The 115343-nt window shown below is 58.6% G+C and carries 99 protein-coding genes, 1 other RNA gene and 3 pseudogenes (2 of these 103 cut by a window edge); 54 read left to right on the plus strand and 49 right to left on the minus strand.

The genetic code is table 11. The features are described from left to right. Together D3870_RS03600 and D3870_RS03605 are read left to right on the plus strand one after the other, a co-directional pair. Nucleotides 1-868, plus strand: partial view of an L-threonylcarbamoyladenylate synthase gene (locus D3870_RS03600; protein ID WP_119736740.1) — the 3' portion only. 161 nt of this gene lie to the left of the window's left edge; 868 of the gene's 1029 nt are visible here — the last part of the coding sequence; its start codon lies off the left edge, out of view; the stop codon is at nucleotides 866-868. A 290-nt stretch (nucleotides 869-1158) separates the two neighbouring features. Next, entirely contained in the window at nucleotides 1159-2676 is a 1518-nt protein-coding gene (locus D3870_RS03605; RefSeq protein ID WP_119736742.1) for an alpha/beta hydrolase family protein, read from the plus strand. Between the two features lie 286 nt (nucleotides 2677-2962). Here the strand turns inward: D3870_RS03605 and D3870_RS03610 are convergent, their stop codons facing one another. Both D3870_RS03610 and D3870_RS03615 read right to left on the minus strand, forming a co-directional pair. Further along, nucleotides 2963-3478: a flavin reductase family protein gene (locus tag D3870_RS03610; protein ID WP_119736744.1), complete on the minus strand. Its 516-nt coding sequence runs from the start codon at nucleotides 3476-3478 to the stop codon at nucleotides 2963-2965. 99 nt (nucleotides 3479-3577) lie between these two features. Next, the gene (locus D3870_RS03615) at nucleotides 3578-4345 is read right to left on the minus strand and encodes a helix-turn-helix domain-containing protein (protein ID WP_119736746.1); all 768 of its coding nucleotides are present in this window, start codon (nucleotides 4343-4345) and stop codon (nucleotides 3578-3580) included. 152 nt (nucleotides 4346-4497) lie between these two features. Between D3870_RS03615 and D3870_RS03620 the strand changes: the two genes are divergently transcribed. The 4 genes from D3870_RS03620 (at nucleotide 4498) to D3870_RS03635 (ending at nucleotide 6782) form a co-directional block, all read left to right on the plus strand. Next, on the plus strand, nucleotides 4498-4908 hold the full coding sequence (locus tag D3870_RS03620) for a hypothetical protein (protein ID WP_119736748.1): 411 nt from the start codon (nucleotides 4498-4500) through the stop codon (nucleotides 4906-4908). Between the two features lie 119 nt (nucleotides 4909-5027). Then, a complete protein-coding gene (locus tag D3870_RS03625) occupies nucleotides 5028-5717 on the plus strand; it encodes a DUF2145 domain-containing protein (protein WP_119736749.1) in 690 nt (229 codons plus the stop codon). Nucleotides 5718-5811: 94 nt separating this feature from the next. Then, nucleotides 5812-6348 carry a peptide-methionine (S)-S-oxide reductase MsrA gene (gene msrA, locus D3870_RS03630; protein ID WP_119736751.1) on the plus strand — a complete coding sequence of 179 codons (537 nt, stop codon included), beginning with the start codon at nucleotides 5812-5814 and terminating at the stop codon, nucleotides 6346-6348. A 29-nt stretch (nucleotides 6349-6377) separates the two neighbouring features. Further along, nucleotides 6378-6782, plus strand: a complete 405-nt coding sequence (locus D3870_RS03635) for an HIT family protein (RefSeq protein WP_242489848.1) — start codon at nucleotides 6378-6380, stop codon at nucleotides 6780-6782. 74 nt (nucleotides 6783-6856) lie between these two features. Here D3870_RS03635 and D3870_RS03640 read toward each other — a convergent pair whose 3' ends face one another. From D3870_RS03640 to D3870_RS22670, 3 genes are all read right to left on the minus strand, one after another. Further along, nucleotides 6857-8062, minus strand: a complete 1206-nt coding sequence (locus D3870_RS03640) for an SAM-dependent methyltransferase (protein ID WP_119736753.1) — start codon at nucleotides 8060-8062, stop codon at nucleotides 6857-6859. A gap of 83 nt (nucleotides 8063-8145) precedes the next feature. Continuing rightward, nucleotides 8146-8781, minus strand: coding sequence for a pyridoxamine 5'-phosphate oxidase (gene pdxH / locus D3870_RS22665; protein WP_242489849.1), 636 nt, complete (start codon nucleotides 8779-8781; stop codon nucleotides 8146-8148). A gap of 12 nt (nucleotides 8782-8793) precedes the next feature. Then, entirely contained in the window at nucleotides 8794-9327 is a 534-nt protein-coding gene (locus D3870_RS22670) for a hemerythrin domain-containing protein (RefSeq protein ID WP_242489850.1), read from the minus strand. Between the two features lie 177 nt (nucleotides 9328-9504). Between D3870_RS22670 and tcdA the strand changes: the two genes are divergently transcribed. Then, a complete protein-coding gene (gene tcdA / locus D3870_RS03650; protein ID WP_199710495.1) occupies nucleotides 9505-10380 on the plus strand; it encodes a tRNA cyclic N6-threonylcarbamoyladenosine(37) synthase TcdA in 876 nt (291 codons plus the stop codon). Between the two features lie 40 nt (nucleotides 10381-10420). Here tcdA and thpR read toward each other — a convergent pair whose 3' ends face one another. From thpR to D3870_RS03670, 4 genes are all read right to left on the minus strand, one after another. Beyond that, a complete protein-coding gene (gene thpR, locus D3870_RS03655) occupies nucleotides 10421-11002 on the minus strand; it encodes an RNA 2',3'-cyclic phosphodiesterase (protein WP_119736754.1) in 582 nt (193 codons plus the stop codon). A 139-nt stretch (nucleotides 11003-11141) separates the two neighbouring features. Continuing rightward, the gene (locus D3870_RS03660) at nucleotides 11142-12092 is read right to left on the minus strand and encodes a metallophosphoesterase family protein (protein WP_119736756.1); all 951 of its coding nucleotides are present in this window, start codon (nucleotides 12090-12092) and stop codon (nucleotides 11142-11144) included. 156 nt (nucleotides 12093-12248) lie between these two features. Then, nucleotides 12249-12581: a hypothetical protein gene (locus tag D3870_RS03665; protein WP_242489851.1), complete on the minus strand. Its 333-nt coding sequence runs from the start codon at nucleotides 12579-12581 to the stop codon at nucleotides 12249-12251. 220 nt (nucleotides 12582-12801) lie between these two features. After that, entirely contained in the window at nucleotides 12802-14286 is a 1485-nt protein-coding gene (locus tag D3870_RS03670) for a hypothetical protein (RefSeq protein ID WP_147375692.1), read from the minus strand. Nucleotides 14287-14804: 518 nt separating this feature from the next. Between D3870_RS03670 and D3870_RS03675 the strand changes: the two genes are divergently transcribed. Then, complete coding sequence (locus D3870_RS03675) at nucleotides 14805-15080, plus strand: hypothetical protein (protein WP_119736760.1); 276 nt, start codon at nucleotides 14805-14807, stop codon at nucleotides 15078-15080. Nucleotides 15081-15146: 66 nt separating this feature from the next. Here the strand turns inward: D3870_RS03675 and ssrA are convergent. From ssrA to D3870_RS03700, 5 genes are all read right to left on the minus strand, one after another. Continuing rightward, nucleotides 15147-15523: a transfer-messenger RNA gene (ssrA, locus tag D3870_RS03680) on the minus strand. A gap of 24 nt (nucleotides 15524-15547) precedes the next feature. Further along, nucleotides 15548-16282: an HAD family hydrolase gene (locus D3870_RS03685; protein WP_422879635.1), complete on the minus strand. Its 735-nt coding sequence runs from the start codon at nucleotides 16280-16282 to the stop codon at nucleotides 15548-15550. 48 nt (nucleotides 16283-16330) lie between these two features. Next, on the minus strand, nucleotides 16331-17026 hold the full coding sequence (gene ubiG, locus D3870_RS03690) for a bifunctional 2-polyprenyl-6-hydroxyphenol methylase/3-demethylubiquinol 3-O-methyltransferase UbiG (RefSeq protein ID WP_119736762.1): 696 nt from the start codon (nucleotides 17024-17026) through the stop codon (nucleotides 16331-16333). 114 nt (nucleotides 17027-17140) lie between these two features. Beyond that, on the minus strand, nucleotides 17141-17788 hold the full coding sequence (gene ompA / locus D3870_RS03695; RefSeq protein ID WP_119736763.1) for an outer membrane protein OmpA: 648 nt from the start codon (nucleotides 17786-17788) through the stop codon (nucleotides 17141-17143). Between the two features lie 301 nt (nucleotides 17789-18089). Beyond that, nucleotides 18090-18773, minus strand: coding sequence for an OmpA family protein (locus D3870_RS03700; RefSeq protein ID WP_119736765.1), 684 nt, complete (start codon nucleotides 18771-18773; stop codon nucleotides 18090-18092). Nucleotides 18774-18983: 210 nt separating this feature from the next. Here D3870_RS03700 and gyrA point away from each other — a divergent pair, with 210 nt between their 5' ends. The 14 genes from gyrA to cysM all read left to right on the plus strand — a co-directional run bounded on the left by gyrA (nucleotide 18984) and on the right by cysM (nucleotide 34582). After that, the gene (gene gyrA / locus D3870_RS03705; protein WP_119736767.1) at nucleotides 18984-21608 is read left to right on the plus strand and encodes a DNA gyrase subunit A; all 2625 of its coding nucleotides are present in this window, start codon (nucleotides 18984-18986) and stop codon (nucleotides 21606-21608) included. After that, nucleotides 21608-22711: a 3-phosphoserine/phosphohydroxythreonine transaminase gene (serC, locus tag D3870_RS03710; protein WP_119736769.1), complete on the plus strand. Its 1104-nt coding sequence runs from the start codon at nucleotides 21608-21610 to the stop codon at nucleotides 22709-22711. Before gyrA ends, serC begins: the two co-directional genes overlap by 1 nt. A 219-nt stretch (nucleotides 22712-22930) precedes the next feature. Beyond that, nucleotides 22931-24004 carry a prephenate dehydratase gene (gene pheA, locus D3870_RS03715; RefSeq protein WP_119741635.1) on the plus strand — a complete coding sequence of 358 codons (1074 nt, stop codon included), beginning with the start codon at nucleotides 22931-22933 and terminating at the stop codon, nucleotides 24002-24004. A gap of 100 nt (nucleotides 24005-24104) precedes the next feature. Next, the gene (gene hisC / locus D3870_RS03720; protein ID WP_119736771.1) at nucleotides 24105-25211 is read left to right on the plus strand and encodes a histidinol-phosphate transaminase; all 1107 of its coding nucleotides are present in this window, start codon (nucleotides 24105-24107) and stop codon (nucleotides 25209-25211) included. 22 nt (nucleotides 25212-25233) lie between these two features. After that, nucleotides 25234-26133 (plus strand): prephenate dehydrogenase, encoded by a 900-nt coding sequence (locus tag D3870_RS03725; protein ID WP_242489852.1) that lies wholly within the window; start codon nucleotides 25234-25236, stop codon nucleotides 26131-26133. Next, nucleotides 26133-27458 (plus strand): 3-phosphoshikimate 1-carboxyvinyltransferase, encoded by a 1326-nt coding sequence (aroA, locus tag D3870_RS03730; RefSeq protein ID WP_119736773.1) that lies wholly within the window; start codon nucleotides 26133-26135, stop codon nucleotides 27456-27458. Before D3870_RS03725 ends, aroA begins: the two co-directional genes overlap by 1 nt. 14 nt (nucleotides 27459-27472) lie before the next feature. Further along, the gene (gene cmk / locus D3870_RS03735) at nucleotides 27473-28147 is read left to right on the plus strand and encodes a (d)CMP kinase (RefSeq protein WP_119736774.1); all 675 of its coding nucleotides are present in this window, start codon (nucleotides 27473-27475) and stop codon (nucleotides 28145-28147) included. Nucleotides 28148-28274: 127 nt separating this feature from the next. After that, nucleotides 28275-29987, plus strand: coding sequence for a 30S ribosomal protein S1 (rpsA, locus tag D3870_RS03740; protein WP_119736776.1), 1713 nt, complete (start codon nucleotides 28275-28277; stop codon nucleotides 29985-29987). 17 nt (nucleotides 29988-30004) lie between these two features. Next, the gene (locus D3870_RS03745; RefSeq protein ID WP_019141733.1) at nucleotides 30005-30310 is read left to right on the plus strand and encodes an integration host factor subunit beta; all 306 of its coding nucleotides are present in this window, start codon (nucleotides 30005-30007) and stop codon (nucleotides 30308-30310) included. 134 nt (nucleotides 30311-30444) lie between these two features. Next, on the plus strand, nucleotides 30445-30759 hold the full coding sequence (locus D3870_RS03750; protein WP_119736778.1) for a LapA family protein: 315 nt from the start codon (nucleotides 30445-30447) through the stop codon (nucleotides 30757-30759). A 27-nt stretch (nucleotides 30760-30786) separates the two neighbouring features. Further along, nucleotides 30787-31962, plus strand: a complete 1176-nt coding sequence (lapB, locus tag D3870_RS03755) for a lipopolysaccharide assembly protein LapB (protein ID WP_119736780.1) — start codon at nucleotides 30787-30789, stop codon at nucleotides 31960-31962. A 75-nt stretch (nucleotides 31963-32037) separates the two neighbouring features. Next, nucleotides 32038-32961 carry a D-glycero-beta-D-manno-heptose-7-phosphate kinase gene (gene rfaE1, locus D3870_RS03760; RefSeq protein ID WP_119736781.1) on the plus strand — a complete coding sequence of 308 codons (924 nt, stop codon included), beginning with the start codon at nucleotides 32038-32040 and terminating at the stop codon, nucleotides 32959-32961. 63 nt (nucleotides 32962-33024) lie between these two features. After that, complete coding sequence (locus D3870_RS03765; protein ID WP_340638433.1) at nucleotides 33025-33543, plus strand: ComEA family DNA-binding protein; 519 nt, start codon at nucleotides 33025-33027, stop codon at nucleotides 33541-33543. 136 nt (nucleotides 33544-33679) lie between these two features. Further along, the gene (gene cysM / locus D3870_RS03770; RefSeq protein WP_119736785.1) at nucleotides 33680-34582 is read left to right on the plus strand and encodes a cysteine synthase CysM; all 903 of its coding nucleotides are present in this window, start codon (nucleotides 33680-33682) and stop codon (nucleotides 34580-34582) included. Between the two features lie 29 nt (nucleotides 34583-34611). Here the strand turns inward: cysM and D3870_RS03775 are convergent, their stop codons facing one another. Together D3870_RS03775 and D3870_RS03780 are read right to left on the minus strand one after the other, a co-directional pair. Then, complete coding sequence (locus tag D3870_RS03775; protein WP_199710724.1) at nucleotides 34612-34944, minus strand: hypothetical protein; 333 nt, start codon at nucleotides 34942-34944, stop codon at nucleotides 34612-34614. A 444-nt stretch (nucleotides 34945-35388) separates the two neighbouring features. Continuing rightward, nucleotides 35389-35985, minus strand: coding sequence for a DUF1415 domain-containing protein (locus D3870_RS03780; RefSeq protein ID WP_119736788.1), 597 nt, complete (start codon nucleotides 35983-35985; stop codon nucleotides 35389-35391). A gap of 152 nt (nucleotides 35986-36137) precedes the next feature. On the opposite strand from D3870_RS03780, the gene D3870_RS03785 reads away from it, so the two are divergent. Next, entirely contained in the window at nucleotides 36138-36695 is a 558-nt protein-coding gene (locus D3870_RS03785) for a YaeQ family protein (protein ID WP_119741639.1), read from the plus strand. A 64-nt stretch (nucleotides 36696-36759) separates the two neighbouring features. On the opposite strand, the gene D3870_RS03790 is transcribed toward D3870_RS03785, so the two are convergent. Then, complete coding sequence (locus D3870_RS03790) at nucleotides 36760-38745, minus strand: helix-turn-helix domain-containing protein (RefSeq protein ID WP_158590368.1); 1986 nt, start codon at nucleotides 38743-38745, stop codon at nucleotides 36760-36762. A 326-nt stretch (nucleotides 38746-39071) separates the two neighbouring features. Here D3870_RS03790 and D3870_RS03795 point away from each other — a divergent pair, with 326 nt between their 5' ends. Together D3870_RS03795 and D3870_RS03800 are read left to right on the plus strand one after the other, a co-directional pair. Continuing rightward, nucleotides 39072-40358: a hydroxymethylglutaryl-CoA reductase, degradative gene (locus D3870_RS03795; protein ID WP_277986326.1), complete on the plus strand. Its 1287-nt coding sequence runs from the start codon at nucleotides 39072-39074 to the stop codon at nucleotides 40356-40358. 112 nt (nucleotides 40359-40470) lie between these two features. Continuing rightward, complete coding sequence (locus D3870_RS03800; RefSeq protein ID WP_119736793.1) at nucleotides 40471-41694, plus strand: ABC transporter substrate-binding protein; 1224 nt, start codon at nucleotides 40471-40473, stop codon at nucleotides 41692-41694. A 63-nt stretch (nucleotides 41695-41757) separates the two neighbouring features. On the opposite strand, the gene D3870_RS03805 is transcribed toward D3870_RS03800, so the two are convergent. The 5 genes from D3870_RS03805 to D3870_RS03825 form a co-directional block, all read right to left on the minus strand. Next, nucleotides 41758-42402 carry a DUF2026 family protein gene (locus D3870_RS03805; protein ID WP_158590369.1) on the minus strand — a complete coding sequence of 215 codons (645 nt, stop codon included), beginning with the start codon at nucleotides 42400-42402 and terminating at the stop codon, nucleotides 41758-41760. 192 nt (nucleotides 42403-42594) lie between these two features. After that, on the minus strand, nucleotides 42595-43719 hold the full coding sequence (mltB, locus tag D3870_RS03810) for a lytic murein transglycosylase B (RefSeq protein WP_119736797.1): 1125 nt from the start codon (nucleotides 43717-43719) through the stop codon (nucleotides 42595-42597). Then, nucleotides 43710-45755 (minus strand): transglutaminase TgpA family protein, encoded by a 2046-nt coding sequence (locus D3870_RS03815; protein ID WP_242489853.1) that lies wholly within the window; start codon nucleotides 45753-45755, stop codon nucleotides 43710-43712. The genes mltB and D3870_RS03815 overlap by 10 nt, the downstream gene beginning before the upstream one ends. Further along, nucleotides 45755-46747: a DUF58 domain-containing protein gene (locus D3870_RS03820; protein ID WP_119736799.1), complete on the minus strand. Its 993-nt coding sequence runs from the start codon at nucleotides 46745-46747 to the stop codon at nucleotides 45755-45757. Before D3870_RS03820 ends, D3870_RS03815 begins: the two co-directional genes overlap by 1 nt. A gap of 8 nt (nucleotides 46748-46755) precedes the next feature. Next, nucleotides 46756-47676 (minus strand): AAA family ATPase, encoded by a 921-nt coding sequence (locus D3870_RS03825; protein WP_119736801.1) that lies wholly within the window; start codon nucleotides 47674-47676, stop codon nucleotides 46756-46758. A gap of 182 nt (nucleotides 47677-47858) precedes the next feature. Here D3870_RS03825 and D3870_RS03830 point away from each other — a divergent pair, with 182 nt between their 5' ends. Together D3870_RS03830 and ylqF are read left to right on the plus strand one after the other, a co-directional pair. After that, on the plus strand, nucleotides 47859-48800 hold the full coding sequence (locus D3870_RS03830) for a histone deacetylase family protein (protein ID WP_119736802.1): 942 nt from the start codon (nucleotides 47859-47861) through the stop codon (nucleotides 48798-48800). 71 nt (nucleotides 48801-48871) lie between these two features. Beyond that, on the plus strand, nucleotides 48872-49789 hold the full coding sequence (ylqF, locus tag D3870_RS03835) for a ribosome biogenesis GTPase YlqF (protein ID WP_119736804.1): 918 nt from the start codon (nucleotides 48872-48874) through the stop codon (nucleotides 49787-49789). Nucleotides 49790-50091: 302 nt separating this feature from the next. On the opposite strand, the gene groL is transcribed toward ylqF, so the two are convergent. From groL to D3870_RS03855, 4 genes are all read right to left on the minus strand, one after another. Then, nucleotides 50092-51741 (minus strand): chaperonin GroEL, encoded by a 1650-nt coding sequence (gene groL / locus D3870_RS03840; RefSeq protein ID WP_119736806.1) that lies wholly within the window; start codon nucleotides 51739-51741, stop codon nucleotides 50092-50094. Nucleotides 51742-51777: 36 nt separating this feature from the next. Next, a complete protein-coding gene (gene groES, locus D3870_RS03845) occupies nucleotides 51778-52068 on the minus strand; it encodes a co-chaperone GroES (protein ID WP_119736808.1) in 291 nt (96 codons plus the stop codon). A 353-nt stretch (nucleotides 52069-52421) separates the two neighbouring features. After that, nucleotides 52422-53951 (minus strand): TniQ family protein, encoded by a 1530-nt coding sequence (locus D3870_RS03850; protein ID WP_119736810.1) that lies wholly within the window; start codon nucleotides 53949-53951, stop codon nucleotides 52422-52424. Between the two features lie 5 nt (nucleotides 53952-53956). Beyond that, nucleotides 53957-54424 carry a helix-turn-helix domain-containing protein gene (locus D3870_RS03855; protein ID WP_119736812.1) on the minus strand — a complete coding sequence of 156 codons (468 nt, stop codon included), beginning with the start codon at nucleotides 54422-54424 and terminating at the stop codon, nucleotides 53957-53959. A gap of 81 nt (nucleotides 54425-54505) precedes the next feature. On the opposite strand from D3870_RS03855, the gene D3870_RS03860 reads away from it, so the two are divergent. The 8 genes from D3870_RS03860 (at nucleotide 54506) to D3870_RS03890 (ending at nucleotide 63254) form a co-directional block, all read left to right on the plus strand. Next, the gene (locus D3870_RS03860) at nucleotides 54506-54766 is read left to right on the plus strand and encodes a DNA-binding protein (protein WP_119736814.1); all 261 of its coding nucleotides are present in this window, start codon (nucleotides 54506-54508) and stop codon (nucleotides 54764-54766) included. A gap of 265 nt (nucleotides 54767-55031) precedes the next feature. Then, nucleotides 55032-56015 (plus strand): PDDEXK family nuclease, encoded by a 984-nt coding sequence (locus D3870_RS03865; protein WP_119736816.1) that lies wholly within the window; start codon nucleotides 55032-55034, stop codon nucleotides 56013-56015. A 41-nt stretch (nucleotides 56016-56056) separates the two neighbouring features. Then, nucleotides 56057-58039 carry a hypothetical protein gene (locus D3870_RS03870; protein ID WP_199710497.1) on the plus strand — a complete coding sequence of 661 codons (1983 nt, stop codon included), beginning with the start codon at nucleotides 56057-56059 and terminating at the stop codon, nucleotides 58037-58039. After that, nucleotides 58036-59274 (plus strand): TniB family NTP-binding protein, encoded by a 1239-nt coding sequence (locus tag D3870_RS21925; protein ID WP_147375693.1) that lies wholly within the window; start codon nucleotides 58036-58038, stop codon nucleotides 59272-59274. The genes D3870_RS03870 and D3870_RS21925 overlap by 4 nt, the downstream gene beginning before the upstream one ends. Before the next feature lie 314 nt (nucleotides 59275-59588). Next, a protein-coding gene (locus tag D3870_RS03875) for an IS3 family transposase (protein ID WP_119736820.1) occupies nucleotides 59589-60676 on the plus strand; the annotation gives its coding sequence in 2 pieces (ribosomal slippage) (nucleotides 59589-59841 and nucleotides 59841-60676; 1089 coding nt in all). Nucleotides 60677-60701: 25 nt separating this feature from the next. After that, the gene (locus D3870_RS03880) at nucleotides 60702-61019 is read left to right on the plus strand and encodes a lysozyme (RefSeq protein ID WP_119736822.1); all 318 of its coding nucleotides are present in this window, start codon (nucleotides 60702-60704) and stop codon (nucleotides 61017-61019) included. Between the two features lie 43 nt (nucleotides 61020-61062). After that, nucleotides 61063-62883, plus strand: coding sequence for a hypothetical protein (locus D3870_RS03885; protein WP_119736824.1), 1821 nt, complete (start codon nucleotides 61063-61065; stop codon nucleotides 62881-62883). Continuing rightward, a complete protein-coding gene (locus tag D3870_RS03890; protein ID WP_119736826.1) occupies nucleotides 62880-63254 on the plus strand; it encodes a DCC1-like thiol-disulfide oxidoreductase family protein in 375 nt (124 codons plus the stop codon). Before D3870_RS03885 ends, D3870_RS03890 begins: the two co-directional genes overlap by 4 nt. Nucleotides 63255-63656: 402 nt before the next feature. On the opposite strand, the gene D3870_RS03895 is transcribed toward D3870_RS03890, so the two are convergent. The 14 genes and pseudogenes from D3870_RS03895 to gspG all read right to left on the minus strand — a co-directional run bounded on the left by D3870_RS03895 (nucleotide 63657) and on the right by gspG (nucleotide 75867). Continuing rightward, complete coding sequence (locus D3870_RS03895) at nucleotides 63657-64298, minus strand: hypothetical protein (protein ID WP_119736828.1); 642 nt, start codon at nucleotides 64296-64298, stop codon at nucleotides 63657-63659. A 24-nt stretch (nucleotides 64299-64322) separates the two neighbouring features. Beyond that, on the minus strand, nucleotides 64323-64640 hold the full coding sequence (locus D3870_RS03900) for a hypothetical protein (protein WP_147375694.1): 318 nt from the start codon (nucleotides 64638-64640) through the stop codon (nucleotides 64323-64325). 54 nt (nucleotides 64641-64694) lie between these two features. Further along, a pseudogene (gene tnpC, locus D3870_RS22675) lies at nucleotides 64695-65819 on the minus strand (IS66 family transposase); the annotation flags it as partial. A 131-nt stretch (nucleotides 65820-65950) separates the two neighbouring features. After that, nucleotides 65951-66496 carry a type II secretion system protein gene (locus D3870_RS03920; protein WP_242489854.1) on the minus strand — a complete coding sequence of 182 codons (546 nt, stop codon included), beginning with the start codon at nucleotides 66494-66496 and terminating at the stop codon, nucleotides 65951-65953. A gap of 8 nt (nucleotides 66497-66504) precedes the next feature. Continuing rightward, nucleotides 66505-66894, minus strand: a complete 390-nt coding sequence (locus D3870_RS03925) for a type II secretion system protein (RefSeq protein ID WP_119741643.1) — start codon at nucleotides 66892-66894, stop codon at nucleotides 66505-66507. 44 nt (nucleotides 66895-66938) lie between these two features. Next, complete coding sequence (locus tag D3870_RS03930; protein ID WP_199710501.1) at nucleotides 66939-67406, minus strand: type II secretion system protein; 468 nt, start codon at nucleotides 67404-67406, stop codon at nucleotides 66939-66941. A gap of 95 nt (nucleotides 67407-67501) precedes the next feature. Further along, nucleotides 67502-69934 (minus strand): secretin N-terminal domain-containing protein, encoded by a 2433-nt coding sequence (locus D3870_RS03935; protein ID WP_119736838.1) that lies wholly within the window; start codon nucleotides 69932-69934, stop codon nucleotides 67502-67504. After that, on the minus strand, nucleotides 69934-70458 hold the full coding sequence (locus tag D3870_RS03940; protein WP_242489855.1) for a hypothetical protein: 525 nt from the start codon (nucleotides 70456-70458) through the stop codon (nucleotides 69934-69936). Before D3870_RS03940 ends, D3870_RS03935 begins: the two co-directional genes overlap by 1 nt. Before the next feature lie 17 nt (nucleotides 70459-70475). Next, complete coding sequence (locus tag D3870_RS03945) at nucleotides 70476-71090, minus strand: hypothetical protein (RefSeq protein ID WP_119736842.1); 615 nt, start codon at nucleotides 71088-71090, stop codon at nucleotides 70476-70478. After that, nucleotides 71087-71638: a PilN domain-containing protein gene (locus D3870_RS03950; protein ID WP_119736844.1), complete on the minus strand. Its 552-nt coding sequence runs from the start codon at nucleotides 71636-71638 to the stop codon at nucleotides 71087-71089. Before D3870_RS03950 ends, D3870_RS03945 begins: the two co-directional genes overlap by 4 nt. Next, the gene (locus tag D3870_RS03955) at nucleotides 71635-72465 is read right to left on the minus strand and encodes a hypothetical protein (RefSeq protein ID WP_119736846.1); all 831 of its coding nucleotides are present in this window, start codon (nucleotides 72463-72465) and stop codon (nucleotides 71635-71637) included. The genes D3870_RS03950 and D3870_RS03955 overlap by 4 nt, the downstream gene beginning before the upstream one ends. Further along, complete coding sequence (locus D3870_RS03960; RefSeq protein WP_242489856.1) at nucleotides 72458-74149, minus strand: GspE/PulE family protein; 1692 nt, start codon at nucleotides 74147-74149, stop codon at nucleotides 72458-72460. Before D3870_RS03960 ends, D3870_RS03955 begins: the two co-directional genes overlap by 8 nt. Next, nucleotides 74146-75345, minus strand: a complete 1200-nt coding sequence (locus D3870_RS03965; protein WP_119736848.1) for a type II secretion system F family protein — start codon at nucleotides 75343-75345, stop codon at nucleotides 74146-74148. The genes D3870_RS03960 and D3870_RS03965 overlap by 4 nt, the downstream gene beginning before the upstream one ends. Before the next feature lie 30 nt (nucleotides 75346-75375). Further along, on the minus strand, nucleotides 75376-75867 hold the full coding sequence (gene gspG / locus D3870_RS03970) for a type II secretion system major pseudopilin GspG (RefSeq protein WP_242489857.1): 492 nt from the start codon (nucleotides 75865-75867) through the stop codon (nucleotides 75376-75378). Between the two features lie 371 nt (nucleotides 75868-76238). Between gspG and D3870_RS03975 the strand changes: the two genes are divergently transcribed. The 8 genes and pseudogenes from D3870_RS03975 to D3870_RS23200 all read left to right on the plus strand — a co-directional run bounded on the left by D3870_RS03975 (nucleotide 76239) and on the right by D3870_RS23200 (nucleotide 84829). Further along, complete coding sequence (locus tag D3870_RS03975) at nucleotides 76239-78629, plus strand: DUF6531 domain-containing protein (RefSeq protein ID WP_119736850.1); 2391 nt, start codon at nucleotides 76239-76241, stop codon at nucleotides 78627-78629. Continuing rightward, nucleotides 78626-80053, plus strand: coding sequence for an RHS repeat domain-containing protein (locus tag D3870_RS03980; protein WP_119736852.1), 1428 nt, complete (start codon nucleotides 78626-78628; stop codon nucleotides 80051-80053). The genes D3870_RS03975 and D3870_RS03980 overlap by 4 nt, the downstream gene beginning before the upstream one ends. A 99-nt stretch (nucleotides 80054-80152) precedes the next feature. Beyond that, nucleotides 80153-80503, plus strand: coding sequence for a hypothetical protein (locus D3870_RS03985; RefSeq protein ID WP_147375695.1), 351 nt, complete (start codon nucleotides 80153-80155; stop codon nucleotides 80501-80503). Nucleotides 80504-80567: 64 nt separating this feature from the next. Next, the gene (locus D3870_RS03990) at nucleotides 80568-83162 is read left to right on the plus strand and encodes an Ig-like domain-containing protein (RefSeq protein WP_119736856.1); all 2595 of its coding nucleotides are present in this window, start codon (nucleotides 80568-80570) and stop codon (nucleotides 83160-83162) included. Further along, on the plus strand, nucleotides 83163-83648 hold the full coding sequence (locus D3870_RS03995; protein ID WP_119736858.1) for a hypothetical protein: 486 nt from the start codon (nucleotides 83163-83165) through the stop codon (nucleotides 83646-83648). It abuts the gene before it with no gap. A 181-nt stretch (nucleotides 83649-83829) separates the two neighbouring features. Continuing rightward, nucleotides 83830-84234 carry a hypothetical protein gene (locus D3870_RS04000; protein WP_119736860.1) on the plus strand — a complete coding sequence of 135 codons (405 nt, stop codon included), beginning with the start codon at nucleotides 83830-83832 and terminating at the stop codon, nucleotides 84232-84234. Next, a pseudogene (locus tag D3870_RS22680) lies at nucleotides 84209-84349 on the plus strand (IS3 family transposase); the annotation flags it as partial. The gene D3870_RS04000 and the pseudogene D3870_RS22680, both read left to right, overlap by 26 nt. 57 nt (nucleotides 84350-84406) lie before the next feature. After that, on the plus strand, nucleotides 84407-84829 hold the full coding sequence (locus tag D3870_RS23200; protein WP_422879636.1) for a hypothetical protein: 423 nt from the start codon (nucleotides 84407-84409) through the stop codon (nucleotides 84827-84829). A 15-nt stretch (nucleotides 84830-84844) separates the two neighbouring features. On the opposite strand, the gene D3870_RS04010 is transcribed toward D3870_RS23200, so the two are convergent. Beyond that, the gene (locus D3870_RS04010) at nucleotides 84845-86452 is read right to left on the minus strand and encodes a sensor histidine kinase (protein WP_242489859.1); all 1608 of its coding nucleotides are present in this window, start codon (nucleotides 86450-86452) and stop codon (nucleotides 84845-84847) included. A gap of 233 nt (nucleotides 86453-86685) precedes the next feature. Further along, nucleotides 86686-87318 (minus strand): LuxR C-terminal-related transcriptional regulator, encoded by a 633-nt coding sequence (locus D3870_RS04015; RefSeq protein ID WP_242490035.1) that lies wholly within the window; start codon nucleotides 87316-87318, stop codon nucleotides 86686-86688. 302 nt (nucleotides 87319-87620) lie between these two features. Between D3870_RS04015 and D3870_RS04020 the strand changes: the two genes are divergently transcribed. Together D3870_RS04020 and D3870_RS04025 are read left to right on the plus strand one after the other, a co-directional pair. Next, nucleotides 87621-89354, plus strand: a complete 1734-nt coding sequence (locus tag D3870_RS04020; RefSeq protein ID WP_158590371.1) for a ShlB/FhaC/HecB family hemolysin secretion/activation protein — start codon at nucleotides 87621-87623, stop codon at nucleotides 89352-89354. A gap of 265 nt (nucleotides 89355-89619) precedes the next feature. Then, nucleotides 89620-95364, plus strand: a complete 5745-nt coding sequence (locus D3870_RS04025; RefSeq protein ID WP_119736869.1) for a YDG domain-containing protein — start codon at nucleotides 89620-89622, stop codon at nucleotides 95362-95364. A gap of 149 nt (nucleotides 95365-95513) precedes the next feature. On the opposite strand, the gene D3870_RS04030 is transcribed toward D3870_RS04025, so the two are convergent. Next, a complete protein-coding gene (locus D3870_RS04030) occupies nucleotides 95514-96197 on the minus strand; it encodes a response regulator transcription factor (protein ID WP_119736871.1) in 684 nt (227 codons plus the stop codon). 114 nt (nucleotides 96198-96311) lie between these two features. On the opposite strand from D3870_RS04030, the gene D3870_RS04035 reads away from it, so the two are divergent. From D3870_RS04035 to D3870_RS04045, 3 genes are all read left to right on the plus strand, one after another. Continuing rightward, nucleotides 96312-98438, plus strand: coding sequence for a sensor histidine kinase (locus D3870_RS04035; RefSeq protein ID WP_119736872.1), 2127 nt, complete (start codon nucleotides 96312-96314; stop codon nucleotides 98436-98438). Nucleotides 98439-98648: 210 nt separating this feature from the next. Next, nucleotides 98649-102134: an autotransporter domain-containing protein gene (locus D3870_RS04040; RefSeq protein WP_158590372.1), complete on the plus strand. Its 3486-nt coding sequence runs from the start codon at nucleotides 98649-98651 to the stop codon at nucleotides 102132-102134. A 199-nt stretch (nucleotides 102135-102333) separates the two neighbouring features. Then, on the plus strand, nucleotides 102334-106071 hold the full coding sequence (locus D3870_RS04045) for an autotransporter domain-containing protein (protein ID WP_119736874.1): 3738 nt from the start codon (nucleotides 102334-102336) through the stop codon (nucleotides 106069-106071). A 66-nt stretch (nucleotides 106072-106137) separates the two neighbouring features. Here the strand turns inward: D3870_RS04045 and D3870_RS04050 are convergent, their stop codons facing one another. Beyond that, complete coding sequence (locus tag D3870_RS04050) at nucleotides 106138-106557, minus strand: organic hydroperoxide resistance protein (protein WP_119741653.1); 420 nt, start codon at nucleotides 106555-106557, stop codon at nucleotides 106138-106140. Between the two features lie 139 nt (nucleotides 106558-106696). Beyond that, complete coding sequence (locus D3870_RS04055) at nucleotides 106697-107167, minus strand: MarR family winged helix-turn-helix transcriptional regulator (protein ID WP_119736875.1); 471 nt, start codon at nucleotides 107165-107167, stop codon at nucleotides 106697-106699. A 54-nt stretch (nucleotides 107168-107221) separates the two neighbouring features. Between D3870_RS04055 and dacB the strand changes: the two genes are divergently transcribed. The 5 genes and pseudogenes from dacB to D3870_RS04080 all read left to right on the plus strand — a co-directional run. Then, a complete protein-coding gene (gene dacB, locus D3870_RS04060; RefSeq protein ID WP_119736877.1) occupies nucleotides 107222-108634 on the plus strand; it encodes a D-alanyl-D-alanine carboxypeptidase/D-alanyl-D-alanine endopeptidase in 1413 nt (470 codons plus the stop codon). Between the two features lie 153 nt (nucleotides 108635-108787). Beyond that, nucleotides 108788-110029, plus strand: coding sequence for a YjgN family protein (locus D3870_RS04065; protein ID WP_119736879.1), 1242 nt, complete (start codon nucleotides 108788-108790; stop codon nucleotides 110027-110029). Then, on the plus strand, nucleotides 110026-111084 hold the full coding sequence (locus tag D3870_RS04070; protein ID WP_119736881.1) for a M48 family metallopeptidase: 1059 nt from the start codon (nucleotides 110026-110028) through the stop codon (nucleotides 111082-111084). The genes D3870_RS04065 and D3870_RS04070 overlap by 4 nt, the downstream gene beginning before the upstream one ends. A gap of 208 nt (nucleotides 111085-111292) precedes the next feature. After that, the gene (locus D3870_RS04075) at nucleotides 111293-111679 is read left to right on the plus strand and encodes a winged helix-turn-helix domain-containing protein (protein WP_119736216.1); all 387 of its coding nucleotides are present in this window, start codon (nucleotides 111293-111295) and stop codon (nucleotides 111677-111679) included. A 38-nt stretch (nucleotides 111680-111717) separates the two neighbouring features. Continuing rightward, nucleotides 111718-112245 (plus strand): annotated as a pseudogene (locus D3870_RS04080) (IS630 family transposase); the annotation flags it as partial. A 7-nt stretch (nucleotides 112246-112252) separates the two neighbouring features. Here the strand turns inward: D3870_RS04080 and D3870_RS04085 are convergent. The 4 genes from D3870_RS04085 to D3870_RS04100 are packed head-to-tail and all read right to left on the minus strand — an operon-like array spanning nucleotide 112253 to nucleotide 115094. Then, nucleotides 112253-112753 (minus strand): TPM domain-containing protein, encoded by a 501-nt coding sequence (locus tag D3870_RS04085; protein WP_119736884.1) that lies wholly within the window; start codon nucleotides 112751-112753, stop codon nucleotides 112253-112255. Then, the gene (locus tag D3870_RS04090) at nucleotides 112753-113538 is read right to left on the minus strand and encodes a TPM domain-containing protein (RefSeq protein ID WP_119736886.1); all 786 of its coding nucleotides are present in this window, start codon (nucleotides 113536-113538) and stop codon (nucleotides 112753-112755) included. The genes D3870_RS04085 and D3870_RS04090 overlap by 1 nt, the downstream gene beginning before the upstream one ends. 13 nt (nucleotides 113539-113551) lie before the next feature. Beyond that, entirely contained in the window at nucleotides 113552-114145 is a 594-nt protein-coding gene (locus tag D3870_RS04095; protein ID WP_119741655.1) for a LemA family protein, read from the minus strand. A gap of 55 nt (nucleotides 114146-114200) precedes the next feature. Then, nucleotides 114201-115094 carry a DMT family transporter gene (locus tag D3870_RS04100; RefSeq protein ID WP_119736888.1) on the minus strand — a complete coding sequence of 298 codons (894 nt, stop codon included), beginning with the start codon at nucleotides 115092-115094 and terminating at the stop codon, nucleotides 114201-114203. A gap of 58 nt (nucleotides 115095-115152) precedes the next feature. On the opposite strand from D3870_RS04100, the gene pyrF reads away from it, so the two are divergent. Further along, a protein-coding gene (pyrF, locus tag D3870_RS04105) for an orotidine-5'-phosphate decarboxylase (RefSeq protein WP_119741657.1) crosses the window boundary here: on the plus strand, nucleotides 115153-115343 show its start. Its footprint extends 640 nt past the window's final position; 191 of the gene's 831 nt are visible here — the first part of the coding sequence; it begins with the start codon at nucleotides 115153-115155; the stop codon falls past the right edge of the window.

A 115343-nucleotide genomic window follows, 5' to 3' on the forward strand; every position in this document is an offset into this window, starting at 1 on the left:
CTCCAATCATCCCGTGATCGTGCATGTGGCCCGCGATGCGGATGTCGGCTACTGGGCCGACGCGATTCCGCCGGAAGCCGGCAAGCTGATCGACGCATTCTGGCCCGGTCCGTTGACCCTCATATTGAAGCGCGCCCCGCACATCCCCGACGCCGTTTCCGGCGGGCAGGATTCGGTGGGATTGCGCTGCCCCTCCCATCCGGTCGCACAAGCACTGCTGCAAGCGTTCAAGGAAGGCAAGGGTGGTGTGGCTGCACCATCGGCCAACAAGTTCGGGCACGTCAGTCCGACCACTGCGCAGCACGTGCGCGATGAATTCGGGAGCGGCCCGGACAGCCTCGTGAACTGCATTCTCGATGGCGGACAAAGCGATGTCGGTATCGAATCGACGATTCTCGATTTGTCGCGCATGGCAACACACGGCCCGGTCTTGCTGCGGCCGGGGCACATCAGTGCACAGCGCATCGCCGACATCATCGGCGTCATGCCGCGCATGCCCGACGTCGCCGCACCGCGGGCGTCAGGCACGCTCGACGCGCACTATGCACCCCGCACGCCGGTGGCGCTGGTCGCTTCGGATGAATTGGCCGCTACCATCGTCAAGCTTGCCGGTGCAGGTCGTCAGCTTGCGTTGATCCGATATTCCGCCGTCCCCGCTTCCCGTGCATTCGCGCAGGCGGACCTGCCAAGGCATGCGGCGGCCTACGCGCATGAGTTGTATGCTGCATTGCGCGCCATGGATGCTGCGCGCGCGGACCTTATCGTGATCGAAGCGCCACCGGCGGACAACGAATGGCAAGGTGTCAATGACCGGCTGCGCCGTGCCGCGCACGATTCGGCCGGCATTCTCTCGCGGCTTCTCCAGTAACCGCACAAGCGCGGTATCGGTGTCATTCGATGTGCCGCGTTCCCTCCCTCTCCGTAATGTGAATATTGCGTTCGCACGTTCCCATGCCTGCGAGATGTCATGCGGGCGTCTGCCTGCCGCTCCGCCTGAATCATGCTGCGCCGCATCAGGAAAAATCTAGAGGAAGCTCTCTAGTTTCTCGCTCTTGTTACTAGAGGTTTCCCAAAGAAAGTTACAAATTCGGTGCCATACTTTGAGGCAAAGAACTGTACGAGCGTTCTTTTATTTCCCATAAAAATCAAGGAGACGTCATGCGGAGCTTCAAACTTGGAATGACACTGATTGCGGCCGCAATCGTTGTCGGTTGTGGTGGTGACGGCAGCGATTCGGGAGTTAATAACACGCTGGCACGCGGAGCACTGGTCGCGAATCCACCCAGCCGCGTGCCCGCTCCGCAGGCCGATGGCACGACCGGTCCGACGCTGCAGCCCTCCGCATTTGCGCAAATGCTCGACACTGCCAGGCCCGGGACCACGCTGGTGACTGGCGTGCCCAAGTGCGGCATCAGCACCTATCACATGAAATATGGAACGCTTGGCGGTGCCGGCGAGGCGACTGATGCAACCGGCGCGATCATGGTGCCATCCGGTACCGATCCCGCATGCTCGGGCCCGCGTCCGGTTCTACTTTACGCACATGGCACGACGACCGACAAGGCATTCAACATGGCCAATCTGCGCGACAACGCTGAAGCGTCGATGGTGGCGGCAACGTATGCGGCGCAGGGTTTCATCGTCATTGCGCCCAATTATGCTGGTTACGACGGCTCGTCGCTCTCTTATCACCCTTACCTGAACGCGGAGCAGCAGGCGAACGACATGGTCGATGGACTGCGCGCCGCGCGCAAGGCTTTCCCGAACATTGCTGCAAGCGATTCCGGCAAGCTGCTGATCGCCGGCTATTCGCAGGGCGGCTATGTGGCGATGGCGACGCAGCGCGCGATGCAGACCACATACGCGTCGGAATTCAAGGTCACCGCGCTGGCCGGCTTGTCCGGCCCGTATGCGCTTGCCCTGCTGGGCGACGCGGTCTTTGGCGGCAGACCGAACGCGGGCGGCACGATCTTCCTGCCGATGATCACGACCAGCTGGCAAAAGTCGTACGGCGGCGTGTATGGCGCGCCGTCCGATGTCTATGAAAGCAACTATGCAAGCGGCATCGAGAGCCTGCTTCCGAGCACGTCCAGCATCAACAGCTTGTTCGCGGCCGGCAAGCTGCCGCAGCTGGCCTTGTTTGCGCAAGATTCGCTGCCGCAGGCGCCCGGGTTCGCGGCGTTCTTCGGCGCGGGCAATCTGGTCAAGACCAGCTACCGCAACCAGTATCTGGCGGATGCGGCGGCAAATCCATGCAGCGTCGATCCGGCCACGCCTCTCGCCTGCGCTCCGGCCAATCCGTTCCGCAAAGCCGGCATCAAGAATGATTTGCGCAATTACGTGCCGAATGTGCCGGTCATGCTGTGCGGCGGCAATGCCGACCCGACGGTGTTCTTTGCCAGCACACAGGCTGCACAAGGCTATTTCCTCGCCAAGGGCATGCCGGCTGCGGCGCTGACGGTGCTTGACGTGGATACCGCGGCGACCGGGCCGACCGATCCGTTTGCTGCCGCGAAGGCGGGTTTCGCGCAGGCGAAGACAGCCACCATCAACGCGGCGACCGCAGCGGGTGCCAATCCGGCAGCTGCCGTGGCTGCGGCATATCATGGTTCGCTGGTAGCGCCGTTCTGCAGTGCCGCTGCTCGCGGCTATTTCCAAACTGTGTTGGCACAGTAATTCAGCAGGCTGTCAGGGAAAGTCATTCCTCTGGCAATGTGCGCGGCGCTCGGTCCTGCATCGGGTGCCGCCTGCATACAGACGGCACTCGGCATGTCGCTTCTACACAGACTTGACGTAAAAAAGCCGGCCAGGTGCCTGGCCGGCTTTCCTGCGGCACCGTAAGAGCGTCTAACAAAATGAAGCGAAGCGGTTCTGAGTAGGCGCGTCGCCGCAGACAGTACGACTGTACGACAAGGCGGCGCAACACCCTCAGAATCATTTTGTTAGACGCTCTAAGGCCGCATCAGCCCGGTGCTGCATGAGTCGAAAAGAACTTCCCGCCGTGGTATGCCAGCGCCGGTACCGGGTAGACTTCGCACTGCTCGACCTCACCCACGAATATCACGTGGTCGCCTTCCGGATAGCGGCTGCGGTTATGGCATTCGAACCATGCGGCTGCGCCTTTCAAAATCGGCAAGCCGGTGCGCGACAGCACGAACTCCACCCCGTCGAAGCGATTCTCGATGCGCATGGCGAAGCGTTCTGCCAGCGCGGCCTGATTGCCGGCCAGCACATTGATCACGTAGTGCGAATTGCCGCTGAAGACAGGCAGGCTGCTGGCACCCTGCGCCAGGCTCCACAGCACCAGCGGCGGGTCGAGCGACACCGAGTTGAATGAACTGGCGGTCAGGCCGAGGAAGCTGCCATCCTCCAGCCGTGTGGTGATGACGGTCACGCCGGTGGCGAATTGCGACAGCGCATTGCGGAAGTGGCGTGTGTCGAATTCAGGCGGCGTGGCGCTTGAAGTACGTGTAGACATCTCGAATCCGGGAAATTTTGGTCATTATGCCGAAAAATGCGCGCAGCAGTCGCGCGGCGCTCGGCTCGAGGGCGCGGCAATGCAAGGTTTGCGCCTGCATCAACGGCTTCTGACTATGTGTGCCGCCGGCTCCGGCTTGCGCAGCAATTCCATGAACGCCTTCGGCATCCAGGGACGCGCCGTGAGCATGAAGCTCATCGCATAACGCTCGTCGAATGGGAGCTTCGCGTCTTCCTGATGTTGCTGAGAAAATTCGCGCGCGACCTGCTTCAGACGATCGATCAATGCCGCAGTCGATTGCCGGGAGAGCATCACGTTGACCAGCTGCATCCATTCGTGGTCGCGATCGAATTGCGATTCCAGATAATCGCTGAACGCCAGGTTGCGGAAATACGAATGAATCGGCCCGTTCGGAATCCAGCGGAAGGTGCGCGACACCAGCAGCTTCACCCTATTGTTCGGCAGCAGATCAAGGAAACCGATCTTGTCGAGGCGCACCAGATACTTCACCACCTCCGCCTCCGTCAACTGATATGTCTTGACGATCTGATCGACCGTGAGCTGGTTCAGCACCGACACCGCGATGATCAGGAGCTTCGTGTCGCCGATGATTTCCTTTTCCTGCGCCAGCGTCAGTTCGGAAATCAGCCGTGATTCATCGTGCGCGATCAGCGTGATATCGCGGAAATCGATGCCGGTCGCGCGCAGGATGTCATCGAGCCGCTGCAGCGTGAAATTCTTCTGCGAAAACATGCGCTTCACGCTGGCTTCGGACATGCCGATGCGTGCGGCGAGGTCGGCATAGGTGATGCCGCGCGCCTTCAGTTCGCGCTTGAGTGAGTCGACGAGGGCGGTGGCTTGCATCATGAGCAATATCACTTTGTGAAAGGAGGTATCGAAAAATGATACACCAGAGGTGTCGATACGCTACGCTGGAAGTTCCTCTGGAGCATCATTTGTACTTCCCTCATCATCGCCGTACCCGCCAGTCAGGTGGATCACTCGATACAAGGGAAAAAATGAAAACGAAACTGCTTGCCACCCTCTTGCTCGCCGCTTGCGGCTTTATTGGCGCGAACGCGCATGCCGCCCGTTCGGCTTCCGAAGCCTCGATGGTCTTGCCGGCTGCGTCGGGCGTGGTGGTGCTCGGCTCGATGTCGATGGTCGCGGCGTCCGCGCAGATCGTGGTCCAGAGCATGGAAGCCGTCGGTGACGGTGTTGTCGTCGTGCTGAAAGGCGCATCGGAAGCGGCGACTGCCTCCGTGAAGCTGACCGGAGAGGCTGCGAAGGGGTTGTCCGTGACTGCCGGCAGCGTCGTCAAGGTGGTCGCGATGTCGACCGGCTACATGCTGGTTGCCGCAGGCAAGGCCATCACCTTCATCCCGAATGAAGTCGGAACGGCGCTGCTGCACCAATCGAAGGTCAAGTAAGGGAGAGTGCGAGTGAAACGGCTGTTCAATGTGTATTCATCATCGCATGCGTCCTGTGGTCCGGTATCGCGCATGCCGGACGTCCCTGCGAGGAAGTCCGGCAGGATGCGCAGAGCGTGATGCAGGCGATGGAACTGGCGCAGAAGACGAAGCTCGCGCTCGATGCTTCCGGCGCGCAAGTCGCCTTGCTGGCACGCGCCGGCCAGGACTTGTCGAAGTACGGCTTGCGCTATTCGCATGTCGGCTATGTCTGGCGCGATCATCCGCAAGGGCGCTGGATCGTGGTGCACGAACTCAATCAATGCGGCACGGCGGAGTCGACGTTGTACAACGAAGGGCTCGCGAATTTTTTCATGGATGACCTGTTCGCGTTTGAAGCCCTGGTCGTGGTGCCGAATCCGGAGATGCAGGAGAAAATCGCGCGGTTGCTGGCGTCCGATGCGCCGCGCAGGTTGCATGCGCCGCAATACAACATGCTGTCATATGCGTTTTCGACGCGTTATCAGAATTCCAATCAATGGGTGCTGGAACTGCTGGCAGCGGCGAATGCGAAGGATGCTGTCATCGGCGACCGGGAGCAGGCGCAGGCGTGGCTGAAATTGGCTGGATTCCGGCCGATCACGGTCAATGTGCCGACGCTGACGCGCCTCGGCGGCCGCATGTTCCGCGCCAATGTCGCGTTCGACGACCATCCGTTCGACCGCCGCATGGCCGGCATGATCGATACCGTCACGGTGGATTCGGTGGTGCGCTTCATCGAGAAAATCGACCGCAGCGTGACGAAGACGACCTTGCGCCTGGAAGATTGATTCCCGCCAACACCTCACGCGTTTCAAGCGGTTGATACTCCCATTCCCCTCCGTTTGGGCTAAAGTCATATTAGGAGTGCAATTGGAGCGGAACATGGCAATCGAAACGGCAACATTGGGCGGCGGATGCTTCTGGTGTCTGGAAGCGGTGTATCAGGAGTTGAAAGGTGTGCAGCACGTCGAATCGGGTTATACCGGTGGCGAGCTGGCGAACCCGACCTACGAGCAGGTGTGCGAGGGAAGGACAGGGCATGCGGAAGTGGTGCAGGTGACTTTCGATCCTGACGTCGTCAGTTATCGCGAGATCCTCGAAATATTTTTCACGATTCACGATCCGACCACGCTCAACCGACAGGGCAATGACGTCGGCACCCAGTACCGCTCGGCGATCTACTACCATACGCCGCAGCAGCAGGACATGGCGCGCCACGTGGTGGCCGAAATGGCGAATGTGTGGGATGCGCCGATCGTCACCGAATTGAATCCGCTCGGGCCGTACTACAAGGCCGAGGATTATCACCAGGATTATTTCCGCCAGCATCCGATGCAGGGTTATTGCGCCTTCGTCGTTGCGCCGAAGGTGGCGAAGTTCAGGAAAGTATTCTCGGAAAAACTCAACGCCGGCGCATGATCGCCTTTGCGGAAAAAATGGGTGACGAAATGGCGACCATATTTTCAAGAATCATCGATGGCGAACTGCCGTGTGCGAAGGTGTACGAGGACGATCTCGTATTCGCCTTCATGGACGCCGGCCAGGTCAATCCGGGCCACGTGCTGGTGGTCACGAAAAAGCCGTACGAAACGCTGATGGATGCGGACGAAGAATCTGCTGCAGCCATGATGCGGGCCGCATGCCGGATCGCCAAGGCGGTGCAGGCGGCGTTCAATCCCGATGGCATGACCATCCTGCAGTCCAACAAGGCGGCGGGATGGCAGACGGTGCCGCATCTGCATCTGCACGTCGTGCCGCGCTATCACGGCGACGGCGCGGACCTGATCTGGCCGCGCAAGGAACCCGGCATGGAAAAGCTGCTGGAATATGCGGCAAAGATCGGAATGACGTAGCACGCCGGATCCCGCACGACGCTGGATTCCGTCCTTCGCCGGAATGGCGAGCATTTTGGAATGCCGTCAGTTACTCAATCGCCATACATATACCTGCGCGACCATGGCAATGCCGATGCATCGCGCCCCGCCTTCGTGCATACCACCTGATAGAGCGAAATCCAGTCCTGCGCAAAGGCATAGGCACAGCCGGCCAGGTACACACGCCAGACGCGGAAGCGTTTGGCATCGACCAGCGGCTTGATGCGTTCGGCGTGCGTTTCGAAATTGTCAGCCCAGGTGGCGCAGGTTTTCGCGTAGTGGCGCCGCAGGTTCTCCACGTCCAGCGCCTCCAGTCCGCCTTCCTGCATGTATCGCAAGACGGCACCGATGTGCAGCAATTCGCCGTGCGGGAACACGTATTTCTCGATGAACTCGCCGCCGCCATAAGGCGTTTCGCCATTGTTGATGTCGGTGGTGGTGATGCCGTGGTTCATCGCCATGCCATCGTCCTTCAGCAGCGATCGGATTCGGGAAAAATACATCGGCAGGTTCTTCGAACCGACATGCTCGAACATGCCCACGCTCGTGATGCGGTCGAATGTCCCCGTGACGTCGCGGTAATCCTCGAGCCGGATTTCCACACGGTCGGCGAGGCCCGCGCGCGCGACGCGTTCCTTCGCCAGCTCGAACTGATTCTGCGACAGCGTGATGCCGACGCATTTCGCATCGTATTTCTGCGCCGCCCGCATCGCCAGCGCGCCCCAGCCGCAACCGATGTCGAGCAGCGTGTCGCCAGACTTCACCTGGATCTTGTTGAGGATGTGATCGATCTTCTTCAGCTGCGCGGTGCCGAGGTCTTCGTCGCCGTTCTCGAAGTAGGCGCAGGAATAGACCATGTTCTCGTCCAGCCACGTGGCGTAGAACTCGTTCGACACGTCGTAGTGGAAATGGATTGCTTCCTCATCCTTCTCCTTGCTGTGGTTGAAGGAGCGGACGATGCGCGAGAACTTGCCTTCCGGCTTGAGCGTCTGCGCGGCGAGCGCATTGCTGATGGCGATGATTTCGCTGATGCGGCCTTCGACCTCGATCTTGCCCTCGACATAGGCGCGGCCGAGATTGTAGAGCGAAGGTGTCAGCAGATAGCTCAGTGCCGACGCATCCGGCACCTTCACTGTCACCTGTGGTGCATGCTGGCCGAAATCGAGCTTCTGCCCGTTCCACAATTCCACCCGCAGCGGCAGCGCCGTGTTCTCGCGGATGCTGTCAACCCAGTTCCCCAGTTTCTTTTCCCAGAACATGACTCCTCCGTAAGGTTGAACGGACTGATCAGGCAATGCAAAACAAATCCAGGTGACTGCTCAAGCAGCAGTCTGTGGTGGCACTAAGGTTGCAGTCGTTGCCGTTGCCAGTTTCCATCCGCCTGCACGCGATATGCAATGCGGTCGTGCAGGCGCGACGGACGCCCCTGCCAGAACTCGACATAGTCCGGAACCAGGCGGTATCCGCCCCAATGCGCGGGCCGTGACGGATGTCCGCCATGCTGGCGTTCGGCTTGCGTGTATTGCGCTTCCAGTTCTGCGCGATTGGCAATCGGACGGCTCTGCTCGGAAGCAATCGCACCGATGCGGCTGCCGAGCGGGCGACTCTGGAAGTAAAGGTCGCTTTCTTCCGATGCGATGCGTTCGACGCGGCCTTCGATGCGCACCTGCCGCTCCAGTTCGATCCAGAAGAACAGGAGCGCGGCATACTGATTCTCGCCCAGCTCCTGACCCTTGCGGCTGTCGTAGTTGGTAAACCACGTAAAGCCGCGCTGATCGAAGTCCTTGATCAGCACGATGCGCGATGACGGCCGGCCGTTGGTGGCAACCGTCGACAGACTCATCGCATTGACTTCCGGCACCTCGGCAGTGACGGCCTCGTGAAACCACTTTGCGAACTGCTCGATCGGGTTGGCCTGCACATCAGATTCAGTCAGGCTTTCGCGACTGTATTCATTGCGTAAATCCGCTATCGACATCTTGCTCCCTGCTTATTGTGTGATATTGCGGCGAGCGCGCATGGCATCACCCAGGCGGGTCATCTGCGCGTCGCTGAAAATGCGTTTTGCCATCGGTGCGATATGGGCTTCTTCCACTTCCATATGCGCGGTGTACATCTGCGAAAACCGCCTGACCTCGTCCACCGACAACTGCGCGGAAGAACCGGCCGCGATTGCCTGTAGTTGCATGTTCAGCGTCTGCCAGACGGTGTGCATCTGACGATGCTGTTGCAGGAGTTCAGGCACGAGCTTTTGCAGCAGAACGGCATCGTCGCCTTGCGCAGTTGCCTGCAGCATCGGCAGCAAGTCCTGCTCCTCGTCTTCGTGATGGTTTTCCGCAGCATGATTAAAGTATTTCATCACCGATTTTGCGGCTTGTTCTGCATCAACATTTGCGCCAAATTGCGGCAGGTGCGCGAGCAGCCGTTCCAGTGTCGCGAGCTGCTTGCGAATCCGGTCGTGGCAATGCCTGAGTACGGCGATCGGCTGATCGAAGCCGGGCGCGGTAGTGAACAAGGGGTCCATGATTCTTCTCGCCTTCTGTTTTTATATGACACCTGCCGCGCCAAAAGCAAGCGGCGGTATTGCGAGGCAGGGAACGTCTATTGTAATGCGACTGCCCGTGCCTGCATCGGTTCAGCCGGGGCGAACGGGGATGCGCGGGGGCAAGATGAATCCATTGCTGTCCGTTAAAATGACGGGATGAATTCAGTCACAGCACTCAACCCGCAGTTGTCGTCCTCTCAAGACGATGTGGACTTCGAACGCCGCTTCGGCGGCATTGCCCGCTTGTACGGTGAAGCGGCGCTTGCACATTTCCGGTCTGCTCATGTATGCGTGATCGGCGTCGGCGGTGTCGGCTCATGGTCGGTGGAAGCCTTGGCGCGTAGTGCGATCGGCAATATCACGATGATCGATCTCGACAATGTTGCCGAATCGAACATCAATCGGCAGATTCATGCCATGAGCGATACGCTCGGCAAGGCCAAGGTGACGGCGCTGTCCGAACGCATTGCGCAGATCAATCCATTCTGTCGCGTGACGGAGGTCGAGGATTTCATCTCGGCAGACAATCTCGACGAGATGCTCGGCACTTGTCGGTACGACTATGTGATCGACGCGATCGACAATGTGCGGGCCAAGACGGCATTGATCGCGTATTGCCGAGAGAAGGGGATCAGGTTGATCACCATTGGCGGCGCGGGAGGACAGATCGACCCGACCAGAATCGAGATCCGCGATCTGTCGCGCACGGAGCAGGAACCGTTGCTGGCAAAGGTACGCAAGCGGCTGCGTGCGCTTCACCGTTTTCCACGCGGAACGAAAAACAAGTTCGGCATCGATGCCGTGTTCTCGACCGAGCCGCTGCGTTTCCCTGAAGTGCCGGAAACGACCGATGCGTGCGAGATCGATGGCGATGACGCCGGCATCACTGGATTGAACTGCGCCGGCTTCGGCTCCGCGATGGTGGTAACGGCAAGCTTCGGTTTGGTGGCGGCGGCGCAGGTGTTGCGCAAGCTCGCGCTGGATGCGCAACAGCCGGGCGCGGACGGTGTCGAATCCGGCACGGGCGACTGATCATTATTGCCTCATTGGCGATTGCGCCGACTGCCTTTCCCTATGCGGCCGAATCGATGGCGCTGTTCGGCCCGCGCTCATCCTGACTCCATAACACTTCATCCAGCGAACGCATTGCGAGCACCTCGTAGCGAGGCCCGTCGGGGCCCGTGACCGATTGCACGAGCGCGGCCTGATTCGCGCGCCATGTGATCGGCGTGAACAGGATATCGGGCGGCAATGTGGCGTCGCGCGCCAGCGTGATATGCGGCTTGAACCTCGTCTCGTTGTCGAACGCGATCTCGTGTTGCGTCAAGGTCTGTACCAGATCGCGCTGCAAGCCAAGCAGGCGCTCCGGCACTGCGTGCATGCCTGCCCACGCAATGCGGTTCCGGTTGAAATAGCCGACGCGATCAATCGTCAATGTCATCGCAGCAGCCGGCAGCTGCGTCAAGATGTCCTTCAATACCGGCAGCAACGCGGACGGTTGCGGACCGAGAAATGCCAGCGTGATATGCAGATTCTCGTACGGGGATTTTCGGCCGTGCAGCGGATATTGCAGCTGCATCAAGTCAGTGCGCGTGCCGGCATCCGGCCACAGGGCATAGAAGAGGCGTAATGAATCCTGCGATTGGGTTGGCATGATGGTGTCGGTTCGGCAAAAGCGATGGCGTTGATAAGTTGGACTGCAGACGTGAGCCAATACGTTCGTTGACGTCGGCACATTATTTGACACGCATCATGTGCCACGATATCCCTCCCAATGCCGAAATACCGATTGCTCAGTGGCAAAGCGTTGTGCCTCGATCGACGAATCCGCCATCCTCCACCGGCAGGAACTCCCATTCGTAGCCACTGTCTTTCAACACCAGCTTGAGCACGCCATGACTCGCGTTGTCGCTGACTTCGGAATTCGGTTTGCGAAAGCGAAATGGCGACAGGCGAGCGCCGCCGGTTCCCACCACGAACTGACGCATGCCGCGCTTGTCATCCTGCGCGCCATCGCCATTCTGCGGCGCGAAGCGCTCGTAGTCGTGATCGTGCGACGCCAGGACGAGGTCGGCATCGGCGGCATACAGTGCATTCCAGACGTCCGCCATCTTGTCGTTGTTGCCGTGGCCGCCGGAACTGTAGCGGGGATGATGCCAGTAAGCGAGTGTGCAGAGCGCCTTGTTGCGCCCAAGTTCGTCCTTGAGCCAGTCGAGCTGCGTCTGATGCTCTTTCGGCTTCAGATTGCTGTTGAGCGAGATCACGTGCCAGCTGCCCAGCGTGAAGCTGTAATAACCGCGCCGTTCCGGTCCGGCACCGCTGCCGAAGTAACCGTAGTAACCCATCGCGTACGGCACGCTGTATTCATGGTTGCCGGGAACCGGGTAGGTGCGCGCCTTGAACCGGCCCCAAGTCGGTTCATAGCAGTCGGTGAATTCGCCCGGCATGCCGATCGGATAGGTGCTGTCGCCGAGGTTCAGTACAGCTGCGTCCTTGTCGTTCGCCAATCTCTCTGCGATCAGAGCCGCTGTTTTGGCCGCGCCGCTTTGTTCCGCATTGACTTTTCCGCAGTCGGCGATATCGCCGGCGGCGTAGACATTCACGCCCTTGCCCGGCAATTGCACTGCTTTTTGCACAGTGGTGACAGGTGCCTTGTCGGCAGTGCAGGCCGCCAGTGCAATGATGATCGCAGCGGCTGAAAATGAAAGGGAGAATGTATTGCCGGGAAATTTGTTGTTGTTCATCAGGAATACGCCATCAGTCGAATGCAATGAGCGTATCGATTAGCGTATCGATTTCGCGCCTGTGTTGCAAACGATGAAGGCAGTATTCCGTCTGGAAAGCAAAAATTGATGCTGGCAATGTGGCGTGTGATGGTGCGCTCATTCTGCATCCATGCGTCAGAATTCATGCTCTTCAAACGCACGTTTCGCTCTTTGCTCTGCTGCTTCCCATGCCAGCGCTTCTGTTTCGTAGATGCCAGCGGGAATGTATGTTTCCGCGATCTCCGGTTCGCGTGTCAGACGAACATAGACTTGGGCTTCATAGGTATCGTCAGGCTGCTTCACGACAAGAATGCGCGCAACGTGATCCCCATCCTGCAAGAAACGTCCGTCCGCAGGCGAGGAGGTCTGGGAAATTCCTTGTAGGTCGCGTTCCACATCTGCCTGTCCCGGGGATTTTTCCCCACTGCCGATGTCGGATTCGTTCAGATCAGGTTTGTCCTGCGTCATGCATTTCTCCTTCACGGCATTGCATTGCGTGACTGAGGGTAAACGCTAAGATGCGATGGCGCACGGATAGTTCGTTGCGAACTGTCGTTTGCCCTGTCGAAACAGGGAAATGCATTTTCTGCGTTGCCGTGTCTTCAGGCAGCGAGCACGCAATCGCAACTTCGACAGCCTCGCCAAGGCATCCCGACAATTGATTCGCTGCACCTCCGGACAAGCCAAGCTACTGCTTTCGGGCAATGAAGCCGCCCACAACCACTTGCGCGGTGGATGCATTGGATAGCGAGAATGCGCCGCCGATTTCCTGGGGGCCATTGCCGCTTGATCCCGTTGCGACCACTGGACCGAAATAGCGTCCGCCCAGTCCGCCAGTCAAGGTGCCGGCGTTGATGGCACCGTTCAGATAATTCGCGACGCTTCGACCGGCTGTGCCCATGCCGACCGTGCTTTTCAATGCGACCGGCACCGGCGTGCGCGCCGCATCATGCGTCGTCGCATTCGACAGCGTCACGGTGACTTCGCGCCTGGCAAAATCCGCCGTCACAGTCACGACGGCCCGGAACATCACAGCGTCCTCGGTCGCGTTGCGCGCATGCCAGCCATAGGCCACGCCGGCATAGCTTGCCGAGCCGCTGGCGGGCACTGCGACAGGGTCCGTCACTTCGCCGAATGCCACGATGCCGCGCCTGTTCTTGTTGTGTTCCTGCGATCCCGGCGTCCATTCCACGATCTGCACGGTGTCCTGCGTCATCCATGTACCCAGGTTGGCGTAAGCGAAGGACCAGTTGTCGTATCCGCGGTAGCCTTTCGAGCCGGGATACGGCACACCGATGCCGGAGCCGCCAGGCAAAATCGTTCGATTGCCATTCTGATCCGGCATGCCATCGCCCGCATGCACGTCCCCATCCTCATGCAAGCGTCCCCCCTGCGCAGAATCAGGCGTGGTTCCGCCGCTGCGCCAGTCACCGGCCTGCGATTGCATGCCTCTTGTCTCGACGGCGGGGCAGGGCAGCATGTTGGGCGGGCAGCGCGATGGATTGCCGGCGCGCGGGAAGTAGTGGTTGTTCGCGTAATTGGCCTGCGTACCGGCGGTACCCTTGACGGCGACATCGTAGAAGCCGAGGTTCGCGCTGTCGGGCAATGTCGCGAACGACAGCAGCCCGTTCCCGTCCGCCGTCACCCGGCCCTGTGCGAGATTGAATGTTTCGATGATCACCGGCCGTTCGTTCGTGCCATCCCAGGAGAGTCCGAGCTTGTTCAGCAGCATGGCGAACCCGGACACGCTGCCATTGCCTTGCCGCGCCAACCGCACTTCCGCCCAGCCGCCGGAGGCAAGCGTCAGGCCTTTGGCATTGGTGCGATCGGCGATCGGCTCAATCAGGTCGCTGGTGGATTTGCCATACACCTGCACTCCGGAGCGCGTCAAAGCAATGCCATTGTCGCTGCGTAGCAGCGTGCCGCCGCTGCACTGATAGCCTGCGCCATCGACGCACGACATGGTCATCGGTGTCGCGGGATCGAGCGGAGCGGGCGGCGTGACTGGCGGCGGCTCATTTCCCGGCCCGGGATCGGTCGGCTTGTCCGAGGGGGTGGATGTGCCGGGCGCGGGATTATCCTGCTCGTTGGATGGCGTCTGGCGCGTGACTTGTATATTCGGGATGGAAGAACTGCCGCCGCCACCGCAAGCGGCTACGAATAGAGGAAGCAAAAGGAGGCAGAGTTTGGTGCACAGGAATCGCGAGGCGGGCATGAGTATTTGCATGTGGCTTGAGAATCGATGCATCCTCGATCGGAAGATGGAGGAAAGTAGTCATCAATGTAGCCAGCCGTCGCGGCGTGCGCCTTGAGGTTCAACAACGCAGAGCGACTCGCACTGCATCACGGACCAGCGATTTTGACGATGCTCTATCGCGAGTGATTTATCGAGATTGGCATGGCCGGTGTGTGATATCGCCCCCGGCGAGACAATCAAAGCGATTGCTGATGCGCTGTGCAAGCCATTGCGACGACAGACGCAGGGTCGTCAGTCGCGCGGGAACAATCAGAGCGGTTCGTGCACAGACCGGAGCCGTGCCAGTCTTGATTCCATCAAGACTGGCTTCAGGACGCATGCAGAAATCATGGTCGCCTGCATGATGGTGTTAATGCTGTCGCCGCAACTGCTCACGATGCGATGTGTGCGTATCATCATCCACTTCCGACGAGGGTCGGTCCTCAATGAAGTGGATGGGAGATCAGTTCAAGGCATGCAGATTGAACTTGCGAGAAATGGAGCAGGAATCGCGTACCCCGCTGTGTCGGATGATCGTCGGTGCGTTCTTGTTTTTCGCCATGACGGGAAACAGGAGCGTCATGAGCATCGGACTTGAGAACGGGTTTCTTCATGATGTTCTCGGTTTCGTGACGCTCGCGCTTGCGGTTTCGCGTGATGAATCGGAAATGGCGGGAGGAGTGAAAACGGCTAGATATCGGCAATTTTGCGAAATATCGAAGGCCGCATGAACGATCGCAGGCACGTGGCCTGGCGAAAAAAATGCCCAACTGCAAAAAACAGTTGGGCATTCATATTGGTGGAGGCGGCGGGAATCGAACCCGCGTCCAGAAGCACTCTACAGACAGTTCTACATACTTAGTGCTGCCAATTGGTTTTAACCCTGCCGACGCGGACGCACACGCTTCGTCAAGGCGAGTTACCTATTTTTAACGCTACACCAAGTAACCCGATGTAACGCGATTCCCTGTATATGACTCTACTGCTGTTGCCAGCCCGCCCCAGGGAAGAGACGGTGTAGAGCTAGAAAGTTCTTAGGTTTCTAGGGGTTTACGCTGCGAGAGCGTAAGATTCATCGTTTGCATTTAAGCATTTCCGGTTGGATTTACGAGGTAGCCAGTCCTCGGTATGCCCTGCGCTGCTTTGCAACCCCTGTCGAAACCAGGTCGCCCCCGAAGCAGGAGTCTATTGTATCGCATCAGATGGGGCGGGGCCGCCCCGTTTCAAGGGGTCTTTGCCGAATGAATTCAAGAATTTGCAGCGGCGTTTCGGCAATCGCATCGGCACTCCACGTAGCGGGTTCTTGATTGCCGCAATAGCCCCACGCAGCCGCAACAGTCGTCATGCCCGCAGCCTGGCCAGCCTGTATGTCGCGCAGATCGTCGCCGACATACCAGCAATCTTGCGGCGCAAGCGCAAGCCGTCGTGCGGCTTCCAGCAACGGCTCGGGATGGGGTTTGGGATGCGGCGTTGTATCACCGGAAATGACGCACCCCGCTTGTTGCAACCCTATTTGAGGAACGAGCAGATCGGTAAAACGAGCCGCCTTGTTGGTGACGATGCCCCATTGCAAGCCAGAGTTGAACAGTTCCTGCAGCAACGCCGCCACACCGTTAAACAGCGTGCTCTTTACCGCAAGCGCGGCGGCATAGTTATTCAGAAAAGCAACACGCAATTCTTCATAGTTCTCATCCTCCGGTTTCAGCCCGAATGCGGCACCAATCAATCCGCGTGCTCCTGCGGATGCGACCGGACGCAACTGTTCGTAAGGCGTTGGTGCGAGGCCGCGTTCAACGCGGAGCTGATTGACGGCTTCCGCCAAATCGGGAGCAGTATCTGCAAGAGTGCCGTCGAGGTCGAACAAGACGGCGCGAGGCATGGGATGATGCATGGGCATTTTCAGGAACACATTGATGCCGGTGGAGTTCTGCATGGGGAGATATTCATGCAGGCTCTCGCACTTTGCGGGTTGTTCAAATTTTCAGGCAGGACGCGTACAGGCAACGAGATAATTGACGTCGGTATCCCGATTCAACGAGTATATTTTCGTCAATGGATTGTAGGTTATGCCCTTGAGCGTTTCGAGCGTCAAGCCTGCATTGCGTATGAACTGCGCCAGCTCGGCAGGGGTGATGAACTTCGCATACTCGTGCGTGCCCTTCGGGAGCAGCCGCAGCAGGTATTCCGCGCCGATGACCGCGAATGCATATGCCTTGAGATTGCGGTTTATGGTTGAAAAAAACACATGGCCGCCCGGTTTGACCAACGTTGCGCAGGCGCGCACCACGGCTGCGGGGTCTGGCACATGCTCGAGCATTTCCATGCAGGTAACGATGTCATAACGCGCCGCTTCGCGCGCTGCCAGCTCTTCCGCGGAGATCAATTCATAACGCACCGCGACGCCGGATTCGAGGCTGTGCAAGTCGGCGACCTTCAGTGCTTTTTCAGAAAGATCGATGCCGGTAACTTGTGCACCTTTCTTTGCCATGGACTCGGCAAGTATGCCGCCTCCGCAACCAATGTCCGCCACGGTTTTTCCTGCCAATGGAACACGCGCATTGATCCACTCGAGCCGGAGCGGATTGATCTCATGCAATGGCCGGAATTCGGAAGTGGGATCCCACCAACGGTGTGCGAGATCGCTGAATTTTTGCAGTTCTAAAGGATCGGCATTCATGGAGTGAATGATAGCGGTAAAGTGGATATTGCGCTGCGAACAGGCACCAGCCAACACCCCCGACAGGCGAAAAAAAACCCCGCCGAAGCGGGGTTTTCGATTCAGGAAAATCGATTACTTGTTGCTACGTGTGCCAACGACTTCGATTTCCACGCGACGGTTCTTGGCGCGGCCGGCAGCAGTCTTGTTGTCTGCGACTGGCTGTTTTTCGCCCTTGCCTTCAGTGTAGACGCGGTTGGCTTCGATACCCTTGGATACCAGATAAGCCTTGACAGCTTCAGCGCGACGCACGGACAGTTTCTGGTTGTACGCATCGGTACCGACCGAATCAGTGTGGCCGACTGCGATGATGACTTCCAGGTTCATGCCTTGCAGCTTCGATACGAGGTCATCCAGCTTCGTCTTGCCGTCTGCCTTCAGTACAGCTTTGTCAAAGTCAAAGAAAGTGTCAGCAGCAAATGTCACTTTTTCCGAAACAGGTGCGGCTGCAGGTGCAGGTGCAGGTGCCGGCGCAGGTGCGGCTGCCGGTGCAGGTGCAGGTTCTGCTTTGGCAACTACGCCATCACAACCGACCACTGTTGCATCAGCCGGAGTCCAGTAACCATTGCGCACGCACAGACCGGTGCCGCTGCGGACGACTACGCCGCGAGTATCTTGCACGTAAGCGCTATACGGAGTTTTTGCCTGGATGTTTTCTTGAGCAAATGCGGGAAGGGACACAACTGCGGATGCAGCAAAGACGAATTTTGCTAAGTTATTCATATTTTTCCTCTTGGTTGAGATATCCGCAGATTAACTGCGCAACAAATTTACAACTATTAGAACTGGAACCGATACTACCACATGATATTAGATCATCTTTTTGTAAGGTTGTTCGCCTGCAATGATCTTTCAGCAGCGTCATTTTGCCATATGCTTGATATAGAGCGAATGTGGCAATTTGGTGCGCTGCGAGTTTTTAACAATCTGTTGTGTAATTGAGACGGATTGTGAAAAATGCTAGATTTTTTATTAAACGTCTGAAAGTGTTCAATTTTCTTGGCAAAGCAGTAATCTCACAGTGCTATTTTGCTGTGCCGCGAACTTCAATGACGACACGACGATTGGGCGAAAGACATTTAATTAATTCTGCGTGATTCGGTGTGTCGGCGCAGGCTTTGACTGGTTGCGTCTTGCCGGCGCCAAGTGTGTTTATCTGCTCCGTTGAACCCTTGCGCTTCAGATGGCTTGCGACAGCATTGGCGCGTTGTTCCGAGAGTTTTTGGTTGTATTGTTGCGAACCAAGTCGATCAGAATGACCAGTCACCAGAATGGCCTCGATTCGTGCGCAGGATGCCATCTTTTGCAGCATTTCATCATCGAGTCGCTTTTTTGCCGCGTCGCTCAAGTTTGCCTTGTCAAATGCAAAAGCCTGGTCGTTGTCGAGAGTAACTGCAAAATTGCAGCGTGTCGGTGCCGGAGGTGCAACGGATGCCTGAACCAGAGTTGCTGGTGATGTTGCGATGGTGGGGGCGATGGGCTTCGCGATCGGTGGTGTCAGTTCTCCATCGCAACCGGTTGCGGCGTCGGTGGATGTCCAGTAACCGCTGCGCCAGCACAGTCCATACTGGCTGCGCGCCACGACGCCGCGATCATCCTGTGCATAGGCGTTATTGCTCGAGGTGGCTTGAATATCGGAAACGGGTTGAGCGGAAACGCCAATCACGATCGAGCCGAGGATGAGGCCAACTGCCGTGTTCTTGAACATGTTTATTTCTTTGTGGGAATTTCTGCGAAACCGATATTTTGCCGTTTATGGTTCCGGATTCAAACATATTTTTCGTAAGCAACCTTTGCTCTTGACTGTGTTGTCGCAACAGCGGCAAGGCAGCTCCGTCATGCATCGGTTGCGAATGGCGGCATGCTAAAATCCAACGTTTGATGTGCCAACGTAAGCTCAACATAGGCCAACTTGCCAATGGATCAATTCGCTAAAGAAACCATCCCGATTTCCCTCGAAGAAGAGATGCGCAAGAGCTACCTCGACTACGCAATGAGCGTGATCGTGGGACGTGCGTTGCCGGATGTGCGCGATGGCTTGAAGCCGGTGCACCGTCGCGTTCTCTTTGCCATGCATGAAATGAACAACGTATGGAACCGTCCTTACGTGAAATGCGCGCGTGTGGTTGGTGAAGTGATGGGTAAGTATCACCCGCATGGCGATCAGGCGATCTATGACACGCTGGTGCGGATGGCGCAGGATTTCTCGTTGCGCTACACGCTGGTTGATGGTCAGGGCAACTTCGGTTCCGTCGATGGCGACAGTGCTGCCGCGATGCGTTATACCGAGTGCCGGCTGGACAAGATTGCAAGTGAAATCCTGGTCGATATCGAAAAAAACACGGTCGATTTCGTGCCGAACTATGACGGCAAGGAAAAGGAGCCGTCGGTACTGCCAACGCGCATTCCGAACCTGCTGATCAATGGTTCGTCCGGCATTGCGGTCGGCATGGCGACCAACATCCCGCCGCACAATCTGACGGAAGTGGTCGATGGTGCATTGCACGTGTTGCGCAATCCGGCATGCAGCATTGATGAACTGATTGAAATCATTCCGGCGCCCGATTTTCCGACGGCCGGCATTATCTATGGCATTTCCGGCGTGCGTGATGGATACCGCACCGGACGCGGGCGTGTCATCATGCGCGCCAAGACGCATTATGAGGAATTCGGCAAGGACAACCGCACCGCGATCATCGTCGATGAGTTGCCGTACCAGGTGAACAAGAAGTCGCTGCTGGAGCGCATTGCCGAACTGGTGCGCGACAAGAAGCTGGAGGGTATTTCCGATATCCGCGACGAGTCGGACAAGTCCGGCATGCGTGTGGTGATCGAGTTGAAGCGCGGCGAAGTGCCGGAAGTCGTACTCAACAACCTGTACAAGCAGACGCAGTTGCAGGACACCTTCGGCATGAACATGGTGGCGCTGGTGGATGGCCAGCCGAAGCTGCTGAACCTGAAGCAGATGCTGGAGTGCTTCCTGTCGCATCGTCGTGAAGTCGTCACGCGCCGTACCGTGTTCGAATTGCGCAAGGCGCGCGAACGTGGGCATGTGCTGGAAGGCTTGGCGGTTGCCTTGGCCAATATCGACGACTTCATCGCGATCATCAAGGCAGCGCCGACACCGCCCATTGCGAAGGCCGAGTTGATGACGCGTGCCTGGGATTCGTCGCTGGTGCGGGAAATGCTGGCACGTGCAGGCGGCGAAAACGTCGGCGGTGTCGATGCGTTCCGCCCCGAGAATCTGCCGAAGCATTACGGTATCCAGAACGACGGTCTGTACAAGCTGTCCGACGATCAGGCGCAGGAAATCCTGCAGATGCGTCTGCAGCGACTGACAGGTCTCGAGCAAGACAAGATTGTCAATGAGTACAAGGATGTCATGGCGCAGATCGCCGATCTGCTCGATATTCTTGCCAAGCCGGAGCGTGTGACGGCCATCATCACCGACGAACTCACTGCCGCAAAACTTGAGTATGGCGAAGGTGCGAAAGATGTGCGCCGTTCGCAGATCGAGCTGAACACCTCCGATCTGGGTACGGAAGACCTCATCACGCCGCAAGACATGGTTGTCACCTTGTCGCATGGCGGATACATGAAGTCGCAGCCTGTGTCCGAATACCGTGCGCAGAAACGCGGCGGCCGAGGCAAGCAGGCGACGGCGACGAAGGAAGACGACTGGATCGATCAGCTGTTCATCGCCAATACCCATGATTACATCCTGTGTTTCTCGAATCGCGGCCGTCTGTACTGGCTGAAGGTGTGGGAAGTGCCGCAGGGTTCGCGCAATTCGCGCGGCAGGCCGATCGTCAACATGTTCCCGCTGCAGGACGGCGAAAAGATCACCGTTGTTCTGCCGCTTTCCGGCGAAAACCGTACGTTCCCGGAAGACCGTTACGTGTTCATGTCGACCAGCTTGGGCACGGTCAAGAAAACGCCGCTGACCGAGTTCAGCAATCCGCGCAAGGCGGGCATCATTGCAGTCGACCTCGATGATGGCGACTTCCTGATTGGCGCGGCACTGACCGACGGCCAGCATGATGTGATGCTGTTCTCCGATTCCGGCAAGGCCGTGCGCTTCGATGAAAACGATGTGCGTCCGATGGGGCGCAACGCGCGCGGTGTGCGCGGCATGAATCTGGAGGACGGGCAGCAGGTGATCGCCTTGCTGGTCGCCGAGAACGAGCAACAATCGGTCCTGACGGCGACTGAAAACGGCTTCGGCAAGCGCACCCCGATCACGGAATACACCCGCCATGGCCGCGGCACCAAGGGCATGATCGCGATCCAGACCAGCGAACGCAATGGGAAGGTAGTTGCGGCGACGCTGGTCGAGCCCAGCGACGAAATCATGCTGATCACGACCGGTGGCGTCCTGATTCGCACCCGTGTCGCGGAGATTCGCGAAATGGGACGCGCGACGCAGGGCGTGACCCTGATCGCGGTCGAGGACGGCACTCACTTGAGCGGCTTGCAGCGCATCGTGGAATCGGACGTCGAGGATGATGCCGGCGCAGCCGACGGCGACAGCGCGGAGGAGTGATGACACAGGTCTATAATTTTTCCGCTGGTCCGGCGGTGTTGCCGAAGGAGGTGCTGAAGCAGGCCGCCGATGAAATGCTCGACTGGCACGGCAGTGGCATGTCCGTCATGGAAATGAGCCATCGCGGCAAGGAATTCATCTCGATTTATGAGGCAGCGGAACGCGATCTGCGCGATCTGCTTGACGTGCCCGCGAATTACAAGGTGTTGTTTCTGCAGGGCGGTGGCATTGGCGAGAATGCGATTGTCCCGATGAATCTCGTTGGGAGAAAAACGCAGCCCGCCGTGGTTGATTTCATCCATACCGGCTCATGGTCGGGAAAATCAATCAAGGAAGCGAAGAAGTATTGCACCGTGAACGTTGCGGCTTCTTCCGAAAAGCAGAAATTTTCGGCCATCCCGCCGCGTGACACCTGGAAGCTGTCGAAAGATGCGGCGTACGTTCACGTTTGCACCAACGAAACGATCGATGGGGTCGAATTCCAGTACACGCCCGACGTCAATGCCGATACCGGCAACGCACCGCTGGTGGCGGATATGTCCTCGCACATCCTGTCGCGTCCTGTTGATGTGTCGAAATACGGTGTGATTTTCGGCGGCGCACAGAAAAACATCGGCCCTGCCGGTGTGACGCTGGCCATCATCCGCGAAGATCTGATCGGCCATGCATTATCGATCTGCCCGTCGGCCTTCGACTGGAAGCTGGTGGCGGAGAATCATTCGATGTACAACACACCGCCCACTTATGCGATCTACATTGCAGGACTGGTTTTTCAGTGGCTGAAGAAGCAGGGGGGCATAGCTGCAATGGAACAGCGCAACATCGCGAAGGCGGCGTTGCTTTACGACTATCTGGATTCGACCGGCTTCTATCGCAACGACATTGCGAAAGATTGCCGTTCGCGCATGAACGTGCCGTTTTTCCTGAACGACGAATCGTTGAATGATGCTTTCCTCGCAGGTGCGAAAGAGCGCGGCCTGCTCCAGTTGAAAGGTCATAAATCGGTTGGCGGCATGCGCGCGTCGATCTATAACGCCATGCCGTTCGAAGGTGTGCAGGCACTGGTGGATTACCTGAAAGACTTTGAGAAAAAAAGCGGATAGTGAATTCGCCATCCGTTGGGAATGGTGAGTGCAACCTGGCTCGATTGTCGGGTTAAGGCTGCGCCGGCTAAGGTTTTTTCGACCCGCAAACCCGCATGGCACCGTAGCAATTTCCGAAAATCGGATACTTATTCAACGTAGCCTTAAGCGAGTTTTGCTGCGGCACCACCCCATTCCGGCTTTTCCTTGCGAGAGGGCGCGAAGTGACTACGATAGATGATGACGGACGACAAGCTTAAACCCCTGCGTGAACAAATCGACGCGATCGATGCGCAAATTCTCGATTTGCTGAACCGGCGCGCACTGATCGCGCAGCAAGTCGGTCATGTGAAGGCCGAAACTAATGCGCCGGTATTCCGGCCCGAGCGCGAGGCACAGGTCTTGCGCAGCGTGGCGGATCGCAATCCAGGGCCGTTGGACGCCGGAGATATCCAGACGATTTTTCGCGAAATCATGTCATCGTGCCGCGCGTTGGAGCGACGAGTCAATGTTGCGTATCTCGGCCCCGTCGGCACATTCAGCGAACAAGCGGTATATCAGCAGTTCGGCCATGCGGTCGAGGGCATGCCGTGCGTCTCGATCGATGAGGTATTCCGTGCAGTGGAGGCGGGTACTGCGGATTTCGGCGTTGTTCCGCTGGAGAATTCCACCGAAGGCGCAATCAATCGCACACTTGATCTGCTGCTGCAAACGACCTTGTCGATCAGCGGTGAAATTTCCATCCCGATCCATCACAGCCTGATGAGCAGAAGCGGATCGATGGAGGGAATCAAGCGCGTTTGCGCCCATTCACAGGCGCTTGCGCAATGTCAGGCATGGTTGAATCAGCATTATCCGAACATCGAGCGCCAGGCAGTTGCCTCCAATGGCGAAGCGGCGCGCATCGCCGGCGACGACCCGACCGCCGCCGCCATCGCCGGCGAGATTGCTGGCAAGAAGTATGCGTTGGGCGTCGTTCAGGCGCATGTCCAGGATGATCCGCATAACCGCACGAGGTTCGTGGTCATTGGGCGCATGCAACCGGCGCCGAGTGGCAAGGATCACACCTCGCTGGTGTTGGCCGTGCCGAACAAGGCCGGTGCGGTATACAACATGCTGGCGCCGCTCGCGAGCCATGGCGTGTCGATGACGCGTTTCGAGTCGCGTCCGGCGCGCATGGGTACGTGGGAATATTATTTTTACGTCGATATCGAAGGCCATGCGCAGGATGAGAAAGTTGCAACCGCATTGGCGGAGTTGAAGCTCAATGCGGCCTTCTTCAAGGTGCTTGGTTCCTATCCTTTCGGCCTGTGATCATCGTTGTTTGGAGCGTGGTTGAAAGTCGCGCTTGAACAATGCATTCAGCGTGACATGCGTCACGGCGTTTTGAACGATATCTAGTTGGGAATTCATCATGTCTATTCAGTTCGGTCCGGAATACGTACGCGCAATCGCTCCTTATCAGAGTGGAAAGCCGATTGCGGAAGTCGCACGCGAATTCGGCCTTGACGAAGCAAAAATCGTCAAGCTCGCCTCCAATGAAAATCCGCTCGGGATGCCGGAGTCGGCGAAGCGGGCAATGTTCGATGCCGCCGCCGAGGTCGGTCGCTACCCCGACGCAAACGGCTTCGAGTTGAAGCAGTCGATTACCACCAAATACGGCGTGTCGCCTGACTGGATCACGCTGGGTAATGGCAGTAACGATATTCTCGAACTCGCCGCGCATGCATTCGTGCAGCCGGGCCAGTCGGTCATCTATGCGGAATATTCGTTTGCGGTCTATGCACTGGCGACACAAGCAGTTGGCGGTCGTGCAATCGTGGTGCAGGCGAAGGATTTCGGCCATGATCTGGCGGCGATGAGCGAGGCGATCGGTGCCGATACAAGACTGATTTTCATTGCAAATCCGAACAATCCGACAGGCACCTTCCTTCCGGCAAGCGAGATCGAAGCGTTCCTGAAGGCCGTGCCATCGCATGTGGTGGTCGTGCTGGACGAGGCGTATAACGAATACCTCGCGCCGGAACTGCAATATGAATCGATTGCATGGGTGAAGCAGTATCCGAATCTTCTTGTGTCCCGCACGATGTCGAAGGCCTATGGATTGGCGGGCTTGCGTGTCGGATTCGGCATCGCTCAGCCTGTGGTTACCGATCTGCTCAATCGCATTCGCCAGCCGTTCAACGTCAATTCCCTCGCGCAAGCCGCGGCAATTGCTGCGTTGAACGACACAGACTTCCTGCAGAAAAGTGCACGGATGAATGCCGACGGATATCGGCAATTGACGGCGGCATTCGAGGCGATGGATCTGGAATACGTGCCATCCTGCGGCAATTTCGTGCTGGTCAAGGTCGGCGATGACGACAGCGCCGGTGCCGACGTCAATCTGGCACTGCTCAAGCAAGGCGTGATCGTTCGTCCGGTCGGCAACTACGGTTTGCCGCAATGGTTGCGCATTTCGATTGGCCTGCCGGAAGAAAACGAGATTTTTATCGCGGCGCTGAAGAAAGCGCTGACCTGAGTTTCCTGTTGACGGCGTTCACGTGTTGAAAAAAATTGCCATTTTCGGCGTCGGCCTGATCGGTGGGTCATTTGCTCTCGCGCTCAAGAAGGCCGGTGCTGTTGAGCAGATCATCGGCGTCGGTCGGACAATTGCCTCACTGGAGCGCGCGAAGGAACTCGGCATCATCGACGTGATCTGTACATCGAGCGCCGACGCGGTTCGCGGTGCGGACCTCGTATTGATCGCAGCGCCCGTCGCGCAGACCGAGGCGATACTCGCATCCATCGAGCCGCATCTTCAGCCGGAAACGGTCGTCACCGATGCCGGCAGCACCAAGACCGATGTGGTTGCGGCGGCTTGCAGGGCGCTTCGGGAAAAAATCGCACAGTTCGTTCCCGGACATCCGATTGCAGGGCGCGAATTGAACGGACCTGATGCCGCGATTGTCGATCTTTATGTCGGCAAGAAAGTGGTGCTGGCACCGCTGCCCGAGAATGCACCGGCCGATGTCGAGCGGGTCGCCAATGCATGGAGGCAATGCGGTGCCATCATCCATCGGCTGACATCGCAGGAACATGACCGGGTATTTGCCTCGGTGAGCCACTTGCCGCATTTGCTGGCCTACGCACTAGTTGACGACATCGCCAGGAAGCCGCACGCCGATGTGCTGTTTCAATACGCCGCCAGCGGATTTCGCGACTTCACTCGGATCGCGGGATCGTCGCCGGAGATGTGGCGCGATATTTCTCTGGCCAACCAGGCGGCATTGCTGCAGGAACTGGACGCCTACATGGCGCAACTGGCGCAATTGCGGGCCATGCTGGCGGCGGGAGATGCCGCTGCAATCGAGTCGATTTACGCGAATGCGCAGCAGGCGCGGCACAACTGGGTTCGCACGATCGAGGCTGCGGAAAAACAAGGCAAACAAGGCGGCGACTAATGAAGCATTATCCTCATCATCTTGATCTGCAGGCTGCGGCAAAGGCAGAGGGCTCGGTGCGGCTGCCGGGCTCGAAGAGCATTTCCAATCGCACCTTGCTGCTCGCAGCACTTGCACACGGTACGACACGGATTTTCGATCTGCTCGCGTCCGATGACACGCACGTGATGCTGATGGCGCTGCAAGAGTTGGGCATCCGTTGGGAACAGGTCGGCGAAACGCAGCAGTACATCGTGCACGGCGCGAATGGTGTCCTGCCGGTGCATCAGGCCGATTTATTCATGGGCAACGCCGGCACGGCGATCAGGCCGTTGACCGCTGCGTTGGCGGTGATCGGTGGCGATTACACTTTGCATGGCGTGTCGCGCATGCATGAACGTCCGATCGGCGATCTGGTGGATGCGTTGAATGCGATCGGCACGAGAATCAGCTACACCGGCGAGCAAGGCTACCCGCCATTGCACATTCAGCGCGGACGGATTCATGCGCAGCGAATGCAGGTGCGCGGCAATGTGTCGAGCCAGTTCCTGACCGCGCTGCTGATGGCTGCGCCGTTGATGGTGAAAGACGAACCCGTCACCATCGATGTGATCGGCGAACTGATTTCCAAGCCGTATATTGAAATCACGTTGAATCTGATGCGCCGCTTCGGCGTTGTCGTGGAGCGCGATGGCTGGCAATCGTTCACGGTGCCGACCGGTCAACGATACGTCAGCCCGGGCACCATTCATGTCGAAGGCGACGCATCTTCAGCCTCCTATTATCTGGCCGCCGGCGCGATCGCAGGCGGCCCGGTGCGCGTGGAAGGCGTCGGCAAGGACAGTATCCAGGGCGATGTGCGCTTTGTCGAGGCACTGGAGCAGATGGGCGCGACCATCACGATGGGCGATAACTGGATCGTGGCAAAGTCGAACGGAGTGCTGAAGGCAATCGATGCCGATTTCAACCATATCCCCGATGCCGCGATGACGATTGCGGTGGCTGCCTTGTACGCCGATGGTGTCAGTACCTTGCGCAACATCGCCAGCTGGCGTGTGAAGGAAACCGACCGTATTGCGGCCATGGCAACCGAGTTGCGCAAGCTGGGAGCGGCAGTCGAAGAGGGGGCGGATTATTTACGCATCACGCCACCGGCGGAAATCCGCGCTGCGGCGATCGATACTTACGACGACCATCGAATGGCGATGTGCTTTTCCTTGGCTTCGTTGACAGGAACAGTACGCAGAGGCAACACGATTCGCATCAACGATCCGAAATGTGTCGCCAAGACATTCCCGGACTATTTTGATGCGTTTGCGAAGATTGCCCGCAACGACTTGTTTTAAATTCTCTTCTGATAATGAATTCGCACAACGTTCCTGTCATCACGATCGACGGCCCGACCGCCTCCGGCAAAGGCACGGTTGCGCATCGGGTTGCCCAGCATCTCGGGTTTCATTTTCTGGATTCCGGCGCGTTGTATCGGCTGACGGCGTTGACGGCATTGCGGCACCAGACGCCATTGGCCGATGAGCATGCGCTTGCAAAACTTGCGGAGAAATTGCCTTGCAAGTTTCTCGGCCATGAGATCTGGCTGGGAAACGAGGAAGTGTCAAACGCCATCCGGGCCGAGGAAGTTGGCAACTTTGCTTCGAAAATTGCAGCGTTGCCCGCAGTGCGGCATGCGCTGGCCGGATTGCAGCACGGATTTCGCATGCCCCCCGGTCTGGTAGCTGATGGACGGGATATGGGTACCGTCATTTTTCCGCATGCCACGCTGAAGGTATTCCTCACGGCAAGCGTGGAGGCGCGTGCATCAAGACGCTATAAGCAATTGATTGACAAGGGTTTTTCTGCTAGTATGGAAGACCTTCTCAAGGATTTGAAAGAACGTGATGCGCGCGATTCGAATCGCGCAGTTGCGCCACTCAAGCCTGCGGAAGGCGCATATTTGCTGGATACATCGGATATGACAGTCGAGCAGGCGGTCGAACAGGTGCTTCGCTGGTATGCGGCAGTAAAGAAGTCGGCGTGATTTGCGCCTGCTGTTGTAACACGATTGGTGCCCGTCCTGACGCAATGCCGAGCGGGTGTTGATAAACCTGACCCAATGTCGATCGTTTCAAGACACGCGATTGGTATTGGCCAACCTTTTTAAACCTATGTCTACTGTTTCCACTTCCCCTGCATCTGCTGGCTTCGAAAGTTTCGCAGCCCTTTTCGAAGAGTCATTGTCGCGTCAAGACATGCGCTCCGGCGAAGTCATCTCCGCCGAAGTCGTCCGTCTCGACCACAACTTCGTGATCGTGAACGCTGGCCTGAAATCCGAAGCGTTCATCCCCATTGAAGAATTCAAAAACGATAATGGCGAACTCGAAGTTCAGGTAGGGGACTACATCTCCGTCGCCATCGAATCGCTGGAAAACGGCTTCGGCGACACGATCCTGTCGCGCGACAAGGCCAAGCGCCTCGCCTCGTGGCTCTCGCTGGAAAAAGCGATGGAGTCCGGCGAAATCGTGACAGGCACCGTCAATGGCAAGGTCAAGGGCGGCCTGACCGTTCTGACCAACGGCATTCGTGCCTTCCTGCCGGGCTCGCTGGTCGACACCCGTCCGGTCAAGGACACCACGCCGTACGAAGGCAAGACCCTGGAATTCAAGGTCATCAAGCTGGACCGCAAGCGCAACAACGTTGTGCTGTCCCGCCGCGCCGTCATCGAAGCATCGATGGGCGAAGAGCGCGCCAAGCTGATGGAAACCCTGAAAGAAGGCACGATCGTCACCGGTATCGTCAAGAACATCACCGACTACGGTGCGTTCGTTGACCTCGGCGGCATCGACGGCCTGTTGCACATCACCGACCTCGCATGGCGCCGTGTTCGTCACCCGTCGGAAGTGCTCACCGTCGGTCAGGAAATCACCGCCAAGGTCCTCAAGTACGATCAAGAGAAGAACCGCGTTTCGCTGGGCGTCAAGCAGCTGGGCGACGATCCGTGGACCGGTTTGTCCCGTCGTTATCCGCAAGGCACACGCCTGTTCGGCAAGGTCACCAACCTGACCGACTACGGCGCGTTCGTGGAAGTCGAACAAGGCATCGAAGGCCTGGTGCACGTGTCCGAAATGGACTGGACCAACAAGAACGTGGCTCCGAACAAGGTTGTACAGCTGGGCGACGAAGTCGAAGTCATGGTTCTGGAAATCGACGAAGAGCGTCGCCGTATCAGCCTCGGCATGAAGCAATGCAAGGCCAATCCGTGGGATGACTTCGCGATGAGCCACAAGAAGGGCGACAAGGTCAAGGGCGCAATCAAGTCGATCACCGACTTCGGCGTGTTCATCGGCCTGTCAGGCAACATCGATGGTCTGGTGCACCTGTCCGATCTGTCCTGGACCGAAGCCGGCGAAGAAGCTGTCCGCAAGTTCAAGAAAGGCGACGAGCTGGAAGCTGTCGTGCTGGCAATCGACGTCGAACGCGAGCGCGTTTCGCTGGGCGTCAAACAGCTCGAAGGCGATCCGTTCAACAACTTCGCTGCACTGAACGACAAGGGATCGATCGTGAATGGTACGGTGAAGTCGGTCGAGCCGAAAGGCGCGGTCATTGCATTGAACGAAGAAGTCGAAGGCTATCTGCGTGCTTCCGAAATCTCCCGCGATCGCGTGGAAGATGCTGGTACGCACCTGAAGGTGGGTGACAAGGTCGAAGCCATGGTCATCAACATCGACCGCAAGGCTCGCAGCATCCAGTTGTCGATCAAGGCGAAGGACAATGCCGACACGCAAGAAGCCATGCAGAAGATGTCGAGCGACTCCAATGCCGCTTCCGGTACGACCAGCCTCGGCGCATTGTTGAAGGCCAAGCTCGACAACAAGCAGTAAGCGAGTCGGGTCCGTAAATGACAAAGTCGGAGCTGATTGCCCGCTTGGCCGAGCGTTATCCGCAACTGGTTGCAAAGGATGCGGATTATGCGGTGAAAACCATTCTCGATGCCATGGCAGATGCCTTGGCAAGCGGTCAGCGCATCGAGATTCGTGGTTTCGGCAGTTTTGCGCTCAATAGTCGTCCGCCGCGGATCGGTCGCAACCCCAAATCCGGCGACAAGGTGATGGTGCCCGAAAAGCGGGTGCCGCACTTCAAGCCCGGCAAGGAGTTGCGCGAACGCGTGGACGCCATGGTTGGACAACCAATCAAGGAAGACTGAGTTGTTGGCAGTGACAATGAAACGGCATCCTCGGATGCCGTTTTTTTTCGCGTACAATTTCAACTGATTTCTTCCCCGCATTCGACAGGAATTTCGCAATGCCAGACAACAACAATCAATAAGGAATCCGTGCCATGAAATTGATTTCCCGAGTCTTGTGGGCGCTGCTCTTTGTTGTGTTTTTCGGCTTTGCATTAAAGAACACGCAGGAAGCCGCGTTACGCTTTTTCTTTGACTATGAAGTGCGCGGTCCGTTGGTGCTTCTGCTGCTCGGCTTTTTTGTCGCCGGCGCCGCGCTCGGCGTGCTTGCAATGATGCCGACCATGTTCCGCAGCCGGCGGAATTTGTCGGCGCAGAAGAAGACCATTGAGACGATGCAGCAGGAGCAGGATGCACAACGGTTGGCACGAACTCAACCGCCGCAACCCGACAGTGTTGTGAGCAAATAATCGACCAATAACAAGCAAAAGAAACGCATGGAATTCGAAATCTGGTGGCTGCTTGCCATTCCGGTTTTTTTCAGTCTCGGGTGGATTGCGGCACGAGTCGATATCAAGCAATTGGTATCGGAGTCGCGCAGTTTGCCGCGGGGTTACTTCAAAGGCCTGAATTTTCTGTTGAATGAACAGCCGGACAAGGCGATCGATGCGTTTATCGAGATCGTCAAGCTCGATCCGGAAACCGTGGAGTTGCATTTTGCGCTCGGTAATCTGTTTCGCCGCCGCGGTGAAATCGAGCGCGCAATTCGTGTGCACCAGAACCTGCTGGCGCGGCCCGATCTGCCGCTTGAACATCAAGTGCACTCCCAGTATGAGTTGGGGCAGGACTATCTGAAGGCGGGGCTGCTTGACCGGGCCGAAGAAACGTTCAACAAGCTGGTCGACACGCAATACAGCGCGCAAGCGCGGCGTGCGCTGCTCGAAATTTATCAGCGCGAAAAGGAATGGCCGCGGGCCATTGAAGCAGCGCTCGCATTACAGGAATCCGGTGCCGGCGGACGGCAGAAGGAGATTGCGCAGTTCTATTGCGAGTTGGCGCAGGATGAACTGGTGCATACGCATCCCGATGCCGCTCTGCACTTGCTTGACAAGGCGCTGGCCACGGATCGCACGAATGTACGTGCAACCTTGTTGATGGGCGATGCGTATCTTGCCAAGGCTGACATTGAAGCCGCGCTGCTTGCCTGGCGAAGGGTCGAGCATCAGAGCGTGCTGCACGCCGCGCTGGTCGCCAGCCGCCTGATGGATGGATATCGCGCGGTGGGGCGGTCGCAGGAAGGCGTGAACCTCTTGAAAAACTATCTGGCTGAAACAGCATCCATCGATGTGCTCGAAGTGCTGTTCAAGGCGGTGGCCGAGCTCGACGGCATGGATGCGGCGAAGCAGCTGGTCAGTGACGAGGTGCGTCGCACGCCGACGCTGCTTGGCCTGGACAAGCTGCTTGAGGTGCGCCTCATGGACGCGCCGCCGGATATATGGCCGGAACTGTCGATGGTCAAGAATCTCGTGCACGGTTATACCCAGAGACTGGCACGCTATCAATGCAGCCATTGCGGATTCAAGGCGCGCCAGTTCTACTGGCAATGCCCGGGCTGCAGCCATTGGGAAACGTACCCGCCGCGCCGCACGGAAGAACTCAATGTGATGAATTGATCCATTGCGTCAACAACGATGCGCCAACCCAGATGCGCCTGATTGACCTGTTTTGAGCGAATATTTTCTGAAACCATGATGCCCAATCTCTTGAGCGCTCCACGCATTCTCGTCGTGGGCGATGTGATGCTGGACCGCTACTGGTTCGGCGATGTCAGCCGCATATCCCCGGAAGCGCCGGTGCCGGTCGTACGTATCGAGCGTCGCGAGGAACGCCTCGGCGGGGCTGCAAACGTGGCGCGCAATGCCGCTGCACTTGGCGCAAACGCCGGTGTGCTTGGCATCGTCGGCAATGACGAGGCAGGAGACACCGTGCAACAACTGCTCGCCGATCTGGGAGTCGCCAGCTACCTGAACCGGGATGCCGCGGTATCCACGATCATCAAGCTGCGCGTCATCGGCCGCCAGCAGCAATTGCTGCGTATCGATTTCGAGAAGCCGCCGACCGATGCCGTCTTGCGTGACAAGCTTACGCAGTTCAATGCTCTGCTGCCCGAGTACGACGTGATCGTGCTTTCCGATTATGCCAAGGGTGGATTGGTGAATGTCCTGGAAATGATCGCGTCGGCAAAGGCGCTGGGTAAATGTGTGCTGGTGGATCCAAAGGGTGAGGACTTTTCGCGCTACAAGGGGGCTTCCATCCTGACGCCCAACAAGGCCGAATTGCGTCACATTGTCGGCTCGTGGAAAAACGAGGAGGAACTGACATCAAAGGCGCAACAGCTGCGCGCATCCCTTGATCTGGACGCACTGCTGCTGACACGTTCCGAGGAAGGTATGACGCTCTATACGGAGCGGGAAGTCATGCATACCCCTGCGATGGCGCGGGAAGTGTACGACGTCTCTGGTGCAGGCGATACTGTGATTGCAACGCTGGCAACCATGCTTGGCGCGGGCATGTCGCTCGTTGATGCCGTGCCTGTGGCGAATCGCGCAGGCGGAATTGTGGTTGGGAAATTGGGTACGGCAACAGTTACGAAAGAAGAGCTTTTCGGATAACACATTGCCGTTCCGATGACGTGCGATGACATGATGTCAACGGTTTCAACCAATATCCGTTAAATGCAGCAGGGCGTAATCCCATCCTGTAGCCCCAGGTTACTCAACCAAACGTGGAGAGAAAATCAAATGCTCAAGAAGCTGCTATTAGCCGTCGCAACGATGATCGCGACAATGGGTTTTGCATTTGCACAAGTCGATGTCAACAAGGCAGATCAAGCCGCACTCGATGGTGTCAAAGGCATCGGCCCGACGACGTCGAAGGCCATTCTTGATGAACGCAAGAAGAATGGCAACTTCAAGGACTGGGCGGATCTTGAAAATCGCGTGAAGGGTATCGGTGACAAGAACTCCGAGAAATTTTCCGAGGCGGGTCTGACTGTCAATGGTCAAAACAAGCCGAAGTCAGCCTCTGCCGCCACAGCCGGCAAGAAAGAGGCGAAGCCTGCCGCGAATGGCAGCAAGGAGGTAAAACCGGCCGATACCAAGGAAGCCAAACCAGCCGACTCCAAGCCGGCAGCAGGCGCCGGCAAGGATGCGAAATCGTCCGGGACAGCGAAGAAAGACGACACAAAAAAGTAATCAGTTTCGACTATGCGAAAACCCTGCGGCGTGAGTCGCGGGGTTTTTTTATGAGGCGACGATGTCGGCTTCGCCAAACGCCGCCAAGCGTCTCCGATTAGAATAGTGCTTTAATTAAAGCACGACGATACCCAACATGCCTTACCTTACTATTGAAGACACTATTGGAAATACTCCGCTGGTGCAGCTGAAGCGGATTCCGGGAGAAGATGCGGCGCGTCGCAACAATGTCATTCTCGGCAAGCTGGAAGGCAATAACCCTGCTGGATCGGTCAAGGATCGCCCAGCCTTGTCAATGATCAAGCATGCAGAAGCGCGCGGCGATATTCGCCCCGGCGACACGCTGATCGAGGCGACCAGTGGCAACACGGGGATTGCGTTGGCCATGGCGGCAGCGATGCGCGGATACAAGATGGTGTTGCTCATGCCGGAAAATCTGAGCGAGGAAAGACGGCAAAGCATGGCGGCTTACGGCGCGAAGATCGTTCTGACGCCGAAGGCCGGCGGCATGGAATATGCACGAGATCTGGCTGAGCAGATGCAGAAAGAAGGGCGGGGCATCATCCTCGACCAGTTCGCCAATCCCGATAATCCGCGTTCGCACTATGAGGGTACGGGACCGGAAATCTGGCGTGACACGGATGGGCGCATCACGCATTTTGTCAGTGCAATGGGTACCACGGGCACCATCATGGGCGTATCGCGCTATCTGAAGGAAAAGAATCCGCAGATCGAGATCATCGGTGCTCAACCCGACGAAGGCTCGCAGATTCCGGGAATCAGAAAATGGCCGGAAGCCTATTTGCCGAAGATTTACGACAAGTCCAATGTCGATCGACTGGAATACGTGTCACAGGCGGCTGCTGAACATATGGCACGCCGGATGGCAGTGGAAGAGGGGATTTTTTGCGGCATTTCTGCCGCCGGTGCATGTGAGGTGGCGCTGCGGATTTCGCAAACTGTCGAGAACGCCACAATCGTGTTCATTGTTTGCGATCGCGGCGACCGCTACCTGTCTACAGGCGTCTTCCCTGCATAACAGGGAAGCGCATCTCGAGGCCGGGCATCTTATTCGTGGTGCTCGATGCCGCCTTCTTTCGGTTTGAACTGCTTGTCGCTGATACGGAATTTTTCGCGACGATCACCCATGAGGGTGCGCAAATCCTTGATGCTGAGGTCGCTGACTTCATGCATGCGGATGAGCAATGATGCACCAACCGGCAGCCTGCGATGGCGAATCTTGCTGATGACAGGCGGTGCGACTTCAAGTGCTCTTGACAAAGCGGCATCATTTTTGAGATTGAGTTTCTCGATGAGCGCGTCCAGCAGGTTGTTGGGATCGTAAGCGACTTGATCCGCGAGTCGTGTGCTGTTCATGGCATTGCCTGGTTGGGTTGTCATAATCTTGGTAGTTCCATATTGCAAGTTATTGTACAGGGAAAACGCTTAAGGCTTGGCTTGGAGCATTTTCAGAAGAGCAACATTTTCAAATCGGCAATAGCAGTAAAATTACCAATTGTTGTTGCACATAAGAAATATTTTAAAACAATTCCGAAAATGCGGCAGAAGCCCAAAAAATGGAATGTTTGCATCAGTTACCCGCCTGCCAACGTTTCTCGCTCATTGCCGTTATAAGTAGTGCGTCTCGCAATAAAAATCATGCATATCGATATGCATATTCAACATTCGCGTAAATTGCATTTATTCAATTGAATTTTAACCAGCGGTTTTGATTCGATTTTGAGAATTCGCAATTTCAATGGCGAGATGATGTGCCAACCATTTCCTTGTCATGACAGGCATTGCATGACAAGACGATTAGCTTTTGGAGCAATTGCTTAACTATTAGTTCGTTGGCTCGTCGTTTCTGTTCTCGGGTTTTCTGGCGACTCCAAGGCGTTGCCATCCGTCTGCACCAAGCTGGCGCATGGTTTGCATATTCCTTTCAAAAATTTCGGATGCATCCGGGAAAGCCGCAACGGCGCGTTCGACGCTGGCTTCGCGCAGCAAATGCAGCATCGGATAAGGCGAGCGGTTGGTATGGTTCTCGATATCGTCTGCGGCAGTGCCTGCAAATTGATAGTCAGGATGGAAACTGGCTATCTGGATGTCGCCGGCGAGTCCAAGTTCATCGATAGTGGCGTCGACCACATCCAGGAAATCGTTGTAGTCGAGAAAATCGTTCAGCACCTGCGGGTGGATCAGCAGCGTCGTGTCGATCTGATCCGGATCGGCTGCTGCCAGCGTGCGTAGTTCCGAAACAAGATCGGCCTGCAACTCTTCAGCGCTTTGTGCCGCGCTGACCGCGTAGCGGATCTGATTCTTGATGTGGACAGCCTTGGCAAACGGACAGAGATTCAGTCCGATCACCGCCTTCTCAAGCCATACTCGGGTTGCCGCGATAAATTCATTGTTGGCGCTGATGCCGGATTGCGTTTGCATGGTGATTTCCGTTATTGTTCACGCCGTGCCGATTTGGCGTGCCGGCGGCAAGACTGCATTATGCAATCATTCCCGATGCCGGCTTTCCTGCAGAAGCAGTTTTCAACTCATATATTCAAGTGTGCCCGGACAAGAGCCGGCCGCGATTTACCATGGCACTGAAAGCAACCATTTTCAAAGCAGACCTGCAGATCGCCGACATGGATCGGCACTATTACGCCGACCACGCATTGACGATCGCGCGCCATCCTTCGGAAACCGATGAGCGCATGATGGTGCGCCTGCTGGCATTCGCTCTGCATGCGAATGACGCGCTTGCATTCGGCAAGGGGTTGAGTGCGGACGATGAACCCGACCTGTGGCAAAAGGATTTGACCGGTGCGATCGATCTCTGGATCGATGTCGGCCAACCCGATGAAAAAAGCATTCTCAAAGCCTGTGGCCGCTCGGAGCAGGTGATCGTCTACAGCTACAGCGCCACGAGCGGCATCTGGTGGAATCAGATTGCCGGCAAAGTCGCGCGTGCCAGGAATCTGTGGGTGCGCAACCTGCCGCAGGATGCCAGTCTCGCGCTGGCAAAACTGGCACAGCGCACGATGCGCCTGCAATGCACGATCCAGGACGGTCAGGTATGGCTGACGGACGGCGCGGAGACGGTGCAGATCGAGTTTGCGACGCTGAAGCCGTTACAGGGTGACTCTGTGCGTTAACGCAGAAGAGTTAACGCAGAAGATGGGATCACCTATCCAGTCCGTCGGGTCAGGGGATTGGCAGTCATGCGTCTTCCCGCAGCCGCCACAGGCGCAGCGCGACGTGTATCTCAAGAGCGCGGTTTCCTTCGTTCCAGTTTCCGAGGAGCGCATTGATCGCATCGAGTCTCTGTCGCAATGTGTTGATATGGATGTTTTGCTCGCTCGCCGCAGCGCGCGCGTTGTGGCCGTGGTCCAGATAGGAAAGCAGTGTGCGGGCCAGTTCCGTCTTGCGTTGCTTGCCTTCCTGGTAAAGCTTGCCAAGGGCCGATGACATAAAGGCGTCGATATCCTCGGCGCTGCGCTTCTCGAACAGGAACGCGTAGAGCGTCAATTCCTGTTCAAGATAAATCGACCCGGCGCGGCCGAGCGCATTCAGCGTGGACAGGCAGCGTATCATCGACTGGTAGCACTCGGGCAGTGCAGTGGCCTGCGCCACGGGTTTGGAGATGATCCCGGTGACGGGCTGGCGAACTTCCCTGCCGATGAAAAGCTGCAATGCCTTCCGCAGTTCACCATGTGTCGTCATGCCGGAAACAAGCACAATGGCGCCGTCGATTTCATCGAACAAGGTGTTGGCAATCCGAAAGGAAGCCTGCATCTTCTTCAGCATATAACTGCTCTTGCCGTCTTCCGTTTGTATCACGGCAAGACAGAGAGGTTTGGACAGCCGCAGGCCATGGTGTGCAGCCTGTTCCGACAACCTGGCGAGATTGTGCTGGGGATTGCTCAGGAGGCCGCGAAAGATCGCCGGGATCTCCTGCCTTGCGGCGTAGTCGCTGCGTTCCTGCGAAAGCAGCACCACGCCGGTGACCATGGAACTGCGTTCGAAAATGCGCACCGCAAGCTCGTTCAGCTCGCGTGCAGTGCGGATGACCAGGCCGCCGAGAAGGCCACGGTTGCCGACGACGGCTGACACGCGACAGGTCTCGGCGGGCGTCGCAAACGCAGTCACCGAGCGGCCGATCATCCTGCTCTCGACGAGCGCTGCGTGTATCTTGTCCTGGTGCGTATTCAGCACCGCTTGCGCCCGCGGCTCGCCATGATCTTTGTCGACAGGTTCGAAGGCGTCGGCGGTGGATGCGCAAATCAGCTGTTCGCCTTCGTCGATCACACTGACATGGCCTTCGAGCATGTTCGCCGCCATCTCGCAAATGTCCTTCAATCCGCCGCCTCTCGCAACGAGCGAAGTCAGTTGCTCGTGCGCCTCGGCTGCAATTTGCGTGTCGGCGGTTTGCTTCTTGAGCAGCGCGTTGGCGTCGCCAGCCTGCTTGAGCGCGATCCGGGTCTGCTCGAACAGGCGGGCGTTTTCGATTGCGACCGAGGCGTGGGCGGCAAGGGTGGAGAGGATCGACATCTCCCATGCGTTGTAGGAGCGCACATAGCGGTCGCCGACGAACAGCACGCCGGTCACATCGCTGCCCGACAGCAGCGGGACGCCGAGAATGGACTTGATGCCTTCTTCGGTGACTGCCGTATCGATGGGGGCGGCATGCGAAAACCGGGGGTCCTTGCCGTATTCCGCCGAACTGTAGGGCGACTTGTTCCGCGCGACGTAGCCGCAGATCCCGACGTCATGAGGAACGCGTATCTTCTTGAAATTCTCCGAGAACGCGCCGTCTGTCGCGCGCACATAGAAGTCGCCCTGTTCCCTGTCATGGATGGACAGATAGCCGATGTCGGCACCCATCAGCTTGCGCGCGCGCTGGACGATCGCCTGCAGGGCGCGGTCGAGGTCGCGAATCGCGGTGAGATCATGGGCCGTCTCGATGACGGCGTTCAAGCCGCGTTCGCGCTGCTGATAGTCCTCGAATCGCTCGCGTATCGTCATGGCCATTTGCACGCTCTGGAGCAGGAACTCGCGGCCGGCCGTGTCTTGCGATGCCGCGGCTATGCGCTCTTGCAGGCGGGCGAACGCTTCTTTCCCGGCGTTCTGGTAGAGGAGGGTGACGATTTCCTTCCCGAGTGCGGTGTCGTTCGCCGACTCGCGATGCGGAGGTGGCTGATTCATCATTGCCTGCCTTTCACTGTTCAAGTTGATGACTTCTTCTGCGTTGCAGCAATATCTGTGCGAGATCGGGCGATCTCGACAGCATGGGCGCCGTAAAAATCCCCTTCAAATTCAGGCATATCCATTCATGGTCTGTCGGTTTTTGCGCGTATTGAGCACAGCAGCATCTGGCACGTCCGCCTCGCGAAGCTTGAAAATAATCACATGAAATTATCGGAAATATGTGCGAATAACACATAGTGTGCCAGCTGTTCGGCCACTAGACTCTTCTGAAACATCAAGCCGCGCACTTCCCGGTGCGAAAGGCTTGGCCAACCTCAGGAGACATGCAAATGACAGTCGATTCGCGATTGCCCAACTTTCGCGCGCTTGAACCGGCGCAACGCCTCAATGAAATCGTTGACAAGGCCGGGTTGAGCGCCGACGAGCGTGCGCTGCTTGCCGAGTCGGGCGCGCTGCCGCTCGAGACCGCAAACGGCATGATCGAGAACGTGATCGGCAAGTTCGAACTGCCGTACGCGGTGGCCGGCTACTTCCAGATCAATGGCCGCGATGTGCTGGTGCCGATGGTTGTCGAGGAGCCTTCCGTCGTTGCAGCGGCGTCCTACATGGCCAAATTGATTCGCGAATCGGGCGGCTTCCAGACCTCGAGCACCGGCCCGCTGATGCGCGCCCAGGTGCAGATCATGGGCCTGGCCGATCCATTCGGTGCGCGGCATGCATTGCTCAACAAGCGGCAGGAGATCATCGACATCGCCAACAGCCGCGACAAGGTCCTGATCGGTCTGGGCGGCGGCTGCAGGGATATCGAAGTGCATGTCTTCCCGGAAACGCCGCGCGGGCCGATGGTGGTCATGCACCTCATCGTGGATGTACGCGATGCGATGGGCGCCAACACCGTCAACACGATGGCCGAAGCGGTCGCAAGCCGCGTCGAAGCAATCACCGGCGGCAAGGTACGGCTGCGCATCCTTTCCAACCTCGCGGATCTGCGATTGGCGCGGGCGCGCGTGCAGGTCTCTGCCGCGCAGCTCGACAGCAAGGACTACAGCGGACATGAAGTCATCAACGGGATCGTCGACGCCTACACCTTTGCCGCAGTCGATCCCTATCGCGCCGCCACTCACAACAAGGGCATCATGAACGGCATCGATCCGGTCATCATCGCGACCGGCAACGACTGGCGCGCGGTCGAGGCGGGCGCACATGCCTATGCCTGCCGCAATGGCAGCTACACGTCGCTGACAACCTGGGAGATATCCGCGAGCGGCGACCTGGTCGGCACGATAGAGATGCCGATGCCGGTCGGCCTGGTGGGCGGGGCGACCAAGACGCATCCGCTGGCAAGGCTGTCGCTGAAGATCATGCAAACCACGTCGGCGCAGGACCTGGCGGAAGTCGCGGTTGCGGTCGGTCTGGCGCAGAACATGGGGGCGCTCCGTGCGCTCGCCACTGAAGGCATTCAGCGCGGGCACATGGCGCTGCACGCGCGCAATATCGCGATCGCGGCGGGTGCGAAGGGCAGGGATATCGACCGGGTGGTACGCACGATGGTGGCGGCGAAGGATGTGCGGGTCGATTTTGCGGTCAAGATTCTGGAAGAAGGTAAGTAGGGGCGGCACGCAAAGCCGTCGGCAGCAACGAATCACACCGTCATCCGTTTTTGCTTCATATTGTTCGACAACAACAAAGGGCATCACGACAGCCCGATAACAGGAGATAACGATGAAAATCCCGTTCCGCAATTCACTGACCACACTCGCTGCTGCGGCAACAATGCTTTGCCTCGTGTCGGCGCACGCGCAGGCGCAGTCCTCGAAGGAGCCGTTTCGCATCGGCTTTATCACCGACATGTCCGGTCCCTACGCGGACACGGATGGCGCGGGCGGCCTGGAAGCGATCAAGATGGCAGTGGAAGATGCGGGCGGCACGGTTCTGGGACGCAAGATCGAGGTGCTGTCAGCCGACCATCAGAACAAGGCCGACACCGCCGCAGCGAGAACGCGCGAATGGATCGATCAGCAGGATCTCAAGATGCTGATCGGCGGCGTGAATTCCGCTGCCGGTCTGGCGATGAACAAGGTCATCGCCGACAAGAAGCGTGTCTATTTCAATGTCGGCGCCGCGACCGCGCGCCTGACGAACGAGGATTGCACGCCGTACACGATTCACTACGAGTACGACACTGTCGCGTTGGCCAAGGGCACGGGTTCGGCGGTCGTCGCCACAGGCGGCAAGGCCTGGTACTTCCTGGTGGCCGATTACGCGTTCGGCGCTTCGCTGTTCAACGACACCAGCGAAGTGGTGAAGGCCAGCGGCGGCACCGTGCTGGGATCGGTCAAGCATCCGCCCAATGCGAACGACATGTCCTCGTTCCTGCTGCAGGCGCAGGGATCCAAGGCGCAGGTGCTCGGACTGGCGAATGCGGGTGCCGACACCATCAACTCGATCAAGGCTGCGAACGATTTCGGCTTGACCAGAAACATGAAGCTCGCAGGCCTGCTGATGACGATCAACGACATCCATGGACTCGGCTTGTCGGTGGCGCAGGACCTGATGATGACGGACAGCTGGTACTGGGACAAGGACGATGCGTCGCGCAAGTTTGCCAACCGCTTTTTCGCGAAGATGAAGAAGATGCCGAGTACGCATCAGGCCGCCGACTATTCGGTAACGGCAACCTACCTGAAGGCGGTGAATGCCGCCGGCACCGATGATGCCGACAAGGTCATGGCCGAGCTGAAGAAGATGAAGCTGGACGACTTCTACGCCAAGGGCTACATCCGCCAGGATGGCCGTTACATCCACGACATGTACCTGATGCGGGTGAAGACGCCGGCCGAGTCGAAGAAGCCGTGGGACTATCTGAAAACGGTTGCCACCATTCCGGGCGAGGAGGCGTTCACCAAGCTGGCGGATTCGAAATGCGCGCTGGTGAAGAAGCAGTAAAGACGGAAATGGCCGGAGCCGCGCAGGCTCCGGCGCGTTGACGGCAAGCTGCCATCGGGCGGCTTACCAGGCGCCGACCAGCGAAATGCCGCTCAGTGTCATGCGTGTCTCGCTGCCGTCGTTGCGTGCCATCGACGCCTCTCGCGGGATATCCTTCGGCGGCTTCCTGTACCAGTGCGTGCACACATTCAGCAAGTCCGCCGCATCGTCCCTGGCGAAAAACTTCTCCAGAATTTCGCGAGTCAAGTCCACGTTCGGCAGCATGTAGAAGTCGCCCGGTTCGCGCATCAACAGTGGCGAATCCGCCAGCGACTGCAGCGGTTTCTGGAACATCTTCCGCGCATGGTTTCCTGCAACGCCTCGCGCCTGCAGCGACTCGCGGAACAGCGGCGCCGTGAAATCGATGACGTGGCCGTCACACAGAATCCAGCAGTGAAATCCCTTGTCGGAACTGAGCGCATCATGCGCCGCATTGCGGTCGGCGAACGACAGAATGGTGCCGGCCGCATCGTCCATCCTGTAGAAAGCGGCGCCGGCGACGGGCTGGCACTTCTTCTTGTAGATCTGCTCGACCAGGTGCGCGCCGGCCACGCTGAAAAAAACGGATGGATGCGGGGTGTCGGCGTCGGTCGCGTCGAGCACGGTTTTCAGGACGCGGAAAATGCGCTGGTAATCGGCCAGTGGAATCGGGGGACGGGGTGTTGGCATACGGGCCTTGTTTTGGTATCGGTTCGTTGTTCGATGGCTTGGCGCGGGAACGTATTGGGGTAACGCATTCCAAACCTTGCGCTCGGCAGGGTGCGCCATGCGCACCAATGCGTGCGCCGGCGGTAATGGTGCGCATGGCGCACCCTGCCATCCGCCTCGCATATTCTTGCGAAAAAACGTTTGCGCCCTTCCTTAGCGGCTGCGCGCTGTGCGTACCGCCTTCCCCAATTCGATTACCGACATCGCATAGAAGAAGCTGCGGTTGTATTGCGTGATGGCAAAGAAATTGGCCGCACCCAGCCAGTACTCGGTCGGTTCCTGCCCATTCTGCAGATCGACCAGGCCGAACTTCATGCCGGCCGGCGGTTCGACGCCGGGCGTCACGCCGGCGGCCTTCAACTCATCGAGAGTGAATTTGGCTTCCAGTCCCTGGCCGATGAACATGTCCCAGCCGCGATTGCCTTCGCTCTCCGCAATTGTTGCGGGAAAGACCATCGGCTCGCCGCGTTGCCAGCCATGCTCGACCAGGAAGTGGGCAACGCTGCCGATGGCATCGACCGGCGAATTGCGCAGGTCGATCTTGCCGTCGCCGTCGAAGTCCACGGCGAATTTGCGGATGCTGCCGGGCATGAATTGCGGCCACCCGATCGCGCCCGCATAGGAGCCGTACAGCAAGAACGGAGCGATGCCCGATTCGCGCGCGAACAGCAGCGTGTTCTCCAGTTCGCCACGGAAGTAATTCATCCGCGCCTGACGCGTCGGCGTGTTGGGATAGTCGAATGCGAGTGTCGTGATCGCGTCCAGCACGCGGAAATTGCCGGTATTGCGGCCGTACACGGTTTCCACGCCGATGATGCCGACGATGATTTCGGCGGGGACGCCGTACTGCTCCTCTGCGCGTGCCAACGCATCCGTGTAGGTGCTCCAGAACGCGATGCCGGCATTGATGCGGACCGGTTCCACAAAGCGGGCGTGGTAGGCGCGCCAGTTTTTGGGTTTGCCGGGCGGTGCCGGTTTCATCAGTTGAATTGCGGTTTCCACATAACGCGTCTTCTGGAAGACCGCTTCAAGTTCGGCGCGATTGAAATCATGTCTGGCGACCATCTGGTCGATGAAGTCAGATACGTTTTTCCACTGGCTGAAATTGGTGAATTCACCGGCGTCGTCCTGTTTGACCGATGCCTTGCGTGCCTTGGCATTGCCTGCGGATTTTTCCGTGGCCGGCTTGGGACCTGCACAGGCGGTGGTCGAAACGGCAAGCAGGAGTGCGGAGAGGCAGGCTGCGTATTTGGGAAGCTTGGGGGAAATCATCGGCATTCAGCAAGTAGGGATTTGAGGTTGGAAACGACGGCAGACGCGTCTTTGCTCATTGTGCCGTATCTGGCGCGTTCATAGCTGTCGAGAAAGCGTGCAACAGCCGCTCTTCTCTCGGGAGCGAGCGGCGAATCGCTTGCGCTCAGGCGGTCGCGCCAGGCACGCGGGCCTTCATGGGCCAGTCTCGCGCATCCCAGTCGCGCCATGCGCCGGCACAGCGTGCGGTAGACGGCCTCGACCGGATCGAACTGCGGGCGATTCCACATCAGCGGCAATACGACGATTGCTAGCACGATGCTGGCGGCGACGGCCAGCAAGCCCGTCAATGTGCGCCAATCGGCCGAGTCGAAACCGAGCGACTGGATCAGGCTTCTTTGCTTGTCGGGCGTGTAGTTCAAGACCCATTGATTCCAGGCATTCGTCACCGCATCCCAGTTCTGGCGCAATGCTTGCCATTTTGCCAGCCATGAATTCTGTCCGGCATCGAGCGTGATCAATCCGCCCAATGTCCGGCGCGGGATCACGCTTGTCAGGTTCATTTCGATGCGGGCCGGGGACACCGCTGCAGTCGGATCGACGCGCACCCAGCCGCGATTGGCGAGCCACACTTCGGCCCACGCATGCGCATCGGATTGACGGATCGTCATGTAGCCGTCGGCCGGATTGATTTCGCCGCCCTGGTAGCCGGTCACGACGCGTGCCGGGATGCCCATCGCGCGCATCAGCACGACGAAGGCACTGGAGTAGTGTTCGCAAAAGCCGGCGCGCGTATCGAACAGAAACTCGTCGACCGCATGCGTGCCGAGCACGGGCGGCTCCAGCGTGTAGCGGAATTTCTCTTCGCGGAAGAAGCGCAGCACCGCATTGACCATTTCGGCATTGTCACTGGATCGCTTGCGCAGTGTTGCGGCAAGTTCGCGAGTGCGCGGATTGAAGCCTTGCGGCAAGTCCAGCCACAGTCGCAATGCGGTTGCCGACTCCTGCGGCTGCAGCTCGAAATCGAGGACGGATGCGGCGTCATAGCGCACGCGCTCATTGATCGGCGAGCTGGCAAGGAGTTCGAGGTTGGGGCCGAACGCGGACGCATTGTCGCGCAAGACCGGCGGCGTCTGCGGCAGTTCCAGTGCGAACAGCCAGCGCTGATTGCTTGGCTCCAGCGTGACCTGGTAGCGCAGCGGCGTACCGTGTGACTTGATGACGATCGGTCGATTCGTTTTCAGGCGCACTTGCAGCGGCGTCCACGTCCGTCCGTTGTAGCTGCCCAGCACCGGGCCGCGCCAATACAGTCTGGATTTGGGCGGTGGCGGATCGACGAATTTCGCGCGGAAGGCGATGTCATCCGATTGCGCGAGCCGGGAGATAGCCCCGGGCGACATGTTGTCGGACAAGCCGGTGCGCGCGCTTTGCGCATCGACCGGCATGCCCCACAGCGGCCCCTGAATGCGCGGGAACAGCAGGAACAGCACCAGCGTGAGCGGTGCGGCAAGCAGCAGGATGAATGCGCCGAGACGCAGCCGCTGTGCAAACGGCGGCACCACGCCGGTGTACTGAAACGACAGTTGCGTGGTGAGAATCGCGACGGTTGCCGCAATCGTCATCAGTGCCGCGCCGATGGATTGCGAATAGAAGAAGCTCGCCAGCACCAGAAAGAAACCCAGGAACAGCACCACGAACAGGTCGCGCCTGGCGTGCATCTCCAGCAGCTTGAAGGTCAGCAGCAACACCAGCATCGCCACGCCGGCTTCGCGCCCGAAGATGGTCTTGTAATGCCAGTACACGGCAGCCATGGTGAGTACGGCAATCGGCACCAGCAGATTGCGCGACGGCATGCGATGGCCGCGAAACGTGACCCAGCCGCGCCACAGCAGGATGGCGGAGCAGGCGGCCACGATCCATGCCGGCAGGTGTCCGGCATGCGGCGCCAGCACCAGCACGCAGGTGGCAAGCAGCAACAGCGTGTCGGACTTGTCGCGCGACAGTGGTTGCGTGATTCGCCGCATGAACGGCCGCATCAGCGAAGGCGCGCCGGATTTTTCCATCACGTCTCCGGATACATCGCCAGCGCATGCAGGCACGCTTCCCGGTGTGCCGGGCCGAGTGCGGCTGTGAGCACGGTGTCACCGAGCCGGAATGCATACGGCACACCGCGCGCTTCCGCCTCGATCACCCAGCGCGTCATGCGCGACAGTTTCAGTTCCTGGTCCAGCCTGTTCGGCAGACGGTCGAAGTCGAGTGCGAACTCGACTGCCGCGCCGCCTTCGAAATACTTGGTGACCAGCGCGCCGCCCAGATCGACATCGAGTTTGGCGATCTGCCGCCATGCGAGGCGCTTCAGGGAATCGCCCGCCTGATAGTTGCGGATGCCGGCGAAATCGTCCTGCCCCGCCTGTCCCTGCCCATCCTTTTTCTCTGCCTCGGACAGCGGCAGCGGCGGGGCGTTCTCTTCCGGCTGCGGATACACCAATACCCGCGCATCCGGTTGCCAGTAGCTCCACGCGCGCAGCAAGCCGAGCGGGAAACGGGTTTGCAATCGCACGCGCGGCGCGGCCAGCCAGCCACGCTGGCGCGCCGGCGTGGACAGCACGACGCTGTGCGTTGACAGCGCCGCGACGTCGGCGGCCTGATCGACGTTCGGCAAGCCTTCGCCGACGAAATCGAGCCAGATCGCATAGCGGCCGTGCTTGCGGCGATTGATGAGATGCAGTTCGAATTGCGCATCCTCGCCCGCGAAGACCGGCGCGGCGCGCCCGGCGGACAGCGACAGGTGCGCCAGATTGCGGAAGGTGAGGTGCATGTCGATCAGCGCGCAGGCGGCAAGCAGGAAGGTGAAGCCGAAGCCGAGGCTGATGTTGTAATTGATCGCGCCGATGAACAGCACGAACAGCATCACGCAGAACATCAGACCGGGATGCGTCGGCATGATGTACACGCGGCGCTGATGCAGGAACACTTCGCCCGGTTCGACCTCGCGCGAGCGCATCAGCCACTTGCTGGCCCGTTTGCGAAACTGATGTTCGAGCGCGCTCAACATGGGACGAGTCAGACGGCGACGGATTTCATCAATTGCACCACCAGGTCGCGGCTGCCCAGCGCCGAACTGCCGGCGGATTTGAGCGGCCGCAGGCGATGCGCGGCGACCGGCACCAGCACTGCCTGCACGTCTTCCGGAATGACGTGATCACGCCCTTCCAGTGCGGCCCATGCACGCGAGGCATGCAGCAGTGCAATCGCCGCGCGCGGACTCATGCCTTCCGCAAAGAGACCGCTCTGGCGCGATGCCTGCGCCAGCGCCTGCACATAGTCGATCAGCGCGGGCGCGACATGCACCGACTTCAGCGCTGCCTGCGCCGCCAACAGCGCTTCCGGTTGCATCGCCGTGCGCAATGCCTTGAGCATCGTCCTGCGGTCTTCGCCCATCAGCAGGGCGCGTTCTGCCGCGGCATCCGGGTAGCCGAGGGACAGGCACATCAGGAAGCGGTCGAGTTGGGATTCCGGCAACTGGAATGTGCCGATCTGATGCGTCGGGTTTTGCGTCGCGATGACGAAATAGGGGGCCGGCAATTCACGCGTCACGCCGTCGGCGGTGACCTGCCGCTCTTCCATCGCCTCCAGCAGTGCGGACTGCGTTTTCGGCGTTGCCCGATTGATTTCATCCGCCAGCAATACCTGCGTGAACACGGGGCCGGGATGAAACACGAAACCGTTCTTCTCGCGGTTGAAGATCGACACACCGACCACGTCCGCCGGCAGCAGGTCGCTGGTAAATTGCAGGCGATTGAACTTGAGGCCGAGCGAGATTGCCAGCGCGTGCGCCAGCGTGGTTTTGCCGACACCCGGCACGTCCTCGATCAGCAAGTGCCCGCCGGCCAGCAGGCAGGTCAATGACTGGCGGATTTGCAGGTCCTTGCCGACGACGATCTGGCTGATTTGCTGCGCAACGGCGTGGAGTTTGGCGAACATGGATTTTCCGGAAGTCAGATGAGGCGAAACGGAGGGTTGGTATTTTGTTATTGAGAATTCGCAAGCCGCTTCTATGTATGTCATATGCAGAATGACATGACTTGTCACTTTCTTCGCTACACTATCGCGATTCCAGTTGAGATTCTATTCGAGAATATCAGCGTCTACGTTGCTTGCGCCCAATGACTACCGCTATCTACACACATGCCGACTGCAAGCTCCATGAAATGGGGCTCTGGCATCCGGAATCGCCATCCCGCCTGCAGGCGATCGAAGACCAGTTGATCGCGAGCCGTGTGGACAGCCTGCTGGAACATCGTGACGCGCCCGAGGCGGACGTGTCGTGCATTGCCCGTGTGCATACAGTCGAGGCGATCGCGCGTGTGCGCGATAACGTGCCGCCGATGCTTGGAAGGCAATCCGGCTACTACCCGCTCGATGCCGATACTGTCCTCAATGCCTATAGCTGGCGGGCGGCATTGCGCGCGGCGGGCGCCGCTGTTGCGGCAACCGATGCAGTCATCGCGGGTGAACTGGACAATGCCTTCTGCGCTACGCGCCCGCCGGGCCATCATGCGCGGCCGTCCGAGGCGATGGGATTTTGCCTGTTCGGCAATGTCGCCATTGCAGCACGGCACGCAATGGATGTGCACGGCTTGCAGCGCGTGGCGATCGTGGATTTCGACGTGCATCACGGCAATGGCACCGAGGAAGCGTTCAGGGATGAACCGCGTGTAGTGATGGTGAGTTTCTTTCAACATCCGTTCTATCCCTACAGCGGTGACGGCCCGCACGGCGACAACATGGTCAATGTTCCGGTGCCGGCCTATACCTGCGGCGAGGAAGTGCGCGAGGTGGTCACGAGCAAATGGTTGCCGGCATTGCATGCACACAAGCCGGAGATGATTTTCATCTCGGCCGGATTCGACGCGCATCGCGAAGACGATCTGGGGCAGATGGGTCTGGTGGAAGCGGATTTTGCATGGATCACGCGGCAGGTGAAGGATATTGCCGAACAGTATGCACAGGGCCGCATCGTCAGCTGCCTCGAAGGCGGCTACAACCTGTCGGCGCTGGGACGCAGTGTGGTCGCCCACTTGAAGGTGCTGGCCGATATCGATTGACCCCGTATTGGCACGAGTGTGCGCAAGGGCAGCAGGTAAAATAGCGGCTTGATCCCGCTATAAAGCCAAGCATGTCCATACAATGGTTCCCCGGTCACATGAACGCCGCCCGCAAGAAGGCGGCGGAATCCATGGAAAAGACCGACCTCGTCATCGAAGTGCTGGATGCGCGTCTGCCGCAAGCCAGTGCCAATCCGATGATCGAGCAGCTGCGCAAGCACCGTCAGCGCCCCTGCCTGAAAATCCTCAACAAGGCCGACTTGGCCGACCCTGCGGCCACCAAAGCCTGGCTCGAGTACTACAGCCGCCAGAAGGATGTGCACGCGGTGGCGCTCTCCTGCAAGAAACCGGCCGACGTCGCGAAGATTCCCAATCTGTGCCTGAAGATTGCCCCGCATCGCGGCAGCGCGCTCAAGCCCTTGCGCATGATGATCATGGGCATTCCCAACGTCGGCAAATCGACGCTGATGAATGCCTTGCTCAAAAAACGCGTCGCGGCGGTGGGCGACGAACCCGCCGTCACCAAGACGCAGCAACGCCTTTACCTCGGCAACAACATGGTGCTGGTCGATACGCCCGGCATGATGTGGCCGAAAATCGAGCATCCGAGCGATGGCCTGATGCTGGCTGCCAGCCATGCCATCGGCACCAATGCGGTGATCGAGGAGGAGGTCGCGACCTTCCTCGCCGATCAGCTGCTGCTGCGCTATCCGGCGCTGCTCACGGCGCGCTATGGATTCGCGACCGATGGCATCGACGGCATCAGCGTGGTGGAAGGCGTGGCGCAGAAACGCGGCTTCCGCCTCAAGGGTGGCGAGATGGATTTTGAAAAGGGCGCGCACACCTTGTTGCAGGACTACCGCAGCGGTGCGCTGGGGCGAATCAGCCTGGAAACGCCGGAGAGCCGCAAAGTATTGCTGGCGACCTATCAGCCGCCGCCATCACTCGGTGAACAGCAAGAAGATGTGGGAGAGGATGAAGGACATTGAATGCCATGTGCACTGTCGTAGCGCGATGGGGTGGCGCTGACGTGGCATGCAAGCGTGGTGACAAGTTCGATCCCTTGTCGGAAGAATCTGGCATGCAACATGATGGATGTGTCGGCTCTGGAGGGTGTGCAGGGACTGACCGAGAAATCACCCTGTATGGAGCGATTGGCGACGTGTGATCTACTTCAGGACGGCGCATCCACAATCGGTAACGATAAAAAAAGACCCGCAAGATTGATGTCTTGCGGGTCTTTTGCGTTGTGGACAGCGGAAGGTATCGCTACCTTCTCGCAGTCGGCAAATTACATCATGCCTTCCATGCCACCCATACCGCCCATGCCACCCATACCGCCCATGCCACCGCCAGCCGGTTTGTCTTCAACCTGCTCGGCTACCATGCAGTCGGTCGTCAGCATCAGGCCGGCGATCGAAGCGGCGTTTTGCAGCGCCGAACGGGTCACCTTGGCTGGATCCAGCACGCCCATTTCGACCATGTCGCCGTAGGTGCCGTTGGCAGCGTTGTAACCGAAGTTACCTTTGCCTTCCAGAACCTTGTTGACCACGACCGAAGCTTCGTCACCTGCGTTTTGAACGATCATGCGCAGCGGCTCTTCAATTGCGCGCAGGACGATCTTGATGCCAGCTTCTTGATCGGCGTTGTCGCCCTTGACGGACAGGTTCGAACGAGCGCGCAGCAGTGCAACGCCGCCGCCTGCAACAATGCCTTCTTCAACCGCGGCACGGGTTGCGTGCAGCGCGTCTTCCACGCGGGCTTTCTTTTCCTTCATTTCGACTTCGGTGGCAGCGCCAACCTTGATCACGGCAACACCGCCTGCCAGCTTGGCAACGCGCTCTTGCAGTTTTTCACGGTCGTAGTCGGAAGTCGCTTCTTCGATTTGCACGCGGATTTGCTTGACGCGCGCTTCGATGGCGACGTGTTGACCTGCGCCGTCGATCACGGTGGTGTTTTCCTTGCCGATTTCGATGCGCTTTGCCTGGCCGAGGTCGTTCAGCGTGACTTTTTCGAGTGTCAGGCCGACTTCTTCAGCGATCACCTGGCCGCCGGTCAGGATCGCGATGTCTTCCAGCATCGCCTTGCGACGGTCGCCGAAGCCAGGAGCCTTGACGGCGCAGGTCTTCAGGATGCCACGGATGTTATTGACGACCAGAGTCGCCAGCGCTTCGCCTTCGACGTCTTCAGCGATGATCAGCAGCGGACGGCCAGCCTTGGCAACTTGTTCCAGCACCGGCAGCAGATCGCGGATGTTGGTGATCTTCTTGTCGAACAGCAGGATGAACGGGTTTTCCAGAACAGCAACTTGCTTGTCCGGGTTGTTGATGAAGTACGGGGACAGGTAGCCGCGGTCGAATTGCATGCCTTCCACGATGTCCAGCTCGTCGTGCAGGGACTTGCCATCTTCAACAGTGATCACGCCTTCCTTGCCGACCTTTTCCATCGCTTCAGCGATGCGGTCGCCGATGGAGGCGTCGCTGTTGGCGGAGATGGCGCCGACCTGGGCGATTTCCTTGGAGGTGGTGCAGGGCTTGGCGATCTTCTGCAGTTCTTCGACAGTGGCGGCCACAGCCTTGTCGATGCCGCGCTTCAGGTCCATCGGGTTCATGCCGGCGGCGACGAACTTCATGCCTTCGCGCACGATTGCCTGAGCCAGCACGGTTGCGGTTGTTGTACCGTCACCGGCGTTGTCGGAAGTCTTGGAAGCGACTTCCTTGACCATCTGCGCGCCCATGTTCATGAGCTTGTCTTTGAGCTCGATCTCTTTCGCGACCGAGACGCCGTCCTTGGTGACGGTCGGGGCGCCGAAGGAACGCTCCAGCACGACGTTGCGGCCTTTCGGGCCGAGGGTGACTTTAACGGCGTTGGCGAGGATGTTCACGCCTTCGACCATCTTGGCACGGGCGGAATCGCCGAAAATTACTTCTTTAGCTGCCATGTTCGTAACTCCTTGATTATTCGTTGGAAATTCGTATTACTTCTGGACGACTGCCATGATGTCTTCTTCGCGCATCACGAGCAGTTCTTCGCCGTCGACCTTGACGGTCTGGCCGGAATATTTGCCGAACAGCACGCGATCGCCGACCTTGACTTCCAGCGCACGGACTTTGCCATCTTCGAGGACCTTGCCGTTGCCGACGGCCAGAATTTCACCTTGATCAGGCTTTTCTGCAGCGGCTTCAGGGAGAACGATGCCGGACGCAGTCTTGGTTTCCTGGTCCAGGCGCTTGACGATGACGCGATCGTGCAAAGGACGAAGGTTCATACAAACTCCTTTAAATTCAATAGGTTATGTTTTTGCGGCAGGTTTGCTGCAAGGTGCACTTCACCGTGCAGCCGGGCCGCACTGGAAATGTTGGAAGGCCAGAGGAGATTCTTGTTAGCACTCTCTCCTGACGAGTGCTAAGTATATGGGCGGCTTTTTGTTTTTTCAAGGCGGGGTGGTCACGAACAATAAAGTCTGTCAGGCGGGAATAAAGTCTGTCTGAACAGGAAAAAAAGAAAATGGTGGAAGATGGAGAGGGATTGATTGTCGAAATGCAACCAAATCTTCCATTCGGAAAGGCTGCCTGCATCGATTGGGTATGCAGAAATGCGCTTGTCAGAACCAGACGGATATCAAATCCCGGAAAGCCCGCTTGGCAAACGCTTTTTTCTTACTCGGGGGCTAGGTGGAGACTTGTAACGAGTGTTGCGCACGATTTTGTCGAGGGCAGCTTTTAGCTTGCTTCCTGACATGCGGATTAGTGATTCAACTTCTTCAATAGATGCTTGGTTACAGGCACAAGCATCGGCCATGGATTGGCCTGATAGAAACGCATGAGCTGCAAGAATGGTAGAGCTAGATCGTCCCAACCCTGGTAAACCTTGTCTCAATAAACCTATGGACACAGTGCTACTCGGAATTGCCAGTCGTTCTGCGACGTGACTTACCACTCCCTCCTGAGCGACATATTCGTCAAACACTTTCCAGCTTCCCCAAAAAGCAGCGCCGGGCGCTCTGTCTGGAGAGGGGCATGAGGGGTTGAAGATTTCAGCGACAGCTTGCTGCTCGTCCTCATAGAACAACGCAGCAAGCAGGCTTAAAGTCGCAGTGGTATAGCGCGTGGCATCGGGGCTGCAAATGCCGTCAATGGATGAGATGTATTTGTGCGGTATCCAATGTACCCGGGGAATCGTCTCTTCCAACCACCACCGAGGCAGAAGCTCCATCAGACGATTGCCGACGGTTGGGCGAGTTCCTAGCTTTGAAATTCGCAGATCGGCGATTCGCGCCTTTTTGCCGAGCACGATGCTTGCGGCTCGGCTATCAATAGTAGGTCTTTGCTCGAATATCTCATTCACGATGTAAGCATATCGTTTCAGAAATGCTGTTTGCTCTGGATGGAATTCCTGCGCTCTTTGTTCAATGACGGCATCGGTGATTTCATGCGGACATTGATCAAAAGCGTCTCGGCGCGGCACGGTTGACAAGAGACTATGGTGTTCCATGCACCAAAGGGCTCCGGGTAACTGATGCTCACGTCGCCAATAAGAAAAGCCCATTGAGGATAAATCTTCTTGCGCACATTGCCAGCAATATCGAGGATGTTTTCCGCCGAGTTTGAACGGTGCATGGCGCTCAACAGCTTCCCTATGCCGTGTCGATTTTGTCCCCGGTTTGTTGAGCTTCAGGCCTTCAAGGGCATTGAAAAACGGTGTCAGCGTATGTTGATGTATGAGCTGCTCACGCGGCATGTGCAAAATGCTGGCGACATGCTGGAAAAAATCAGCATCCGCTGGAATGTTTGTATCGAGGCTGCGAGCATGAGCTTCGATGAGAGCTTCGATTTTCTCTTTGGGCCCTATGCAATTGACGGATCGCATACGCCCGCGCCAGCCTTGTATCACTTCATCAGGTAATGGCCTGCAAATTTCCAGTCGTGGCGTTGTTTCCTTAGACGGCGTAGATGGGGTTCGTTTAGGTAAGCGAACGACGCGCCCGGTGGAAAATAGTATAGATTTGCTGTCGGCTACTTTGGTTCGTTCTTGTTGAATAAAGGATGAAAATTTCTGATCAAGGGAATCCCTATCTTGAGGAATCTTTCTGTGCTCATCAATCAGGCGTTGTAGAGCAGAGGCCGCACTTGAAATGATGTCGTCATCCATTGATGCTACCTCTTTCCATGGGCTTTCATCTGCTGAGACATCAGAAGGCTGGTATCAAAGTTTTCAGGCAGTGTCCCAAGCTCCATTTGAATCAAAACGTCTCGAATCATCCGAAAAAGCACGCGACGGGATTCGGCGCTGAGATGACCATCGGGTTCAGCTTCTGCACACATTTCCACCCACTCAAAGGCACGACGTTCAACACGATCTTGTTGTTCGGATCGAAGTTCACCGGTATATGCCTTTGACGCCGATATGAGATAGACCAAGTCCACGCCAGCAGCACCAATTGCGGAAAGATAACGAGTCGTCGGCGCCGAAGCCTCCGATTCGTATTGAAGTTGCGCCAAACGACCGACGCCGCCGATTTGGGCCAACTCGACTTGATTTAGACCCAAGCGTTTCCGTTCCTCTTTCAGTCTCAGCCCGAGGCCTGGCGGGATACCGGGTGGTGTAGATGTTTGTGTAGTCATGTTATTGATTGTATGTACAGGTATTGAATTTAACAAGTATGTGTTAAATTGTCTAAATATCTGTACTTTCGGATAAAATCCATGTCGGAGACCCTGCTAGATACCGCTATTGCGAAGAAGTTATTCGAGGCATCGGGCATCTCTGTGGCCGAATGGGCGAGGGTGCGCGGGTTTTCTACAGGTTTGGTTTACCAAGTCCTGGAAGGACGGCGCAAATGTCTGAGAGGGCAAAGTCACCAGATTGCCATCGCTCTAGGATTGAAGCGAGGTATGACTTTGGAAATGGACGAGCTATCTCGTCGACTCATTGCAAACGTGACGGTCGCTAGCACCGAGAAATAGGACTTCTGTAGCGCAAAACAAAAAGCCGAACCCCTCATTGCTGAAAGATTCGGCTTGCCCGCTAAACGCGAGAGACTTCTTGGTAGCACTTGAAGTATCTCCTGTTTTCCCGGGCAAGTCAAAGGTCCTGTGTCGCTTATACATTCATAAATCCCATATGGATGTATCAAATTAATTGCTTTTGACTATCTGCGGGAGAACCATATGCTAGACCCTCACCTCGTTTCCACATTCGTCCGGCTAATCCTGATGTCGTGAGGCCGTGATGGGAAACTCAAGAGCTGTTTCTCGGCTGAAAACCCTGTACCAACGCCAGCAGAATCCTTCGTGGGACGCGTCTTATGTGCCGGGGATTCTCGCCACCCCTAAGGAGGCGCCGTCCATTTCGCGTGCCTATACCCTGACGCCATCCAAACTGGCTGGTCGCGAAGTCCATTTATTGTCGACAGCAGAGCGTGACGCTGCCTTATTGGGGCTTTATCACCCAGCCATCATTGGCTTGCAAGAGCAGCGCATGCTGTCTCCGGGACCCACCACACATCCGCTTTGGACCTTTCCGAACATTGATCGCAGTGCGTTGCCTCCACTAAAAGGAGTGATTGATGTAGCCGAGCGCCTCAATGTTCTGGATGTATTGCCTCGGATTGTGGTTCCTCATCCAGAGCGAACTGGTGAGAGGATGCCGCTCATCTATCCATGGTGTGGAGATTTGTTGTGGGCTATTGTGCGTCCGGACGGGCGAACCGATTGTATCAACTGGTCCATCAAGGACAAACGACAAAATTTCATGCGGCCGGGGCCAACCCGTTTTGGCAAATTGCGCCCCTCAGACTTTATTCGCAAGGTGCTGGCGCGGCACGAGGTCGAAGCTGCTTACTATGCGAATGCCAATATCCGAACAGTGCAGATTGCAGGTGAAGAGATTGATTCACACGTTGCTGCCAACCTGAGACAGCTCTTTCTTCATCATCGTCGACAGTTATTCATCACAGATAACCAGCGAGCGGAAATTCTCCATCGCTTCCAGTCAGCCCTTGCGCATGGGATCACCCCGGCCGAAGTAATTACCGTGCTTGCAGAGCGAGGGCGTTATTCGGTGGATCAATGCCGATCTGCTTTTTACCAAGCGATTTGGGAAAATAAACTAAAGGTCGATTTATTTCAACCAATCCTGATCAATTGCCCAATGCGTCCCGAGATTGAGGATGTCACTGTCAAGTATGCCAAGTGGTTTGATGTCACACCATGATGATCGGGACGCAAATCATCGCTCCTGAAGGATGTGGCCCATTGGTCAAAGACGTCGTCTATCACCTCTTGCATAACGGTGCTCAAAGCGGTCGAATTTTGATGGTGCATTTTGATGTCGGCAAAGATGTCGGCATGCCCAAAGCCTCTCTGTTTTCGATAGCAAGGCGCCTCTTTGAGGAAGGAGTTGCCACAAGCCGAATCGTTCCAGTTGCTCAGCAATTAGCGCTTCCACCATGGTTGAGGCAGTTCGAGGGCGTGAATCTGGAGGAACAGGATGGGCTTCGTGCCAAGGCAAAGCTTTCCAATAGAGAGCGAGTGGAAAATCGGCTTTTGCACATCACTTCCGCTGTACGCATCATCGAAAGCATTTTGTCCGACCAAGATCCGCAAGCGGAAATCAATCGCCGCGCAGCTCAATGTAATCCGCCGCAACATCCATCGCGATTTCGTCTATGGCTGCTGACATATCTTTGCTTTGGTCGGGACATGTGGGCACTGCTTCCCCCTTTCCATCGAAGTGGCCATTGGAATCGAGAGCGTTATCCGGATCGCAAATTTGGCGCTCCTTCTCTAGCCCATGGAAAGCACTATGGCCATGGCAGCAGTAGGGAAATGACAGAGGCTTGCATCAAGAGTTATCGAAAGCGCGCTCAACTCGGGAAGCCCATGGCCACCATTTATGCCGAAGCTATGGTGGAGGATTTTCATTGCCGAGTCATTACGCATGAATCCGGCATGAAGTCCTACGTGCAGTTTCAAGGAGAACCGTTTCCTACCTATTGGCAATTTCGATATCGGGTCGTGAAAGCGTTTGGCAAAGAGATGATCCAGAAACTACGTTATGGATCAGTGCGATACAGAACACGGATTGCAGAATCCAGAGGACGGTTTTCCGAAGAGGTCTCCAACTTGATGGAGCGGGTTGAAGCCGACGGTTTCTATGTGAAGGAGCGGCCCAAAGGTTATGTAGAAGGGACGAATCTGCCTCCCTTGTGCGTTGTCGTTAGCAGGGATGTGTTGTCTGGAATGAAGTTGGGAATTGGATTCTCGTTTGGCGCAGAAAGGGCAACGGCTTATCGAATGATGCTGTTCTGTATGGCGATACCGAAGAACTATTTTTGTCGGTTGTTCGGTGTGCCGTTCGTGCCAGGTGAGTGGCCTAACCAAGGATTACCAGGGCATTTCGGAATTGACCGTGGCCCATGGGCACGAAAGGAATTGATCGAGGCAATGGAGAAGCGTTTCCCGATTCGGGATATGGCGCCTTCATGGTCAGGGCAGTCAAAAGCTACTGTGGAATCCTCGCACCCCAAAGATTTGAAATTCGAAGGGAAACCAACTTATGTGCAAAGCGAGCTGACTCCGGTTGAATTGGCAAAGCGGGAAATCATACGGCTGATTCAATTCAATAATGGCGCTGACATGGAAGCACGCTTCGATCCAGACAGAGACTTGGCGTACGTGGCGCCAAGTCCTGTCGGACTATGGAACTATTACGACGAACGGTTCCGGAATGATGGGCAGCCCATGCGGGTCGACGAAGCGATCCGGACATTTTTGACGCCAATCGAATTTCTGGTGCGAGAAGATGGCGTGTATTTGGATGGACGTCGATATTCTTCAGAAGAGTTCGAAGCTACAGGAACATTGGAGCGTTGCGGAATTTCACAAGGTATGCACTCTCGTGTTCAGGGGTATGTGCTGGATATGTGCGTGCGGCATGTATGGATTGAGGTCGATGGAAGATTGCTAGAACTGGATGCCAAGCTTCGGATACGCGGCGATGAAGAAACACTATGGATGTCGATTGCGGAACTGGATCAATGGGCCGAGGCACGTCGTGCAGTCAATTCTGCATACCGCGCGCATCAGCATGCCAATACATCAGATTATCGACAGCGTTTTGAACAGAGCACGGGTAAATCTTGGGAAGCGGGTCAGCGAAAATCCGGAAAGCCAAAGCGTGCTAGCAATTTTAATGCTGCAGGGACGAGTTCTTCTGGCAAGCGGAGATCTGCATGAAAAATCAATTCCCTTCCTATTGGGCCAATCGTTTCGAGGCTCTGCTTGATACGGAAGCGCTCAAGCAGCGTGCTATGGTCACAGCTCCTCCGTTGACCAATCTCGCTTCGCTCCCCACGGAATTGGCATGCCATCAGCTTGAGGCAGCACTGGCAACCGTGTTTTATCCGACGACACAATGCGTGTCCATCTTGAAACGTTTAATCGGTGTGGCATATGCCCATTGTCTTGCTCAATATCCGGACGGGAAAACCTTTCTCCAAGGTTTGTATGCGCCTGATGCTCCGTTTCCTGATTTCTCTCCCCCCATTTGTTTGACGGGATTGGCCGGTACCGGCAAAACAGAATTGATCAAGGCATTCTGCCGAATATATGGAAACGATGGCCAGGTAATGGTTGACGAAAGCCATTCACCATTCCCTATCAAAGGTCCATGGATGATCACGGTGCACGCCCGTAGCTCCCCAATGGATATATTCAGTTCCCTTATTCAAACGAAGGGACGGCTTGCCGACCTCATCATAAAATGCCGACGTTTGGCCTATCGTGACGGGGTCCCATTTTTGATTGGGGATGAGTTCCAGTTTACTTCAGGCAGTGAAAGCGCAAATACGCGTGTTGCTCAGATGTTGCTATCACTCGGTTATATCGGACTCCCTTTTGTATTTGTTGGAAATTACAGTTTGATTCGGCGACTCCAACGTCGCCCAGGTGAAGAGCAACAGCGCTTGCTGGCAAGCCCGATCATAGTATTTCCTGATTCCGCAGAAAGTCTGGATTGGCAAGAAACATTGAAAGTACAGTGTGACGTAGCTCCAGACATTTTAGTATTTGATCCAATTCGGGATGCAGAAGCATTGCATGCTTATTCCGCAGGGCGGAAGCGAGCCATGGCAAAGTTATTGATATTGGCTTTTAGTAGAGAGCACCCGCATGGAGGAAAAGTGACTCTTGGAGCGATACATCGTGCTTACCATGCGAGTGAATATGCGGTCTATCGTGAAGAGACAGAAATTTTGACAACACAGGCGATTCAAAATCGTCCGAACGAGAAAAGGAAGGATTTATGGTGCCCGATTCCATTACCACGTAACACCGCAACGACATTTTTGGATTCGTCGATTGAGGCCAGTGCAGAAAGGATGGCAGAGGCTGAGTTGACGGCAGCCTTGACATACGAAGAGCGCCAACATCTATCCGAGATAAAACGAAATATCTTAAAGGGGGAATGGTAAATCCGGTCAGGTCGTATCGCTTCGCAATAAAGTCACCGCTGCTGATTTGACGCAGAATGCAAACCTTTATAAGGATGCGCTGTAGCTCACCTGAATGGATTTTTTCCCCTTGGGTCATTTAGCTCGCTTAAGCGCAAGTCAAGCCATCATGTGCGGACTCAGGTGCAATTGATTAGGAGTGCCGGCTCAAGTTGACTGAATTAAAAGCGCTTTGCTGGTCATGACCACGACCGTTACATTGACCGGTAATCCCCCCGAAAAAGAAGCGGCTTTGAAAGTAGAATTTTCTCCAATCAGAAGCGAGGAAGTTTTGCATGAAAAAGTCACGTTTTTCGGAAAATCAGATCATCGGCATTCTCAAGCAGGCAGAAGCCGGCACGCCGGTGCCGGAGCTGTGCCGCGAGCACGGCATGAGTTCGGCACTGTTTTATCGCTGGCGCAGCAAATACGGCGGCATGGACGCCTCGATGATGGCGTGCATGAAGGAACTCGAAGAAGAGAGCCGCCGTCTGAAGAAGATGTATGCAGAAGAACGCCTGAAGGCAGAAATCATCGCCGAGGCCATGCAAAAAAAATGGTAGCGCCATCTCGACGACGCGAGATGGCGCAATGGGTCGTACAAGCGAAGGCTGTCAGCATTCGAGCAGCATACCAGGCGTTCGGTATCAGCCAGACCCGCTATCGTTATCAGGCCAAGCTGTCGTCAGAGAACAGTGCGATTGCCGATTGGCTGATCCGGTTGACGACCAACCAGCGCAACTGGGGATTCGGGCTGTGCTTTCTGTATCTGCGCAACGTCAAGGGTTACGGCTGGAATCACAAGCGCGTGTACCGGATTTGCCGGGCGCTCGAACTGAACCTGCGCATCAAGCCGAAGAAGCGCCTGGTGCGCGAGAAGCCAGAACCACTGGCCGAACCCAGCGCCGTCAATCAGGTCTGGTCGATGGACTTCATGCATGACCAGCTGTTGGACGGTCGCAGTATCCGGTTGTTCAACGTGATCGATGACTTCAATCGGGAAGGTTTGGGCATCGAAATCGATTTCTTGCTACCGTCCGAGCGCGTTATTCGGACGCTGGAGCGGATCATGGAATGGCGAGGCAGACCCGACAGGATACGTTGCGACAACGGGCCGGAATACGTCAGTGCGGCGCTGGCGACATGGACGCAACGACGAGGGATTCATCTCGAATTCATCCAGCCCGGCAAGCCGCAGCAGAATGCGTACATCGAGCGTTACAACCGCACCGTCCGCTACGACTGGCTGGCGCACTACCTGTTCGACAGCATCGAAGAAGTCCAGGACTTCGCTACCCGATGGCTATGGACCTATAATCACGAACGCCCTAACATGGCCATTGGCGGCATCACGCCGAAACAGAAACTGGCCTTGACTGCATAGTTTCTACTATCAGGCCGCTTCAAAAATGGGGGGATTACCGACTGATCAGCCAATTACCAAGACGGTTGCAGAGATAATGCTGCTGTACATGGTTCGAACGATCTATCTTCCGGCGGTTCTGAAGCTGTGTCCAAACACCGATACGCCGGAACGTCTTGCTGCGTTAATCGACTTCACTTTTAATCTTGGCATAGGGAATCTGCGAGCATCGACACTTCGACGGAAAGTCAATATAGGAGATCGGGATGCAGCTGGGATTGAGATGATGAAGTGGGTAAGCGGTGGTGGCAAGGTGTTACGCGGACTCGTTCTTCGACGCACGGCAGAACGGCAACTTTTGTAGGTGCGTATTAGCATTAGGGAAATAATGGCGGCATAATTGCCCTATGAAAATATTAAACCTTGCCGGCTTGATGCCTTTGCGAGTTAGCTTCCTCGATCGCTTTTTCTTCTTCCGTGGCGGTGCGTATAATGCCGCGATTGCGCGGATGCTCCTAGCCATTTCCCTCTGGCTTTCCATCAAAGAAGCCGGGGATGCTTATTTATGGAATTTTTATGTAGAGAGTTATAAATCCTGGGGGTGGGTTCCTAAAGGCCTCGCCAAAATATTTGTTGCCCCCCCAAACCAAGACTTCGTCATCAATCTGTTTCATCTTTCGCAATTCTTCTGCATCACCATGTTCCTGGGGGTGTTTACCAGGACATCTGCTGTAATCGCTGCGGTCTCAGCCACGCTCTACGCTAGTTTAATAGCGTCTTTTGGGCCGTATTGGTCGCACGGTTTTAATGTTCAACTCTTGGCGGCACTGTCCTTCATGTTTGGTCGGTCAGGTGATGTGCTATCGGTTGACGCGGTAGTGCGCCGGTTTCGCGCACTACCTTCCCCACTCAAAAAGCACGACGGTGAATATTGGTGGCCGGTCCTCTTTGCCGAGCTATCCACCCATATGTTCATGTTCGGCGCGTTTTATCAGAAATTCACGCTGGGCAATGGGGTCTGGTGGGCGTGGTCGGACAACTTGCGCAACTCCCTCGCGGTTTCCTGGGGGCTCGCGCGGTTCAATCCGCCTGAGCTCGTTCTATGGGTGGCCAACAATCCGTGGCTCTACAAAACTGCCGGCACCTTGCAACTTATCGCCCAGTTCTCGACCATCTTTTGCCTGTTCCTAGTGCGGCATCCGGTGCTGCGCCTAGTGATTGGTGGGATGTTCTTTTTCCTTGAGATTGTCGGTTTGACCCGATTGTTTGAGTTCTGGCATCCGTTTTGGGTGCCACTATGTCTTTTGTCAGTTGATTGGGAATGGCTTTACGGGAAAATCACAGGGAAGATCGGGAGGCCTGTATCGACACAACGAGGCTATCTCGTTATGGGTGCTTTCTTGATGGCAGTGCAAAAGCGCGCATTAGACGTGGTTGACAATATCGGTTCGCGCTACCGGCTTGCAGTCTACGCGTTCATGGCTCTTTTTTTTGGGTATTACGCTGCCAATATCATTTGGAAACTTGGTGAGAAGCACCTGAATTACCCGTTTAGCTCAATGGCATTCTTCTCTGAGAATCGTGCGTTGGCCCCATATTCCAAACCGAACTATTTCCCAATATACCGTGGATGGATAGAGGTTGAGACTGTAGATGGAAAGAAGTTGGAGCCGTCAATGATCCCCTCTCCTGTAGTAAATCCGATTCTTATCTCATCAAGGGATGCGTCCGCTCAACAGCAGCTTCATGTGTCCGGCAAGCTCTTGCTGAAAAATGCCTTTTGGATGAACTCACCTCAACTTAGCTCAAGCAGTGAAATTGGAAGTTATCGCACCTATTCGCAGATCGTAGCCGTTCCGCCAAGGCCGCGCCCGGCGCTTCCGATGGTTGTGCTTCATTCGGGTTTAACGTCCATAAGTGACAAGCTGGGATTCAGGGGAGTTACACCGTCATTGACATGGGATGAGGCATCAAAACAATACTTCATCACCGTTGAAGCCTTCGGCTTCCGAGATCCATCGTTCAAGATACTGGCACGGAAAAATGTTCGCGAGGAACCGCAGGAGGTCGACCCCAAGGAGTTGGCTGGTGCGTGGCGAGGCAACCGATTCTTTATCAAGCACACGGGTGATGGAGCATTCTTATACACTCTCATTGAGGTCGCGGATAAAGCGCTCGGCGTGACCGAAACCTACGCTGGTCCGGAAAATTTTCAGAGTTACCGATGAGAGAAGGCAATTACATCCTATATGACGGCGATTGCCCATTCTGTTCCAACTTCGTCAAGCTGGTGCGACTTAAGAAGGCAGTAGGCCCGGTTACGCTTCTCAACATGAGAGAAAACACGGACTTAGCTTCGCACTATAGGCGAAAGGGTTACAACCTTGATCAGGGCATGCTTCTGCATCTCGGCGGCGAGGACTATTGGGGAGCTGATTGCATGAATCGTATCGCACTGCTCAGCTCGGATAGCGATGTCTTCAACAAATTGAATGCGGTAGTTTTTAGGCATAAGCGCCTGTCAAAACTTATTTATCCGTTATTGCGCGCAGGTCGAAACGTGACGTTGTGGCTGATGGGGCGCGGCAGAATAGCGTGAAACCGGTGGTTCGAGGAAATGACAGCTTTTTTGCCAGCATTTCTGTAGAGCCCGCATGAAATAAGGGCGTTTGGTATATTCGAATCCCCCTCTCGCCAAGCGTTTAAAAGGCCTCCAGACTGGAGGCCTTGTTATTTGTGCCAAGGCTACTGCAAGGGCCTCCCCATCTTGATCAACCGTAAGCGGTTGTTTCTCTGCACGTATGCCGTGATTCGCTACTACGCGGGAAGTTGACATGCCATCAGTATTGCCATTTTTGCCTGCTGCCCGCGACGTGAGCCTGTTGCGTACGCGGGTTGATGGATCTTCGCGGACCGGCCACCCGGGCATATCACATAGCAAGACGCGCGCGCCAGTGGGCCGTGCTCCCAAGGAGCGTGCGTACGTGGCTCGGGATCGGGCTTATCTCAGGAATCTAAGGCGCATTACCTTGTGCGCGATCTCCGCCGGAAAGCGCGTGAGTGCATCCACGATTTGCCGCCTTAGCGCAGCATTGCATGCTGCGCCGTCCAGATCCAGGGAGTGAATGCGCAGTCGCGCCGCGTACTCGGCCAGCAGTGCGCGATCGGCGCGATAGCCGTCTTCGCGCAGCAGCTTGCATCCCAAGAGCATGGCGCGTGCCAGAACGTCGTTTTTGCAAATGTTCATGTCTCGCACGTGGCTGAGGATCAGTTCAGCCCAAGTGCTGCAGCCGGCGCGCAGTATCTTCCCGGCCGCCTTGACGAACGCCGATTGCTCCGACAGGCGGGCGGCATCGTCCAGGCTTGCACCCGCGCCGCATGCCAAGTCGATGACGATGATCAGTCCGCTCAATTCATCGCGTACGCAAGGCGGTGTACTGTCGCGGCTCGCGGCTTCGGCCACGATCGCCGCAGCCAGCAAGGGGGTATAGTGCGCGCGCGGCTGCGCTTGAATTGCAAGCTTCAGGCCCTCGGCGTACAAGCGATTCAGCACGGTGTTGTGCTGCAGGCGATCCTCCAACGCCATTTGGGCGCTGTATTCCGCATGCCAGAATGCTTCGATCGCGTCGTCAGCCAGGACCAATGCCTCGTGTTCCAGCTTCGCCTTCTAGTGTGTGTGCGCTTCGCGGCGACGCAGGATGCCGGAGATCGTGTGGCACTCCGCATCGATTTTCGGGTTGGCGACGCGAAGCGCTGGCAAAATAAGATTGAGATATTGCCGCGCTCCCTGATCATCCTGGATGTGCAGCTTGTTGCGCGCTGCGGCGGCACATATCATGCCCATCCAGTGTTCCGAATGATCGCCGGGCGCGTCATCCATGGTGCGTTCCAGAATGCCCAGCGCATCATAGTATTTACCTGCCCGGGTACGAAATTCGGCTGCAGAGAGAAGGGCTCCTGCGGATGGTGTGTCAGGTGATTGCATATGTTCTCCATGGGCGACTGTGGCTGCTATGACGTGAGTGGCCGTGGCGCCTCTTTACCCGTGTTGAGTGGCTTGAATCGAGGCGCCGGTTGCACCGGAAACGGCAAACCAGGCAAATGTGGGTGATGCCGCTGATGTCGGCTGCTGGCGCTGTGCGAAGCGCCACGGCAGCAAGTCCGAGACATCGGCGCTATCCGGACGCTGCGGCAGTTCGGTCAGCACCGCATTCAGGTACATCCATGGCTCGACATCGCATGCCCGGTATGTCAGCATCAGGCTGTAGATGACGACGCTGGCCTTGGCGCCGGCGACCGTGTCGCTGAACAACCAATTCTTCCTTCCGGTTGTAAATGGACGGATGTCGCGTTCGAGGACGTTGTTGTCTATCGGCACCGTGCCGTCGTCGGCATAGCGGACCAAGTAGTTCTATTGGTTACGCGCATAGGCGACCGCCTCGCCCAGCAGGCTCTTGGGCAGAACCCGACCGGCCTGCTCGTCGAGCCATGTCTTGAATGCCGCCAGCACCGGCACGCTATGCTGCTGGCGCAGCGAATAGGTGTGGCCGACGCGCGTCTGCACGGCCGGCAGTGGGCCTCTTGCGATGGCTTCGACCTGGTACAGCCGGCCGATGAATTCCAATGCCTGCTTCGCGCGGCCCTCTGCCTTCTGCACCTTGGTTGCCTCGTCGAATTTGCGGCGCGCGTGCGCGACACACCCGAAGTGCGTGACGCCCTTGAGCGTGCGTCACGCCTGGTAGCCGTCGGTCACCAGCCTGCCCTGGTAGCCGCGCAGGAACGGCTGCGGATGCTCTTGCCCGCGTCCCGACTGATAGTCGAACAGGACTACCGGCTCGGCACTCGCCTCGGCGCTGCGGTAGACCCACATGTACGACGTGCTCTGCGCGCTCTTGCCTTCCTCGTGCAATACCTGGACCGTGGTCTCGTCGCCGTGAATGAGCGGCTGCGCCAGCAGCACGCGATGCATGGCGTCGACCAGGCGCTGCAGATGACGCTGGCTGGCACCGATCATCCAGTGCCCGAGCGTGCCGCGGCACAGCTCAATGCCGGAGCGCGCCAGCACCGCTTCCACATGGGCGATTTTCACGACACGCTGATACACTGCCGAGACACGGAGAGCACGGTTGATACTTGTCGCCGCGCGTTTGACATAGGAGCCATGGACGATGGCGAACTCGCTGAGTTATCCGTCTTGTCCTCCACCGCTTTCTCGTATTGAGGTCTTCGACAACCGAAAGCTCAGCTTCGGATTGGTCCCGGAAAACCAAGCAAATCACGTATCGGAATCGCACCTTATGGCCTGGGTTGTACGGGGATTGCAGGCATTGCGCCCTGCATTAACTGTATCGCCGTGAACTTCCACTCCCGGTAAGTGTTTTTTCCTGCGAATTCCTGAAACGGGATGGGGAAATTGCCGATCTTGATCGGCACGGCATTCGACAGGCTGTACACCCCGGCGATACCTGTGCCGTCCGGCGCGGCGATCGTTCCCCATTCTTCCTTGCCGGTCAGGGGATCGGCATACAGCTTGCGCAGATGCCGCCGCGGGTTCGGATAGCGCGGATCCTTCAGCAGGTCCTGCAAGGATTGCGGATAGGTGGTCTTTCCTGTTGGCGTCGCATTGGCATAGCTGGTCAGGGCGTTGCGGAATTCCATGCCGATCGACAAGAGTTCTTCTTCGGCCGCCCGCCGCTGCAGAATCACTCCCACTTGCACCGACGCGGTGGAGACAAGACCCATCACGGCGACCAGGATCAGCACACCCAGATAGGTAAAGCCGTTCGCGCGCATACGATCATGGCCGATGCGACTCATTCTGAAATTGGCACACGGCTTCACGGCGACTCCTACAATGCGGCAAACGGCGTGCCATCCCGCTTGCTCCCCGACGCGCCGCTACGTAGATCAAAAACATTGCCCTTGGCAGCATCGTCCGGCGGAACGATGACCCAAGTGGCTGTGCTCTCCGTGATCGGATCGACGGGCAGGGATTTCAGATATTTCTTGTCGATCAGCTCGCTCAACGACTCGGGGTAGCGGCCGGTATCCCCATAGAATTTGTCGATGGTTTCCCGCGTCAAGCGCAAGTTGTCTATCAGGACGGTTTCCCTGGCGGTATCGATGCTCTGGAAATATCGCGGCAGGGACAGCGTCGCCAGCAGCGCAACGATCGCCAGCACCACCAGCAATTCGATCAGCGTGAATCCATGCGACGGCAGTCTCTGCGCGCATGCCATGCGGTTGGACGAAACGCGAACGATGGGTTGTGCCGGCATGACAGTCACCATTTCCGATACGGGATGCTGTTCAAGCCGATCTTCGACGATGTCGAGTACACGTCATACACGTCCTCGCCTTCCTGTGGATCGGCCGCGTCGCTGGCATAACTTCTTTTGCCCCAGGTGACCGCCTCTGATATCTCGGAGTTTGCATGCATCGGATCGCGTGGAATTCGCCGCAGAAAATAGATCTTGTTGCGTCGCGGATCCCGCTGGTCGGGGATGCCTTCCACCAGGATTTCCAGGTTTTTCGGATAGCCGCTGCTGCCGATCGATTTCGCGATGCGGCCTTCGTCGCTCGCCTGTTTGTAGGCATCGATGCCGCGCCGGACTTCCCACAGGGCGCGGCGCAATTCCTGCTCCTGGCTGCGTTGCACGCCCACCTGCGCGAGCGGAACCGCAATGCTCGCCAGCACACCCAGAATGGCAAGCGTGATCAACAGTTCGATCAAGGTAAAGCCAGGCGTCATGTCACGACGGCGTAGCCATCGGCAAGCGCGCATCATGCGGCTTTGTTGATGCGATGCAGGATTCGGCATGCGATCCGATAATGCGCCTGCCATCATTACGGCTGCACCCGTATGGCCAGCGGCGGCGTCGGTTTGGTCACGATAGGCTGGTTGGCGGGTCCGGTTGGCGACAGGGACAGCAGCTGGATCTGCGCTGCATCGGTCGCTGCAAGCGCGCGGAAATTGACCGTGACGCCATCCGCAGGCAGTGTCGCACCTCCTGCTCCAGTGCGTGTGCTTTGGAGCGTGATGATGCCGGCCGGATCCACCTTGCTGGTGAAGGTCGTTTGCGCGCCCCCTTGTTTCAGGAAGATCCCTTCCGCCACATTCACGACCTGGAGTGTCTTGCTGTCAAAGCCGATCGTCATCGGCATGCTTGCGACGGGTTGATTCGACTGGACCCGAAGCTGCACGGCGAAGGTTTCACCGGGCTTGACGCTGGCAGGGCCTTGCCATTGAGCCTGAGCAGCCAGGGACAGCGGATTGCCGATCCCGCCGCCGATGGCGGCATTGGCGTCCGGCGTCGCGCCGGGCGAGGATTGGGCGCCACCGCCGGTACCCGCTCCCGTTGTCGGCACCGCCAGTGACGGAGTGGGCGGCTTGGGTGTTGTCGGCGGTGTATTCATTTTGACGGCTGTCGTCACCGGAGCTGCACTTGGCGCGACAGGACCGGGCGTGGTGGTGATCGTGTCCGGACGAGTGCGAAAGCTGCTGTCGGTGCCGGATCGGAATTCGGCCATCGCCGCGTCCGGGCGCTGGATGTTGCGGATCAGGTGTGGCGTGATCGACAGCACGATTTCCGTCTTCTGGCTGTCATCGATGGCACTGCCGAACAGGCGCCCCAGAATGGGCAATTCGCCCAGGCCGGGCACCTTGTTGCCGGTGCGGCGATCTTCATCGTTGATCAACCCGGCCAGCACCTGGTTCTCGCCATCCTTCAAGCGCAGCACGGTGCTCGCCGTGCGCGTGCCGATCTGGTAGGCGATGGAGCCGGACTGGGTCTTGATCTGGTTCGTGACGCTGCTGACTTCCAGCGAGATCTTGATCGCGACATCGTTGTCCAGATAGACGGTGGGTTCGACATCGAGCTTCAGGCCGACATCGATATAGTTAACCGATTCGGACACGAAGCCGGTGGCGGTCGCTGTGGTGGTGATATTGGGTACCCGTTCGCCAATCAGGATTTTTGCCTTTTCATGGTTGCGGGCGCGGATGCGCGGATTGGCCAGCAGATTCGCATCGCCATCTTCCTTGCGCGCCCGGATGATCGTCGGTCCGACGCCGGCACCGACCGTCTTGCTGGTGACGTTGCGCAAATCATCCAGCGTGAGCGTGCCGCCCGTCGTGGAGGGCAATGGCGTCAACGCCAAACTGCTTGGCCACTGGATGCCGAGTTCCATCAGTCGAGTCCGCTTGACTTCCAGAATCTCCACTTCGAGCATGACTTCCGGTTCGGGCACATCATGCAAGGCAACCAGTTTCTCTGCCGCCTTGATTGCGTCCGGACTGTCGCGCACGATCACCATGTTCAACTTCTCGTCGACCACGATATCGCGCGATTTCACGATGGTCTTCAAGGTATTGGCCACGACTTTCGCATCCGCGTTGGCCAGGAGAAAGCTCTTGACCACCATTTCCTGGTAGTCCTTCAGCTTCGCAGCCGTATTGGGGTAGATCAGAATGGTGTTCGCATCCAGCACCTGCTGTTCCAGCTGGTTCGTCAGCAAGGTGAAATGCACCACCGATTCGATCGCGCTCCTTTTCAGGAAGACCGACGTCTTTTGATCCAGCTTGACGTCCTTGTCAAAGATGAAGTTCAAACCGGAAGAGCGCGAAATCACTTCAAACACCTGCTTCAGGGGCGCATCCTTGAACTCGATCGTAATCAGTTTGCGGTATGCAGCCGCCAGGCTGGAATCCATCGAGGGAAGCGCCGTTTGCTCGTCAATTTCACGATGCAGCATACGGGCGGGCTCGCCGGCGGGATCCTCCGTGCGCAGGGTTGCCAGTTTCAGCCTGGCCGACGCCAGGTCTTTCTTCTCCAGCGCCGCTTTGCCTTCCTTGAGCAATTGGTCGTGGAGCCGGCTTCGTTCGATGTTCCGCAATCCGGCGTATGCACGATCATTGCTCGCATCGATGGCGAGCACACGCTGATACAGCCTTTCCGCGTCGCTGCGCTTGCCCGATTCCGCCGCCCGGTCGGCCTGTGTCAGGTACACGTACACAGCCCGCTCACGGGCTTGCAGATATGCTTTCTTGTACTCGAGATTGTGCGGGTCGTGCACCATCGCTTCCTGGAGTTTCGCCAGCCCTTCGACCACCTTGTCCTGGCTGAGGAATTCTTTGCCGTCCCGGAAGGCGAGTGCGCCGGCACAGCCAGCGAGCAGTACACCGGCCAGAAGGACGATGCATGCGGTGCGCAGCGCCTGCCCAAGCAGACGATGGGCGGCATAGTAGCGAAGCAGCAATTTCTTGAGGCGACTTGGCATCAGTCGGATACTCCAATGGTCAGCGTTTGCACCTGCGTCAACGGCAAGTAAGTGAGTGAGAGGGTCGGCGGCTTGATGGCGTCGATCCGGTAGATGCCGTCGATCACCGCCTTCTCCTGCACGATGTGCGTGCGGTCGCCTTGCGCCAGATAGACTTCCCACACACCACTCTCGATTTTTTTTCCCAGGTAGGCGAAAGGCAATGGTGGCGCGCTCGGTGGCGGTGGTGGCGGCTTCGGTGGTGGCGGGGGCGGCGGCGTCCAGCTTTGGGTGGTAAATATTCCATCCGTGGAAATTGCAGCGTGTGCCCCACCGATCAGCGTTTCGCGCGGCTGTAAAGCCAGGATGTCAGGGAGGGGCTCGCTGCGGGTGCTTTGCTTTGCGATGCCGCTCTGTGCAGGAAAGGTTGTTCCTGCAGCCGGTGGTCCCTTGTTTGCTCGAGTAACAGGTTCGGCAATGCCGGTGTCGGGTGACTTGTCGCCAAACAGCGCGAGCCATGCCGTCATCGCCAAAGCAGCGAACATCACGAAATGCCTGCGCTTCACAACTCTGCATCCCGCGTCATTAACGCCTCTTTATCCTTCGAAAGAGGCGCATCCGTCAGATAGAGCGTCAACCGCACGCGGGCTTCCAGCGCAGGATTGCCAATCGCCTCGCGTTTGAATGTGAGTTCGTCCAGCGACGCAAATGGAATGGCGAGCAGCAGTTGTTCGCAAAACTGCCGGAGCGCGCTATATGATCCTTTCACCGGGAAAACGACTTGATAGGTTTGGAAGTGTCCGTCTTTGCTTTCACCCAGCCGGTATTCTGCCGTACGCAGCATCAAACCCGTCTTGCCCGCAATGGCAAACAGGGTTTTGATTTGCTGTTCGACATATTTCGCCTCGCCGAGGCTGTCGTAGAAGGCCGCCAAACGTGCTTCGCCGACCGGACGCGGCGCGACCACGAGAGTTTGCCTTGTCGCCTGCAACAATTGCTGCGTGCGAACCAAGGCAAGATGCTGCGCGTCGATACGTACGCGCAGCTGCGGCAGGCCCAACAGCCACGCCGATACGCCAATAAGACAAAGCAAGCAGGCGATTCCCTGGATCCAACCGACTCGTGCCAGCGCCAGACGCATCTGCAGGATGCGAGAGCCGAGGCGGAATGACTTCATTCGCCACCTCCTGTCCATCGCGCCTCGAACTGGAAACGCAGCGGCTTGTTCGTATCCTGTTCGTTGACGTCGTGCCTGGTCAGCACAACGGCATCAAAATACGACTGTTGCTTCAACTGCTCGATATAGGCAATCATCGCCTCGCTGCTCCTGGCTTCAGCAAGGCCTTTCAGCACCTGTTTCCTGGCATCCGGCTCGAGCGCCAGCAGGGCGACGGTCGCCGGCGTCGCGGCCTCGATCGCATCCAGCACATCGCGCCATGGCAGGTTCAGTTGGGCGGTCGCCTGATTGACCGCGTCTGCTTGCGACGCCGACACCGTCCATTTTTTAGGAAGAGGCTGGCGCGCCCGGTTATCGGCCAGTTGTACCTGAAGCTGCTTCACGCGGCCTTCTTCGGCGCGGTAGCGCTGGTCCAAGGTCCATGCCGTCATTCCGACCGCAATGCACGACACGATGCCAATGCATAGAAGCGCCCAGGCAACCGGCTTGGTGCGGACGATGGCACGCCGGAAGCCGCGCGGAGCGAAGTCGATGGAACTGGATTTCATCGCCGCAGCCCCGTCATGGCCAGGATAGCCCCTGCCGACATGGGACTGTCCAATGCAGGTGTGGGCATGTCAAGCTGCACGTAGGTGAAGGGTCCGGCAGCCTCGGTGATCCACTGTTCGGGAACATCGCCGCACAATTGCACCTGATCGGGCGCAGAAAGATTCAATATGAGCGCCTCCCGCGACACGTGTCGGGCTAACCAATGCCGCTCATGACATATGTCATTCGCCAGCAAAGTCGATCTGACGGTGCATATTCTCTGCCGATCGCGCACGCCGAGCGTCAGGATGTTGCCATGGACGGTGCCGAACCATGCGGCAGGACGCCAGTGCTTGCGCCACTGGTTGCAGGCGGCGATGAAGTGCGGGACGATGCCGACGATGGTCAGCCGATGTTCGATCGCAATTCGTTGCAACCCATCCAGCAATGTCCGCGGTATCGCACAAGCCAGGAACGGTCGACAGGCATCCCAGTCGGCGTCGAGTTGCCAGTCGCCTGGTGATTCACCATAGAGCGTCTGGAAACGCAGTGACGCCGCTGCCTTGCAATCCTGCAGGCGCACGGCATTGCGGGGTGGCGTCACCATGAAGTAACGCACCCAGTCATCGGCCAGAATGATGGTGGTGAGCAGCTTGCTGCATTGGGCTTCCTGCAACAGATGGCGCAGCGTTGTCATGTGATGATCGGCTGCCGCGCGCGCATCGTTCGTGACATCCGCTTCCGCGAGAACGCGAAAGCGTGGTTGCCGCCAGCCGCCGCTGTGCAGCAGCGTGATGCGCGTTCCGGACAGGCCGATGCGCAGCGATGCTCCGAACGGACTACGCATGCAGGGTCACCCGCTTGATTTCATCGAGCGTGGTTTCGCCGCGCCTGACCAGTTCCAGCGCCGCTTCACGCAGGCTGCGCGTGCCGTTCAGGCGCGCTGCTTCCTTGATCTGGCGGATGGGACGTTTCTCCACGATGAGTTCGCGGATTTCATCGTTCAGCGTCAGGATTTCAGCAATCGCCTTTCTGCCCTTGTAACTGGTGCCGCGGCAATCACCGCAGCCCTTGCCCTGCCTGAACCGGTAGCCGATCACATCGGCGCGCATCAGGTTGACACGCGCCAGCTCGCCATCGCTGGGTACGCACGTGGTCGCACAATGCGGGCAATTCAGGCGCACCAACCGCTGCGCCCAGATGCCGTTCAATGCGGAAACAAACGCATACGGATCGATGCCCATATGCGCGAAGCGGCCGAAGACATCGAACACGTTGTTCGCATGCACCGTGGTCAGCACCAGGTGGCCGGTCAGCGCGGACTGCACGGCGATTTCCGCCGTTTCCCTGTCGCGGATTTCGCCCACCATGATCTTGTCGGGATCGTGGCGCAGGATCGAGCGCAAGCCCCTGGCGAAGGTCAGCCCCTTCTTTTCGTTGACGGGAATTTGCAGGATGCCGGGCAACTGGTATTCGACCGGATCCTCGATCGTGATGATCTTGTCGCGGCCATTGTGGATCTCGGTCAGCGCCGCATACAGCGTGGTCGTCTTGCCGGAACCGGTCGGACCGGTCACCAGCAGCATGCCGTACGCTTCTTCCGCCAGCATGCGCAGAGTGGAGAGCGAGGGCGCATCGAAGCCGAGCGCTTCCAGCGTCAGGGAGCCATACGTCTCAATCATGGCGCGCTTGTCCAGAATCCGGATGACGGCGTCTTCGCCGTGAATGCTCGGCATGATCGAGACGCGCAAATCGATTTCCCGCTCGCTGGCCTCCACGCGAAAGCTGCCATCCTGCGGCACGCGCCGCTCGGCAATATCGAGCTCTGCCAATACTTTCAGGCGTGAAATCACTTGTTCGGCGATCTCGATCCCGTTGGTCGAGGTGACGTGGTCCAGTACGCCATCGACACGGTATTTGACCGCCAGGCCGTTCGCCGTGCTTTCCAGGTGGATGTCGGAAGCGCCGGCCTTCAATGCATCGTAGAGCGTGGAGTTGACGAGCTTCACCGCCGGACTGGCCGCTTCCGACACCGATGCAAACGACAGGATGGTCGCCGTTCTGCTGTCCTTCCTGTCTTCCGGTGAAGCAGAGACCAGGTGATCGACGGCGCGTGCAGACTCTTCCTGTGTGGACAGATAAGCCTGGATGTCGGCGTGCAACGCCAGGCGAATCTCGATCATTGCCTTTGCTTGCGCGTTGAGCCAGGTATGCAGGTCGGCATCGAAGGGATCGGCAACGCCCCCCAGTAACAGATTGTCGACGGTGCGCAGCAGCACGCAGCTTCGCTGCATCGCCTTGGGGAGCGGCAACAAATCGAATGCCGGCGTCAATGCCAGCATGTCAGCGGTCTCCATCGTATGCAAGCCGAATGGCGCCGCGACGGCATGTATCAGTGCGCGAGCATCGAGTCCGGTCATGGCTTCCAACTCGGCGATGATGGAGCGCCCCGATTGCGCTGCGGCCGTGCGTGCCTGTTGCAGCTGTGCGGGATCGAGCGTGACCGGATGCGAGTGAATGGCTGCACTCACGACAGGCTCCCGGCAAGGTCGAAGATCGGCATGTAGAGCAGCACCACAATCGCGCCCACGACCAGACCGATTGCCGCCATGAGCAAGGGTTCGAAAGTGCGCGTAAAGCGATCGATCCAGCGACTGATTTCGCCATCATAGAAAGTCGCAGACTGCGTCAGCATCTGGCCAAGCTCGCCCGAGCGCTCGCCGACGCGCAGCATCCGCAATGAGATCGGCGTGGTCAATCGGTTCTGCACAAAGGCCACCGATAGCGGTGTGCCGGATTGAATGGTCTCGGTTGCCACCTGCAATCCGGATTTGACCTGCGCGGACACGATCCCCTGTACGGTGTTCAGCGCGGCAACGATGGGAATCCCGCCCTCGAGCAGCATGCCCAGCGTCAGGTACAAACGGGACAGTTCGTAAATGCGTACCCGTTCGCCGATGCCGGGCAGCTTGACCAGCGCCTGTGCCAAGCCACCCTGAGTAACGAAGATGCGCAGCCAGACGAGAAGCAATAACGAAGCGATCGACAATCCCGGAAAAAGCAGGTGTGCATGGCTTCCCGCAAACCGTCCCCATTCCAGTAGCAGCTCCGATAACAATGGCAAGGAACGCCCCGCGCCGCGATACACGTCCGCAAACCGCGGCACGACATAGCCGATCAAAAAGAATGTCACACCGCCGCCGACAAGCAGCAGGATCATCGGATAGATCATGGCACTGATGATCTTGCTGCGCACACTGTCGATGCGCTGCTGGTAGTCAATGAAGCGTGCCAGCGATTGCGGCAAATCGCTGGTGCCTTCGGCGGCCTGCACAATGCCGATGTACAGCGGCGGGAAAAGGTCGGGCTGCTCCGCCAATACCCGCGAAAAGCGTTTCCCCTCACGCAAGCCGAGCAATAGCCGGCTGAGAACCTGATGTGTCGCGTCGTTGGTCTCCTTTTCCAGCAAGGCTTCCAGCGATTCGACGATGCTGAGTCCTGCCGTCAGCAACGCCAGCAATTCCTGGCTGAACAGCACCAGCGACATGGATCGGGATGACGCCTTGGATGTGATCCTGCCGAACAGTGCATGTCGCGCCGGTGCGATGGACGCGGCATACAGTCCGCGCGCTTCGGTTTGACGTCGCGCATCCACCTCATCGAACGCATCAACGGTCAGCTCCGTCACGATGTGATCGGCGGACAGGGCACGGACAACGTACTGCATACCGGGAGTACTTTCGAGCGTGGCAGGAGATCAGTTGCTGATATTGGCATCGTCGCCGGTGCCGTCTGCCTGGCCATCCTTGCCATAGGACAGAACTTCAAAGTCACCCTTGCTGCCGGGAGCACGATAAAGATAGGCGTGGCCCCATGGGTCGAGCGGTACCTCTTTTTTCAGATATGGACCATTCCACTTCGTTGCCGAGGCGGGTTTGATGAGGAGGGCGGACAACCCCTCCTCGGTGGTGGGATAGCGTCCGACATCGAGACGGAATGTATCGAGGGACTTTTCGAATGCCTCGATTTGGGATCTGGCGACCGTGACTTCGGATTTGCCTAGCTGAGAAAAATATTTCGGGCCGACATATGAGGCAAGCAATCCAATTATCACTATGACAATCAGAAGTTCTAGTAGCGTGAATCCAGAAGGGCCGCAAGTGCGAAAGGAGAATAAAGGATCGGACTGCGGCCGGCGGTAATGTGGCAACGTTACTCTGGATTGTTCTAACATGAATTTTCTTGACATGCCGCGCTCCTTCTTCGAGCGCGCAAGCGTAACACGAGCAACCTGCTGAAACAACAAACTCGCAGGACTCGAGATCTCATAGAAAGCGTTATCCCGTAAATATGGGATGTGTGATGGCTTAGTATTCTGTACCATCTCCCTCGCTCAAAATTATGTCATCTATTGTCAAGCGAAGTTGTGTAGACGCATAACTGTGAATTTCACTGTCGATATCCGGGAACGTGCTGAAAACGGGCAAGGCATTATGTTTTATAGGGTGACATAAAAGCCAAGAGAAAAATGAGAGTTTTTATGCAGAGATGCTTTGGACATTGCATTTGGACGTGAAATGAATCTCTGTTGTTTTTGTAAAAATCAAATTCGATCAATATATGAATAAAGCGGAAGAATTGTCGTTGACGAGACGAATGTTGTACTCAATGAATATGAGAAAATTGATGATCAACATCATTCGGCATCTTGTTCCGCGATATTGGATCCGCCATCAGCAAGCGAAATTCATTCTGAGGTCTCTAGTTGCAATCATCCTGATTGCGTTCGCAATCCCTTCTCATGCGCTAACCGGCACTATTCCTTCCGGGGGATCCAAGTATCCACTATATCCAGGACTGGATATTTCGAATGTTTGCTACCTACTTGGAGTAGGTCAATTCGCAACTTCAGATATAGGTGGAGTCAAGTGGGATTGGGGACTTATGTCTGCACAGGGCGATCCTTTGTCAGTTCCTGGCCCAGACTGGAATAACGCAGGAGCAATCTGTATTAACTATCCGGCGGACTATGAAACTTCTGCTCTTTACCCACGGCCGGTATTTCGGCCCACACCGCCACTCTGCCCCCCTGGCCCGATCTTTTCATATGATCCTGCTACTCCTGACGTATGCAAGTGGACTTGCCCCGGTGACCAAGTGCTCGTTGGTTATCAATGTGGCGGTAGCAAGGATGAAGGCCCTCCCTGTTGCGAAGGTAGTTCGCCTTTCCCTATTCATGGCGGCACCGGAAATAAATATTGGTCTGACACGGATTACGAATCTGCGGCTAATCACGGCCTGATTTTCCGTCGTTACTACAATAGTCGAGCTGCCGGTACCGCGCGTGTGCTTGGCGCTGGCTGGAGTCACAACTATGACCGCATCGTTACCGCAGGAATGAAGATCAATGGCGTTTCGTCTGTGACGGTATCGCGTCCTGGCGGATCCACTTATATTTTTACCGCGAACGGCACCTCCTATGTGGCGCAAGACGGGGATGTCACCGACAGATTGATTCCTCAAACAGATGGGACCGGCAAGGTAATCACATGGGAATATTCAGTTGCCGCCGACGGCTCGGTCGAAACATACGATGCTGCGGGCAAGTTGCTATCGATACGCAACCGAGTCGACTTGACACAAACCCTGACTTATAGCGATACCACAACTGCGCCTGCCATTGCTCCCGCACCGGGGTTGCTGCTAAAAGTGACCGACGCCTACGGGAGAATGATCGACTTCACATACGATAGTAGCGGCCGCATCAATAAGATGACAGACCCGTCAGGTGGCGAATATCGGTATGCATATGATGCGGATAACAATCTCGTGTCGGTAACGCTCCCCGATACAAAGGTTAAGGGTTATTCGTACAATGAAGCCGCCTACACCGGAGGAAATACGCTTCCGCATACATTGACTGGCGTGACAGACGAGAATGGTTCCCGGCTTGCAAGCTATACCTATGATGCTCAAGGAAGGGCATACATCGGGCAACATGCTGGTGGCGTTGACCAATATCAGTTGAACTTCAGTCCTGACGGAAGCAGCACAACCACAATCGATCCGCTGGGAACGGCTCGTACTTATAGCTACACGTCAATCCTCGGAGTCACGAGAGCAACTGGGCAGTCGCAACCCGCCGGCGCTGGCAGCGCTGCAGCAACGCGCTCAACTACCTATGACAGCAATGGCAACGTGAAAAGTCGGACTGATTGGAATGGAAATCTGACGACGTATGACTACGACCTCGTGCGCAACCTGCAGACAAGACGTACGGAAGCATCCGGCACACCGCAAGCGAGGATGATCACAACGGCGTGGCATCCCACACGCGATGTGCCGGAAAAAATTGCCGAACCAAAGCGAGTCATCATGTTTTCGTATGATTCCTTAGGAAATATGTTAGGCAAGACGCTTCAAGCCACCAGCGATGCGACAGGTGTGCAAGGATTTTCCGCGTCCGTGGTAGGAACACCTCGCACGTGGACCTATACCTACAACACTGCAGGCCAAGTGCTGACGGCAACCGGCGCGCGCACCGACATCGACGACACGACGACATACACTTACGACAGCCATGGCAATCTGGCGACGGTCACGAACGCACTTCAGCATGTCACGACCCTGTCGAACTACGATGCCAACGGCCGCGTCGGCCGTATCGTCGACCAAAACGGCTTGATCACCGATCTGGCATACAGTCCGCGTGGCTGGCTGACATCGAAGACAGTGGGCGGTGAAACCACCACCTACGATCATGACGGCGTCGGACAATTGACCAAGGTGACCCTGCCTGACGATGGCTACATCAGCTATACCTATGATCCCGCACACAGGCTGACGCATGTTGCAGACAATCTCGGCAACAGTATCACTTACACGCTGGATGCGATGGGCAACCGGCTGAAGGAAGAGGTAAAGGACGCGGGCGGGACGCTGGCGCGGCAAACAACCCGCATATATGACGCGCTCAACCGCCTCCAGCAAATCACTGGAGGACAGCAATGAACCGTCATCCATTGATGTACCTGACAGCGGCTGCAGTATTGACCGGAGTGACCGGGACGGCTGCAGGACAGGCCCCGCAGAACACCACCTACAGTTATCAATACGACGCCGTTGGCAATCTGACGCGGATCACCGACCCGCTCGGACATGTCACGGACCAAGGCTGGGACGCGCTGAACCGCCTGAAGCAGAAGCAGCAGCCGGCGCCGACAACGGGCGCGCCACGCCCCACCGTCAACTACAGCTACGATGGTCTGGACCAGCTGATTTCCGTGACCGATCCGCGCAATCTGGTGACGAGCTACACGATCGACGGCCTCGGCAACCAGACAGGCGTGGTCAGCCCCGATACCGGCAACGCGAGCAGGACCTACGACGAAGCCGGCAATCTCAAGACCAGCACCGATGCCAGGGCGCAGACCACCAGCTATCAGTACGATGCCCTGAACCGCGTCACCCGCATCGCCTATGCCGACGGCAATGCCGTCGATTACACGTACGACCAGGGAGCCAATGGAATAGGCCGCCTGACGCAGATCGCCGAGGCAGCCGGCACCACCCGATACGCCTACGATCAGAAGGGGAGAGTCACTCTCGAGACCCGCACCATAGGCGGCATGGCGTACGCAACCGCCTACAGTTACGACAGCGCAGGCCGTCTCTCCGGCATCACGTACCCGAGCGGGCGCATGCTCGCCTACATCCGCGATGGTGCCGGCCGCATTGCCCAGATCGACACGACCAGGGAGGGCGTCACGGCGACGCTTGCGAGGCAGGTCACGTATCAGCCATTCGGCGGGGTGCGGTCGTTTGTCAACGGCGCCAACGTCACCGTGACACGCAGCCACGATCTCGACGGCCGCATTACCGGCTATTCTCTCGGCGCGCGCACTGCCACGGTGACCTATGATCCCGCCTCCCGCATCGGCAGCATCGGGGATGCCGCCAATCCGGACAGCGTCAGGCACTACGCTTACGACGACCTTGACCGGCTTGCCAGCTATCAAAGCCAGAATGGCAGCATCAGCTACGGCTACGACCCGGTGGGCAATCGGACCAGCAGGGTCATTGGGGCAAGCGTCACCAACTACAGCTATGCGCCGACCAGCAACCGCCTGACCCGGGTCAGCGCCGGCCAGACCAATGACGTCGTCACCGATGCCAATGGCAGCATCACAAACAACGGCGCAAACCAGTTCGCCCATGATGCCCGCGGCCGGATGGTGTCTGCGGTCACGGCACAGGGGACAGTGCACTACAAAATCAATGCGCTGGGGCAGCGCGTGCAAAAGATCACGCCAACGGAAGCGATCGTGTACCACTACGACACGGGTGGCAAGCTGATCGGGGAAAGTACCGCCGACGGCATCTTCAGGAAAGACTATGTCTATCTGAACGACATCCCGGTGGCGGTACTGAAGTAGCGGCAGCAGCAAGGAAGAGCCAGGCAGCAAGGGCAGTCGATAGTCGGCGGCCCGCGCATGCTGTGGCCGCCTCCCGATAACTCAAAGATGAAATGCATCATGCAAAAAATCCTTTCCCGCTTCCTGTTCGCCTGCGCAAGCGGTCTCGCTTTTCTTTCGATGCCGGCGTCGGCGGTGGTGTTCGGGAGCGACGCGGTTACGGTTACGCGCTACTACATCTATGCGGAAATCAATGGCGATGTGATTTTCTGGTATTCGCCTGCCACTGCGATTCCAGGTTGTGATGGCGGATGGATATCGGGAACGCAAGCCGGCACAAAAAGCATGGTGGCAACGCTGATCGCAGCGAAGGCCTCATCGGCTCCCATGACCATATTCCTGAATACGGAAAGCTTGTGGAGCGGATCCGGCTCGCGATTCTGCAAGGTCGATGCGATGGGGCTGAGCTGACCGGTCACACGGGATCGGTAAAACAAAAACGACGGTCGGAATACTCAAGATTCAGGGGGATGGTTTGCTCAAGCATGTGACTCTATTTCTGGCGGCATTGTTCACCTCGTGGGGACTGCATGCGCAGACAGTATCGACAATCGACGCCCGCACGCTGGCGGCGATTGTCGGATACCTGCTCGACGCCGATCCCAGGGTGGCACTGACGGCATCTGTGAGCAATTTCTCATATTCGCCCTTGTCCACCGTTACATTGACCGCGAGTGACAGCGAGTTTGAAAGGCCAATTGCCAAAGTCGAGTTCTTCAATGGCACAACCCTGATAGGAACCGCCACAGCGGCTCCGTATACTTATAGTTGGAACAACGTGCCAGCTGGCAGCTATACGATCACGGCAAAGGCAACCGACAGCCAAGGTGTGAGTGTCAAATCCAACACCGTCCCACTCGTCGTGAAGGCACCGCCCGAAATTGAAATTATTGTGCCGGAAAACAATAGAACCTACTTTTTTGTTGCACCAGAGAAGGCATTGAAACTCGATCTGAGCGCTGTCGTGAAGGACTGCGATCGCAGCATTGTAAAGGTTGAATTCTTCAACGGAGCCACTCTATTGGGTGGGGATACGCGTATACCGTTCCTGAATTGTAGGGCCGATGAATGGGGCATCGCCTTTGTGTCTGAGTTCTTTACGTGGACCAATATTGCGCCCGGCAACTATACCATCACCGTCAAGGCAACCGATACCAGTGGCACAGTAACCACTTCCGCACCAGTCAACATGACTGTGATGGAGAGCCACGCGCCAGCAGTGAATATCACGGTGCCGGCCAACAATGCATCGTACACAGCGCCAGTGGAGGTGACGTTAACTGCCAACGCCACCGATAGCGATGGCAGCATTGTTAAGGTCGAATTTTTCCATGGCACGGCGTTGATCGGCACTTCCATGGTGGCACCGTACACCTTCAATTGGACTCACGTTGCGGGCGGCAACTATGCGATCACGGCGAAGGCGACGGATGACAAGGGTCTGATGACCACGTCTGCAGCGGTCACCTTCACGGTGGCGCACAATCAGGCACCCACGGTGGCGCTGACTGCGCCGGCAAACAACGCCAACTACATGGCGCCGGCTACGGTAACGCTGACAGCCACTGCGAGCGATACCGATGGCAGCATTGCGAAGGTCGAATTCTTCAACGGCAGCACGCTGCTCGGCACCGCGACGGCGGCGCCATACACGTTCGACTGGACCAGCGTGGCCGCCGGCAGCTACACGATCACGGCGAAGGCGACGGATGACAAGGGCTTGACCACCACGTCCGCTGCGGTCGCCATCACGGTGGCGCAGAACCAGGCACCGACGGTGGCGCTGACGGCGCCGGACAATGGCGCAAGCTACATCAGCCCGGCCAGCATCGCCCTGACGGCCAATGCCACGGATGTCGATGGCACCATTGCCAAGGTGGAACTCTATGATGGCAGCACCTTGCTGGCCACGCTGACCCAAGCCCCTTACACCTTCATGTGGAATGACGCGACGGCTGGCAGCCATGCGCTATTGGCCAGGGCGACCGACAATTTCGGCACGACGGTCGCGTCGCCGGCGGTCACCATCACGGTAATCTCGAATCAGGCTCCCGCCGTCAGCGTCACGGCCACCCCGGACATTGCGGCCGCACCGGCGACGATCGAGCTCGCTGCCACCGCGACCGATACGGACGGCACGATTGCCAGAGTCGAATTCTTCAACGGCAGCACGCTGCTGGCAACCGTCACCAATGCACCCTACGTCCACAGCTGGACCGGCGTTGCCCAGGGCGGCTACACCATCACCGCCAAGGCCGTCGACAATGCCGGCGCGGTGACGGCATCGGCGCCGGTTGCGGTGACGGTGACCGGAAATGGCGAGCAGGCGGCTTACTACATCTACGCCGACCACCTGAATACGCCGCGGTTGATCACCGATGCGGGCAGCAATACGGTATGGAAATGGGACAACGACGAACCGTTCGGAAACGGTCTGCCTGACGCCAACCCGGGTGGAGCCGGCACGAATTTCGAGTTCAACCTGCGGTTCCCGGGGCAGTATTTCGACCGCGAAACCAATCTCCATTACAACTACCATAGGGATTATGATCCAGGCACGGGACGGTACGTTCAATCCGATCCGATTGGACTGCAAGGTGGCATCAATACCTATGCATATGTCGGGGGAAATCCAATAAATAGAATTGATCCGATGGGGTTGGAGACTGTTATCGTCATAAACAACAATACTCCACTGATTGGCATGCATGCAGGTGTTTACACAGGGTCGGGGTCCGATCGCACACTTTATGATCCAGGTGGGAGTTACCGTAACTATCTCAAAGGCTCCGGTGATGCCCTGTACGGGAGAGATGCAAATCTCCGCGACTATATTAAGTACCAGACGGCAGATGGGAGCGATGTCCAAGTCTATCGGTTCCCGACTACCCCTGAAGAGGAAAGGCAAATAAGCAGCAGAATTGAAGAGCAAGGAGGTGGTACTCCTGGAAACTGTGCCATTAGGACTAGTCAAGCAATCCAAGGAATCGGGCCTTTCAAAAACCTTGGGGTTTCCTTGACTCCTGCGGGCTTAGGACGAGATCTGGCAAAAATATCGGGTTCAAAATAGATGACTGACCAAAGACGAGAAGGCGCTGCTTTGAGGGCAAAGATTTGCGTGTTATTCGCAAGCATTGCAATCACTTTTGCTCTCAATGTGGCAATTGATGGCGACTATATCGATCGCCGGATTCATGTTTATCGTTCCGCGTATCTAGGTGTTTTTTATTTCGCTTTATTTTTGATGCTTGCCGTTTATCTGTATCTCAAAAAGATAAGGGCAGCAATGTCTTGGACATGCCTGTTGTATGGAATGGGGTTTGGCTGCATGGCAGGTGTGATAGCGTATTTTTTGAGTATTACCCTGGATGTCTTCGGCGTGAAAAATAATAAGCTTCTACCTGATCAAATGCTTCTTGAACTTGTCTTTCAGAGCTTCACATTTCCTCTTTTGGTATTGAGAAGTTGGTTGTACGGTTTGATCGCTGGGCTAATGTTGTTCCAAGGTTGGAAGATTGTTCAACGCATATTGATTCATGGCCCGGATAGAACGTAGCGCGCGTAGGGTGCAATAGCGAAGCGTATTGCGCCGCATGTACCGCAAGCATGTGAAGGAGCGTTGCTCATTGCGAGCATCCTTCGCCTGTTCCCGGATGAAGGCGCCCGCGAGCAGGTAACTGGTACATCGTCACATAAGTTAATTCCCATAATTTCATAGAAATGGAGAGAGTGAAGTAATGTGCACACAATACAAAAAAAAGACCGCCCTTGGCAGGACCTTCTGGCGCGCATGCATTGCCATGGCCGTGTTCCTGTCGGCCGCGCTGGGACTTGCCGGCCAGGCGCAGGCGGCTTGCACGGGAAGTCAATCCGCCGGCACTGTGGCATGCAGCAACGTGGCAATCACGCTGCTGTATGTCGAGATGGATGGCGACGTCTACGTTGCAACCGATGGAGATGTCGCCTCGACGGGATGCACGGCAAATGGCGGACTGATCAGACTGCCCGGAACGGCGGCGAAGTTCAACGCGGCTTATGCCACGCTGCTGGCGGCCCAGGCGTCGGGACGCAGGATTTCCATTCGAATGAGCTCTGCGGTTCAGTATTGCACGGCCACGTACCTTACCCTGGCGAGTCAGTAGGGAATCAGGTCCGGAATGGGTATCGTGGTTCAACCATCATCGGCTGCTGGAACCCATTGGCTATACCCCGCCGGTCGAAGTCGAGGCAAACTATTACCGGCAATTGAGCGGTCAGGTCGAATTGAGCTGCCTCACACCAACCGACCTCCACCAAACCCGGGGCGGTTCAGTAATGGCCCAGCAGAATCTGCACAGGTCAGGCTGCCAAAGCGAATGCCTCGGCAGGGGTTTTCCTGCCCAGCGCCTGATGCGGATGCCGGGTGTTGTAAAAGGCGATCCCAATAATCCGGGTGGCGTGCTGCAGGGTTTCGAAGCGATGCCGGTGTACGCATTGTTCCTTCATTCAATGTCCGGATTACCCTACTGTTTGAATTTTCAGTTGGTTGACCCGACAGACTCTATTACAAGAACACCTTCTTTCGTTCACAGCCTGAATCAATCCGACAGACTTTGGTGCGAATTTGCCAAAGTTGGGCCTCTAGATATGGCGCGGGTTGCGGGTTCGCTCGCCCGACAGACTTTATTGTTTTCGATCAGGGGGGCATGCATTTATGCCATCCGTCGTTTTGGAAGAAATACGACGTTGACCGAATGATTCCGTCAGATTCGCTCAGCTTGTCAATTTTTCCTCTTTGGCAACTTTCGATTTGTACGGGATATGCACGGTTAACACGGTATTGCCGCTGGCGTGCACGATCTTGAATACACCGCCCAGGCGATTCGCACGTCTTTGCATGCTGCGCATGCCTGCGCCTGTCTGCCACTCGACCGGTTCCGGGGTGAGTCCGATGCCGTTATCCGTAATGACCAGATCGAGAGACTGTGCGCTGTAGACCAGCTCGGTGTTTACACGATCAGCCCGGCTGTGTTTCAGAACGTTGGTCAATCCTTCCTGCAAAATCCGCATCACATCGAGGCTGTCGGAGGCGGCGAGGTAGCAACGGTCGATGCCGGAGAGTTGCCAGTGACACGCGATTTGCTGGTTTTCAAACAAGCGGGTGAGACGGTGACGTAACGGAGCGATCATGTCAGCCAGCGACGTTTCTGCGAACTGGTGGCTGGACGCGGCATCGACAACGATGCGAAGGTCGTCGCGAAGTTCTTTCAGGATCGTCAGGAAGCGTTCGGATGGAATGCCTTCCGGTGCGTGCTCAAGGGTGGCAATGCTGCTGACCAGGGTACCACCCAGCCCATCGTGAAGATCGTGCGCAAGATTAAGCCGTTCGCCCAGTCGTACATTCACTACCTCAAGTTCATGCTGACGTTTTAGTGTAGCTGCCAGCTCTTCCGTGGCGGCACTGACCTTGAGATTCAGTTCTTCATTGAATCGTTCGATGCGCCGCAGATTGGCGACAAAGCGCCACCCCAGCACCATCGCCATACTGATCAGTTGTATGGGCGAGGTCAATGCGGCGTAGTAAATGTTGCTGTCGAGGACCTTGAAGAAAACCAGAAAATCATGGATGCCGACCAGGATAAAAACCGCAACGCATAGCGACAGGATCAATTGATCGGGTCGCCGGCTGCGCCATGCGAAGGTGAAAAACAGGATGCAACTTGCAAAATAGGTCAGCCCGGGCAGGGCTGCCATGATGTCGCGCATGACTTGTATGTGCGCATGCGGCGTGAACACCAGCGCCAGCGCGCCGCTGGCGACCAGAGTCCAAAATGCCCCTTCGATACGGGGGTAGCGTCGTTCGCAAAAACGAAGGACAAACATCGTAAAGCTGGCGCTGTAGAGCAGGAAAGCAATCGAATTGGCGATTTCCCAACCGTGGTTGTCGGCGAATGGCCAGGGGCTGGTGGCGACCTGATTCAGTTCATAACACCACGCGGCCAGTGACATCAGGCCGAACCATCCAAATGCCGTTTCCCGTCGCCGCATCAGCCAAAGCGGAAGGAAAAAGCAGCCCAGAGTCGCGGTCACCGCCAGGCTGAAAAATTGCAGGTCGTGACGCAGTCTGCGTTCATGCTTGTAACGTTCATGGATGACGTTCGGCTCGCCCACATGCAGCATCCCCAACCCGGGTTGATAGGCGGCCAGTCCCGAGACACGGATCAGCAGGGTGTTGGTGCCGGCGCGTAGCACGGGTGGAGACAGCAGCCAGTACCGGGGAGTATTCCAGGCGCGTGTCAACGGTTCAAGCAGACGGGGGTCGCTGTCCAGAAGAACATCATTCAGGTAAACAGCGCCTGCCATGTTCAGGTATTCCAGCATCAAGGCGACGGAACCCTCCGCACCCGGCTGGTTCCACGTTACGCGGTACCAGACAACGCCGTCAAAGCCAGGCCACCGTCCGCTCCATTCGTCGGGTAGCGAAACAGTTGTCCATCCCTGGGCGGGAGGCTTGTCCGCAAGCCAGGATGAGCGAACCGCCTCAATGCTTTGGAACGCGGGCGCAGTCGGTGATGCCGGTGCGGCGGCTTTGGCCGAGAAAGCGAGACACCAGATTACTGCAACAAGCCAGAAGCACGCGCTTCGAAGAGTGCCTCGGTACGTGATTTGACGGCCAGTTTTTTGTAGATGTTCTTGATGTGGCATTCGACAGTCAATCTTGATAAAGACAATATTTCGGAAATTTCCAGATTGGTCAGCCCCTTGCTGACCAGCCCCAGGATTTCCGTTTCCCTCGGACTCAGCGGTGATGAAGGCGGGCCCGGTGGCGGGCCGTTGTTCTGGCCCGCAGGCCCGGGAGCTTCCGCGTCCATCAACTGCAGAATGCGCTTGGCGACAAACGGATCGATCGGCGCTCCCCCGCGCAACGCGCTGCGAATGGAGAACCCGATTTCCATGTCGTCGCGGTCCTTGAGCATGTAGCCCGTCGCGCCCGCCTGCAACGCGCTCACGATGATTTGCTCGGTGCTCCAGGTTGAGATGACCAGGATCGGCAAAGCGGGATCGGCAGCGTGCAAACTCCGGATCAGATCGATGCCATTGCCGTCGGGCAGACCGACATCGATCAATGCCATCGCGAACGGTTGGTCGGCCAACAATGCATGCGCTTCGGCGATGCTGCCGCTGAATGACAGGGCCTCGTCGGTATAACCCAGCGCGGTCAGAATGGAGCGCAGTCTGAGCTGCATTGCCGGCTCGTCTTCAACCACCAGCAGCGGGCTGGGCAGGATCGATTCGAGGGGGGAGGCTGGGCGTGGGGAAGGTGATTTCAACGGTTGATAGCGCAATGAAGACAGGGCAGTCACGGATAGGTTCATCAACCATCCGTTTTTCGCCAGCTTGCCACAAATCCGCAGTATCCCGCATGCCAGGCACTACCAGGTTTCAGGTATTGCCCTCAAGAGTTGCCATACGCACACTTCGTACTCGTGTTTTCTGACAGGTCCCAAGGTGGAGCGACAAATCGCGCGCCATGTCGGAATTGGCAAGCATGCTCCTATTACAAACCTTCCCTATCCCCATGGCCGTAAAAAAGCATCGACGTAATGGTTCCCTGGCCTTTTTCGCCGTGACGCTTACCCTCTATGGCGCCAGTGCCGCCAGCAGGGCCCAAACCGTGCCCCCCTTGCCTCCCGACGCCGGCCAGGTGCTGCGCGATCTGCAGCAAGCGCCACCTGTCGCACCGCCGCAGAGCGCACCCCTGCAACGCATTGAAGAATCCGCAGAGGCCAGTCAGAACCTGGCCAAAGTCTTCATCCAATCCATCGCCATCACCGGCAACCAGGAAGTGTCCACGGCTGAACTGCAGCCGCTGATCGCCGGGCTGGTCGGCTCCGAACGGACGTTCAGCCAGCTCAGTGCCGCCGCCAGGCGCATCACGGCCTACTACAGGAGCAAAGGCTTCGCAGTTGCGCGGGCCTACCTGCCGGCACAGGACATCACCGACGGCAAAGTGACCATTGCCGTCATTGAAGGCCGCATCGCCAGTCACAGGGTAAACAATCAGTCCTTGCTGTCCGACGAACGCGCCCACGCCTATCTGGACCGGATCAAGGACGGCGACGTCATCAAGAGCGAGCAGATCGACCGCGGCCTGTTGCTGCTGCAGGACACTCCCGGCGTCAGCATCTCCCGGGCCACCCTGCAGCCCGGCGCCAGTCCGGGGACTTCCGAACTCCTGATCGACATTCAGCCCGCCGCGCCTTACAACGGCAACATCGTGCTCGACAACTACGGCAGTCGCTACACCGGCGAATACCGGCTCGCCGGCACCTTCAATCTGGCCAGCCCGCTCAGGATCGGCGACCAGCTTGGCTTCAGCGCCCTGACCAGCGGAGACGAGCTGCAGTTCGGGCGCATCGCCTACCAGCTACCGGTCGGCAGCAATGGCCTGCGCCTGGGCGCCGCTTACTTTGACATCCGCTACAAGCTCGGCAAGGAATTTGCAGACTTGCACGCCCATGGTACCGCCAGCAGCGGCACCATCTATGCGGCTTACCCCTTCATCCGCAGCCAGCTCAAAAACCTGAACGGCACCATCTCTTTCGAAGACAAGCGGCTCAATGACTATGTAGACGCCACGTCCACCGCCACCGCGAAGAAAGTCCAGACCACGAGCCTGGGCCTGTCGGGAAATCTGCAGGACGCGCTGGCAGGCGGCGGCATCAACAGCTTTGACCTGTCTCTGGCATTGGGCAATCTCAAAATTCAGTCTCCGACGGCGTTGGCCATTGACGCTGCATCGGCCCAGACCGATGGCCGCTACAGCAAGCTCATCTGGAGCGCCAGCCGCCTGCAGCGCTTTACCAATGCCACCTTCCTGTCCATGTCCATCATCGGGCAGCAGGCCAGCAAGAACCTTGATTCTTCCGAGAAGTTCAGTTTGGGCGGGCCGACGGCGGTACGCGCCTATCCCATTGCCGAGGCGCCGGGAGATGAAGGTTACCTGGCCACGCTGGAGCTGCGCCACAACCTGATGCCCAGAGTGCAGGGCGTGCTGTTCTATGACTTTGGCTCGGTCACGATCAACAAAACCCCGTTTGGCGCGGCCGCAGCAAACAGCAGAACGCTTTCGGGCGCGGGATTGGGCCTGAACGCCAGCCTGGACAGGGTACAACTCAAGGCCAGCCTGGCCTGGCGCACCAGCGCCGACTTGCCGACGTCGATCCCGGTGTCTGCCGCTCGGTCGCCTGTGTTCTGGCTGCAGGCCGCTGTGGCGCTTTAGAGGGCCTGACAAAATGATTCTGAGGGCGTTGCGTCCCTTGCAGGGCGCACCTTGGCTGGCAAGCCAAGGCTGCTATGCAGGCGCAAAGCATGCTTTGCGAATTCCCTGCTTCGCCCTTGCTGTACAGACGTACTGTCTGCGGCGGCGCGTCTACTCAGAACCGCTTCGCTTCATTTTGTCAGGCCCTCTTTAGAAGAGACAAGAAATGAGACGCGTGGGCTGATTGTCCGTCGGCCGTGATCGAAAACGCTTAAAGGAAAACATCATGAACCGCATCTACCGCCTGATCTGGAACACCACCTTGAACCTCTGGACAGTCGTGGCCGAGAACGCCAGGGGGCGCGGCAAGGGCGGCTCAAGCCGCAGCAGCGTCAAGGTCGGTTCAGTGGGTTACGGCGGCGTCACCCTGCTGGCTGCGCTGGCCTTCTTCACGCCACAAGCCCAGGCGGCTGATGCGGCAAATGCCGCAGTCGTGGCCGGCACCGGCAATGTTTCCACAGTCGGCAACGCCACCACTATCACCCAAGGCAGCCAGCGCCTGGCCATCGACTGGCTCAATCTTTCCACCGCCGCCGGCGAAGCCCTCATCTTCAACCAGCCCAACGCCCAGGCCATTGCGCTGAACCGCATCACCGGTACCAGCCCGAGCGAATTGCTCGGCAGCCTGACAGCGAATGGCCAGGTCTTCATCCTCAACCCCAACGGCGTGCTGTTTGGCGCCGGTAGCCAGGTCAATGTGGGTGGCCTGGTTGCATCGACGCTCAGCATGAGCAATGCCGACTTCATGGCCGGCAACAACGTCCTTGCGGGCAGTGGCAATGGCAGCGGTTCGGTCGTCAACCGGGGGACGCTCAACGCCTCGCCTGGCGGCTACCTCGCCTTGCTCGCGCCTGAAGTGCGTAACGAAGGCGTCATGACAGCCAGCCTGGGCACGGCCTTGCTGGCCGCAGGAAACAAGGTCACCCTCAACCTAGACAACGGCAGCCTGCTGGGCTACAGCATCGATCAGGGTGCCATCAATGCATTGGCAGAGAACCGGCAACTGATCCGGGTCGACGGCGGGCAGGTGCTGCTCTCGGCAAAGGCTGCCGATGCGCTGACGACTGCCGCTGTCAACAACACCGGTGTGATTGAAGCCAGAACCATGCAGAACAAGGCCGGCCGCATCATGCTGATGGGCGACATGGAAACAGGCACGGTCAATGTGGGCGGCACGCTGGACGCCAGCGCACCCAACGGTGGCAATGGCGGCTTCATTGAAACCAGCGCTGCGCATGTCAAGGTCGCAGAAGGCGCGCAGGTCACGACCAAAGCCGGGGCTGGAACCGGCGGAACAAGTGGAACGAACGGCAACTGGCTGATAGACCCGCATGACTTCACCATCGCCGCTGTCGGCGGCGACATCAGCGGTGCCACCTTGAGCGGCAATCTGACAAACGGCAATGTGGAGATACTCTCCAGCAGCGGAAGCAATGCGTCAGGTTCGGGCGACATCAACGTCAACGACGTCGTGGGCTGGAGCGCCAACACGCTGACGCTGACCGCCGCGCGCAACGTCAACATCAACGCCGTGATGTCAGCCACCGGCAGCGCCGGCCTGAGCATGAACACGGGCACCGCCAACGGTGCCGATCCCGCTGTGGCGGGCGGCAGCGTCAACGTGGCGCTGACCGGCAACGGCTTTCTCGGACGGGTGGACTTCAGCGGTAGCGGCGCGCTGACGATGAACGGCGACGTCTACACCGTGATTCAAGACGTCAACGCCCTGCAGGCGATGGCGAACAATTTGTCGGGCAAATACGTGCTGGGCAGTAACATCGACGCCAGCGTTACCAGCAGCTGGGATGGCGCCAAAGGCTTTCTCCCGGTAGGTACGCAGAGTGCCGACTTTACCGGCAGGTTCGACGGGCTGGGTCACACCATCAGCAACCTGTTCATCAACAGGATTCCCAGTACGGCCCGGTTGGGAGATGTCGGCCTGTTTGGCTATACCCGCAGCGGCAGCAGCATACGCAATGTTGGAATGACCGGCGCTTCGATCAACGGGTATTACAACGTCGGCGCGCTTGTGGGGATGAATTTTGGCAGCATCAGCAACAGCTACTCCACTGGATCGGTGGGGGCCACCAACAAAGTCGGCGGGCTGGTGGGGACGAACTTTAATGGCAGCATCACCAACAGCTACAGCACGGCGACGGTGAATGGTACTGAAGTGGCCGCCGGCGGTTTGGTAGCCAGCCAGGTAGGCACCGCCAGCATCACCAATAGCTACGCCACCGGAGCGGTAAGGACGCGTGATTATGCCGGCGGGTTGGTAGGCACCCAAGACGGCGGCACCATCACCAATAGCTACGCCACCGGGGCAGTGACGGCCGGAGACTATGGTGCGGGTGGGTTGGTGGGGGCCAACAACGCTACCATCAACAACAGCTACGCCACGGGAGCGGTGACGGGCGTCAGATTCGTCGGCGGGCTGGTTGGGAAAAACGGCGGTGGCGTCAACAACAGCTTCTGGAATACCCAAACCTCCGGCCAGGCGGGCAGCGAAGGCGGCACCGGCGTCACCACGGCGCAAATGCAGCAGGCTTCGACCTTTGCCGGCTGGGACATGGCTACCCAGGGCGGCTCCAGCAGCGCCTGGCGCATTTACGACGGCAACAGCATGCCGCTGCTGCGCGGCTTTTTGACCAGCTTGACGCTGGCCGATACCACGGCCACCTATAACGGCACCACTCAGACCGGCGTCAGCACCGCCACCGCCGGCGTGGTCGGCAGCGCCGCCAGCGGCAGCAATGCCGGTTTCTATAACAGCGGCTACTACTCGACCCAGCAGGGCTACGACATTAGCGGCGGCGGGCTGACCATCAACAAAGCCACCGTCACGGTCACCGGCGCGGTCGCCGACAACAAGACCTATGACGGCAGTACCACCGCAACGCTCAGCAACATCGGCAGTCTGAGCGGCCTGGTCGGCGGCGAAACCCTGACCCTGAGCCAGACCGGCACCGCCACCTTCGGAGACAAGAATGCCGGCAGCGGCAAGACGGTGACAGCCACCGGCTACAGTCTTGCCGACGGTGCGGGTGGTCTGGCCAGCAACTACCAGCTGGCATCCACCAGCGCCACGACGACCGCCGACATTGGCAAGGCCACGGTGACCGTGACCGGCGCAACCGCCAACAACAAGACCTACGACGGCGGCACTTCTGCCACGCTCAGCAACGTCGGCACGCTGAGCGGCCTGGTCGGCGGCGAAGCCCTGACCCTGAGCCAGACGGGGGCGACCTTCGCCGACAAGAATGCCGGCAGCGGCAAGATCGTCACGATCACCGGCTACAGTCTTGCCGATGGCGCGGGCGGGCTGGCCGGCAACTACCAGCTGGCCTCCACCACCGCCACAACGACAGGCGACATCACGCCCAAGGCGCTGAGCTACACCACCACGGCGGCCGACAAGACGTATGACGGCAACACAACCGCGAGCGTAGTGCTTGGCGGTCTGACAGGTTTCGTTGGATCGGAGACGGTGACGGTAAGCAGCACAACCGCAAGCTTCAACAGCAAGGATGTGGCAAGCGCCAATCTGGTGACGGTTAACAGCGCCATTCTGGCAAACGGCAGCAATGGCGGGCTTGCCAGCAACTACACCATTGCCGCCGGCGGCACCGCCGCGGCCAGTATCAACAAGGCCACCGTCACGGTCGGCGGCGCGGTCGCCGACAGCAAGACCTATGACGGCAGTACCACTGCAACGCTCAGCAACGTCGGCACACTGAGCGGGCTGGTCAGCGGCGAAGCGCTGACCCTGAGCCAGACGGGGGCGACCTACGCCGACAAGAATGCCGGCAGCGGCAAGACGGTGACGGCCACCGGCTACAGCCTTGCCGATGGCGCGGGCGGACTGGCCGGCAACTACCAGCTGGCTTCCACCAGCACCACGACGACCGCCGATATCGGCAAGGCGACGGTGACCGTGACCGGCGCGGTAGCCGACAACAAGACCTACGACGGCGGTACTTCTGCCACGCTCAGCAACATCGGCACACTGAGCGGCCTGGTCGGCGGCGAAGCCCTGACCCTGAGCCAGACAGGGGCGGCCTTCGCCGACAAGAATGCCGGCAGCGGCAAGACCGTCACGGCCACCGGCTACAGTCTTGCCGATGGCGCGGGCGGTCTGGCCGGCAACTACCAGCTGGCATCCACCAGCACCACGACGACCGCCGACATCGGCAAGGCGACGGTGACCGTGACCGGCGCAACCGCCGACAACAAGACCTACGACGGCGGCACTTCTGCCACCCTGAGCAGCATCGGCAGCCTGAGCGGCCTGGTCGGCGGCGAAGCGCTGACCCTGAGCCAGACCGGCGCCGCCTTCGCCGACAAGAATGCCGGCAGCGGCAAGACGGTGACAGCCACCGGCTACAGTCTTGCCGATGGCGCGGGCGGGCTGGCCGGCAACTACCAGCTGGCCTCCACCAGCGCCACGACGACCGCCGACATCGGCAAGGCCACGGTTACCGTGATCGGCGCGGTCGCCAACAACAAGACCTATGACGGCGGCACTTCTGCCACGCTGAGCAACATCGGCACGCTGAGCGGCCTGGTCGGCGGCGAAGCGCTGAGCCTGAGCCAGACCGGCGCCGCCTTCGCCGACAAGAATGCCGGCAGCGGCAAGACCGTCACGCTCACCGGCTACAGCCTTGCCGATGGCGCGGGCGGGCTGGCCGGCAACTACCAGCTGGCTTCCACCAGCGCCACGACGACCGCCGACATCGGCAAGGCCACGGTTACCGTGACCGGCGCAACCGCCAACAACAAGACCTATGACGGCGGCACTTCTGCCACGCTCAGCAACATCGGCACGCTGAGCGGCCTGGTCGGCGGCGAAGCGCTGAGCCTGAGCCAGACCGGCGCCGCCTTCGCCGACAAGAATGCCGGCAGCGGCAAGACCGTCACGCTCACCGGCTACAGCCTTGCCGATGGCGCGGGCGGGCTGGCCGGCAACTACCAGCTGGCTTCCACCAGCGCCACGACGACCGCCGACATCGGCAAGGCCACGGTTACCGTGACCGGCGCGGTCGCCGACAACAAGACCTACGACGGCAGCACCGCCGCCACCCTGAGCAGCATCGGCATGCTGAGCGGCCTGGTCGGCGGCGAAGCGCTGACCCTGAGCCAGACCGGCACCGCCACCTTCGCCGACAAGAATGCGGGCAGCGGCAAGACCGTCACGGCCACCGGCTACAGCCTTGCCGATGGCGCGGGTGGTCTGGTCAGCAACTACCAGCTGGCATCCACCAGCGCCACGACGACGGCCGACATCAACCAGCTCGGCGTCACCGTGGCAGCCAACACCGCCAACAAGAGCTATGACGGCACCACAGCCAGCACCACCGCGCTGGCAAGCAGCGGCATCCTGGCGGGCGACACCGTCAACTTTGGTGGCAGTGCACTCTTTGCCGACAAGAACGCCGGCAACGGCAAAGTCGTCAGCGTTACCGGCATCAGCGCCAGTGGCACCGACGCCGGTAACTACAGCTTCAACAGCACGGCCAGCACCACGGCCAACATCGACAAAGCCAACCTGATAGTCACCGCCAACAACGACAACAAACTGGCAACAGGCGCGGCCTACAGCGGCGGCAACGGCGTTATCTACAGCGGATTCGTCGCAGGCGAGACGCCGGTCGAGCTGACAGGCAGCCTGATCTACCGCGGCAGCGCGCAAGGTGCCAGCACGGTCGGCACCTACACCATTGCAGCGGGCGGACTTGAGGCCGGCAACTACACGCTGAATTTTGTCAACGGCGTCCTGACCGTCAGTTACGGCAGTGCCGCAGCGACAGCCGTGGGCAACCCCGCGCTGGTAGCGAGTTACGACGGTGCGCTGCAGGCAGTCAGCGGTCTGGGCAGCTCACCAGGCGGCAACGGTGGCGGCGGCAGCGTTGATGCCATGGCTGGAGCTCTGGCGGCCGCAGCAGCAGAAGCCGGCAATGATGAGGATAAGTAAGCGGAGGATTGCAGTTTCATAAAACATTTCCACTTGCCGCTATTGCAACGCGATTCTCCATGCATCGGAGCCAGGGGCAATCCCGATAAATGGAGGAACCGCGAATGTCGGGGACGCTTGTTTTCCGCCAATGGGAAGGGTGATGCCGCTCAGTCACGGATTTCCGCCTCGGCGTAAAAGCGGTAGCCCGCATTGCGTGCGGTATTGACCGGCAATGCCAGGCCGGTGGCCTGCTCGGCCTTGCGGCGCAGGCGGCGCATTTGCGTGTCCAGCCGGCGCTGGTCGTACACCATGAAATCCTCGCCCAGCGCGTGGACGATCTCCTGGCGACTGATGATTTTTCCCGGCTCTGCCATCAGCGTGCTCAATACGGTCACGTCCTGTTGCGACAGCGCGATTGCCTGAAAACCCGGAGGCTGCAGGCGGCGGGGGGCCATTTCCAGGACCCAGCGTCCGGTCGCTTCGGGTTCGCCGAGGCGGCGTCTGAGCGCGGTCAGCGTCGCCGCAAGTTCGTCGAGGTCCGCAGTCTTGGTCAGGTAGTAGTCCGCGCCTTCGTCCAGCCCCGCGATCTTGTCGGGCGTGGTCCGGCGCGCGGTCAGCACGACGATGCCGAGCTTGTGGCCTTGCTGGCGCAGCTGGCGTATCAATACCATGCCGTCGCCGTCGGGCAGCGTCAGGTCGATGACGGCGATGCGATGCACGGCCGGGTCGTAAATTCGCTGGAACTCGGCGAGGCTGGCGGCGGCATCGACCTGATAGCCGGTGTCGGTCAGGAATTCGGCAAGTTCCTGCCGCAGTACGATTTCGTCTTCGAGCAAAATGAGGTTCTGCATCGCGTAAGGATAGTCGATACAGGCAGAAATTTATCTGAGCATTTCTGAGCGGTGTCGCATCTTTGACAATCGCGGCCGCGACGTCGCGCCGTGTGCACGCGGCGGGCATTTGGCATGCTATTCTCGGCCGCCATGAAATGCCTGTCCTTCATCCGCCCGCCGTTCATCCATCTGCCTCTCATCCTGTTTGTGTTTGCCGTCCTGCTTCCGCTGTCGGGATTTGCGCAGTCTGCGCTGACCCTGCAGTCCGGCGTGCGTCAGTTCTCGGCCAGCGGGCACATGAGCTTGCTGCATGACGCCGGCGGCCGCATGACTGCCGACGCGGCACAGTCTTCGGACAGCTGGAAGGCGTTGCCGGGCGCGGCCAGTGCCGGCTACACGTCGGACACGATCTGGCTGCGGCTGGAGGTGGAACGACAGGCGGACGCGCCGCAGGACTGGTCGGTGCGATTCACGAATCCCTTGCTGGACGATGTCCGCCTGTACCGGCCGGATGGCGCGCAGGGCTGGTCGGAACAGGCCGCCGGCGAGAATCTGGGACGCTCCAATTGGGCCGTGGATGCACGCAATGTCGTCTTTCCGGTACGGATGGAGGCGGCCGGGCGCGAGATCTGGCTGGTGCGCCTGCAGAGCAAGAATGCGATGTCCACCGGTCTGGAAATCTGGCCGCGCACGGCCTTCAACGACTTTTCGCGGCGCGAGTATCTTTACTACGGTCTGTACTTCGGTTTTTACGTGCTCCTGATCGTGCTGCATGCCTTCTTCTGGCGCATGACCAGAGAGGCGCAGAGCGGCTGGTACCTGCTGTATGTGTCGCTCCACACGCTGACGGAATTGATGACCGTTGCGATTCCCCAGCAATTGTTCGACATGCCGGTCGGCGTTTCGGACCCGCTGCTGGGCATGTCGATCTGCTGCAGTCTGGCCGTAGGCGTGTATTTTGCGGTGCAGCAGATGGAGTTGCCGGCGATGCGGCCCCGATTCAGCAAACTGGTGCTGGCAAGCGCATGCGGAGTTGCCGCGATCGGCATCGGCCTGATACTGGCCGGGCGTTTTGCCGCCGGCATGATCCTGGTGCAGCAATTGGCGATGCTTCTGGTCGTGGTGTTCATCAGTCTGTCGCTATGGATGCTCATCCATGGACACAAGCCGGCGCGCTTCTTCCTGCTGGCGTTCGGCATTTTCTATGCGGGCGTGGTGGTCAGTTTTCTGCGCAACATGGCTGTGGTGCCGACGAATTTCTGGACCAATCATGCCGTTGCGATCGGCGCGCTCCTGCACATGACGCTGATGAGCTTGCGGCTGAATCTGCGTTACGACGAGCTGCGACGTGACAAGGAGATGGCGCAGGCGGAAACGGTGCGCGCGGTGCGCCAGCTTAACGATAGCCTTGAAGATCAGGTCGCCAGGCGGACCGCCGCCTTGCAGCAGGAAATCGCGCAGCGCGTGCAGCTCGAGCAGGAGTTGCGCAAGGCGCTGGACGTGGAGCGGCGCATCAAGGAAGAGCAGCAGGATTTCGTCGCGATGGTCTCGCATGAATTCCGGACGCCGCTTGCCATCATCACCACCACCGCGCAGCAGATTGCAAAAAATCTGGATGCCGTGCGCGAAAAGACGCTGACCCGTTGCCAGAATCTGCGGAATGCGGCGCACCGCATGGCCGCGCTGGTCGATGAATATCTGACGGCGGACCGCATGGAAGACAGCGCAACCGCATTCAAGCCGGTATCGTGCGACCCGCGCCAACTGATTGAAGGCATCGTGAACGAATGGCCACAGGGCCGGATATCGATGTCGCTGCAGCCGTTGCCGGCACAGTTCACATGCGACAAGGGGCTGCTGCAGGTGGGGCTGCGCAACCTGTTGAGCAATGCCGACCGTCACGCCACGAGCGGGCAGGCGATCCATGTGCAAGCCGAAGCACGGGAGGAGGGCGCGCGACACACGCTATGCATCTCGGTGCGCAATCGCGGCGAGTTGATTCCCGAAGATGAAGTCCCGCGTCTGTTCCAGAAATACTTCCGTGGACGTTCCGCGCAGCACAAGCCGGGAGCGGGGCTGGGACTCTATCTGGTGAAGCGCATCGCGGAAATGCATGCGGGCGAGGTGTGGCTGGAAAACGACGCCGCGACAGGCAGCGTGACATTTTCCCTGCTGCTGCCGGATAACAAATCGGATGCCCTCAATCCCGCCGCACCAGCGCCTGCATCGGCATCGGCGATGGAGGCGAGTACGGCCTGAACCGCTTGTTCCGCCAAGGCCGGCCCGCGCGTCGGCGCACTTCCATCTCCGCACTTCCCATTCCTTGTGTCGCCATGCATATCCGACTGTTTTGGTCGGGTATCGCTCAGATTCGCTCAATTCCACACGGCAACTTTTCGGTATTTTCCTCTTCCATGTCGTCAAGCGATGTTGCGCACGCTGCACTGCACACAAGAAGAGGAATCGAACATGAACAAGTCTTACCGCATCGTCTGGAGCAAGGCCCGCTCCGGCTATATCGTCACCCATGAAAAGGCCGCCAGCCGGGGCAAGCCCTCAAGCACCTGCAAGTCGGCGATAGCGGCCGTCGCAGTGTTGGCTCTGCACGCGGTACCTGCGTTGGCAGCCAATGTCTGCGGCCCCGGCGCCAATACCATCAACACTGTCCAGACCGCTGACGACGACTGCACCCTGAGCGGCGGCAGCCTGACGGTGACCAATGCCGGTTCCATCATGGTGCCAACGGCGAACACACCAGCCGTCAAGGTTTCCGGAGCGATCGGCGACATCATCAACAACGGCACCATTTCATCCGGCGCCAACCTGGTCGGCATCAGCCTGCAAAACGGCACCACGCTCTCCGGCAGCATCATCAATCGCGGCACGCTGTCATCGGTCAGCAATGGCACCTTCCTCGGGAATGGCGCGATTTCCGCCGTCGGCACCACGATCGCCGGTTCGCTCGACAACGACGGCGGCACGATCACCAACACCGTGTACCTGAAGAATTCCAGTGTCGGCTCGGTGCGCAACATCAATGGCGGCCAGATCCTGCCGACGGGCACGCGGGCGATCGGCATTTCGCTGGTCGATTCAACGGTCACAGGCGGGGTGCTCAACGATGCGACCAGCAGCATCACGTCCAGCCAGGGATGGGGCATGCAGATCTACAACACCCCGCTCGGCCCGGATGGCTTTGTCAATCGCGGCAGCATCACCGGGTTTGATTCGGGTGTGATCATTGGCGCAACGACCATGAGCAGCAATATCGACAACTACGGCACCATCGCCGTGTCCGGAACGACCGGCCCTGGCATGAGCTTGTCGAACAACACCCTGAACGGCCGCCTCACCAACGCGACGGGAGCCGGCATCACCGGCGCCGGCTATGGCATCGCCATGACCGGCAACAAGCTCCTGGGCGGCCTCGTCAACCAGGGGACGATCTCCGGTGCCCATGCCCTCAGCATGAGCACCAAATCGCAGCTGGCGGGCGGGCTGGACAACAGCGGCACCATCAAGAGCGGCACGGCCAGCCACATGATCGGCATCGTCATGGACGACAGCAGCATCGCCGGCGGCATCAAGAACAGCGGCACGATCGAGGGCGTGCAGTTCGGCCTTTCGCTGAAAAACAATGCGGAGCTGGGTGCGGATGCGAGCGGCGTGGCGCTCGACAACAGCGGCACCATCACGTCCGGCGCCAGCTCCTATGCGGCGGCGGCCGGGATCAATCTCGACACCGGCGCCAAGGTCATCGGCGACATCGTCAACAGCGGCACCATCAGCGGCTGGTTCGCCATTTCCATCAACAGCAGTCAGGTCACCGGCAAGATCATCAATAGCGGCACCATCAACGGCTCCCGATTCGGGATCGCGGTAAGCGGCAGTTCCGTTTCAGGCATCTACGTCAGCGGCAGCAGCGCGCGCATACTGGGAGGGGTGCTGGCGTCCAATACCGGTTTCTTCGTCTCCAGCGGAGCCGTGTTTGCCAATGAAAATGCGTACAACGTCAAGGGCTTCACGGTCGAAAACGGCGGGCGCTTCATTCTGGGAGCAGGCGGGACAACCTCCGGCATGATCAACGGCATCACGGTCGGCAGCGACGGCTTCAAGAATGATGGCACGGTCGTCGTGAATGCCGGCGTGACCGCCGACGCCATTCACGGCAACGTCGTGCAGAACGGCAGTTTCCTGATTGGCGCCGACGGCGGCGCCGCTGCGAAGCTGCGGGTCGATGGCACATTCAGCAACACCAGCACGGTCGAATTGCATAACGCCACGCTCGACATCGGCGGCGCCTTGACCAACAGCGACAAGATCGCGCTCGGCAAGGACAGCAGCCTGAAGACCGGCGCGCTGTTTACCAATAGCGGTACGCTCGCAATGGGCAATGGCAGCAGCGTGGTCGCCACGGGCGGCGTCAGCAACAGCGGCAAGGTCACGCTTGGTGCCGGCACCAGCGCCACGCTGCAAGGCAGCTACACGCAGACCGCCAGCGGCGTGCTGCAGGTCGGCGTCAACGACGACACCACCTATGCCAAGCTGGCCGTCAATGGCACGGCAGATCTGGGCAGCAATGCGAAGATCGACGTCGACGTCACGCAAAAGGGCCATGTATTCAACGTCAAGCGTCTGGAAAACGTGATCACCGCGACCACGCTCGACAGCGACGGCACGTTCAAGGTGACGGACAACTCGGAGCTGTTCAACTTCGGCGCAGTGAAGGAAGGTAATGCGGTGCACCTGACACTGAAGTCGGCGGCAGACACGGGCGGTGGAGAACCCGGCGGCGGAAGTAGTGGCGGGCCTGGCGGCGGCGGTGGCACTCCCCCCGCAGGCCCGACCGTGCTGGGCAGCGTGAAAGACACCGGCAACCATCCCGGCGTCGGCGCGGCCACCGTGCTCGACCAGCTGATCGCGGCCAACCCTTCCGGCGCGATCCCCAGCATGTTCGTCGGTCTGACCAATAGACAGGAAGTGTCGCAGGCGGTGACGCAGACCCTGCCCTTGCTGAACGGCGGCTCGATGGCGGCGGCGACCGGCTCGATCGCCGGCATCAACCGCGTGGTGCAGGCCCGCATCGAGGCCAACCGCGGCCTGTCCTCGGGCGACGAGTTCCTGGGCGACAAATATGTCTGGTTCAAGCCGTTCGGCTCCTGGGCCCGCCAGGATGACCAGGACGGCATCGCCGGCTTCAAGGCCAGCACCAAGGGCTTCGTGCTGGGCCTGGATGGCACCACGAACGGCCGTGTGCGCCTGGGCGCGGGCCTGGCCTATGCCAGCTCGAACGTGAACGGCAATTCCAGCGTCGCGCCGCAGCGCATGGATGTGGACGTGTTCCAGTTGCTCGGCTACGGCAGCGTCAGCCTCGACGAACGCACCGAGCTGAACTTCCAGGCCGATGTCGGCCAGAACAACAACAAGGGCAGCCGCACCATCGCCTTCACTTCCAGCACGGCCAGTGCCGACTACAAGAGCCTGACCGCGCATGCCGGCCTGGGTCTGGGCCGCGTTCTGCCGCTGAACGAGGTGACCAACTTCACGCCGTCGGCACGCCTGGATTACACCTGGATCCGCGATCAGTCGTATGCGGAGAATGGCGCCGGGGTGTTGAACCTGAACGTGAATGGGCGCAGCGCGCGCGCGCTGACGCTGGGCATCGACGGCAAGCTGACGCACAACCTGGATACGAAGACCACGTTGACCGCCAACCTCGGGGCCGGGTACGACTTGCTGAACGAGAAGGCGGCCATCGTCGCGGCCTATGCCGGCGCGCCGAGCGCGGCCTTTGCCACCTATGGCATGGACAAGACGCCATGGAGCGTGCGCGGCGGGCTGGGTGTCGCGCGCAAGACCGATAGCGGCGTCGAGCTCACGCTGCGCTACGACGCCGAGGGCCGGACCGGCTTCCTCAACCAGACCGCTTCGGTCAAGGCACGCTGGGCGTTTTAATCCTGCTGCTCCCACCCCTGGCAGGCGGTGCAACGCCGCTTGCCAGAACGCTCCTCGCCTTCCTTCCCACCTCTCACCTCAGTACCTCTTAGGTTTGCTCATTTTTGCTCAGTTTCGCGCAGCGATTTTTAGCTATGTTTCCGTATGGAATCACAAAAATAGTGCGCATGTTGCGCCACACAAGATAGAGGAATTACACGTGAACAAGTCCTACCGCATCGTCTGGAGCAAGGCCCGCGCCGGCTATATCGTCACTCACGAAAAAGCCGCCAGCCGCGGCCGACCGTCGTCCACCTGCACCGCACTGGCCGCCGCCGCGCTATTGGCATTGGGCTCGACCTCAGCACTGGCCGCCAATCTCTGCCACACGGGCAGCAACACCATCAACACAAGCAACCCAATTAACGACTACTGCGCTCTCGGCACCAGCGGCGACAGCGTGACGATCGACAACGGCGGCACGATTTACATCATTGACACCTTTCCCCCGGCGATCTGGGTATCCGGCGCGGCCGACAGCATCACCATCAGACAGGGGGGCACAGTCAGAGCAGGCGGCGACAGCGCCATCAGCATCAACGCCGGCAGCACCTTGAGCGGCAGCATCGTCAATAGTGGCAACTTGTCATCCGTCAATGCTTCAGTGACCAAGGACGAGGCGATCCTCGTCAAGCAGTCCACCATCGTCGGGTCCATCATCAATGACAACGGTCAAATCAACAATTCCGTGACCCTGGACGCGAGCAGCGTGAGCACCATCGAGAACATCAATGGCGGCCAGATCAGCGCTACCGTCACCGGTAACACGGCGACGGGCCTGCGCATTAAAAACGGTTCATCGATTTCCGGCAGGATCCTGAACGGCACCGGCAGCAGCATCCACGGAAGCGCTAGCGGAGTGTTGCTGCAGGATTCGACCGTCGGCACAGGCGGCATCGTCAATCAGGGCAGCATTACCGGTGGCACGACCGCACTGGACATAAAAGGAAGCACCACCACCATCAACGGCAACATTCTCAACTCCGGCACGATCGAGGGTACCGGCACCACGTCTGGTGGCTTCGGCATCTACCTCACCGCGGGAACCTTGAACGGCAGTATCGTCAACGAGAGCACCGGGCTGATCAAGGGGAAATCGGTCGGCATCACCTTGTATATGGGCGCGAAAGTTACCGGCGGACTCGTCAATCGGGGGGAGGTGAGAGGCGTGGACGGCCCCGCCATTCGGATATTCAACAATGCTCTGCTGGAAGGCGGGATCAATAACAGCGGCACGATTGCCAGTGACTACAGCTACGGCGCCGGTCTCACCGTTTCATCGAACTCGAGGGTTACCGATGGCTTGCGCAATACCGGCACCATTTCCGGAAAGGTTTTTGGCATGGTCTTCGACACCGGCGGTACGCTCTCGGCTGGTGTGGATGACATCGCGCTCTACAACAACAACAAGATCCAGGGAGGCAATACCGGTGCGGTTGGCGAAGTCGGCATCCGGGTCTATGGGGGCGTGGTCAACGGCAATCTCGTCAACGAGGGCACCATCAGTGGAACGGCTGCGGTCAGCGTGGAGAATGCCGGCAAGTTCAACGGCAAGATCCACAACACCGGCACCATCTCGGGGAAAAGGCGCGGCATCTTGGTAGATGGCAGTAATTCGGCACTGACCGCGGGTGCCGACGGCATCGCGATCTACAACAGCAACAGCATCCTCGCAGGCAGTGTTGCCGGCGGCACGGATGAAAGCGCCATCTACGTGGGCAACGGCGCGCAGGTCACTGGTCATATCGTCAACGACGGCGGCACCATGGGGGGCGGCAAGTTCGGCGTTCTGGTCAACGGCACCAGTCAGATCAACGGCAACATCAGCAATGGCGGCACCATCAGCGGCACCAAATACGCAGTGCAGGTCGCGGACACCGCCACATTGAACGGCCTCGTCGCCAAAGGCAACGCCGCACGTTTCATCGGCGACGTCTACGCGAAGAACACCGACTTCACCGTCGCCAGCGGCGCGGTGTTTGCCAACGACAATGCCTACGATGTCAAAGGTGTCATCGTCGAAAATGGCGCGCAATTCACGCTGAAGGCCGGCACCAATACCTCCGGCATGGCCAACGGCATCACCGTCGGCGACGATGGCTTTGTCAATGCCGGCACAGTGAAAGTAGACGCCGGCACGATCGCAGCAGCCATTCATGGCAGCTACACGCAGACCGGCACGGGCGTACTGCAGATCGGCAGCAATGGCGGCGCGGCAGCGAAACTGACCGTCAGCGGTGCCGCGACTACCGCGGGCAATGTCACGCTGGCAGCTAATGCCGCACTGCTCGTCGATAAACTCGACAACAGCGGCACGCTCGCGCTGGGCAACGGCAGCAGCGTGGTCGCCAGCAATGGCGTCAGCAACAGCGGCAAGCTGATCCTCGGCGCCGGCAGCAGCGCCACGGTGCAAGGCAACTACACGCAGGCCGCCAGCGGCGCGCTGCAGATTGGCGTCAACGATGACACCACCTATGCCAAGCTGGCCGTCAATGGCGCGGCAGATCTGGGCAGCAATGCGCAGATCGACATCGACGTCACGCAAAAAGGCCATGTATTCAATGTCAAGCGTCTTGAAAACGTGATCACCGCGACCACGCTCAACAGCGATGGCACGTTCAAGGTGACGGACAACTCCGAACTGTTCAACTTCGGCGCAGTCAAGGAAGGCAATGCAGTGCATCTGACGCTGGAGGCGGCAGCCGGAACGGGTGGTGGCACAGGCGGTGGCACTGGTACAGGCACGGGCACTGGTGGTGGCACGCCTCCCGCGCCAACCCCTGGCCCGACCGTGCTGGGCAGCGTGCAGGCAACCGGCAACCTGCCCGGGACCGGTGCGGCTGTCGTGCTCGACCAGCTGATCGCGGCCAACCCTTCCGGCACGATCCCCAGCATGTTCGTCGGCCTGACCAACAGGCAGGAAGTCTCGCAGGCTGTGACGCAGACTCTGCCGCTATTGAACGGCGGCTCGATGGCGGCGGCGACCGGCTCGATCGCCGGCATCAACCGCGTGGTGCAGGCCCGCATCGAGGCCAACCGCGGACTGTCCTCGGGCGACGAATTCCTGGGCGACAAATATGTTTGGTTCAAGCCGTTCGGCTCCTGGGCAAAACAGGACGACCGCGACGGCGTCGCCGGCTTCAAGGCCAGCACCGGCAGCTTCGTGCTGGGGGCCGATGCCGCCACCAACGGCCGGGCCCGCTTCGGCGCGGGCTTCGCCTACGCCAGCTCGCGCGTGAACGGCAATTCCGCCATCGCGCCGCAGCATCTGGACGTGGACGTGTTCCAGCTGCTCGGCTACGGCAGCGTGAGTCTCGACGAACGCACCGAGCTGAACTTCCAGGCCGATGTCGGCCAGAACCGCAACAAGGGCAGCCGCAGCATCGCCTTTACCGGCAGCACGGCCCACGCCGACTACCGGAGCCTGACCGCACACGCTGGCGTGGGCGTCGGCCATGTGCTGCCGCTGAACGGGAAGACCGCGTTCACGCCCTCGGTGCGGATGGACTACATCTGGATCCGCGACCAGTCGTATCAGGAGACGGGCGCCGACGCGTTGAACCTGAACGTCAACAGCCGCAGCGCGCGCGAGCTGCTGCTGTCGCTTGACGGCAAGCTGACGCACAACCTGGACGACCAGACCACGCTCACGGCCAATGTGGGCGCGGCGTACGACGCGCTGAACAACGGCACGACGATCGTGGCCGCGTATGCGGGCGCGCCGGAGGCGGCGTTCGCCACCTACGGCACGGACAAGACGCCGTGGAGCGTGCGCGGCGGGCTGGGGCTGACGCGCAAGACGGCCGGCGGCACCGAGATCACGCTGCGCTACGACGCCGAGGGTCGCAGCGGCTTCCTCAATCAAACCGCCTCGCTCAAGGCGCGCTGGGCGTTCTAGGTAGTCCCTCCGGCAGGCTGCGCGGCCTGCCGGGTCCATCCATCAAGGCATGGCCGCGCAATGCGGTCAGGCCAGCGTTACCTTCACCTCGATATTGCCGCGCGTCGCATTGGAGTAGGGACATACCTCATGCGCCTTGTTCACCAGCGCCTGCGCGGCTTCCCTCTCCATGCCGGGCAGGGCCACCCGCAATTCCGCCGCCAGTCCGAAACCGCCTTGTCCGTTCGGGCCGATGCCGACTTCGGCCGTCACTGCCGCATCCGCGGGCAGCGCAAGCTTCGCGTGCATCGCGACGAATTTCAGTGCGGATAGAAAGCATGCCGAGTATCCGGCTGCAAACAATTGTTCCGGATTGGTGCCCGCGCCGCCTGCACCGCCCAGTTTCTTCGGCGTATTCAGCTTGACGTCGAGGTGATTGTCGCTGGTGACTGCGCGGCCGTCGCGGCCGCCGGTTGCCGTGGCTTGTGCGGTGTACAGGATCTGCATGGTGTTTTCCTTTGTGAGGTTGAGGGTTTCCGAATCGATGAAGCGCCTGGAAAACAAATTATACACAATTAGATTGTACGCAATATAAATCCCGGTTTGACGGAACTGCTTCAGCGATCACAATCGAAATGCGGCGGCTTCAGTCCTTCTCGCGCCCCAGATCGTTCCGTATCGCCGACAGCTGGGCGCGCAGGCTTCCCAGCGCATGCTGCGGCTGGCCGCTGGCACACAGCATTTCGCGCGGTATGTGCTGCGCCTTCTTCTTCAATGCGCGGCCCTCACGCGTCAGGGTGATGCGCACCTGCCGCTCGTCGGACTCGTCGCGCGTGCGGGCGATGAGCGAGGATGCTTCGAGTCGCTTCAACAGGGGCGTCAACGTGCCGGAATCGAGGAACAGGCGCTCGCCGATGCTTTTGACCAGCACGTCGTCCTGCTCCCACAGCACCAGCATGACCAGGTATTGCGGATAGGTGAGGCCGATCTTGTCGAGATGTGGCTTGTAGCTCTTGGTCATCGCCAGCGACGCGGAATAGAGCGCAAAGCAGAATTGGTTATCCAGCGCCAGCGGGTCGGGGGAGGGTGCGGTGTGAGAGAGCTTGCTTTTCGACATGGTGGGCTTGCCTTGGCGTGGGATAATGGCGCGAGACGTATTATTCCCCATCCCATGCAAATTCTGAAGAGACTCACGGCAGCCTGTTTCCTGTTTGTCATCGCTGGTGCTGCATTGGCGCAGAATTTGCCGCCCGTGGTCAGTGACGCGCTGAAGAAGGCGGAGATTCCGCCTTATGCGATCGGCGTGTATGTGCAGCAGGTCGACGGCGGACCGGTCATGACGGCGTCGAACTGGGGCGCTCCGCTCAGCCCCGCGTCGACCATGAAGCTGGTGACGACCGGTGCAGCGCTCGATATCCTCGGGCCTGCCTTCACATGGAAAACGCAGGCATACGCCGACGGCCGGCAAGCCGGCGAGGTATTGCATGGCGACCTGATCATCAAGGGCAGCGGCGATCCGAAACTGGTGGTGGAAAACCTCTGGCTGTTCCTGCGCCGCATCCGCGCGCAAGGCATCCGTGAAATCCGCGGCAATCTGCTGCTGGACCGCAGCGCATTCGAGGAGGCGGCATACGATCCGGCGAGCTTCGACAACGATCCGCTGAAACCATATAACGCCGGGCCCGACGCGCTGCTGCTCAATTACAAGGCATTGAGCTTTCGTTTCGTGCCGGATCAGACGGCGGGTCTGGTGCGCCTGACCATGGAACCGCCTGTCGACGGCTTTCCGGTGCATTCGCCCAGTCTGGCCAATGGCGAGTGCGGCGACTGGCGCGCCCGGCTGCAGCCCGAGTTCAATGGCGAGGGCGCGCGTTTCGACGGCGTGTTCTCGACCGCCTGCGGCGAAAAGGCGTGGTTCATCCATCCGTACCAAATGACGCATGCGCAGTATTTCGGCGGCGTGTTCCGGCGCATCTGGGCCGAGCTGGGCGGTACCTTGACGGGTGAGGTGCGCAGCGGCATCGTGCCGCCGACCGCGCGGCTGGTGACGGAATGGCAATCGCCGCCGCTGTCGGAAATCATCCGTGACATCAACAAGTACAGCAACAATGTGATGGCTCGCCAATTGCTGCTGACGATCGGCAATCAGGCGCTGCAGCTGCCCGCCACACCCGAGCGCGGCGCGGCCGTGGTGAAACGCTGGCTGGCGAAAAAGCGGATCGAGGCGCCGGAACTGGCTATCGACAACGGTTCCGGGCTGTCGCGCACGGAACGCATCTCGGCACTGACGCTCGGCCATCTGCTTGCGGCGGCATACCAGTCGCCGACCATGCCGGAATTCATTGCCTCGATGCCCTTGATCGGACTGGACGGCACCATGCGCAAACGCCTGACAATGCAAACCGTCGCCGGCAATGGTCACATCAAGACCGGCACGCTGGAAGGCGTGCGCGCCATCGCAGGTTATGTTCTCGGCGCTTCCGGCAAGCGTTACGTGGTGGTCTTCCTGATCAATCACCGCAATGCCGAACGCGGACAGCAGGCGCAGGACGCCTTGCTGCAATGGGTGTTTGAACGCGGATAGGCGGCGCAGTCGCGCAGCGGGGTGGAGCAGCCGGGTCGCACCGCCATCCACCATGAACATGTGATTCCGCATTTGTGTTGCCATGGCTACAATGCCCGATTCATGTGAGCAAAACGCCAATCGATACTGGCGCTCACGGTACAGGGAGAATCCATGGCGCAGGACACCATCGACGACATTGCCAGTGCGCGGACAAGGGCGCGTCCATCGGCGACTCCGCTTGCCTCGGGCGTCGTGCATCCTGCGGCATCCGAGGCGCCGGCCGCACAGGAGCTGATCGGGCCGCAGCGTTTCGAATTCACCGGCACCGGTGCGGAGTATTTCCGCATCTGGGTCGTCAACCTGTTGCTGACTGTCCTGACCCTCGGCATCTATTCGGCGTGGGCGAAGGTGCGGCGTCTGCAATATTTCTATCGCAACACGCGCGTCGCCGGTTCGATCTTCGACTATCACGGCCAGCCGAAGGCCATCCTCAAGGGGCGCATCCTCGCCCTCGCACTGCTGGTCGCGTACAAGATTTCGTATGACGTTTCCGTCGTGGCGGCAGTCGTCGTGGCGTTGCTGCTGGCTGCCATCACGCCGTGGCTGCTGGCGCGCGCATTTCACTTCAAGCTTGCGAATTCAAGCTATCGAGGCTTGCGCTTTCATTTTCGCGGTACGGTCGGCGCGGCGTATCGCATGCTGATCCTGTTTCCCATCACGCTAGGCTTCATCGGCTTGTTCGTGTGGAGTCTCGCGACCTCGTTCTCCGAGCGCGCGGGGGGGGGCGTGATTGTGCTGGTGGTGGTGCTGCCGGTGCTGGCCTTGGCGGGGACCGTCCCGCTCGCGCACTATCTGTTGAAGCGCTTTCAGCATGACAACGCCGATTACGGGCAGACGCCGTTCTTCTTCGAGGCGCGCGCGGCTGATTTCTTCAAGGTGTACGGCAAGGCCGTGTGCTTTTTCTTTCTCGGCGCGATTCCGGCTACCATCTTCGGCGTGCTGACTGCGCGCGCCTATCAGTTCCTGCTGGATACGCCGTTCGGCTGGCTGTTCGCCTTGCTGTACGGGGTATTGAGTGCCTACGCCTTCTACCTGTTCGTGCGGCCCTACATGGAAAGCCGCATCCAGAATCTGGTCTGGAACAGCACCGAACTGAGCGATCACCGATTCGAAAGCACGGTCAGCGCGCGCAAGCTGCTGTGGATACATGCATCGAACCTGATGCTGATCACCGTGACGTGCGGCCTGTACAAGCCGTTTGCGGCGGTGCGGCTGGTGAAGTATCGCGTGGAAAGCATGAGCTTGGTCCCCTCCGGCAATCTGGAGGAATTTCTGGCAGATCAGACGATGGAGCGCGCAGACGCGATCGGTCAGGAAGCCGGTGATCTTTTCGATATCGACATCGCCCTATGATCAGCGCCACCTATTTCGACGGCCAGACCACCCGCCGCCATCCAGTCACGCTGATGATGCACAAAGGCGTCATCGCAGTGACAGGCGAGGGCATACGGCGCAGCGTCAGGCTGTCCAAACTCAACGTCTCGGAGCGCCTTGAACACGCGCCGCGCATCATGCGCTTCCCGGACGGCGGCTTCGTGGAAGTGCAGCATCGCTCTCTCGACAAGCTGCTGCGAAAGAACGGCTATCGCGATCCGTGGGTAGTGCACTGGCAGCAGAACTGGGCATGGTCCCTGATTGCGCTGATCACTGTGCTGACGCTGCTGATTGCAGGCTATCAATGGGGCTTGCCATGGGCCGCCGACAAACTGGCGCAGCGTTTGCCGGCATCGCTGGAAAAGAGTCTCGGCGACGGGCAATGGAAGCTGATCGACGAGGGTTACCTGCGGCCGTCCAGGCTCGATGCGGCTGAACAGGCGCGTCTGCGGCAACTGTTCGCGGAACTCGCGCGGCCGCGCGGCGAAAAGACCGTGTATCGATTGGAATTCCGCGACAGCCGGATCGGTCCCAACGCATTCGCGCTGCCCAACGGCATCATCGTGATGACCGACCAGCTGGTGACATTGGCACGCAATGACCACGCCGTCCTCGCGGTGCTGGCGCATGAACTCGGCCACCTGCAGCGACATCACTCGCTGCGGCAGTTGCTGCAGACGGCAGGCACCGCGGTGGTCGTCAATCTGCTGATCGGTGATGTCTCGAGCGTGGCTGCAGCGGCACCGACGTTCCTGCTGGATCAGAAGTACTCACGCGACTTTGAACGCGAGGCGGACCGCTACGCCATCGACATGATGCGCGAGAACGGCTTGCCGCTTTCGCCGATGGCGGACCTGTTTGAAAGAATGGGCAACGCGCTCGCAGATGCAGATGAGGGCGTGGAAGGCGAGGACGAGCCGCTCGAGGATGCCGGGAAAAAACCACACCGCACCGATTTTTCGGATTACTTCAGCTCGCACCCGAGCGATCAGGAGCGCATTGCGAGGCTGCGGGCCGCCGACGCGCGGCAATGACGGTTAGCGGTCTGTAATGGAAGCGTGGCATGTGGATGGCGATGCGATTCGGGGTGGCCGACAAGGCACGCCGACGCGTCGCGGGGTGCATGTCATTCGTCCGTTACAGGACACTAGAGCAATTTTGTCCTGACCTGCGTCACAAAGCTGTTGAACTACGGGATCGGTGCAGGATCGAATGGGATTGGCAGCGGCAGGAGACACGGTCATGGCGTGGCATCCAGGACAAGCCTACGGGCAAGATTTACGGGATCGCGTGCTAAACGCGAGCGGTTCCATAGCCGAGGTGGCGACCCGCTTCAGGGTAAGCAAATCGTACGTGGCAAGGGCCCGTTCGCGGCGGCACCGACTCGGGGATGATACGGCGGGTGTCCAGCACAACCATGTGCCGTTGAAACTGAGCGGACTGGAAGACGTGCTGGCCGCGCGCGTACAAGCCATCAATGATCAAACGCTGGAACAGTTGTGCCAATGGCTGCATGCCGAGCATGGCGTTCAGGTGAGCGTGACTACCATGTGGAAGACGCTGGCCCGGCTTGGGCTGAGCCTTAAAAAAAGACGCTCCATGCCGCCGAGCAGGAGCGCCCGGACGTAGCGCAGGCGCGTTGTGACTGGGCCGCCGAGCAGGGCTGCTTTGACGTGCGCCACCTGGTATTTCTGGATGAGACCTGGGCCGGCACCAGCATGACGCCGGCCCGAGGACGCTCCGTGAAAGGCACTCGCTGTCTCGGGCAAGCGCCTTGCGGCCACTGGCATACGACCACCTTCGTCTGCGCCTTGCGTACCGGCGGCCTGGTGGCGCCTTGCGTGTTCGATGGCCCGATCAATGGCAATGCCTTTCGCACCTGGGTACAACAGGTACTGGCCCCTGTGCTGCAACCGGGCGATATCGTGGTGATGGACAATCTCGGCTCGCACAAGGTCGTCGGCATTGCTGCTGCCATCGAGACCACTGGTGCACAAGTGCGTTATCTGCCGCCTTACAGCCCCGACTACAACCCCATCGAACAAGTCTTTGCCAAGTTCAAAACGCTCCTCAGAAAAACTGCAGCTCGCACGATGGATACCCTCTGGTGTGCCTTCGGCGCCCTGCTCGATCAATTCAATGCCGCCGAATGTGAACGATACATTTGCCATTCTGGCTATGGCAAGTCAGGCTGAAACCGCTCTAGAGCATGAGCGGCTTGTCCGGCAGCTGGTTGTGCCGCGAGCCGTCGTCCGGGTAGTGCTGCTGCAGCAGCGCGTTCAACTGCCGCAGAGCGGCGATCACGCTGCCGTGCGAATCGCCGTGTGCGAATCCTTCCGTCATCGTGCGGCAAATCGCCTGCCAGTCATGGGCGGCAATGATCCGTCCGACGCCACGGTCGGCCACAATCTCGACCTTGTGATCGGCCAGATTGACGTACACGAGCACGCCGCAATTTTCTTCCGTATCCCAGACACGATAGTCCGAAAACAGCACGCGCGCCCGTTCACGCGGGGTGACGCCGTTCAGCACCGCCTGCACGCTGAGGAATGGCTCGACGATCATGCGCACCTCGGCGCGATGCCGCGTCTCGCCCTCGACGATGGCAGTCTCGATTGCGTGCAATGTGCGCTCGGGGAACATGCGCCGGCCGGCGGCTTGCGTCGTGCAGAGATGCTTCCACAGTCGTGCGATCGTCGTCATCACCAGTTCCCCGATGCGCCGCCGCCATCCGCACTGCCGCCGCCTCCGCCGAAGCCGCCACCTCCGCCTCCGAAGCCGCCCCCGCCAAAACCGCCGCCACCGAAACCGCCGCCGCTACCCAGGATAACCCCGGACGAGCGGCCCCAGCCGCGGTCATGTCGCGCAAAGCGCCGCGAGTCGCGCCGGGACAGCAGGAAGAACAGGACCATGCAGCCGAGGAAAAGCAGCAGCGGGATCGTGTCGAATTCCTCGTCTTCGCCTGCCTTGCGCTCCGGCGATGGAAACGTTTCCTTGTCGAGCAGGCTGGTGATGGCCGATACGCCTGCAGCCAGTCCGCCGTAAAAATCGTTCTGGCGGAAATGCGGCGCGATCACGTCCTGCAGGATGCGCTTGGATTGCGCGTCGGTGAGCGAGCCTTGCACCCCGCGTCCGGCTTCGATGCGCAGGCGCCGCAATGAGGAAGGGTTGTCTCTGGCGACAAGCAGCAGCACACCGTCGTCCACGCCCTTGCGGCCGAGCTTCCATTCGTCGTAGACGCGGATGCCGTATTGCTCGATGGCTTCCGGTTCGGTCTTGCTGATGAGCAGGATGGCGATCTGGCTGCCGGTGCGGTCCTCGTATTCCTTCAGCACGTTTTCCAGGGTGTTGCGCTGGCCGGCATCGAGCATGCCGATCAGGTCGGTGACGCGCGATTGCAGCGGCGGTACCGGCACGAAATCCTGCGCGCTTGCCGCCGTCAGCAGGCAGGCGAGGACAAGCGCCAGCAGCGTGCGAAATATCGTCATCGCGCAGCGGCGATCACTTGCCGAAGTTCACCGCAGGCGCGGTCGAGATCGACTTTTCGTTGTCCACCGTGAAGGATGGCTTGACGTCGTACTTGAAAACCATCGCGGTCAGATTGGTCGGGAAGCTGCGCGCCAGCACGTTGTAGTCCTGCACGGCGGCAATGTAGCGCTGACGCGCGACGGTGATGCGGTTCTCCGTGCCTTCGAGTTGCGATTGCAGATCGCGGAAACTGGTGTCGGCCTTCAGTTGCGGATAGTTTTCCGAGATCGCCATCAGGCGCGACAGCGCGGACGACAGTTCGCCCTGCACCTGCTGGAACTTCTGGAAGGCTTCCGGATTGTTCAGCACTTCCGGCGTGATCTGGAAACTGGTGGCGGCGGCGCGCGCCTTGGTCACCGCCTCCAGCGTTTCGCGTTCATGCGAGGCATAGCCCTTGACGGTATTGACGAGATTGGGAATCAGATCGGCGCGGCGCTGATACTGGTTCACCACCTCGCCCCAGGCGGCCTTGACGCGCTCATCGCTCGCCTGGAAATCGTTGTAGCCACAAGCGTTCAACATCGACACCAGGGCGGCAATCATGAATAGTTTCAGCCAGCTTTTCATCAGTGTTTCCTTCAAAAGAATTTTCCGTTGGAACGATGTGCAAACCAAAAATCCGTCATTCGCCGACACGCGCCGCACGCGGCTTCAACAGCACCGTGCTCATCGCGGCCAGGATCAATGCCATTGCGCCGTAATCCTGCCAATGCGGCGTTTCGTCGAGCAGCCATGCGCCGGAGAAGACGCCGATCACCGGGATCATCATCACGGACAGGCTGGAGGCCACCGGTGGCAGCGTGCGCGCCAGCTTGAACCACACCACATGGGCGAAGCTGAAGATGATCAGCGCGTTGTATGCGATCGCGCCCCATTCGATGGCGGTCGGCATGCGCCACGCGGCGCTTTCGCGCACCAGCGATGCGGCCGCCATTGCCACGATGGTCAGCGTCAGCATCCAGAACGTGAGCGAAATGGTCGGCATGTCGATGCGCGTGCGCTTCATCTGCACCGTGCCATAACCCCATCCGGCCGCAGCGATCAGCACCAGCACACTGCCGAGCGGTTGCCCCGCCAGTTGCCCGATCTCGCTCGACATCAGCAGCAGCGCACCGGCCAGCGCACAGCCGATGCCGACCCACGCCGCGCGCGTCGGACGCTCGCCGAAGAAGATCAGGCCGCTCAGTACCGCCCACACCGGCATGGTGTAACCGAGGATCGCCGCACGGCCCGATGACAGCATCTTGACGCCGAGGATGACGAAGACATGCCAGATCAGCATGTTGGGAATGGCCAGTTTGATAAGGGTCCCGGCCTTGCCTTTCGGTATCGCGAGCGATGCGCCTTGCATGCGTGCGGCCAGCCAGATGGCGGGCAGGCCGCCGATCATGCTGATGGTGCGAAATGTGATTGGAGGGAAATCACGAACGGCGATTTTCATGATCGGCCAGTTGATGCCCCAGCACAGGGTCAGGAGAATAAGAAGTATCCAGTCTTTGCGTGAGAGTGATGTCATGCCGAAACGATAGCATGGCACGTTACAATGTGCTTTGTTCGAAAAGCGAGATACTGCCGTGACATTCATCAACAAGTTAAATGCCGTGTGGAAGGCCCACAGTTCGCTGCTGTGCGTCGGACTGGACCCGGACATCGCGAAATTTCCTGCGCATCTGCAAGGCAAGCCGGATGCCATCCTGACATTTTGCAAGGCGATCATCGATGCGACAGCGGACACCGCCTGCGCATTCAAGCCGCAGATCGCGTA

The sequence above is a fragment of the Noviherbaspirillum cavernae genome (genome assembly GCF_003590875.1).
Lineage (GTDB): Bacteria > Pseudomonadota > Gammaproteobacteria > Burkholderiales > Burkholderiaceae_D > Noviherbaspirillum > Noviherbaspirillum cavernae.

Excerpts from the sequence above, each read along its gene's own strand:
- D3870_RS03605 (WP_119736742.1), top strand. The coding sequence starts at position 1,159 with ATGCGGAGCTTCAAACTTGGAATGACACTGATTGCGGCCGCAATCGTT.
- D3870_RS03610 (WP_119736744.1), bottom strand. The coding sequence starts at position 3,478 with ATGTCTACACGTACTTCAAGCGCCACGCCGCCTGAATTCGACACACGC.
- D3870_RS03615 (WP_119736746.1), bottom strand. The coding sequence starts at position 4,345 with ATGATGCAAGCCACCGCCCTCGTCGACTCACTCAAGCGCGAACTGAAG.
- D3870_RS03620 (WP_119736748.1), top strand. The coding sequence starts at position 4,498 with ATGAAAACGAAACTGCTTGCCACCCTCTTGCTCGCCGCTTGCGGCTTT.
- D3870_RS03625 (WP_119736749.1), top strand. The coding sequence starts at position 5,028 with ATGCAGGCGATGGAACTGGCGCAGAAGACGAAGCTCGCGCTCGATGCT.
- msrA (WP_119736751.1), top strand. The coding sequence starts at position 5,812 with ATGGCAATCGAAACGGCAACATTGGGCGGCGGATGCTTCTGGTGTCTG.
- D3870_RS03635 (WP_242489848.1), top strand. The coding sequence starts at position 6,378 with ATGGCGACCATATTTTCAAGAATCATCGATGGCGAACTGCCGTGTGCG.
- D3870_RS03640 (WP_119736753.1), bottom strand. The coding sequence starts at position 8,062 with ATGTTCTGGGAAAAGAAACTGGGGAACTGGGTTGACAGCATCCGCGAG.
- pdxH (WP_242489849.1), bottom strand. The coding sequence starts at position 8,781 with ATGTCGATAGCGGATTTACGCAATGAATACAGTCGCGAAAGCCTGACT.
- D3870_RS22670 (WP_242489850.1), bottom strand. The coding sequence starts at position 9,327 with ATGGACCCCTTGTTCACTACCGCGCCCGGCTTCGATCAGCCGATCGCC.
- tcdA (WP_199710495.1), top strand. The coding sequence starts at position 9,505 with ATGAATTCAGTCACAGCACTCAACCCGCAGTTGTCGTCCTCTCAAGAC.
- thpR (WP_119736754.1), bottom strand. The coding sequence starts at position 11,002 with ATGCCAACCCAATCGCAGGATTCATTACGCCTCTTCTATGCCCTGTGG.
- D3870_RS03660 (WP_119736756.1), bottom strand. The coding sequence starts at position 12,092 with ATGAACAACAACAAATTTCCCGGCAATACATTCTCCCTTTCATTTTCA.
- D3870_RS03665 (WP_242489851.1), bottom strand. The coding sequence starts at position 12,581 with ATGACGCAGGACAAACCTGATCTGAACGAATCCGACATCGGCAGTGGG.
- D3870_RS03675 (WP_119736760.1), top strand. The coding sequence starts at position 14,805 with ATGGGAGATCAGTTCAAGGCATGCAGATTGAACTTGCGAGAAATGGAG.
- D3870_RS03685 (WP_422879635.1), bottom strand. The coding sequence starts at position 16,282 with ATGCAGAACTCCACCGGCATCAATGTGTTCCTGAAAATGCCCATGCAT.
- ubiG (WP_119736762.1), bottom strand. The coding sequence starts at position 17,026 with ATGAATGCCGATCCTTTAGAACTGCAAAAATTCAGCGATCTCGCACAC.
- ompA (WP_119736763.1), bottom strand. The coding sequence starts at position 17,788 with ATGAATAACTTAGCAAAATTCGTCTTTGCTGCATCCGCAGTTGTGTCC.
- D3870_RS03700 (WP_119736765.1), bottom strand. The coding sequence starts at position 18,773 with ATGTTCAAGAACACGGCAGTTGGCCTCATCCTCGGCTCGATCGTGATT.
- gyrA (WP_119736767.1), top strand. The coding sequence starts at position 18,984 with ATGGATCAATTCGCTAAAGAAACCATCCCGATTTCCCTCGAAGAAGAG.
- serC (WP_119736769.1), top strand. The coding sequence starts at position 21,608 with ATGACACAGGTCTATAATTTTTCCGCTGGTCCGGCGGTGTTGCCGAAG.
- pheA (WP_119741635.1), top strand. The coding sequence starts at position 22,931 with ATGACGGACGACAAGCTTAAACCCCTGCGTGAACAAATCGACGCGATC.
- hisC (WP_119736771.1), top strand. The coding sequence starts at position 24,105 with ATGTCTATTCAGTTCGGTCCGGAATACGTACGCGCAATCGCTCCTTAT.
- aroA (WP_119736773.1), top strand. The coding sequence starts at position 26,133 with ATGAAGCATTATCCTCATCATCTTGATCTGCAGGCTGCGGCAAAGGCA.
- cmk (WP_119736774.1), top strand. The coding sequence starts at position 27,473 with ATGAATTCGCACAACGTTCCTGTCATCACGATCGACGGCCCGACCGCC.
- rpsA (WP_119736776.1), top strand. The coding sequence starts at position 28,275 with ATGTCTACTGTTTCCACTTCCCCTGCATCTGCTGGCTTCGAAAGTTTC.
- D3870_RS03745 (WP_019141733.1), top strand. The coding sequence starts at position 30,005 with ATGACAAAGTCGGAGCTGATTGCCCGCTTGGCCGAGCGTTATCCGCAA.
- D3870_RS03750 (WP_119736778.1), top strand. The coding sequence starts at position 30,445 with ATGAAATTGATTTCCCGAGTCTTGTGGGCGCTGCTCTTTGTTGTGTTT.
- lapB (WP_119736780.1), top strand. The coding sequence starts at position 30,787 with ATGGAATTCGAAATCTGGTGGCTGCTTGCCATTCCGGTTTTTTTCAGT.
- rfaE1 (WP_119736781.1), top strand. The coding sequence starts at position 32,038 with ATGATGCCCAATCTCTTGAGCGCTCCACGCATTCTCGTCGTGGGCGAT.
- D3870_RS03765 (WP_340638433.1), top strand. The coding sequence starts at position 33,025 with ATGCAGCAGGGCGTAATCCCATCCTGTAGCCCCAGGTTACTCAACCAA.
- cysM (WP_119736785.1), top strand. The coding sequence starts at position 33,680 with ATGCCTTACCTTACTATTGAAGACACTATTGGAAATACTCCGCTGGTG.
- D3870_RS03775 (WP_199710724.1), bottom strand. The coding sequence starts at position 34,944 with ATGACAACCCAACCAGGCAATGCCATGAACAGCACACGACTCGCGGAT.
- D3870_RS03780 (WP_119736788.1), bottom strand. The coding sequence starts at position 35,985 with ATGCAAACGCAATCCGGCATCAGCGCCAACAATGAATTTATCGCGGCA.
- D3870_RS03785 (WP_119741639.1), top strand. The coding sequence starts at position 36,138 with ATGGCACTGAAAGCAACCATTTTCAAAGCAGACCTGCAGATCGCCGAC.
- D3870_RS03790 (WP_158590368.1), bottom strand. The coding sequence starts at position 38,745 with ATGAATCAGCCACCTCCGCATCGCGAGTCGGCGAACGACACCGCACTC.
- D3870_RS03795 (WP_277986326.1), top strand. The coding sequence starts at position 39,072 with ATGCAAATGACAGTCGATTCGCGATTGCCCAACTTTCGCGCGCTTGAA.
- D3870_RS03800 (WP_119736793.1), top strand. The coding sequence starts at position 40,471 with ATGAAAATCCCGTTCCGCAATTCACTGACCACACTCGCTGCTGCGGCA.
- D3870_RS03805 (WP_158590369.1), bottom strand. The coding sequence starts at position 42,402 with ATGCCAACACCCCGTCCCCCGATTCCACTGGCCGATTACCAGCGCATT.
- mltB (WP_119736797.1), bottom strand. The coding sequence starts at position 43,719 with ATGCCGATGATTTCCCCCAAGCTTCCCAAATACGCAGCCTGCCTCTCC.
- D3870_RS03815 (WP_242489853.1), bottom strand. The coding sequence starts at position 45,755 with ATGGAAAAATCCGGCGCGCCTTCGCTGATGCGGCCGTTCATGCGGCGA.
- D3870_RS03820 (WP_119736799.1), bottom strand. The coding sequence starts at position 46,747 with ATGTTGAGCGCGCTCGAACATCAGTTTCGCAAACGGGCCAGCAAGTGG.
- D3870_RS03825 (WP_119736801.1), bottom strand. The coding sequence starts at position 47,676 with ATGTTCGCCAAACTCCACGCCGTTGCGCAGCAAATCAGCCAGATCGTC.
- D3870_RS03830 (WP_119736802.1), top strand. The coding sequence starts at position 47,859 with ATGACTACCGCTATCTACACACATGCCGACTGCAAGCTCCATGAAATG.
- ylqF (WP_119736804.1), top strand. The coding sequence starts at position 48,872 with ATGTCCATACAATGGTTCCCCGGTCACATGAACGCCGCCCGCAAGAAG.
- groL (WP_119736806.1), bottom strand. The coding sequence starts at position 51,741 with ATGGCAGCTAAAGAAGTAATTTTCGGCGATTCCGCCCGTGCCAAGATG.
- groES (WP_119736808.1), bottom strand. The coding sequence starts at position 52,068 with ATGAACCTTCGTCCTTTGCACGATCGCGTCATCGTCAAGCGCCTGGAC.
- D3870_RS03850 (WP_119736810.1), bottom strand. The coding sequence starts at position 53,951 with ATGGATGACGACATCATTTCAAGTGCGGCCTCTGCTCTACAACGCCTG.
- D3870_RS03855 (WP_119736812.1), bottom strand. The coding sequence starts at position 54,424 with ATGACTACACAAACATCTACACCACCCGGTATCCCGCCAGGCCTCGGG.
- D3870_RS03860 (WP_119736814.1), top strand. The coding sequence starts at position 54,506 with ATGTCGGAGACCCTGCTAGATACCGCTATTGCGAAGAAGTTATTCGAG.
- D3870_RS03865 (WP_119736816.1), top strand. The coding sequence starts at position 55,032 with ATGGGAAACTCAAGAGCTGTTTCTCGGCTGAAAACCCTGTACCAACGC.
- D3870_RS21925 (WP_147375693.1), top strand. The coding sequence starts at position 58,036 with ATGAAAAATCAATTCCCTTCCTATTGGGCCAATCGTTTCGAGGCTCTG.
- D3870_RS03880 (WP_119736822.1), top strand. The coding sequence starts at position 60,702 with ATGGGGGGATTACCGACTGATCAGCCAATTACCAAGACGGTTGCAGAG.
- D3870_RS03885 (WP_119736824.1), top strand. The coding sequence starts at position 61,063 with ATGAAAATATTAAACCTTGCCGGCTTGATGCCTTTGCGAGTTAGCTTC.
- D3870_RS03890 (WP_119736826.1), top strand. The coding sequence starts at position 62,880 with ATGAGAGAAGGCAATTACATCCTATATGACGGCGATTGCCCATTCTGT.
- D3870_RS03900 (WP_147375694.1), bottom strand. The coding sequence starts at position 64,640 with ATGCAATCACCTGACACACCATCCGCAGGAGCCCTTCTCTCTGCAGCC.
- D3870_RS03925 (WP_119741643.1), bottom strand. The coding sequence starts at position 66,894 with ATGGCATGCGCGCAGAGACTGCCGTCGCATGGATTCACGCTGATCGAA.
- D3870_RS03930 (WP_199710501.1), bottom strand. The coding sequence starts at position 67,406 with ATGACGCCTGGCTTTACCTTGATCGAACTGTTGATCACGCTTGCCATT.
- D3870_RS03935 (WP_119736838.1), bottom strand. The coding sequence starts at position 69,934 with ATGCCAAGTCGCCTCAAGAAATTGCTGCTTCGCTACTATGCCGCCCAT.
- D3870_RS03940 (WP_242489855.1), bottom strand. The coding sequence starts at position 70,458 with ATGTTCGCTGCTTTGGCGATGACGGCATGGCTCGCGCTGTTTGGCGAC.
- D3870_RS03945 (WP_119736842.1), bottom strand. The coding sequence starts at position 71,090 with ATGAAGTCATTCCGCCTCGGCTCTCGCATCCTGCAGATGCGTCTGGCG.
- D3870_RS03950 (WP_119736844.1), bottom strand. The coding sequence starts at position 71,638 with ATGAAATCCAGTTCCATCGACTTCGCTCCGCGCGGCTTCCGGCGTGCC.
- D3870_RS03955 (WP_119736846.1), bottom strand. The coding sequence starts at position 72,465 with ATGCGTAGTCCGTTCGGAGCATCGCTGCGCATCGGCCTGTCCGGAACG.
- D3870_RS03965 (WP_119736848.1), bottom strand. The coding sequence starts at position 75,345 with ATGCAGTACGTTGTCCGTGCCCTGTCCGCCGATCACATCGTGACGGAG.
- gspG (WP_242489857.1), bottom strand. The coding sequence starts at position 75,867 with ATGTCAAGAAAATTCATGTTAGAACAATCCAGAGTAACGTTGCCACAT.
- D3870_RS03975 (WP_119736850.1), top strand. The coding sequence starts at position 76,239 with ATGAATAAAGCGGAAGAATTGTCGTTGACGAGACGAATGTTGTACTCA.
- D3870_RS03980 (WP_119736852.1), top strand. The coding sequence starts at position 78,626 with ATGAACCGTCATCCATTGATGTACCTGACAGCGGCTGCAGTATTGACC.
- D3870_RS03985 (WP_147375695.1), top strand. The coding sequence starts at position 80,153 with ATGCAAAAAATCCTTTCCCGCTTCCTGTTCGCCTGCGCAAGCGGTCTC.
- D3870_RS03995 (WP_119736858.1), top strand. The coding sequence starts at position 83,163 with ATGACTGACCAAAGACGAGAAGGCGCTGCTTTGAGGGCAAAGATTTGC.
- D3870_RS04000 (WP_119736860.1), top strand. The coding sequence starts at position 83,830 with ATGTGCACACAATACAAAAAAAAGACCGCCCTTGGCAGGACCTTCTGG.
- D3870_RS23200 (WP_422879636.1), top strand. The coding sequence starts at position 84,407 with ATGGCCCAGCAGAATCTGCACAGGTCAGGCTGCCAAAGCGAATGCCTC.
- D3870_RS04010 (WP_242489859.1), bottom strand. The coding sequence starts at position 86,452 with ATGCTGGAATACCTGAACATGGCAGGCGCTGTTTACCTGAATGATGTT.
- D3870_RS04015 (WP_242490035.1), bottom strand. The coding sequence starts at position 87,318 with ATGCAGCTCAGACTGCGCTCCATTCTGACCGCGCTGGGTTATACCGAC.
- D3870_RS04020 (WP_158590371.1), top strand. The coding sequence starts at position 87,621 with ATGCTCCTATTACAAACCTTCCCTATCCCCATGGCCGTAAAAAAGCAT.
- D3870_RS04025 (WP_119736869.1), top strand. The coding sequence starts at position 89,620 with ATGAACCGCATCTACCGCCTGATCTGGAACACCACCTTGAACCTCTGG.
- D3870_RS04030 (WP_119736871.1), bottom strand. The coding sequence starts at position 96,197 with ATGCAGAACCTCATTTTGCTCGAAGACGAAATCGTACTGCGGCAGGAA.
- D3870_RS04035 (WP_119736872.1), top strand. The coding sequence starts at position 96,312 with ATGCTATTCTCGGCCGCCATGAAATGCCTGTCCTTCATCCGCCCGCCG.
- D3870_RS04040 (WP_158590372.1), top strand. The coding sequence starts at position 98,649 with ATGAACAAGTCTTACCGCATCGTCTGGAGCAAGGCCCGCTCCGGCTAT.
- D3870_RS04050 (WP_119741653.1), bottom strand. The coding sequence starts at position 106,557 with ATGCAGATCCTGTACACCGCACAAGCCACGGCAACCGGCGGCCGCGAC.
- D3870_RS04055 (WP_119736875.1), bottom strand. The coding sequence starts at position 107,167 with ATGTCGAAAAGCAAGCTCTCTCACACCGCACCCTCCCCCGACCCGCTG.
- dacB (WP_119736877.1), top strand. The coding sequence starts at position 107,222 with ATGCAAATTCTGAAGAGACTCACGGCAGCCTGTTTCCTGTTTGTCATC.
- D3870_RS04065 (WP_119736879.1), top strand. The coding sequence starts at position 108,788 with ATGGCGCAGGACACCATCGACGACATTGCCAGTGCGCGGACAAGGGCG.
- D3870_RS04070 (WP_119736881.1), top strand. The coding sequence starts at position 110,026 with ATGATCAGCGCCACCTATTTCGACGGCCAGACCACCCGCCGCCATCCA.
- D3870_RS04075 (WP_119736216.1), top strand. The coding sequence starts at position 111,293 with ATGGCGTGGCATCCAGGACAAGCCTACGGGCAAGATTTACGGGATCGC.
- D3870_RS04085 (WP_119736884.1), bottom strand. The coding sequence starts at position 112,753 with ATGACGACGATCGCACGACTGTGGAAGCATCTCTGCACGACGCAAGCC.
- D3870_RS04090 (WP_119736886.1), bottom strand. The coding sequence starts at position 113,538 with ATGACGATATTTCGCACGCTGCTGGCGCTTGTCCTCGCCTGCCTGCTG.
- D3870_RS04095 (WP_119741655.1), bottom strand. The coding sequence starts at position 114,145 with ATGAAAAGCTGGCTGAAACTATTCATGATTGCCGCCCTGGTGTCGATG.
- D3870_RS04100 (WP_119736888.1), bottom strand. The coding sequence starts at position 115,094 with ATGACATCACTCTCACGCAAAGACTGGATACTTCTTATTCTCCTGACC.